Source organism: Marinobacterium iners (assembly GCF_017310015.1).
Taxonomy (GTDB): domain Bacteria; phylum Pseudomonadota; class Gammaproteobacteria; order Pseudomonadales; family Balneatricaceae; genus Marinobacterium; species Marinobacterium iners.
In genome coordinates this window covers 3270328-3385670 of sequence record NZ_CP022297.1, presented here as the reverse complement: position 1 = coordinate 3385670, position 115343 = coordinate 3270328, and the positions used below count along the sequence as shown (strand labels likewise).

The window sequence follows — 115343 nt, the reverse complement described above, 5'->3', positions numbered from 1 at the left end:
CGGGAAAAATCAGTGATCAAGCTCGGAGCTGACCAGCTCACCCAGCAGGGAGTTGGCGTAGGCCTGAGCGATACGTACATCGGCAAAGTGGCCGATCAGGTCAGGGTTGTCACAGCGGAAGTTGACCACTCGGTTGTTCTCGGTGCGGCCAGACAACTGCCCTGGGTCTTTTTTGGAATAGCCGTTGACCAGAATGCGTTGCGTAGTGCCCACCATGTGTCGGCTGATCTGAAACGCCTGCGCAGTGATGCGGTCCTGCAGGATCTTCAGACGCTGCTTCTTGGTTTCTTCGTCCACGTTGTCCGGCAGATCGGCGGCCGGAGTGCCCGGGCGTCGGCTGTAGATAAAGCTGAACGAGGCGTCAAAGCCGATCTCGGCGATCAAGTTCATGGTGGCTTCAAAATCGGCCTCGGTCTCGTTGGGGAAGCCGATGATGAAGTCGGAGGAGAAACTGATGTCCGGACGCAATTTCTTGATGCGGCGCAGTTTGGACTTGTACTCCAGTACCGTGTGACCGCGTTTCATAGCCATCAGAATACGGTCGGAGCCACTCTGTACCGGCAAGTGCAGATGACTCACGAGCTCGGGTACTTCCGCATAGACATCGATCAGGCTGTCGCTGAACTCTACCGGGTGCGAGGTGGTGAAGCGGATGCGGTCGATGCCGTCGATGGCCGCCACGCAGCGGATCAGCTCAGCCAGGTCGGCGCTGTCGCCGTCATGGGTAGCGCCGCGATAGGCGTTCACGTTCTGCCCCAGCAGGTTGACTTCGCGTACGCCCTGTTCCGCCAGTTCGACACATTCAGCCAGGACATCATCCAGCGGACGACTGACCTCTTCGCCGCGGGTGTAAGGCACCACACAGAAAGTGCAGTACTTGCTGCAGCCTTCCATTACGGACACAAACGCTTCGGCGCCTTCCACCTTGGGAGCCGGCAGGTGGTCAAATTTCTCGATCTCGGGGAAGCTGACATCCACGATACCAACACTGCCCTTGCGGCTTTCGGTAATCATTTCCGGCAGGCGGTGCAGGGTCTGCGGTCCGAAAATCATGTCGACATAGGGCGCGCGTTCCAGAATTGCGGACCCTTCCTGAGATGCAACACAGCCACCGACACCGATCATCAGGTCAGGCTTGTTCTGCTTCAGTTTGCGCCAGCGCCCCAGCTGGTGGAACACCTTGTCCTGCGCCTTCTCACGGATTGAGCAGGTGTTCAGCAGCAGGACATCCGCTTCGTCCGGATTGTCCGTCAACTCCAGCGCGTGGCTCTCGCCCAGCAAGTCTGCCATGCGGGAGGAGTCGTATTCGTTCATCTGACAGCCATGTGTCTTGATAAACAGCTTTTTGGCCATGAATCACCTGTGTTGCGTCGTGAAAATAAAAAGGGCCTCGAAAGAGGACCGCGAATTATACCCAAGGGGGGCGTTGTCGGCTACAAACTGATCAAAAAATGCTCAGCCTTGTTTTTCTTTGGGCTGCCCCCATAATCGCCGCAGCAACGAAGTTTATGTCGGAGTGAGTCGGGCCATGGCCAATGAAGAACGTCTTTATCGTGTCAGTTTCGTCAATCAGGACAAGGTGTACGAGGTTTACGTCCGACATGTCTATCAAAGCGACATGTGGGGGTTCATTCAGTTGGAAGAGTTTGTTTTCGGCAATCGTTCAGAGTTGCTGGTCGATCCCAGTGAAGAAAAACTGAAGCAGGAGTTTGCTGATGTAAATACCTGCTATGTGCCGATGCAGGCCATCATTCGTATTGATGAGGTTCGCAGCGAAGGCGTTGCGCGCATCAGTGAGGCCAAAGGGAATGTGGCGGCTTTCCCTTTGGCTCCTCCCAAACGTGACAAATAATCGTAGCGTCAGTGTGCCTAGCGTACAGTGCGTTCGGCCGTGAGGTTGTTGCCGCAGTTGCTGTTGCGCAGCTCGCTGCCGTTGAGCAGGGCAAAACGGTCAGTGGCATGGTATTCCACGCTCTGGTCTTCGGCATAGATCAGCTCGGCACCTTCAATCCGAAAACAGCCCAGGTCACGATGCTGCCAGACCTGTTTCCAGACTTTGTCACCACTGTGCTCGCCCGGCGCAAAGGGGCCGGCAACACGAAGCCATGTGTCGGGACGACCACTTTTTTTCGAGTTCACACGTTGACCGCTGTGGGTAAAGGCGGTGGTTTTGAACATCACGTACTGCAGTGTCTTGTCCGTACCGTTGATAAAGCTGATATGTGCATCACTGCTGCCACCGGCACGGTGGTCGCTGATCATCAATACCGGCTTGAGCACAGGGGCTTGTTTGGGCTGTGCAACCGGTTCAGGCTTCTTTTGGGCGCAGGCACTGAGCAGTGCTGCCGTCAGTGCCAGGCTGCCCAGTCGAATCACCTGACGGGCTGAAGGTATGGTCATGCAGGTCTCCATGGAGTTGATGATCCTCATTTTTAATTCTGTGGGCAAAAGTGCAGCTTTACATCTGAACATCGGCTGAGCAACGCGTTCAGTCAACCTGCCCTGGCTGTAATGGCAACAGCAGTGTCTTGGATGGACGCCCGGGAATCTCGCGCGCCAGCCGAGGCACGAGGTAACCAGGCAGCTCCGACTGCAATTCCCCTACCAGTCGCTGGGCCTGTCGGTCATCAACGTCAAAATGTGCAGCACCCGCGACCGCGTCCAGTACGAACAGATAATAGGGCAGGACCCCACAGGAGAACAATGTCTCGCTGAGTGTTTTTTGTACAGATTTGTTGTCATTGATATCACGCAGCAGTACCGCCTGATTAAGCAACGTGATGCCGGCCTGCTTCAGGCGCACGCATGCCTTGATCACATCTGCGTCAATCTCCTGAGGATGATTGACGTGTAGTACCAGTACCGGCTGCAGACGTGAGGAGGTCAATGCGCTGATCAAGGTGTCTGTCACTCGCTGCGGGATGACCACCGGAAGGCGAGAGTGGATGCGTACACGCTGAAGATGGGGCACTTCACCCAAATCGCTTAGCATCCGCTGCAGTCGATTGTCCGGTGTGGCAAGCGGGTCGCCACCGGAAAAAATCACTTCACTGACCTGGGTGTGTTGATGCAGGTAGTCCAGCACTGCCTGCCACTGGCGCGGCCCCAGCTGGTTGTCGGCGTAAGGGAAGTGGCGTCGGAAGCAGTAACGACAATTAATGGCACAGGCACCGGACAGGATCAGCAGTACCCGGTCGGTATATTTATGGATCAGACCGCTGGTGTGGTTGGCATCGGCCTCGGCCAGCGGGTCGGTGTTGAAGCCGGGCACCTGTAACAGCTCATCCGCCAGCGGCAAAATCTGACGCAATAACGGATCGTTCGGGTCGCCCTTGCGGATGCGGCTTAGCCACGGACGAGGCACGCGCAGTGCAAACTCGCGGTTGGCAGACAGGGCACCCTCAAGCAGGATTGCGGGCAGTTCCAGCAACTCCAGCAGTTCAGCCGGGTCTTCAATACACTGGCGCAGTTCGGTCTGCCAGTCAGAGGCAGTGGGGTAGAGCAGGTTCATCAAAAGTGCCGGTGCAGGGTGAGCAGGATAAATTGGCCTGCATTCTCCTTTGCAGTAGAATGGCTGTCAATTTATCGGGCTGCCTTTCAGAAGAATGTAGCCTGCTCTGGAATCCAAGACGCGGAACCTTCAATTTATGGCTAATTACTCCAGCAACCAGTTCAAAAACGGCATGAAAGTGATGATCGACGGCGACCCCTGCAGCATGGTCGATGTCGAATTCGTAAAGCCGGGCAAGGGGCAGGCGTTTACTCGCGTGCGTCTGCGTAACCTGCTGACCGGCCGTATCTGGGAGCGTACCTTCAAGTCCAACGAATCGGTTGAAAGTGCTGATGTGATGGATCTGGATATGGAGTACCTCTACAACGATGGCGAAATGTGGCATTTCATGGATCCAAGCTCTTTTGAGCAGTTCGCGGCTGATCAGAATGCGGTTGGCGATGCGGCCAAGTGGCTGAAGGAACAGGACAAGAGCATCATCACGCTGTGGAACAACAACCCGATCAGCGTAACACCACCGAACTTTGTTGAACTGGAAGTGGTTGAGACTGATCCGGGCCTGAAAGGCGACACCGCCCAGGGTGGCTCCAAGCCTGCTACTCTGAGCACCGGCGCCGTGGTACGTGTACCGCTGTTTATCGAACGTGGTGAAGTGCTGCGCATCGATACCCGTACCGGCGAGTACGTCAGCCGCGCCAACTGATTCTGCTGAAGTGGAGCCGGAGGAGGTTTACGGACTGTCTGCGGCCAAGGATGGCCGCAGTCAAGCCTACAGGGATGTATTCATGGCGTGTCCGTAAACCTTCACCGGCATCCGCTCGCTTATGAAATGGCAGCTTCGGCTGCCGTTCTTGTTTTTGAGCAAAATTCCGATGCAAGAGTCATTCTGGCGTCCCAGCGCCCCGATTCACAATCTGCGTGCCCGAGCCAAAGTGCTGGAACGGATTCGTCATTTCTTTGCCGAGCGCAACGTACTGGAAGTTGAAACTCCGGTACTGTCTCATTGTGCGGTCAGTGACCCTTTTATCGACAGTCTTGAGGTCAGTTTCGGCTTTCAGCCGGGAATCGAGGATGAACGGCTTTATTTGCAAACTTCGCCTGAATACGCCATGAAGCGGCTGCTCGCCGCGGGCAGTGGTGATATCTATTCGATGGCCAAAGTGTTTCGTAACGGAGAGTCTGGGCGGCGCCACAACCCCGAGTTCACCATGCTGGAATGGTATCGTCTGGGGTTTGATGATCGCCAGTTGATGGCGGAAGTGGACGCTCTGCTGCGCTCGGTGATACCCGATCTTGAAGTGAGCTATCTAAGCTATGCCCGGCTGTTCGAGTCCGAGCTGGGGCTGGATCCACATACGGCCAGTCTGGAACAGTTGCAGCGGATCTGCCGTGAGCACGTGGATGCGCCTTTCGAGGACGATGATCGCGACACCTGGCTGAACTTGCTGATGTCCCACGTGCTGGAGCCGCGATTGCAGGGTGCCGTGTTTATCCACAGCTATCCGGCCTCCATGGCGGCGCTGGCGCAGGTGCGCGAGGATGAGCAGGGGCGCCGGGTGGCCGCCCGCTTTGAGCTGTTCGTCAACGGCATCGAACTGGCCAACGGCTACCATGAGTTGACCGATGCGGCTGAACAGGCGCGACGCCTGCAGGCTGACCGGCAGCAGCGTGCGGCGCTGGGGCTACCACAGCGACCACTGGAGCTGCGACTGGTACAGGCGCTGGAAACCGGACTGCCGGACTGTGCCGGTGTCGCCCTCGGCGTCGACCGGCTGGTGATGTTGGCGCTGGGCGCCGAAGGGTTGGATCAGGTGGTATCCTTCATGCACGAGCGGGCATAAGCCTGCTCATGCCGGCAGTTCCTTCAACAACGCCCGTCTCATTCTGTCGACAGCCTCTTCCAACAGTGCCCTTGGGCAGCCGAAATTCAGTCGCATAAAACGCTCATCGCCAAAGTCCCGTCCCGGTGACAGGCCAACGCCGGCCTGCTCGAAAAAGTGGGGTGGGTTATCCAGGCTGGCGGCGGAGACATCGATCCAGGCCAGGTAGGTGGCTTCAATTGGATCAAGCCTGAGGCCGGGCAGGGCGTTGATCGCTTCAACCAGATAGTCCCTGTTGCCGCGCAGGTAATCCAGCTGGGCACGGTTCCACTCATCGCCGTCGCGGTAGGCCGCCAGTGCGGCGGTATAGCCAAGCAGGTTGACGTCAGGCACGATCCCTTTGCGTACACGCTGAAAGCGCTGGCGAAGTTCCGGGTTCTGGATGATGGCAAAGGAGCAGCCAAGGCCCGCGATGTTGTAGGTCTTGCTCGGTGCCATCAGGGTGATGGTGCGGGCCGCGATCTCGTCGTTCAGCGACGCGATCGGGGTATGTGTCAGGCCCGGTTGCAGAATCAGGTCGCAGTGGATTTCGTCAGAGCAGATGATCAGGTCGTGGCGGATGATGATTTCGGACAGGGCTTCCAGTTCTTCACGGCGATACAGGGTACCGCCGGGGTTGTGCGGGTTACAGAACAGCAGCAGTCTGGCATCCGGTGTAATGGCAGCTTCGAGTGCGTCCAGATCGATGACGCTGCGCCCATCCTCCTCACGGATCAGTGGTACCTTGATCAGGCTGCGATCGGACAGACGCGGGGCCGACATGAACGGTGGGTAGACCGGTGCCGGAGTGAGTACGGCAGAGCCTGATTCGCCCACCGAGCGGCAGGCAAGGTTAAGGCCGCACACCAATCCAGGCAACCAGACCAGATCGTTGACCTCAATCGACCAGTCATACAGACGCTGCATCCGCTCGATCACCAGTTGATTCAGCTCGGCCGGAGTGCTGGTGTAACCGAACACGCCGTGATCAATGCGTTGATGCAGCGCCTGAATCACGGCTTCCGGCGCCATGAAGTCGGTATCAGCCACCCACATCGGCAGAATTTCCGTGTCGGCATATTTTTCCCACTTCTCGCTGGAGGTGGCGCGGCGGTCAATCAGCTGGTCGAAACGGGTTGGGCTCATCGGTACTCCTTCATCGGGTCTGCGGTCAACGACAATCTGGTGATACAATAATAGCCATAACACAGCCCTGATCCTGTTTTTCACTCGGGTTAATGCCCGATCTTACAATCAGAGCTTCAGTATCTACATGCAGGCGACGGTTGTCAGCCTGTATAGAAGGGAGTAGCCAGCATGAGCAGCAACGATCGCGTCATTATTTTTGATACCACCTTGCGTGACGGTGAGCAGAGTCCCGGTGCCTCCATGACCCGTGATGAAAAGCTGCGCATCGCCAAGCAGATGGAAAAGCTGCGCGTGGATGTGATCGAAGCAGGTTTTGCCATCGCCAGCCCCGGTGACTTCGAGTCGGTGAAATCGATCGCCGATACCATCAAGGAGAGCACCGTCTGCTCTTTGTCCCGTGCGCTGGACGCGGATATCGATCGGGCCGGTGAAGCGCTGAAAAATGCCGCCTCCGGTCGCATTCATACCTTTATTGCGACCTCTCCGATCCATATGCAGTACAAGTTGCAGATGGAGCCGGATCAGGTGGTGGAAAACGCCGTGCGTGCAGTCAAGCGGGCGCGTAATCTGGTCGGTGACGTGGAGTTCTCGCTGGAAGACGCCAGTCGCTCCGAGCTGGACTTCATGTGCCGCATCATTGAGCAGGTGATCGAAGCCGGTGCCCGCACCATCAATATCCCCGATACCGTGGGCTACGCGGTGCCGCACGAATACGGCAACACCATTCGTCAGCTGATCGAGCGTATTCCCAACTCCGACAAGGCGATCTTCTCGGTTCATTGCCACAATGACCTGGGGCTGGCAGTGGCCAACTCGCTGGCAGCCGTCAATGCCGGTGCGCGTCAGGTGGAATGTACCATCAACGGCCTGGGCGAGCGTGCCGGTAATGCTGCGCTGGAAGAGATCGTCATGGCGCTGCGTACTCGCAAGGATACATTCGGTCTGGAAACCCGCATCGACACCACTCAGATTGTGCCGGCGTCGCGTCTGGTCTCCAGCATCACCGGTTTCCCGGTACAGCCCAACAAGGCGATTGTCGGTGCCAATGCCTTTGCCCATGAATCAGGCATTCATCAGGATGGCGTACTCAAGCACCGTGAAACCTATGAAATCATGACGGCAGAAGATGTGGGCTGGAATACCAACCGCATGGTTCTGGGCAAGCTGTCCGGTCGTGCCGCCTTCCGCGCCCGCATGGAAGAGCTGGGCACCGTGTTTGCCACCGACGCCGAGCTGAATACGGCTTTTGCCCGCTTCAAGGAACTGGCGGACAAGAAGAGCGAAATCTTTGATGATGATCTGGTTGCTTTGGTCAGCGATGCCCGTGCCTCTGCCGGTCATGAAAAGTACAAACTGAGCAGTCTGAATGTCACTTCCCAGACCGGTGAAGTGCCGGTGGCTAACTTGGTGGTGTCCGTGGATACGCAGGAACACAGCGCTGAAGCCTCCGGCAGCGGTCCCGTGGATGCGGCTTTCAAGGCGATCGAGCAGGTGGCGGCCTCTGGTGCCAATCTGCAGCTGTACTCGGTCAATGCTATCACCAGCGGCACCGACTCTCAGGGTGAAGTCACCGTGAGGCTGGAAAAGGCTGGTCGCATCGTCAACGGTCTGGGTGCCGATACCGATATCATTATTGCCTCGGCCAAGGCCTATCTGCACGCACTGAATCTGCTGGATGCCAATATCCAGAAAGCTCATCCGCAGGTGTGAGGCCGGTATGACGCTGGCGGCACAAGAACAGAATCGTCACCGCTGGCTGGAGGCACTGGGTGTCGACAGCTGGCTGCCGCGTGGAAATTTGCCCGGTGCAGCCGAGATAGCGCCCTGGGTGGAATCATTTTGCTATCCTGATGATGCTCAGGCCGATGCCTGGCTGGAAGATGTTGCCGAAAGCGTTGAGGAGCAGGCGATCCCTGTTTCTACCCCTGCTCCAAAACCTGTCACTGCACGTGCCAGAATTGACACCGATACCCTGCTGGATCAGCGGCCTGCCGCTGTGCCGAAAGCGACACCGGTTGAGCGACCGGTTCGCACGACGCCAACCTCAACAGTGGTTGAAGCGCCGCGTTTCAAGCTGGCCTTTGTGCTGCGGCAGGATCTGCTGATTGTCGATTCACTGCCGCCGCACCAGCCGCAGGGGTTCAGCCGACATCATCGTGCCCTGCTGACCGGAATCACCACCGCGCTGGGGGCTGAAGCTGATACTGAACTGAGCGATGCCATGATGCTGCCCTGGCCGATGCTGGCCAGCCGCACGCTGGATCAGGGCGCCGAGGAGGCGCGCCGCGCCGTGCAGCACAAGCTCCGGCGTACGCTGGAGTCACATCGCCGTATCACTCAGGTGCTGCTGATGGGAGAGGCCGCTGCCCATTGGATACTTGGTGAAACGGCACAGTTGGATACGCTGCAGGGGCGCAGCTTCAAACTGCCTTCAGGGCTGCCGGTGGTGGTAACCTTGAGTCTGAGTGAACTGCTGCGGCTGCCCGAGCGTAAAGCTGAAGCCTGGTGTGATATTCAGCCGCTGCGCCTGGTCCGTTCAAGTGACTGATCTGCAGCTGCAACAGCTTGAGAAGGCTCAGCTGGATGCGGTGCTCAAGCTTGATGAGATCTGTTTCGAGAGCGAGCCTTTTGCTGCTGTCTGGTGGCAGAAGGCATTGACCAGCGCCGGGGCCAGCAGCTGGATTTTGTCCTGGAAGGACCGACCGGTGGCCTATTGTTTGTTCAGCGAGATAATGGATGAAGCTGAGCTGCTACGTATAGCGGTTGATCCGCAACAACGTGGCAAGGGCTTGGCTACCGACCTGCTGCACAAGGTACAGGATGCACTGATTGAGCGAGGGATAACCCGCTTTTTCCTTGAGGTGCGTGCATCCAACCGTGCTGCACAGGCCCTTTATCATCGTTGTGGTTGGCAACCCTGCGGTCGCCGTAAAAACTACTATCCTCTGGGTGATGCGCTTGAAGACGCGCTGTTGTTCAGCCGGGAACCTTGAAGCGGGAGTGAGCCGAAATGAGTCTGACACAGGGACTGATCAGTGGGGGCTGGCTCTGGGCGGCAAGCCTGGCAGCGCTGCTGGTGCTGTTGCTGGCGCTGAAGACTGCTCCCTGGTCAGTGCTGATGCAGCAGCGCCGGCTGCAGCATCTTCTGTTTGGCGCAACCGTTGTACTGATGCTGATGTGGACCATGCGGGCCGGCATCTCGCCCGGGCTGGGCATTCACTTTCTCGGTATGACCACGCTGACGCTGATGTTTGGCTGGGACCTGGCCATCCTGTCTGGCACGTTGGCATTGTTGGGCATGACCCTGATCGGGCGGGAAAGCTGGGACACGTTGAGTGTCAATGTGCTCTGTTCAGTTGTGTTGCCGGCGCTTGCCAGTATGGCGGTACTGCGCCTGGTTGAAGCAAAACTGCCGCGCAACTTCTTTGTCTATCTGTTTCTGTGTGCCTTCTTTGGTGCCGGTGTGGCAACCGCTGTTGGCGGCATGGCGATGGCACTTCTGCTGTGGGCCGATGGTGTGTATCCCTGGGCCAAAATCTATCTGGAGTATGTGCGCTTTCTGCCGCTTATCATGTTCCCCGAAGGACTGCTGAACGGCATTATCATGACCGGCATGATGGTGTTTCATCCTGACTGGATCCGTACATTCGACGCCCGCCATTACATTGATGAGCAATAGCTCTACCGACGTCAGCGCCGCACCGGATGCTTGGCAAGCTTGCGCTGCAGAGTGCGGCGATGCATCCCCAGTGCCCGTGCCGTGGCTGAGATATTGCCTTCGTGCTCATGCAAAACTTTCTGGATATGTTCCCATTCCAGCCGGTTGACCGACATCGGTGTGTCTGGAATGTCGCTGTTCAGCTCTGAAGCCTCTGCTTCACCTTCAAGTGCCCGCAGGATCTGATCGGCATCAGCCGGCTTGGGCAGGTAGTTATGTGCCCCCGACTTGATTGCTTCGACAGCAGTGGCAATGCTGGCATAGCCGGTCAGCACAAGAATGCGTACCTCTGAATTCAGCTGTTTGAGCTGAGGAATCAGGCACAGGCCGGATGGGCCCTCCATTTTCAGATCCACAGTGGCCAGGTCTGGCGCCTGTTGATGGGCCAGCGCAACGGCTGTTGCTACGTCGCGTGCGACCTGAACCTCGAAGCCTCTCCGGGTCATGGCACGGGCCAGTACACGGGTAAAGGCCGGGTCATCGTCCACAATCAGAAAATGTCGGGTCATACGTCAGCTCCCTTGAATGGCTCGGGTATGATCGGCAGTTCAACTTCAGTCAGGGTGCCCCCGTTCGGGTGGCTGTAAAGGCGCACTTCACCCTGGTGTCGAGCCAGCGTGGAAGAGGTGAGAAACAGGCCAATACCCAGCCCTCGCCCCTTGGTCGTTACAAACGGTTTGCCCAGTTGATCGGCCTGTTCCAGCGGTAGCCCGGGACCCTGGTCATGCACTTGCAGGAGGATACGCTCACTGTCCCAGCTCAGCGCAATCTCGATATCCTCGGGGTGGGCATCGGCCGCATTGTTGAGCAGGTTAAGCAATGCCTGTTGCAGTGTTATAGAAGCGCTCACCCTTGGTGCCGGGCCAGAAGGAAACGGGGGTATGCGGTAGCTGACTTCGGGGCGCATCAGGGTCCATTCTTCAATCACGCGCTCAAGCAGTTCGGTAACGGCGATACGGCCATGGCTGCGTTGCTGTTCTTCCTGCACGCTGCGACTCATCTGCTGCAGCCGTGCCGAGCAGGTGGCCACCTGCTGGCGCAGCAGAGCGATATCATCCTGCAGTAACGCGTCACCAGGATGGTCCAGCTCCATTTCACGCAGGGTAACCTGCATGGTGGACAGCGGGGTACCCAGCTCGTGCGCAGTACCGGCGGCCAGTGTGGCCAGCGCAAGCAGCTGCTGATCACGAATATGTTGTTCACGTTCGGCCTGCAAGCGCTGTTCACCGCGCTGCAGGGTCTGATGCATGCGCACGATAAACCAGCTGATCAGCAGGACGGTAAACAGAAAATTGATCCACATGCCGGTGATGTGAAGGTCATACAAATCGAAAATCCGGTGTTGGTGACCCTGTTCCAACTTCAGTACCGGTATGTAGTGGCGCAGCAGTGAGGTATAGAGCACTACCAGCATGGTGGCCATCAACAGGGTGTATCGAGCGCCAAGGGTGGCGGCACTGACAAGCAACGGAATCAGCAGCATGAAGATGAACGGATTGGTGGCGCCACCGCTCTGGTACAGCAGGCAGCCATAAAGCACGACATCGGCACAGAGCTGGCTGAAGAACTCCAGTTCGGTCACCGGCCAGCGCGAGTGCAGGCGTGCAAACGTCATCACATTCAGCAGTGCCAGAGCTGCAAGAGTGGACCCAAGCAGCCATACATCCAGTGTCAGATGCAGTACAAACAGAGCGAACAGCAGAGCGCCACTCTGGGCAAAAAGCACCAGAGTACGGATATAGGTCAGTTGCAGCAGGTGGTGATGAAATCCGCTCAGCACAGCAGCCCCGGAGGAATTACGCTAAGGTTAATGGGGCAGTATACCTGCCAACGGCACGTATGTGGTCCAGCCTTTGTGCGACAAAGCGTCGCACAAACGGTGACGGCCGGCAGGCTACGACTTGCGAAAGTATAACCCGATCCAACATACTAAAAAGGTAAACGTTTCAAATCTGACCTGAGGGAGACAAACCAAATGGCGGCCAATAAAGACCCCATGATCCCCGATGGTGATGTGAATCCGATCGATACCGACTACCAGATCGGTCAGGATAACATCGTTGTCAACGTAGGCCCTTTCGGCCTGGATATCCACAACCGCGTCTTTGCGATCTCCGGCCTTGCCGTGATCGCGTTCGTACTGCTTACCCTGGTTTTTCAAAGCCAGGTGGAACCGCTGTTCAGCAGCCTTCGTGGCTGGCTGACTACCAATCTGGACTGGTTTTTCATCAGTGCAGCCAACATTTTCGTGATTATCTGTCTGGTGCTGATTTTCACCCCACTTGGCCGGGTACGCCTCGGCGGGACTGAAGCCACACCGGATTACAGCTACGCCGGCTGGTTTTCCATGCTGTTTGCTGCTGGTATGGGTATCGGCTTGATGTTCTTCGGCGTTTCGGAGCCACTGTCCCACTTCAGCTCGGCCTTTGGTGGCATTAGCATCGAGAACGGCGTTCGAACCGACTGGGCGCCACTGGGGGCTGCTGGGGGGGATGCCGAATTGGCTGCGCGCTTGGGCATGGCCGCCACCATCTACCACTGGGCGCTTCACCCTTGGGCAATCTATGCCGTCATGGCACTGGGGCTGGCGTTGTTCTCCTTCAACAAGGGTCTGCCGCTGACAATCCGTTCGGTGTTCTATCCGATTCTGGGTGAGCGAGTCTGGGGTTGGCCGGGACATGTCATTGATATTCTGGCCGTGCTGGCGACCCTGTTCGGCCTGGCTACTTCTCTGGGCTTCGGTGCCTCTCAAGCTGCATCAGGTTTGAACTATCTGTTCGGTATTCCGCTGGGCAACACGACACAGATTGTTCTGGTGATCGGGATCACCGCCATAGCGCTGGTTTCAGTACTGGCCGGTCTGGATGCCGGGGTGAAGCGACTGTCTGAAATAAACATGGTGCTGGCGGTCTTGTTACTGGCGTTCGTGATCATCGTTGGGCCGACGCTGGCCATTGCAACCGGCTTCTTCGATAACCTGATGGCGTATCTGACCTATCTGCCGGAGCTGGCTAACCCCGTTGGGCGTGAGGACAGCAACTTTGCATCTGGCTGGACCGCGTTTTACTGGGCCTGGTGGATCTCTTGGTGTCCGTTTGTAGGCATGTTTATCGCGCGCGTGTCCAGGGGGCGTACCGTACGCGAATTCATCATCTCGGTACTGTTGGTGCCCTCGCTGGCCTGCGTGTTGTGGATGACCGTGTTTGGTACCACCGCCATCGACCAGGTGGTGAATGCGGGCTACGACGCCGTGGCCGACGCGGAGCTGCCGCTGCAGTTGTTCACCATGCTGGACGTATTGCCGCTGGCGCAGATCACCTCGTTCATCGCGATCATTCTGGTGGTGGTGTTCTTTATCACCTCATCCGACTCTGGCTCGCTGGTCATCGACGTAATCGCAGCCGGTGGCAAGGTGGATGCGCCGACGCCACAGCGCGTGTTCTGGTGTACGTTTGAAGGGCTGGTGGCCATTGCGTTGATCCTTGGCGGGGGGCTGGTCGCGCTTCAGGCGATGGCAGTGTCGACCGGTTTGCCGTTTACCATCGTGTTGCTGGTCGCAGCCTTCTCGATGGTGAAAGGGCTAGCCTCCGAGCCGAGGGTTTGATCACCCATGGTTGAGACGCAGCAGGCTGAACATATCGAAATACTCGATTTCCTGCGCCGTACTGCTCCCTTTACGGAGCTGTCCGAGGAAACCCTGGGGCAGGTTGCGGGACAGGTTGAAGTCGCCTATTTCAAGGCGGGTAGCCAGATACTGAACTTTGGTGAAGATATCAGTGACTGGTACATCATCCGCAGCGGTGCCGTTGAGGTGTTCCGACGTAACGGTGATCTTTACAACCGTTTGAGTGAAGGAGGTTTCTTCGGTGAGTTCGGCCTGCTGCGCAACAAGCGGGTGCGATTTCCTGTAGTGGCGCTGGAAGACACGCTGGTGTATCTGATTGCCGAGCCCCTGTTCAACGACCTGTTCGACAATAACGAAGGCTTTGCTGATATTGTTGAGGTGGAAGACCGCACCCGTCTGCGCCAAGCGGTGGCGCGGCGTGAGGATGCCAATGAGTTGATGACATCCAGGGTTGAAACCCTGGTGAGTCGTGAGCCTGTGTGTCTGCCGGTTACGGCCACGGCGCGCGAGGCGGCCATTCGGATGACGGAAGAGGGTGTGTCGTCTCTGCTGATTCTGGATGCGAACGATGATCCCGAGCGTGACAGCCGCATGGCGGGTATTATCACCGACAGGGATATTCGCAATCGTTTGGTCTCTCCGGGACTCGGCTACGATACGCCGGTTACCGAGATCATGACTTCCGAGCTTCGGTACGTTGAGCACTCCCAGTTCGTGTTTGAAGCGATGCTGCTGATGCTGCGTTTCAATGTGCACCATCTTCCGGTTCTGAAACACCGGCAGCCGATCGGGGTGATCGCCCTCTCCGACATCATCCGCTACGAGTCGCAGAACAGCCTGTTTGTGGTCAGCAGCATCTTCCGGGCACAGAGTGTGGAGGAGCTGGTGGCACTGAAGCAGGATGTACGCGCCTGTTTCACCCGCATGGTGAACGAGGACGCCAACTCGCGCATGATCGGCGGTGCCATGGCGGTGATCGGTCGCAGCTTCAAACAGCGTCTGCTGGAGTTGGGCGAGGCCGAACTGGGGCCGCCTCCGGTGCCTTATTGTTTTCTGGCACTGGGTTCCATGGCGCGGGAGGAGCAGCTGATCGTGACTGATCAGGACAATGCCATGATCCTCGATAACCGCTATGATCCGCAACAGCATGAAGCCTACTTCAAGGCGCTGGCGGAGTTTGTCTGTGATGGGCTGGATGCCTGTGGCTACAGTTATTGCAGCGGCAAAATCATGGCCACCAACCCGAAATGGCGTCAGCCGCTGCGGGTATGGGAGCAGTACTTCACTGAGTGGATAGACAAACCGACACCGGAGTTTTTGCTCAACAGTGCCATATTCTTCGATCTGGAGGGTGTGTGGGGCAGGACCCGTTGGGCCGAGATGCTGAATGACCTGATCAGGCGCAAAGCGCAACGTAATCCTCGCTTCCTGGCCTGTATGGCACGCAATGCACTTTTGCGTACGCCACCGCTGGGGTTCTTCAAGGACTTCGTGATGGAGACCGATGGCCGGCACACTAACTCGATTAACATGAAGCGGCGCGGGACGGCACCGGTGGCAGACCTGATTCGCGTGCATGCACTGGCTGTCGGGTCTCGGGCGAGCAACTCTTTCGAGCGTCTGCGTGATGTGATCGATGCGTCGGTGATGCCCCCAGGACGTGGGCCGGACCTGCGCGATGCGCTGGAGTTGATCTCCATGGTACGGATACGGCATCAGGCGCTGGACCTTGAAGCGGGACAGGAACCGGACAATAACGTGGAGCCGGAAAACCTGTCCGACTTCGAGCGCAAGAATCTCAAGGACGCGTTCCAGATTTTGAGCCACGCGCAGAAGTTTCTGAAATATCGTTATCAGCCCGGACGCCCGAACTGATGTTCTATCTGGATCGGAATGCCCTGCAGGAAGAGCCGGCTAAGGATGCCCAAGACCTGCAGGTGAGCGACTGGTCGGCCCGGTTTGCCGAACTGGCTCGGCAGGCACGCTACCCGGCGCTGAAGGACTTTTATCAGGCGGGTGCCGTGATGCCGGATACGCCGCTGAAGGACGTGCCGCTGGTGGCGATCGACTTCGAAACCACTGGGCTGGACCCCCGGAAGGGCGGCATTGTCAGTATCGGGCTGATGCCGATGAGTCTGAGCCGTATTCACTGTGCCGGTGCGCGTCATTGGGTGGTCAAGCCCCGTGCTCGGCTCAGCACTGAGTCGGTGGTGGTTCATGGCATCACCCATTCAGAGATAGCGGCAGCACCTGATCTGTCCCAGATCCTGGATCAGTTGCTGGAACAGTTGCGTGGCAGAGTTGGGGTCGTGCACCATCGCGGCATCGAACGCAGCTTTCTCAATGCGGCCCTGCAGGCACGAATTGGCGAAGGAATCGAGTTTCCGGTGATTGATACCATGGAGCTTGAAGCCCGTCTGCACCGTCGCAGACCTCTGAGCCTCTGGGATCGTCTGCGCGGACGCAGGCCGGTTTCAATCCGCCTGGCTCAGAGCCGCGAGCGCTATCATCTGCCTCACTATCGCCCTCATCATGCTCTGACCGACGCGCTGGCCTGTGCCGAGCTGCTGCAGGCTCAGGTTGCGGACCGGTTTTCGGTCGATACCCCAGTGGGGGAACTGTGGTGTTGACTGACCACTGATCCAATATAAATCAACGTCGGTGACTGTAATCGGTGCTGTTGCACCGTTTGTGGCAGATCCGCCAGCGTGCAGGCCAGGGTGCGCTGGTCCTCTCGGGTACCCTTTTCGACCAGCAGCGCAGGCCAGTCCGGAGGCAGACCGGCAGTCTGCAGGCCGTGACTGATGGCAGCGGCCATCGACAGCCCCATGTAAAAAACCAATGTTTCATCCGCCCGCGCCAGATCCTGCCAATTGATTTCACTGTCATCACAGGAATGGGCCGTGATCAGCCTCAGTCGTGCAGATTGTCCTCGCTCGGTCAGCGGAAATCCGCAACTGGCGGCACAGCCGGCTGCAGCGCTGATGCCGGGTACAATACTGAACGGAATATCGGCGGCCCTCAGTGCATTCAACTCTTCTCCCAATCGACCAAATATCAGCGGGTCGCCTCCCTTGAGCCTTACCACTCGGTGCCCTTGCCGAGCCAGCTTGACCAGCAGCTCACAAATTTCGCGTTGAGAGTGTGAATGTCGCCCCTTCAGCTTGCCGACATATATGCGCTGCACATGCAGCGGTATCTGCGCCATCAGCTCAGGGCTGACCAGTGCGTCATACAGCAGCACCTCGGACTGCTCAATCAGACGCCAGCCCTTGCGAGTGATCAGCTCCGGATCTCCGGGGCCGGCACCCACCAGATCCACGCGCCCGGGGGAAGTGTTGTCGATGCGGGTTAAACGGCTGCCGAACAGTGTCTGTCGGCTCGGTAAGGCTAACCGTATTCCGGCAAATGAACGTGCCAAAAGCGTAAACATGCTCCGTCCCTCATAAAAAAACGCCTGCCCGTGACCGGTTTGGCGATCACGGAGCAGGCGTCGTTGCCTTGATTCAAATGTTAAGCAGAAATAGACAAGCAAAACCGGTGCCAGTCACAAGAGCTGGAACGTAAATTGCTTGTGCAGACGGTATCTCTGCAACTTCTACGCTGTGAGGCCGCCGATGCAAGCCCCAAGTTCACCGTTGACCCACCGCTTTCTGCTGGCTGCCCGTGAGGCCGAGATTGAGGCACTGAGGCAATTGGCCGTGGGATGCCAACAAGCGATTCTGACCGGACGGTTAATCCATGAGCTGCAGCGTGAACGCGGTATTTCAAATGTTTTTCTGGCCTCCGGCGGCGAGTGCTTTGCCCGTCAACACCCGGAGCAGGTCGCGCGTAGCCGTGTGGCCGAGCAGGCCTTTCGCCAGGGGGTTGCAGACCTGGTGCCCGGCACAGGCAGTGCACCGGCGGGAATGCGCCTGTGCAACTGCATCGCGGCGGTACTGCTGCAGCTGGAAGAGCTGGATCTGCTGCGTGCTCAGGTGCAGCAGCAACAACTGGAGGCTGCAACGCTCACCTGTTGGCTCAGTGAGCTGATTGCCCGTTTGCTGGCGGTCATTTTTGAACTGGCGGACAGCTGTGGCGATCCGGAATTGACGCGGGCTCTGGTCGCGACATTCAACTTCATACAGGGCAAGGAGTACGCGGGGCAGGAGCGTGCCTGGGGAGCAATCGGCTTCGCGGCAGGTCGGTTCGAGGCCGAGCAGCTGGAGCGGTTGATAAACCTGCAGGATGCCCAGCAACGCAGTTTTGATACCTTCACCTGTTATGCAGAGGCAGAGCCGCTGGCACTCTGGCACGAGCTGCAGGCGATGCCGGAGCAAGCCGAGCTGTTACGCCTGCGGGGCATGTTCAGCCGGCTGCAGCCTAAAGACGAAGTACCGATGCCATTGAGTGAGCTTTGGTATGAGCTGGCCACCTGCCGCATTGATCGCATGCAACAGCTTGAAGCCCATCTGGAGCAGCGCCTGCTGCAAAAGAGCCGTGACAAGACCGCAGCGGCTGAAGCGGAGCTGAGGCATCACCGGCAACAGCTTAACACCCTGATTGAAGCCGCTGCGCAGCGTACGGCTCCGGTCAACCTGACACCCATGGCTGAGCTGCTGCGCAGTCCCGGACATGAAGGCGGGGGGTTGAACGATACGGTATATGACCTGTTACTGACTCAGGCGCGTCATCTGGAACAGGTTCAGAAAGAGCTGGAGCTAGCGCGTTCGGCTCTGGATGAACGCAAGCAGATAGAGCGGGCGAAGGGATTGCTGATGCAGTTTCACGGCCTCAGTGAAGAGCAGGCCTATCGTCAGATGCGGCAACAGGCGATGCAGGCCAACATCCGGCTGGCCGATCTGGCGGCTCGTCTGATAGCCGCCTGTGACGGGCTGGGACAATCGTAATCATGTTTTTCCGTGCCCTGTTAAGGGTCATTTCGACCCGGCTTGCACCTTTTTGAACCGCCCTTGCGGGTGTTGTTCGGGTAAAAGTCCCGTTCCCGCCTGTTATTGACCGGTTGGCATAAACCCTGCAGCAACTGTTGTGGGTCAGACCTGAGGTCAGACGCTCATCAAGTGGTTTTTTGGACAACGGTGTCCACTCCTTGCTGCATATGCAGTGACAGAGTGACACCGTTTTTTTTTATCTGAAATTAAGAGAGTGCCGTATGAAACAGACAGACTGCACCGGTACCCGCCGCCCCCGGCGTGTGGCCGTGATTGGCAACGGCATGGTCGGACATCACTTTGTGGAACAGTGGTTGGCCAGTGAAGCTGCTGAGCAGAGTGAACTGATGGTTTTCGGGGCCGAACGGTATCCCGCCTATGATCGGGTACACCTGTCAGACTATTTTGATTCGGGCAGTGCCGACGCGTTGAGGCTGGGGTCACCGGGGTTGTATCAACACCCCGCCGTGAGCCTCAAACTGGGTGAGTCGGTTCTGTCCATTGATCCCCAATGCAAAACACTGCACACCCAGGGGGGGGAATACAGCTACGACAAACTGGTGCTTGCGACAGGCTCATGGCCCTTCGTTCCACCCATCCCCGGCGGGGCTCAGCCACACTGCCTGGTCTACCGAACACTGGATGACCTGGATGCGATTCGCGCCAGTGCCGAGGGTGCCAATGTCGGCGTGGTGATCGGCGGTGGACTGCTTGGCCTGGAAGCCGCCAACGCCCTCAAGCGGCTGGGGCTGGAGGTACATGTGGTCGAGTTTGCACCCCGGCTGATGCCGGTACAGCTGGATGACGAAGCGGGAGCCCTGCTGCGCCACAAAATTGAGACGCTGGGGGTTGCGGTACATACCGACAAGGCGACGCAGCAGATCATTCGGGGTGACAGTGCAAGGATGAAGATGAGCTTTGCCGACGCTACCGAGCTGGAGACCGACCTGATCGTGTATTCCGCCGGTATCCGGCCGCAGGACATGCTGGGCCGTGAGGCTGGCCTGCAGCTGGGTGAGCGTGGCGGTATTGAGGTGGACCAGTACTGCCGCAGCAGCGATCCTGACATCTATGCCATTGGCGAGTGTGCGGTGTGGAACGGGCGTCATTTCGGTCTGGTTGCACCGGGTTATGCCATGGCACGAGCGGCCCTGTCGCATCTTGTTGGTGATGGCCAGGCATATTTTCAGGGTGCCGACATGTCGACGAAACTGAAACTGCTGGGTGTGGATGTGGGCTCGATCGGTGATGCTCACGGCCATACACCGGGGTGTCAGAACTACCGCTACAGCGATGAGCGCAGCGGCGTCTATCGTCGGTTGGTGGTCTCGGAGGATGGCAAGCGCCTGCTGGGTGCCATCCTGATTGGAGACAACAGCGGCTACGATCAACTGCTGCAGCTGGCACTGAATGACATGCCGCTGCCGGAGCAGCCGGAAGCATTGATTCTGCCGGCCTCTGAGGGCGGACTGCCGAGTGCGGGCAGTGCCGAGCTGCCACTGACGGCCACCATCTGCTCCTGTCACAACGTCAGCAAGGGTGATATCTGCGAGGCGATGAATGATGGTGCCGTGTCGGTGGCCGATCTCAAAGCCAGCACCCGAGCCGCCACCGGCTGTGGTGGTTGTGCCGCCATGCTCAAGACCGTGCTGGATGCGGAGCTGGAAAAGCGCGGCGTACAGGTCGATCGTTCGCTCTGTGCGCATTTCAGCCATACTCGTCAGGAACTGTTCCACCTGATCCGTGTAGATGGGATCAAGACTTTTGACGAGCTGATTCAGCGTCACGGACATGGCGGCGGTTGTGAAATCTGTAAACCGGCCGTCGGCTCCATGCTGGCCAGCTGCTGGAATGAACCTATCCACAGCCCCGAACTGGTGCCTTTGCAGGACACCAACGACACCTTCATGGCCAATATGCAGAAAAACGGTACCTACTCGGTGGTGCCGCGCATTCCGGGCGGCGAGATTACACCGAAGATGTTGATCGTGCTGGGTGAAATAGGGCAGAAATACCAACTCTATACCAAGATCACCGGTGGCCAGCGGATTGACCTCTTCGGTGCGGCGCTGGATGAACTGCCACTGATTTGGGAAGAGCTGATTGCGGCCGGTTTTGAGACCGGTCACGCCTATGGCAAGTCGCTGCGAACGGTGAAATCCTGTGTTGGCAGTACCTGGTGTCGTTTTGGCGTGCAGGACAGCGTTGGCATGGCGATCGAGATCGAGAACCGCTACAAGGGCCTGCGCGCGCCGCACAAGATCAAGATGGCCGTATCAGGCTGCACCCGCGAATGTGCCGAGGCCCAGAGCAAGGATATTGGCGTGATTGCCACTGAAAACGGCTGGAATCTTTATGTCTGTGGTAATGGCGGCATGAAGCCACGTCATGCCGACCTGTTTGCGACCGACCTGGATGATGAAACCCTGGTACGTTATATCGACCGTATTTTGATGTTCTACATCTACACCGCGGACCGCCTGCAGCGTACTTCAGTGTGGATGGAAAACCTTGAAGGTGGTCTGGATTACCTGCGGCAGGTTGTGATCGACGACAGTCTGGGGTTGGCGGCAGAGCTGGAATCCCGCATGCAGCATGTCGTCGACAGTTATCGCTGTGAGTGGAAAGAGGCAGTAGATGACCCCAACCGGCGCAAGCGCTTCCGCAGCTTCGTCAATTCGGATGAACCGGGCCGAGCACGGATTGTACAAGTCGTTGAGCGAGAACAGTTGATTCCGGCCCGCGAACTGGCCGTGGAGGAGGTATAATGAACAGCTTGCAATGGCAGGATCTGTGTAGCCGTGATGACCTGGTACCCAGGTCGGGTGTGGCGGTCAAAATTGGTGATCAGGCCGCCGCATTGTACTGGCCAGATCCTGCTAAAGAGCAACTTTATGCGCTGTGCCATCGTGACCCCTTCTCTCAGGCGGAGGTGTTGGCCTGGGGGATATTGTGTGAATTGGAGGGTGAATGGTCAGTGGCTGCGCCGCTTTACAAGCAGCATTTCCGGTTGCATGACGGCGTTTGCCTGGAACAACCGGATGTCGTTCTGCCTCGCTGGCCGGCCAGATTCAACGGTGACAGGGTTGAAGTCGGCATTGAGTGAATGGCCGCCATCGACGGCATCACCGTTGTTGGCTTCATGGGGTATCGAGTGTTGATGCACCGATACCCTGTCAAGCAGCCGGCGTCCTTTCAGTTGGGGCGCAGCAGCAAATGGATCACCAACAGCACCAGCACCAGAGAAACACCTTGCCAGAACAATACCGGATTGCGCTCCAGCAGTGGCGCGCGTGTACGGTTGAGAAAGCGCTGGTTGGGATGGCGCAGATCGTAGACGAACTCTGAAAGACTCTCGTAACGCTTGGTCGGGTCAGGCTTTAGCGCCCGTTCCAGGGTGTCATCGATCCAGGTGGGAATCTCGCGTTCCCGCTCCAGCACCGAGTCATAACTCAGGCGTTGCTGAGCGGCGCGGGTACGGGTGCGTGCGACCCTGTTACCATAAGGAAACCGACCGGACAGCATCTGATACGTGATCACGCCCAGTGAGTAGAGGTCGGCACGCCAGTCACCGTATTCGCCCAAAAAATATTCAGGGGCCGAATAGAGTGCAGTACCCTGCAGATGGGGCTGCTCCAGTGCATGGGACGACTCAACGATGCCGGCCACGCGGGTAGCACCGAAGTCGATGATGCGGACTATTCCGCTGGTGTCGATCATGATGTTGTCGGGCTTGAGGTCCTGATGCACCATTTCGCGGCGATGAAATGCCTGTAAACCACGAGCGAGCTGATCGATGATGTTGCGCACGTTTTCCAGCTCAGGGCAGGGGTGGTCATTGATCCACTGAGCCAATGTCTGGCCGTCGATATATTCGGTGACGGTATAGAGAAACCGGCGAGGTCGCCCGGGCGTTATCGCCTTCAGTACATGTGGGCTGTCGATGCGTCTGGCGATCCACTCCTCCATCATGAAGCGCTCCAGGTAGGCCGGGTCTTCGCCCAGGTCGATAGAGGGGGTCTTGATGACAACCTGTTCGTCTGAGGTCAGGTCCTGGGCAAGAAACACATGGCTGCGACTGGTAGCGTGCAGCACACGCAGGATCCGGTAGCCATCAAACGCCATGCCGGGCTCCAGTGTTGGTGGCAGGGGAAGCTGTTCAACCTGTTGCTGCACCACCTGATGCTCTGCAGAAGGCAGGCGGTTAATACGCAGAATCTGCAGGGTCAAGTTGTCAGGGCTGCCCTGTGCGAACGCCGCCTCCACAATTGATCGGGCAGCCTGGTTCAGATCCTCGGCATGTTGTTCCAGAAGATCGAGCAGATACTGTGCATCCAGATGCTCGTAGACCCCGTCGGTGGCAAGCAGAAACAGATCGCCGCACTGCAGCGTCAGGCAGTCGTAGTCCAATTCAAGACAGTCTTCAATGCCCAGTGCACGGCTCAGATAGCTTTCTTCACGTGATATCCACAAGCGATGATCCTTGGTGAGCTGTTCCAGCGAGCGGTTGCGAACCCGGTAGATGCGGCTGTCGCCGGCATGCAGAAGGTGTGCGCTGTGGCCCTTGATAATCAACCCGCTGAAGGTGCAAACATACCCCCGGTTCCTGTCAAAACGGTGCTCGCTGTGACGGGTCTGGCTGCAAAGCCATGAGTTGGTGGCGAACAGCACCTTTTCCGCGGCAGTCTTAACGCTCCAAGTGTCGCTGGTACAGAAGTAGTCATCAAGAAAGCCTCTGACCGCCGCTGAACTGGCGATCTGGCTGACATCACTGGAACTGATGCCATCGGCGATGGCAAAAGCGGCGCCTTTGAGGCTGAGCTGAGGTTCGGTGGGGATAAGCGCACCGTAAAAGTCCTGATTGCAGTCCTTACGTCCTGCGTCTGAATACTGGCCCAGACTGAGCTGTAGTCCTGGCGGCATGGTTTCTCTCCCCTGAATACAACAGCGCAGCGCTCCCGGAAAAGCGCTGCGCGGATGGATGGCTGTAATCAGGCCGACGCGGATGCCGGTTTGACAGCAGAAGTGTTGGCCGCCAGTTTGCGTTTGGCCGCAGTACGCACATGGGTGGTGTACAGGGTGAGTCCGGTGAAGGCCAGACCACCGACCAGGTTGCCCAGTGCTGTGGGGATCTCATTCCAGATCATGTAGTCCATCACCGAAAAGTCGCCGCCCATGATCAGGCCAAACGGGAACAGGAACATGTTCACTACCGAATGCTCGAAGCCCATAAAGAAGAACAGCATGATCGGCATCCACATTGCCAGAACCTTGCCGCTGACATGGGTGGAGATCATGGCGCCGACAACGCCCATTGATACCATCCAGTTGCACAGCATGCCGCGGATGAAGATTGTCATCCAGCCATCGAAACCGTAGGCGGCATAGCCCAGGGTGCGTGACTCACCAATATGGGCTACCTTCTCGGCAATGGCGCCGCCATCGGTGTTGTAACCCATGGTGAAGATGTAGGACATCATGAATGCGACGGTCAGTGCACCAGCAAAGTTGCCCACAAAAACCAGTCCCCAGTTGCGCAGAATCTGCGGCCAGGTTACGCCAGGGCGTCGGTCGAGCCAGGCCAATGGGGTCAGCATGAATACGCCGGTCAGCAGGTCAAACCCCATCAGGTAGAGCATGATGAAGCCGACCGGAAACAGCAGTGCCCCGATCAGGAAAACACCGGTCTGTACCGCCACGGTCACGGCAAATACAGCGGCCAGCGCCAGTATTGCGCCGGCCATATAGGCGCGGATCAGGGTATCGCGGGTGGACATGTGAATTTTGGATTCGCCTGCGTCGACCATTTTGGTCACGAATTCGGATGGGATCAGATAAGCCATGGTGTCACCTCAGAGATAGGTCAGTTGTATGCCGGTCTGTGTTATCTGGCGGTCGAGAAAAACTGGCGACGGGACATAAAAAAAGCGCCCGCACCGGCTCTGCCGGTGGGGCAGAGAGGTGACGGACGCCATTATCCGAATACAGTCAGTTTGTCAGGGCCGCCGGGGCCCGAAGGTTGATATGGTTACAGCAAAAGAGGGGCCAGTTTTATCAACTTTATGTTTTTAAAGGAGTTGTTATGTTAAGTGGGGTGATGCGGCGGTAATGGGTACCGCCGCTGTGCTGTACACTGGTGCAGGCCTGCTCAGTTGCGGTGCGGCATTACACCTTGAAACGACCGGTCTGCTGCTGCAATTGCTGGGCATACCCATCCAGTGAGCGGCTGATGCTGCCGATGTCTCGTGAGCGGTCGGCCCCCTGTGTGGCCAAATCATTGATTTCGGTGATGCTGCGGTTGATCTCATCCACGACCTGAGTCTGCTGTTCGGTAGCGGAGGCTACGCTGGTATTGACGTCGGTAATATGAGAGATCGCCTGCAAGATGGTCTGTAACTCGGCTTCGGCGCTGCTGGAGAGAGATTCGGTGGCACTGGCTTCTTTGCTGCCGGTTTCCATTACGGTGACGACTTCAGAAACGCCACCCTGCAGTCGACTGATCATGTTCTGTATGTTTTCAGTGGACTCCTGAGTACGTCTGGCGAGGGTACGCACTTCGTCGGCCACCACTGCAAAACCGCGTCCCTGTTCGCCTGCGCGGGCGGCTTCGATGGCCGCGTTGAGCGCCAGCAGGTTGGTCTGCTCAGCCACATCACGGATCACATCCAGCACACTGCTGATCTCGTTGGAATTGTCGGCGAGCGTTCGGATTGAGGTCACCGCCTTCTCGGTCTGTTCGGCCAGTCGTCGCACCTGCGCCGAAGACTGGTGAATGATCTCGGCGCTGCGCTGGCCGGTCTGATCCGCTTCACGGGTTATGTCCGCGGCTCGTGAAGCGTTGCCTGCCACCTCTTCGATGGCGCTTTGCATCTCATTGATGGCCGTTGCCACCATGGAGATGGCATCAGTCTGGCGGCTGACACCTGCATCGTTATCCTGAGCTGCCGAGGCCAGGCGACCTGACTCCTGTCCCAAGTCACGGCTCAGGCTCTGAATACTGCCAATCATCTGCTGCAGATTACTCAATACCAGGTTGAAGCTGCTGGCCAGTCGACCCAGGTCGTCGTTGCTTTCAACCGGAATACGCTGGGTGAGGTCGCCTTCGCCCTTGGCAATGTTGTCAAGCTGCTCACGCAGAGCGGTGATGGAGCGCAGAATCAGACGCATGAAAATAAAGAACAGGGCCAGGCTGAGCAAAAGCGCCAGCAAGGTAATGATCAACGTGGTGACCGAACTGCTGACGCCTTCCGAGGATGCCTCGGCGGCTTTCTCCTGAGCCAGCTGCTCGGTATGGGAGCCTACCCGGTCGAAATAGTCGCGCAGCTGGCTGAACAGCGGCTGTGTGACCTGATGTGACAAGGCACGTGCACGTTCAGGGTTACCGCTTCGCGCCAGTTCCATCACTTGACGAGCCGAGCTTTCCCACTGCCGGAAAGCCTGCTCAAATCCCTCGGACGAACTCGAGATACCGGTACCGCGAAGGCGCGCAACAGCCTGATTGAAACGGTCATGCGCCTGCTGAGTATTTTCGTCAAAGCTTGCGACTTGTGCGTCGGCTTCCTGCAGGTTGGTGCCCGCATCGACGGCCGCCATTTGTGCTACCAGTGCCTGATAGAGGTCACGATCCCCGTTAAGAATTTCGCTGATTGCCGGGAGGTAGTTGCTGGCCAGGTCATCGGTGTCTGAGACCAAATTGCGACTGGTGTTGACGCTGAACAGCCCGACAAAGACCAGTGCTGCGGCTGTAATAACAAAGGGGAGCGCGATGCGGGTACGAAATCCGGTTTTTGCGGTCATGGGAGGTGGTTTCCTTCCTGAAGTTTGCTCAAAGAGTAGCAGTAGAAACGGCAGGGTTAAAGCTGAAACCGGATGACCCTGCACCATGGCAATGGTAGTCTTAAGCCAGCTTTTATCCCCCGATTCAGGCCCGAAACGGAGTCTTGTCAGGCCATGAAATTCAACCCCGGTTTTGGTCATCTAGCCTTGCTGCTCACGCTGGCGTTGCTGGTGTGGCTGTTCAGCGGAGAACTGCTCAGCAGTCGTGACAATGCACCTGAAGCGGCTGCTCCCGTAGCACAGCCGATTACGGTCGCTGCCAGGCTGAGTGCGGCTCAGCCCTATCGTCGACAAATTGTGCTGCAGGGGCAGGTAGAGCCCTGGCAAAGTGTGGATTTGCGTGCACAGATCAGTGCTACAGTCGATGTTCTGCCGGTAGGGCGGGGTGCTCAGGTTGTTAAGGGCGATCTTCTGTTGCAACTGTCGGAAGACGACCGCCGCAGCCGACTGTCGCAGGCGCGTGCCCAGCTAGCCTATAGCCGCAGTCAGCTGGAAGCCGGACAGAGTTTGCGTCGGCAGGGACTGAATGCACAAACCGACCTGTTGCGATTACAAAGTGAGCTGGCCGCTGCTGAGCAGGCAGTACGCAGTGCAGAACTTGAACTTGAACACACACGTCCGGTCGCACCTTTCGCAGGCGTACTTGACAGTCTCGATGTGGACCTGGGGGACTATCTGGTTGCCGGTCAAGTGTGGGGGCGGTTGCTCGATACGGCAGTGCTGCGAGTGCGAGCGCAGGTGCCGCAGCAACAGGTGGCCGGGCTCGAGCTGGGGCAACGAGCAGAAGTGGTTTTGCTGGATCAACGTACTTTCAGCGGTGTTGTCAGTCACATCTCAAGGGAGGCGGATAGCGCCACCCGAAGTTTTACAGTGGAGATTCGGCTGGAAAACCCCGAAGGTCTCAGAATCGCCGGCGCCAGCGCCACGGTTCGGATCGATATCGGTAGCGTGGATGCTCACCGGATCTCCACAGCCCTGCTGACGCTGGGTGAAGGCGGTCAGTTGGGTGTGTTGTATCTGGAGCCGGACGACCGGGTACAGTTTGCCCCGGTGCAGTTGATCAGTACCGGAACCGAAGGCAGTTGGGTGAGTGGGTTGCCGGAAGAAATTCGGTTGATCACGCTGGGCGGGGGCTTTGTCTCGCCGGGTCAGCAGGTCAAGGTTGATCAAGCGTCGGAGTCGCGTTGATGGATGCGCTGATTCGGGCCGCAATGAACCGCAGCAGAGCCACTCTGCTGTTGTTGCTGATCCTGCTTGCGGCTGGGTTTGCTTCATGGGTGACAATTCCCAAGGAGGCCAACCCGGATGTCACCATTCCCTATATCTATGTTTCCATGCGCCTTGAAGGGATCAGCCCCGAGGATGCAGAGCGGCTGTTGGTGCGGCCGATGGAGCAGGAGTTGCGATCGCTCGAAGGAGTGAAGGAGATGACTTCCATCGCCGCGGAAGGACACGCGTCGGTGATGCTGGAGTTCGATGCCGGTTTTGACCCCAAAACCGCGTTGGCGGATGTGCGTGAGAAGGTTGATACCGCCCGCACCGAACTGCCGGCTGAGGCCGACGAACCCAGCGTGAACGAGATCAATATCGCCCTCTTTCCGGTGCTGTCCATAGCCCTTTCCGGCCCGGTGAGTGAAGCTGAACTGGTTGGAACCGCGCGTCGGCTCAAGCAGGAAATAGAAGGTATTGCCGATGTGCTTGAAGTGGATATCGGCGGTGATCGTGAAGACCTGCTTGAGATCATTGTCGACCCTCAGGTACTGGACAGCTACAACGTGGACTATGCCGCCCTCTACCAGCTGGTCAGCAACAATAACCGGCTGGTCGCCGCCGGCAGCCTTGATACCGGTTCGGGGCGGTTGCCGCTGAAAGTGCCCGGCGTGATCGAAAATATCGAAGATCTGCTCAACATGCCGGTCAAGGTGGAAGATGATCGGGTCGTCACTTTCTCCGATGTGGCAGTGTTGCGCCGAACCTTCAAGGACCCCACCGGCTTTGCGCGTATCAATGGTCAACCGGGTGTGGTGCTGGAAGTGTCCAAGCGTGCCGGCTCCAACATCATCGACACCATTGATCAGATCAAGGAGTTGATCGAGCAGGCGCGCCCACTGCTGCCCGAGGGGGTGCAGGTGCACTACGTGATGGATCAGTCGGAAGAGGTGCAGGAACTGCTTACCGATCTGCTCAATAACGTGTTGACGGCGGTAGTGCTGGTGTTGATCGTAATGCTGGCGGCGCTTGGGCTGCGCTCATCGTTACTGGTGGGGCTGACCATCCCCGGCGCCTTTTTGACCGGTATTCTGCTGATCTACATGCTGGGATTCACGCTGAACATCATTGTGCTGTTCTCGCTGATACTGGTGGCCGGAATGCTGGTGGACGGTGCAATCGTGGTATCTGAACTGGCTGATCGTAACCGCCAGCAGGGGATGACCCCGGCTGAGGCCTGGGCTGGTGCTGCCAGTCGCATGGCCTGGCCGGTGATCGCCTCCGTTGCCACAACTGTTATGGTGTTCCTGCCCTTGCTGTTCTGGCCGGGTATCGTGGGTGAGTTCATGAAATACCTGCCAGCTACCGTGATCCTTTGCCTGCTGGCGTCACTGGCGATGGCACTGGTGTTTCTGCCGGTTATGGGACAGGTCAGCGGAGGTGGGCGCCTGTCGCCACAGAAAAGCCGCAACAGCAGGCTGGGCCATGGCTATCGCCGCACGCTGGCATTTTTGCTGGCAAGGCCCGGACAAACGTTGACGGCGATGCTGTTGGCCATGCTTCTGGTTTACGCTTTTTATGGTCGTTTTAACCATGGCGTTGAGTTTTTTCCGGATGTGGAGCCGGAGTCCGCCCAGGTTTTGATTCACGCCCGTGGTGATCTGTCCGTGTATGAGCGGGACACGCTGGTCAAGGGGGTAGAGCAGCGTTTGCTTGGCATGCCTGAGGTCGAGGTGCTGTACGCGCGCAGTTTTGCCATGGCCGACGGGCAAATGGCTGAAGACGTGATTGGAATACTGCAGTTTCAGCTGATCGACTGGTATCAGCGCCGTCCGGCGGCCACCATCCTGGATGACATGCGTGATAGAACCGCTGATCTTCCCGGGTTGAAGCTTGAATTTCGCAAACAGGAGGAGGGCCCCAGCGCCGGTAAGCCGGTGGTGTTGAAACTCAGTTCACAGGACAGCACAGCACTGGATCAGGCGGTAAGCCGGGTGCGCAGTGCCATGGTTGAGCTGGGCGGCCTGGTGGATATCGAGGATGACCGTGCCCTGCCGGGCATCGAGTGGCAGCTGCAGGTGGACAGGGAGGAGGCCGCTCGCTTCGGTGCGGATGTGCTATCCGTCGGTAATGCCGTGCAAATGGTCAGTAATGGTTTGTTGCTGGCTACCTGGCGGCCTGAAGACGCGCTGGATGAAGTTGATATTCGTGTGCGCCTGCCCGAGTCGTGGCGCAGCCTGGATCAGCTGCAGCGCATGACATTGACTGGCAATGGTGGACAAATGCCACTGAGTCATTTCGTGACGCTGCAGCCGTCTCATAAGACTGGCACCCTGCGCCGCGTGGACGGTCAGCGGACCATTACACTGCAGGCCGATGTGGCGCCAGGCTATCAAGTGGCAGAGCGGCTGCAAGCGCTGCTGGAGGCCAGTGACAGTAATTTGCCTGAGGGTGTAAGCCTCAGTGTTGGGGGCGAAGGTGAGGATCAGCAGCAGTCGGCCAGCTTCCTGATCAGTGCCTTCATCACTGCAATCCTGTTGATGATGTTGATTCTTGTGATCCAGTTCAACAGCTTTTACCAGACTCTGCTGGTGCTGTCGGCCATCGTATTTTCGACGGCAGGTGTTCTGATCGGGCTGCTGGTCAATGGCCAGTCGTTTGGCATTGTCATGGTGGGTATGGGCATCATTGCGCTGGCCGGTATTGTGGTGAACAACAATATCGTCCTGATCGACACTTACAACCAGTTACGCAGTGAGGGCATGTCGCCGGTAGATGCAGCATTGGAAACCGGTTGTCTGCGCATGCGTCCGGTACTGCTCACCGCCATCACCACGGTGCTGGGATTGATGCCGTTGGTGGTCGGCGTTAACGTCAACCTGCTGGAACCCAGCCTGGGCTTTGGTGCGCCCTCGACCCAGTGGTGGACGCAACTCTCCAGCGCCATTGCCGGTGGGTTGACCTTTGCCACCCTGCTGACTCTTTTGCTAACCCCTTGCATGTTGGTGCTGGGAGAGCGGATGTTTGCCCGCTTCAAGCGCGAGTCCAATCAGGGTTGATACACGGGGGGCGTAACGGTATTCAAAGTCTTATTATATGTTATATCATAACATTAATTCGATGGTCGCCCGTGGGCAGAACACCCGTGGGCTGGCTGAATACTCGCAGTTTTTTGAGAGCGACATGCCTATGAACGCAGTACTGCCCGATGTGTCCTTGACCGACGACGCCCCATTTATGACCCCTTTGCAGTGGGTTGGGATGCAGGGCATTGATCTGCCCGTTACGCTGACAGAGCCGGGTTACCGGCGGAGTCTGCATGCGTGTGCCGATGCTCAGGTGGATCTGCCGGCTGCGCATATCAAGGGTATTCACATGTCGCGTCTTTACCGTTTGCTGGATGGCCTGGGTGAGGATGCGCTGACACCTGAGCGCATACAGCAGGTACTGCAGGCGATGATCGACAGTCACCGGGACTGCAACAGCAGCAGTGCGCGTATCGGTCTTTCGTTTAATCTGTTGGTGCGCCGGGCGGCGCTGGTATCTGAGGCTCTGGCGGGCTGGAAATCATACCCTGTCAGGCTGAATGCCCAACTGGTACAGGGCCGCTTCAGCCTGCGTGCCGAAGTGGTTGTGGAGTACTCCTCAACCTGTCCCTGTTCGGCGGCGCTGGCACGACAGCTTGTGGAACGTCGCTTTCTTGACGATTTTCCCGGAGATCAGCCCCTTAATCGTGAAGAAATGGCCAGTTGGCTTCGCCGCAACGCTACACTGGCAACGCCACACAGCCAGCGCAGTGAAGCGCGTGTCAGCGTGGGCCTGAAGGCAACCGACCCTTCGCTGGCGCTGCTTGCATTGATTGATACTATTGAGGCTGCCGTTGCGACACCGGTGCAAACCGCAGTGAAACGGGCGGATGAGCAGGCGTTTGCGGCGCTTAATGGCGCCAATTTGATGTTTGTGGAGGATGCGGCCCGGCGTATACAGGATGCCCTGCAAGCCCACTTCAGGGCGCCACGTACTCAGGTCAAGCATCTTGAAAGCCTTCACCCACACGATGCTGTTGCCTGGGCTGAGTGAAAACGGACATTGTTTAACCCGGTGTGATCAGCGAAAATACCCGCCATTGACGATCAACCGCACACACGGGGCGCAACGCCCTGTCCCTGTCCAGAACAGAAGACCCGAATTCATGTCCATCGCTCAGGAAGTTTCCAAACGCCGCACCTTTGCCATTATCTCGCATCCGGATGCCGGTAAGACCACCATCACCGAAAAACTGCTGCTGCTTGGGCAGCTGATTCAGGTGGCGGGTACCGTCAAGGGGCGTGGCAGCGACCGGCATGCCACATCTGACTGGATGAGCATGGAGCAGGAGCGCGGTATTTCCATCACCTCCTCCGTGATGCAGTTTCCGTACAACGGCCGTACCGTCAACCTGCTGGATACACCGGGGCACGAAGACTTTTCCGAGGATACCTACCGTACTCTTACCGCTGTGGACTCGGCACTGATGGTGGTGGACGGTGCCAAGGGCGTTGAGGAGCGCACCATCAAGCTGATGGATGTGTGTCGCTTGCGCGATACGCCGATCTTCTCCTTCGTTAACAAGATGGACCGTGATATTCGTGACCCGATCGAGTTGCTTGACGAGATTGAGGAGGTGCTGAAGATTCAGGCGGCCCCGATCAACTGGCCAATTGGCTCCGGCAAGTGGTTCAAGGGTGTGTATAACCTCTACACCGATACCATCCACCTGTTCACTCCGGGTCAGGGCCACAAGCTGCCGGAAGACAAACGCATTCAGGGGCTCGATTCGGAAGAGGCCCGCGCGCTGCTGGAAGATGACTATGACGAGCTGGTTGACGAGCTCGAACTGGTCAAGGGCGCCTGTCATGAGTGGGATCAACAGGCCTATCTGGAAGGTAAAATGACGCCGGTGTTTTTCGGTACGGCACTGGGCAATTTCGGCGTGAAAGAGATGCTGGATGATTTTGTCGAGTGGTCACCCGCACCGCCGGCGCGTCCGACCGAAAGCCGTGAAGTAGCGGCCAGTGAGGAAGCATTCAGCGGTTTTGTTTTCAAGATCCAGGCTAATATGGATCCGAAGCACCGTGACCGTATCGCTTTCATGCGCATCTGCTCTGGCTCCTATACTCGGGGCATGAAGATGAAACATGTGCGTATCGGCAAGGATATCCGCATTGCTGATGCCGTAACCTTTATCGCCGGCGATCGTGAGAACGTGGAAGAAGCCTGGTCTGGTGACATCATCGGTCTGCACAACCACGGCACCATCCAGATCGGTGATACCTTTACCGCTGGCGAGAGCCTCAAGTTCACCGGTATTCCGCACTTCGCACCGGAAATGTTTCGCCGTGTACGCCCGATCGATCCGCTGAAAATGAAACAGCTGCAGAAGGGTTTGCAGCAACTGTCGGAAGAAGGCGCGGTTCAGCTATTCCAGCCTTTGAAGAACAACGACCTGATCCTTGGTGCTGTCGGACAGCTGCAGTTTGAAGTGGTGGTGTTCCGTCTCAAGGACGAGTACAAGGTCGAGTGCGTGTACGAACCGATCAGCGTACAGACTGCACGCTGGGTGGAGTGCAGTGATAACAAGATGCTGGAAGATTTCCGCCGCAAGGGCTACGACAATCTGGCGGTGGATGGCTCCGGCCTGCTGACCTACCTGGCGCCAACCCGGGTGAATCTGTCACTGACCGAAGAGCGCTGGCCGGATATCCAGTTCCGCGCAACGCGGGAGCACTGATTGCTGATCGACACCATCTGCCACCTTGATTTTGCTGATTTTGATCCTGACCGAGCAGCGGTAATTGAGTGCGCGCACGTTGCGGGTGTTGAGCAGATTGTGGTGCCGTCGATCACGGTGGATAACTTTGAGCGGGTTCTGGATCTGTGTGCTTCAGATCCAAGCCTGTATCCTGCTTTGGGTCTGCATCCCTGTTTCAGTCATGATATTGAGTACGATCTGGCACGGCTGGATGAGATGCTTTCGCTGGCGGCAGGAACCGTAGTGGCGGTGGGCGAGATCGGCCTGGACTTTCGCCCTGCACAGTTGCGTTCCGGACAAGAGGGGGCAGCACAGCAGGAGCAGCTGCTGGAAGCGCAGCTGAAACTGGCAAAGGCTCACGACCTGCCGGTATTGCTGCATGCGGTCAAAGCACACGACCGGGTTTTGAAGTTGCTGCGTCGTCAGCACCTGCCCCGGGCGGGTATCGTGCATGCGTTCTCCGGCAGCGAGCAGCAGGCGCGGGAGTATGCAAAACTGGGTTTCAAGCTGGGTTTTGGTGGGGCTGTTACCTACGAACGGGCGCGTAAACTGAGAAGACTGGCTGCTGAGCTGCCGCTGGAGTGGTTGGTGCTGGAAACCGATGCGCCGGATATGCCGCTGCAGGGGCACAGGGCTAAGCGAAATGAGCCCTGCCGTGTGGCGGAAGTGGCCGCGTTCATTGCCCAACTGCGAGAGATGGATGCTGCAGAAGTTTCAGCCGTAACCACTGCTACGGCTTCCGGTCTGTTGCGGCTGCCTTATTGATAAATGCTGCCGTAGGCGGCTTCCAGCGTGTTCCAGACAGTGTCGGTCTTGCTGTTCACGGGAACACGATAGTAACGCCTCTCTGCATCAACCGCTTCACTGCTGTAGCTGCCATCCGGCGGGGTGAGGATCAGCTTTGCCAGGCTGGCGGGGTAGTTCGGGCCCTTGATCCGTTCACCATAGGTTTCTTCAATCGGCCCCAGTTTGTAACGTACCGATACGATGGACGTCAGCTCCTGGCAGCGCCGTGTTTCGCCCTTGCAAAACTGGAAGTAACGGGTGTCCAGGACATAGAACTGATCAGCGGTCGGGTCTTCCTTCAGAGCCCCTGACAGGTTGACGCAGCCACCGAGCAGCAGGGCTGCAGCGGCCGGTAACAGCAGTTGTTTCATCCCGATTCCTCCTTGTTATGGTCGTTTCAGCACAGATCTTTGTACGGGTTTTCGACCTGCAGTGAGATCGGGTTGGCATAACCGGGCAGGCGAATTTCATCGGCACTGATCTGCAGGTCATCCCCCGTCAGCACGTTGTGGTCGTACAGATAGATGGGTTTTGCCTGACCCATGATAGCAGACTGGTTATAGCTTTCGGCCTGTTCGCGTACCTGCTCGCGTCGCTTGCGCCAGGCATTCATGGCGGTTTCGCCGTGGCGCCTTGTCAGCAGCTGCTCGACCACATGGGGTGCCATTACTGCGGCGCTGGCGTTGTTGCCGCCAAACCCCTTGGCGTTGATCAATACCGAGTCCATCCCTGTAGCGCCGGTTTCCTTATGGGTCAGCGGGAAATGCAGGTTGGAGCTGTGCACATCTTCTGCAATTTCGGTTGTGGTGGTCAGACCCGGCACGATGCCGTGTTTCCAGACGCCCAGTGACGCAAATAGCTGATCCCCTCCTGCAGTGCCCTGTGAGTGTCCAAGATAGGCTTTTATGGCACTGACGGTCCAGTCAGGGATATCAAACGCCTTGGCGGTCTCGTTGATGACATGAGATTCGGTTACGCGGTTTTGCGGGGTGCTGGTGCCGTGTGCCTGTACAAAGCTGCGCTGCTTGAGTGAATCTTCACCCAACAGTGTGCCGATCAGCGATGCCGCCTTGCCAAGGGTCATGTAGTTGCCGATGCCCGGTGCCGAAATCGACTTTTTGTGCCCGTCGGCATGGACAAAAACATCGGCCACCGCACCGTGGATGTCAGCGCCAAGCTCCAGTGCGAGATCGTCACTCATCAGCACCAGGAACTGGCTGGACTCACCCATGGTAAAGCCACAGTTGTTGCCGAATGGACGACAGGCTTTGCGGTAGTGCTCCTCAGCCATCTCGGCAAGACCGTCCAGCGCCATCAGCTGTTTGTCTTCGGCCAGGGCGCCCATGGCACGGAAGCCTTCAATGATCTCCTGCGTTACCGGGGCATCGCTGCCACCGACCAGTACCAGCTTGCTGCGGCCGGTACGTATCGCCTCGACACCGCTTTTCAGGTTGTACAGAAAGGTGGCGCAGGCGCCTAGCGCGCCGCCGGTCGTGCCGACGTTGCCGAGCAGGTAGGCGTTGATGAAGTCAGCCGGCATCTGGGCATAACCCAGTGGCATCTGTTTGGAGGTGGTGCGTTTGCCCAGCGCCGGGAACTTGGTCAGGCCGCCGAAGCCAAGATCATCCAGCTGGCCAATTGAGTTGCTGGCGAACACTGCGATCTGATCCGGAGAGAGCAGATCCAGAATGGTCTGATATTCGATCCCCATCGAGCGCAGTGCATCGGAGGCAGCATAAACCGCCATCTGCAGGCCGCGGGGATGGTTGCGTGACTGGTACAGTTTGCCGGGCTCGAACCCGGTCGGCAGCATGCCGGCACTTTGTACCAGGGCTGGTTTGGAATCCGGGAAAATCAGTTCGCAACTGCCGTCGATCCGTACCTCAACCTGACCGCCACCTATCTCTTCTACCTGCCAGTTTGTCGGGATTTGCTGCGGCAGCTGGCGGCTGCGCAGGCGGAAACTCAGGCCTTGATCGCTGCCTTTGATGCTGGCCGGGCGGTTGAACATGACGGCATTAACATCGAACCAATCGGGGTGGATGCGGCGAATCAGGGTGTTGTCTCGTACCTGCTGTTCAATGCGGCTGGCCAGCTCTGCAGCCGTGAAGTGCTGGCTGGTGTCACCCTGCAGCTGGTAGCTGCCGGCATCATACTGCGCAAGCCCGGTCAGTGTTGCCAGATCAACCAGCGTATCCTGTCGACTGGATGCATCCAGCTGATCCAGTATCAGGCGACGATAGCCCTGGTGAAAGGAAGAGCGACCAGCGGGGCTGATACCACCAAAACCGACAATGACAGGCAGCTGAGACAAAAGATACTCCTCGGAGTGGTGACGCGGATGACAAAGAAGGATAACAGCGCATTTTATCGTCTGATCCTGGCGCTGGCCAGCACCCATATGCACTCCCGTGTAAAAGCGATACTGGTTTTCATTTCTTATTAAGCTATTCTGAGCTAAAAGGTATCAGGCCTGCTCTTTCATATGGAGGAGCGGGAGACCGTATTCAGGAGGAAACCATGAAAAAGCTGATGATCACCTCACTTGCGTCAGTATTGTTGCTGGGTGGGTGTACAACGCTGGACCCCTACACTCAGGAGTCTAAAACGTCGCAGGCAACCAAGGGCGCAGGTCTGGGTGCTCTGGGTGGCGCCGTACTGGGTGCAGCCGTGGCTGGCAAGGGCGATCGAAATGAGGGCGCACTGGCAGGGGCTGTTATTGGCGGTGCTGTTGGTGGTGGTATCGGTTATTACATGGATCAGCAGGAAATGCAGCTGCGCCAGCAGCTTGAAGGTACCGGTGTTCGAGTGGAGCGTGTCGGGGATGACATCCGGCTGATTATGCCGGGCAATATTACCTTTGCCACCGACAGTGATCGGGTTGATCCGTCTTTTTACTCGGTGCTCGACTCGGTTGCTCGTGTGTTGATCAAGTTCGAGAAGAGTCAGGTTGCAGTGGAAGGCTATACCGATTCAACCGGTTCATTTGAATACAATCAGCAGTTGTCGGAGCGTCGCGCCACCAGTGTTGCACGCTACCTGAATTCGGTTGGGGTCAGCCACTTGAGACTGGATGCGCGCGGTCTGGGTGAGCGTTACCCGATTGCCAATAATGACACTGAAGCGGGGCGGGCTATGAACCGTCGCGTCGAGATCAAGATTCGCGGCACTCAGCGCTGAGTCTGCTGGCCGTGCGGGCGCTGGTTCCGCACGGCTGCAAATATCTGTCAAAGGTTTTCGCTTTCCCGAAGTCGGTCAAACTTGCCCAGCAGTCGCTGCAGACTCTGCTCAGTACTTTCGCGTTCGGCTTCCAGTGTTGTCTTGCTCTCACGCAGCTCGCTGACTTCCAGTCGCAGCAGTTCGACCTCTTCGATTAATCCCTCAATCTTTTTTTCCAGTTCGGTAAAGAGTCCGCTCTGCATTTTGGTGGTGCTCCTGTATGGGTGTGGATGATTCAAGGTCGCAAGACTAAGCTGCTCAATGGGCGATTACAATATCATCCTGCTGGATGTTGAGGGTGTTGCTGTCAGCGGGCAGTCGGCCCCGTGACATGGTGGGTTGTACGTCTTCCAGAGTCAGCGTCTGGCGAGTGTTGCGCAGCTCGCTCATCGGCATCTGATTGGCACCATAATGGGTGTAGAGTCTATACACGCTCAGCCGATCACCCGGTTTCAGGCCTGCCAGCGAGCCAGCGCCGATCCATGCCTCATTGCCTTCCGTATGTGTGATGCTGCTGCGGAACGGTTCACACATCAGTGTTTCATCAATATAGCGACTGATATCCTGCAGGGTGGCCTCCACCTTCTGGCCAAAGTCCTGCTGCCAGAACAGGGGGCTCCCGAAGCCTGTTTTTTCATGTACCGGGCGGTTCCAGCGACCTGCTGTGGCGAAGGATTGTTGCCACATCATCTGGCCTGTGAAAGTGTCAAAAATATAGAGGTCCAATACAAAGTTGCGCAGATGTTTTGAGCTGGCGAAGTCCAGCCTGCGGTAGGTGTCGAGCAGGATGTTGGGTGGACGAGGGCCCGCCGGGTTGTGCAGGCTCAGGTCCCGGATAATGCCGGTTACCAGGAACTGGGTTTGTTGCTGTTGTGCGTGATTCAAGTGGCGGGAAAGAGCGCCCTCGGACAGTTGCTGGGGGGGCTGATCCTGGTTGTCCATCAACTGCAGATTGCCACGGTCAATGACATTAAGTGTGCTCTGTTGCAAAGACTGACTGATTATCGTGGCCAGTCCCTGTTGAATGCCCTGCAGATTGCCATGGCTGGCGTCAGCGGGACGGGCGAGGCTGAATCCGCCGATGGCAATCGTTTTGCGATAGGCCAGGGGAGGCTGGCCGTTGGCGCAGCCGGCCTCAGCTTCTACCTCGGCTAGGATACGCACAGTCAGCAGGCTGCCACGGATGTATTCATCGATGATGCGGATGTTGTTGAGCTGGGTCAGGCTGTTAATGCGCATATTGTCAATTTCAAGTATGCCGTCACGTACTTCCTGTGTGGTGGAAATCCAGGCGCTGCCCTGAAGGGAAGCCTGTTCTCGGGCACGACTGACGGCCAGCTCTCGGGCCTGATCAAGGTCATTATTTATAATCGGTGCCGAGCCCTCGGCCTCGATGGTGATGGCTGCAACATGGGGGATGGCCAGTGTCAGGCAGAGCAGTAGCAGACGGCAAAGTCGGGTCAGCATGATGATCAGTGTCCTCAGGTATTGGCCAAAAGGTATGCAATTTGCGAGTGCGATGCAAACGCTGACGGCGGTACTCTCCTGTCATCGCTCCATTTTGTGGTACATTCAGAAAAATCACACCTGACAGAGAGCAAAACTGATGAGAGTGGCAGTGCTTACAGCCTGCAGTCTGCTGATGCTGTTGGCCGGCTGCGCCCAGCAGGGGCCCGGCCCGGTCCAGGCTCATGTAGTCAGCATGCATCCTCAAGTGCTTGCGCAAATAGAAGATGCCCGGTCAGAGCGGTCGTACGGCAGAACCGAGCTGAAACAGACAGGGGGTGATCGCAATGGACTGGACCCTGTCAGTGAGGCGGTTGTGCAGATGGCACATCAGCTGGAAACAGGCATGGACAAAAGCAATATCAGTCGGCTGCCGCTGGCTGTGCTGGCTTTTCGCAACCTGCTGCAACCGGGCCAGGTGGGCGAACTGGGCGAACGGCTGGGTGACAGTTTTGTTTTTCAGCTGGAGCAGCGGGGTTACAATCTGGTTGATTACCGCGCACAGAGCCTGGTGACCAGTGTAAAGCCGGATATCGAGCCCTATAACATGTCGGCCCTGCGTACCCGTCATCGAATCTACTTTGTGCTTACCGGTACCTATGCGCTGCACCCTGATGGTGTTGTGATTAACGCTCGATTGCTCGATACCACAACACGTCAGGTGCTCGCCTCCGGCCAGAGCCACATTCCTCTGTCCCGCCTGGAGCAACGCTGGCCCGGCTACGATCTGCTGGAAGCGCGAGAGCGTGGCATGATCATCGAAAACCGGCAAGGTCCGGCTGGAGGTTCTCAGTGATGAGATCAGTGGTTCTGATGATTCTGGCGTTGGTGCTGACCGGTTGTGAAACTGTGGTGCATTCCGCCAAGACGGTAGCGGAAGCGTTGCCGGACGTGCACGCGAGCCCTCGAATTGAGGCGCCTGTAGAGCCGAACTGGGTCAGTGCGACCGGCTATGCGCCGATCAGTTTGCAGCCGGGGCAGACCGAACAGCAGAGGATGTTGATGGCGATGCGTGCGTCCAAGCTGCGAGCCTATCAGGAGCTGGCCGGTATCATACATGGACAGTATCTGTATGGCACTACACGGGTCGAGGACATGGTGGTGCAGAACGATAGCTTCAAAACGGCCGTTGCCGGTATCGTGCGTGGCGCACGGGTGGTCAAAAGCTACCCGGTACAGGACGATACCTATGCAACAGTGCTGGAGGTGGACCTGAATCATGTTCAGCGCGCCTGGGTGCATGAGGCGGCACGCTGAGTCGAGATCTGCTACTGTTTCTGCACATGCTCATCCAGCTGCTGGCAGATCGCCTGCTGCAGCTGGCGGCACAGCTCGGGATCACTGATCGGCTGATTGTTGCTGTCGGTGATGAAGAAAAAGTCTTCAACCCGCTCGCCAATGCTCGAAATCTTTGCCTTGCGCACTGAAATGCCGAACTCCACAAAAATGCGGCCGATGCGTGCCAACAGGCCGGGGCGATCCGGAGTGATCACCTCCAGGATGGTTTGCTGAGATGAGGGGTCGTTGCTCAGAGTCAGGCGCGTGGGTGTAGCAAACAGCTTGAGCTGGCGCGGCACTCGGCGCTGAATGATCTCGGGGTAGTCTTCCGGGTCGTCCAGCTCTTCGGTCAGGTGGCGCTGGATGTTGGCCAGATATTCAGGGTTTTCCGACAGTGGCTGGTTGTCATCCGTCAGTACCGTGTAGGTGTTGAGAGTGCGGCCATGGTCGGTGAGGATGATACGGGCATCCTGAATGTTAAGGTGTAGCTGGTCCATGGCGGCAACCGTCGCCGGGAACAGGGTAGGCAGATCTTCACTGTAGATGAAGATCTCGGTAGCACCTTCAAAGACGCGGTAAGAAGTCTTGCGAATCAGGACCAGCGGTAGCGGGCTGTCACCGTGTTCCAGAATCGCCTGTGTATGCCAGGCGATGTTGTGCGCATCTTCTCGCAGGAAGTAGTCATCCCCCAGCAATGCCCAGTGATCGTATATGTCCTGTTCTCGAATACCCTGGCGGGCCAGCAGCAGCATCGCTTCATGCTGTACCTGCTCGATGCGGTCTTCCTTGTTGATCGGGTTTTCCAGGCCGCGGCGCAGCGAGCGCTTCGTATCCATGTAGAGCTGGCGCAGCAGGGTTGCTCGCCAACTGTTCCAGAGCGAGTGGTTGGTTGCATTGATATCCGCGACGGTCAGGACGTAAAGATAATCCAGGTGCACCAGATCGCGTACCTCCATGGCGAAGGCATGGATGACTTCCGGATCGGAAATGTCACGTCGCTGAGCAGTCATGGACATCTTCAGATGATTGCGCACCAGCCAAGCCACCAGGTGGGTGTCCCATTTGCCAAGATGATGGCGTCGACAGAAGGCTATTACATCGTCAGAACCCAGCTCCGAGTGGTCACCGCCACGGCCCTTGGCAATGTCGTGATAAAGGCCCGCAATGTACAGCAGCTCAATTTTGGGCAGCTGGTTGACGATACGGTGGGCAATGGAAAACTGTTCGCGGTATTCGCGATGACGGAACTGACGCATCTTCTGAATCACTTTCAGGGTATGCGCATCCACGGTGTAGATATGGAACAGGTCATGCTGCATCTGGCCCACGATTTTGCCGAACTCGGGAAGGTAAAGCCCCAGAATGCCGTAGCGGTTCATGCGCTTAAGTTCAGTCGACACGCGTTCCGGTGAGCGCAGCAGCTCCATAAACAGGGAGGTGTTGCGAATATCCTTGCGAAAGTCGTTGTCGATCAGATGGCGATGGTTGCGCACCAGTCGAATGGTTGAGGCGCGAACCCCCTGAATGTCAGGGTGCTGGGCCATCAGTACGAACAGCTCCATGATGGCAAAGGGGTGATGCTCGAATACCTTGTCATAGACTGCTTCCAGGTAGTTGTTGCGAATCTGAAAGCGATTGTTCAGTGGCTGGATGCTCTGCTCATCGTCAATGCGTAGGATCGCCTCGTCGAAGTGTTGCAGCAGCATGTCGTTGAATTCCGACATGGCCATGGCGACGCGGTAATACTTGCTCATGAACTGCTCAACCGCCAGAGCGCCTTCCTGGTCTTCGTAGCCGAAGTATGTGGCGAGTGCACGCTGATGATCGAACAGCAGTCGATCCTCGCGGCGCTTGCATAGCATATGCAGGGCGTAGCGGACGGTCCAAAGATAGAGTTCGCCCTTGTTCAGGGTGTCCAGCTCGGGTTCGGTCAGGAAGCCGTGGTCCACCAGATCGCGGATGTAGGTGGCGCCAAAGTGGCGCTTGGCTACCCAGCCTACGGTCTGAAGGTCTCGCAGGCCTCCGGGCGAGTTTTTCAGGTTGGGCTCAAGATTGTATTCGGTGTTGTTGGTTTTTTCGTGGCGCTCTTTCTGTTCGGCCAGCTTGGCCTTGAAAAACTCCTTGTCGGTCCAGGCGCCCTCAGAGGTCACTCGATCATACATCTCGTTCTGCAGGGCAGGATCGCCGCAGAGCGTGCGCGACTCGATCAGGTTGGTGGCGATGGTGATGTCGTTGCGCGCTTCGTCATAACACTGGTCAATGGTGCGCACACTGGACCCCAGGTCCAGGCCTATATCCCACAGTAGAGTCAGGAAGCCACTGATGCTGTCCTGGCACTCGTTGGGATCGATCTGGTCGAACAGCAGCAGGATGTCGATATCAGAGAAGGGGTGTAGTTCTCCGCGGCCATAACCGCCCACGGCTATGAGGGCGGCCTGATGTGCCGGTGGCCAGGCAAACTGGGACCAGGCAGCATCAAGGATCTGGTCCAGTACCCAGGCGCGGCCATAGATCAGGCGGCGAATGTCTTCACCCTGCCGGAACGCATCATCCATGCGTTGTTGTGCTTCACGCAACGATTCCTTGAGCACTTTCATGACCGGTCTGTCACGATTGGACAGGCTGGTGTGGAGCTGGCTGGGGTCCAGCAGCTCCGGTGCGGCTTCTAGTGGCTGAGCGGTACGGGTCATGGAAAGGGCTCGTTCAGAGTGAAATCAGGCGACCATCTCTTCCTTGCGCAGGGTCAGAATCTCGTAACCGTCAGCGGTTACCAGAACTGTATGTTCCCATTGTGCGGATAGGCGTCGGTCAGTGGTTTCAACGGTCCAGCCGTCGCGCTTGTTAAGTTTTACGTGGCGCTTGCCGGCGTTGATCATCGGTTCGATGGTGAAAATCATGCCTTCCTTGAGTTCGTCGCCGGTGCCCGCTTTGCCGTAGTGAAGTACCTGTGGGTCTTCATGGAACTCAGCGCCGATGCCGTGGCCGCAGTACTCACGGACCACTGAGTAATGATTGCTCTCGGCGTGCTTCTGGATCACTTCGCCAATATCACCCAGGTGTGCGCCAGGACGAACCAGTTCGATGCCTTTCTGCATGCATTCGCGCGTGATTTCACAGAGACGTTGGGCATGTGGGGCAACATCGCCCACGTAGAACATCTTGCTGGTGTCGCCATGGTATCCATCCTTGATCACGGTGATATCAATATTGATGATGTCGCCGTTCTTGAGTTTTTTATCATTGGGGATGCCGTGACAAACCACCTGATTTACAGAGGTGCAGATCGACTTGGGGAAGCCGTGGTAGTTGAGCGGGGCAGGAATGGCCTGCTGCTTGTTAACGATGTGTTCGTGGCAGATTTGGTTCAGTTCATCGGTTGTCACGCCCGGCTTGACATATGGCTCAATCATTTCGAGAACCTCCGCTGCCAGTCGGCAGGCGGTACGCATCTTTTCAATCTCTTCCGGGGTCTTGATTTTGATAGTCATAAATACTCGGTCTTGGCGCTTGAAGGGATGCCCGTGGCTGTAGGGCGAGAAGCCGGGCGTGAACTGGCGTCTATTGTAGCGAACAAGACGCGTTCAGCCAAAGGGCGCTTCAAAAAGTGTATCGGCTATGGTATAAATCGCGCTCCCGAAAGGGATGCTCAGGCATCGGTCGGGGCTTTTAAATACATCAACTGAAAACACACACATATCGTCACATGCGTTCAGGGTGCCGCCAAGCGGTTGGGCGATGGGATATGTGGAGGTTATAACCCGTTAGAGGAAATACCACAATGGCTAAAGTTTCAATGCGCGATCTGCTGAAGGCAGGTGTTCACTTCGGTCACCAGACCCGTTACTGGAACCCGAAGATGTCCAAGTTCATCTTTGGTGCGCGTAACAAGATCCATATCATTAACCTGGAGCACACCCTGCCGGCGCTGAACAACGCCCTGGATGTGGTTCAGAATATGGCCAGCAACAAGAACAAGATCATGTTTGTCGGCACCAAGCGTGCAGCGGCTAAGGTGATCAAAGAGGAAGCCGCGCGTGCCGGTATGCCTTACGTTAACCACCGCTGGCTCGGTGGAATGCTGACTAACTACAAGACCATCCGTCAGTCAATCCGTCGCCTGCGTGAGCTGGAAGCCCAGTCTCAGGACGGTACCTTTGACAAGCTGACCAAGAAAGAAGCGCTGATGCGTAGCCGTGAAATGGATAAGCTTGAGCTTTCCATCGGTGGTATCAAGGAAATGGGCGGTCTGCCTGATGCGCTGTTCGTGATCGACGTTGACCACGAGCGTATTGCCATCAACGAAGCCAACAAGCTGGGTATCCCGGTTATTGGTGTGGTTGATACCAACAGCAACCCGGATGGCATCGATCATGTTATCCCGGGTAACGACGATGCTCTGCGTGCCATCCAGATTTACGTCAAGTCAGTTGCCGATGCCTGCATCGAAGGCGCTGCTGCCAATGCCGGTAAAGGCGAGTTCGTTGAAGTCGACGCTGAAGAAGCTGCTCAGTAATAGAGTTGACAACTGACGCGTGTAAACGTGTCTGGATGTGCAAAGGGGGGCCTGGCTCCCCTTTTTTGAATTTGAATTGAAGTGATTAATAAAGAGGAACGCGACATGGCGAATATCTCTGCAGCGATGGTCAAGGAACTGCGCGAACGTACCGGCCTGGGCATGATGGAATGCAAAAAGGCACTGGTTGAATCGGAAGGCGACATCGAAAAAGCGATCGACGATCTGCGCAAGTCCTCCGGTATGAAAGCGGCTAAAAAGGCCGGTCGTACTGCAGCTGATGGTGTAGTAGCGGTCAAGGTTGCTGATGACAACAGCTATGCGATTGCGGTTGAAGTCAACTCTGAAACCGACTTTGTTGCGCGTGACGACAATTTCCTGGGCTTTGTTAACACCGTGCTGGAAAAGGCCTTTACTGCCAAGGAAACAGACGTGGCTGCGCTGATGTCAGGTGAGCTGGAGTCTGCACGTGAAGCGCTGGTACAGAAAATCGGTGAAAACATCAGCGTGCGCCGTCTGATGCTGGTTGAAGGCGACAAGGTTGATGCCTACGTGCACAGCACTAACCGTCTGGCTGCCATCGTGGCACTGAATGGCGGTAACGCTGATGTGGCACGCGATATTGCGATGCACGTAACCGCAGTCAACCCGCGTGTTGCACGTCCGGAAGATATGCCGGAAGAAGAGCTGGTTCGTGAGAAAGAGATCATCATGGCACAGCCGGATATGGAAGGTAAGCCGCAGGAAATCAAGGAAAAGATGGCTGGTGGTCGTATCAAGAAATTCCTGGCTGAAAACAGCTTGGTTGAGCAGCCGTTCGTCAAGAATCCTGAGCAGACCGTAGGTCAGGTAGCCAAGGCTGCCGGTGCTGAAGTTGTATCCTTCGTTCGCGTTGCCGTTGGCGAAGGTATCGAGGTCGAGCACAAGGACTTCGCTGCTGAGGTTGCAGAACAGCTGAAAAAGTAAACAGCTGCTGCGCTTTCCGGCTGGGTGTAGCTCTTATGCCCAGCCGCATGCTTTCCTGCTACACTTTACGCCATTTCGTCCGCGCGGAGACAGATCATGCCTGCCAAAGATAAACAATCCAGATACAAACGATTGCTGCTGAAGCTCAGCGGCGAAGCGCTGATGGGAGAGGAGAACTTCGGGATCGATCCCAAGGTGCTCAACCGCATGGCGCTGGAAATCGGTCAGCTGGTAGGTATAGGTGTTCAGGTTGGAATGGTAATTGGTGGTGGCAACCTGTTCCGTGGCGCTGCGCTGAGTGCGGCAGGCCTGGATCGGGTTACCGGTGATCACATGGGTATGTTGGCAACAGTGATGAATGCGCTGGCTATGCGTGATGCGCTTGAGCGCTGCAATATTGCGACCCGTGTTATGTCCGCCATTCCAATGAGCGGTGTGGTTGATCAGTATGATCGCCGTAACGCAATGCGCTACCTGAATCAGGGCGATGTGGTAATCTTTGCAGCCGGTACCGGCAATCCCTTCTTTACAACCGATTCTGCTGCCTGCCTGCGCGGCATCGAAATTGAAGCGGACGTGGTCCTGAAAGCGACCAAGGTTGATGGTGTATACACGGCAGATCCGATGAAAGATCCGGATGCGCGCAGGTACACCCGTTTGAGTTTCGATGAAGTGCTGGAAAAACAGCTTGGGGTGATGGATATGACCGCCATCTGCCTGACGCGGGACCATGATATGCCGGTGCGGGTGTTTAATATGAACAAGCCCGGTGCGCTGGTGAATCTGGTGTTCGGTGGCGATGAAGGTACCCTGATTGATAGCGGCTCTGTTGCTGGAGAAAACGATGATTAATGAAATTGTTCAAGATGCTGAAGCGCGCATGAAAAAAAGCGCTGAGGCGCTGGTTGAAAACTTCAAGAAAATCCGTACCGGGCGTGCCCATCCGAGCATTCTCGACAGCATTACGGTGTCCTACTACGGCTCGGATGTGCCGATTCAGCAGGTTGCCAACGTTTCGGTAGAAGATGCCCGTACCCTGACCATTATTCCCTGGGAAAAAAAGGTCGTCAGCGATATCGAAAGAGCGATTCACAAGTCTGATCTGGGCTTGAATCCGAGCACCAACGGAGATGTGATTCGCGTGCCCATGCCCGCACTGACCGAAGAGACCCGTAAGGGCTATATTCGCCAAGCACGCACCGAAGCGGAAAACGCCCGCGTTGCCATCCGTAATATCCGTCGCGATGCCAACGGTGATCTGAAAGATCTGCTGAAAGAAAAAGAGATCACTGAAGATGACAGCCGTCGTGGCGAAGATCAGGTGCAGAAGCTGACCGACAAGTATGTGGCCGAGGTGGATAGCCTGCTGGCACAAAAAGAATCGGACCTGATGGAAATCTGAACCAACGGAGCGGGGTACGCCCCGCCGCGGATCTGCATGGCTGTTGAGCACCAATTGACGATACCTCCGGGGCGCTCACTGCCCCGTCACATCGCCATCATTATGGATGGCAATAACCGTTGGGCCAAAGAGCGGCGACTGCCGGGATTGGCAGGGCACAAGGCTGGTGTGGACAGTGTGCGTGCTGTCATTGAGTGCTGTGCCGAACAGGGTGTGGAAGCGCTGACGCTGTTTGCGTTCAGTAGCGAGAACTGGAAGCGGCCTGCCGTTGAGGTCAGTGGGTTGATGCAGCTCTTCATGCTTGCGCTCAAAAATGAGGTGCGCAAGCTGGCCCGTCACAATATCCGACTGCGGGTTATCGGTGATCTTTCGCGCTTCAGTCCGGAACTGCAGGCCCTGATTCGCAAGGCTGAAGCCGAAACCGCTTCCAATACTGGGCTTGCGCTCAATATTGCCGCCAATTACGGTGGTCGTTGGGATATTGTATCGGCCGCCCGTTCTCTGGCACAGCGCTGTCTTGAGGGGGCGTTGTCACCTGAGCAGATCGATGAGGAATTGTTTACTCGTCAGCTTTCATTGGCAGAGTTGCCGCCGCCGGACCTGTGCATACGCACCGGTGGAGAGCAGCGCATCAGTAATTTCCTGATCTGGCAGCTGTCCTACACTGAACTCTATTTTACCGACTGCTTCTGGCCTGACTTTGATAAGCGGGAGATGCTGGCGGCGCTGCAGTCCTATCTCACTCGTGAGCGTCGTTTTGGTAGAACCAGTGAGCAGGTGGGGGCTGATAATCAGTGTTGAAACAGCGTGTTTTGACGGCGCTGGTGCTGGCTCCTCTGGCATTGGCGGCTGTTTTTCTGTTACCGCAGGCGGCCTTTGAAATCGTGCTGGCTGTGGTTTTCCTGTATGGCAGCTGGGAATGGGGCAACCTGTGTCGGCTGTCTCTGTTTTCTCGGTTTGTTTATCTTGCCTTGCATGCCGTGGTACTGACTGTTGTGGCATTCGTTCCGGGCAGTCAGTCGGTGGCTGTCGTGCTTGCCCTGCTGTTTTGGTCGGTAGCGCTGCTGTTGGTGAAAGGATATCCGGCAACGGCAGGCTACAGCCGAGTACCGTTCAGGTTGATGATGGGATTGCTGGTGCTGGTGCCGGCCTGGTACGCCATTTCTGCTCTGCGTGCGGGTGAAAACGGCCTGACGCTGCTGCTGATGCTTCTTGTTCTGGTGTGGGGGGCTGATATTGGAGCCTACGTGGCTGGCAAGACCTGGGGGCGTCGCAAATTGCTGCCCGCAGTCAGTCCAGGCAAAACCCTTGAGGGAGCTGCTGGAGGTCTTGTGGCTTGTGTCCTGACGGGTTTTGGCTTTGCCGTTTGGCTGGAACTAAGCCTGATTGCATCGGTCACTCTGATGTTGCTGTCATTGTTGACGGGTATGGTGTCAGTGCTGGGTGATCTACTGGAAAGCATGCTCAAGCGTGAGCGCGGCATCAAGGACAGCGGTCAGCTTCTGCCGGGGCATGGCGGTGTGCTTGATCGTATCGACAGCCTGACGGCCGCGGCACCCGTATTTTTTGCGGGTCTTTATTTTGTGACAGGGGTCTGAAAACGACATCATGAGCTTGCTGCAGACGATTCTGGCTACTCTTGTGACACTTGGGTTGTTGGTCACCATACATGAATGGGGGCATTTCTGGGTGGCGCGCCGCTGTGGTGTCAAGGTGCTGAGATTCTCGGTCGGCTTCGGCAAGCCCCTCTGGATGCGTGTGGGGCGTGACGGCACTGAGTACACCATTGCAGCCATTCCTCTGGGCGGATATGTCCGCATGCTGGATGAGCGCGAAGGGGATGTTCCAGAGTCATTGCGTGCTCAGGCCTTCAATAACAAACCTGTACTACAGCGCATCGCCATTGTCGCAGCCGGGCCGCTGGTTAATTTGTTGTTTGCGGTCCTTGCCTACTGGTTTTTGTTTATTTACGGAGTTTCATCGGTCGTACCGGTGGTAGGTGATGTACGTCCAGACTCACCAGCCGCTTCCGCAAATGTGGAGTCCGGTTATGAGGTGCTGGAGGTTGATGGCAATAGCGTTCGCTCATGGAGTGAGGTGAACCTCAGGCTGGCGGCGCGGGTGGGTGAAACCGGTCGTGTTGAGTTGATGCTGGGCGAGCCTGCACGTGGCTATGCTCGAAGCTATTCGGTGCCAATAGAGCGCTGGGATGTTGATCTTGAGCGCGAGTCGCCGGTCACCGCTCTTGGGCTTATGCCGTGGCAACCGGAAATACCGGCCGTGATCGGCTTGCTGACTGAAGACGGTCGTGCCGGGGCTGCCGGCATTCAGGTCGGGGACCGTGTGCTGAAAGTTGACGGTGAGCCGGTGGCGGACTGGATCGAGCTTGTGCACAAGGTTCAGGCAGCGCCTGAGCAGCCGCTTGAACTCATGCTTGAGCGCGAAGGGCGTATCGTCACGTTGACTGTGGTACCTGCCACCAGGGCACTGCCTGATGGACGATCGCAAGGCTATATCGGTGCTGGAGTGTCTCCTGTTGAATATCCCGAGTCAATGCAGCGCACCCTGAGTTATGGTCCAATTGAGGCACTTGTGGCGGGTGTCGAAAAAACGGGCCAAATGATCGGTCTGACTCTGGATGCCATCGGCAAGATGATTGCTGGGGTGATCTCGGTAAAAAACTTGAGTGGTCCGATAACCATTGCTAAAGTGGCGGGGACTTCGGCTGCGTCAGGTCTGGAGTCGTTTGTCAGTTTTCTGGCCTATCTGAGTATCAGTCTCGGCGTGCTCAATTTGTTGCCGATACCTATGCTTGATGGTGGACACCTGCTCTATTACGCGGTCGAGCTGATTCGAGGGCGACCAGTCAGTGAGCGGGTTCAGATGCTGGGTCTGAGGATCGGCATGGTGTTGCTGTTCAGCTTGATGGCACTGGCGATACTCAATGATCTGGCACGGCTGTTCTGATCTGCGCCAGTTTTTCCTATCAGTCGATAACCTAACGTAAGAAGTAGTGCATGAAACGCAAACTGGGTCTGTTTTTCGTATCGATGCTATGGATGGTGCAGGCGCAGGCGGCTGCATTCCCCTTCGAAGTGAACGATATTCGTCTGGAAGGGTTGCAAAGGGTTGAGCCCGGCATCGTATTCCGTAATTTTCCTGTTACAGCCGGTGATGAGCTGACACGCTCCCAGTTGTCGGATGCGGTCAAGGCATTGTTTCGGTCGGGCTATTTTGCAGATGTGCAGGTCGAGCGTGATGGTGGTGTGCTGGTTGTACGCCTGCAGGAGCGGCCATCTGTTGCGCTGATTAATATTGATGGCAATAAGGTCATTAAAAAAGAGGATCTCCTGAACGGCCTTAAGCAATCAGGGCTGCAGGAGGGCGACGTGTTCCGTCGCGCTGCGCTGGATCAGATCAGCCAGGATCTGTTGCGTGTGTATACTTCTCAGGGGCGCTACGGTGCCGATATTCAAACCGAGGTTGAGCCTCTTTCAGGCAACCGGGTACAGTTGAATATCAATATTCGCGAAGGCCAGGTTGCCTCGATTCAGCATATCAACATAGTGGGTAATACAGTTTTCAGTGATGAAGAACTGACTGACCTGTTCTCATTAAAGTTGCCCAACTTCTGGTCCTTCTACAAAAAAGATGATCGCTATGCCCGGGAAAAACTGACCGGCGACCTTGAGCGTTTGCGTTCCTGGTATCTGGATCGCGGCTATATCAACTTTGAGATCGATTCGACACAGGTTTCCATTACACCGGACAAGAAGCACGTCTATATCAGTGTTGCCATCACCGAAGGTGAGCAGTACTCAGTGCGTAATGTGAGTGTGGCCGGCGAAATGGTGGTACCTCAGGATGTGATGCTGGGTGAGCTGAGTGTTAAGTCGGGAGAGGTTTTTTCTCGCAAGGATATGACTCAAAGCCAGGAGCGTCTGGTTCGCCTGCTTGGTGATGAGGGCTACATGTTTGCCAATGTAAGCCCCGTGCCGGAGCTGCATGAAGACAACACCGTATCCATTCGTTACTTTATTGAGCCCGGCAAGCGTACCTATGTTCGTCGTATCGCGATCAAGGGCAATACCCGCACTGCGGATGAGGTTATCCGGCGGGAGCTGGAGCAGATGGAAGCCGGTATCGCATCTACTCGGGATATCGAGCGCTCTCGTACCCGTTTGGACAAGACCGGTTACTTCAAGACCGTCAATGTTGAAACGCGTCCGGTGCCCGGTACGGATGACCAGGTTGATATTGAGTACAGTGTCGAAGAGCAGCAGTCGGGTCAGTTCTCGGCCAGTATCGGCTTCTCTCAGAATGACGGCATCATTATTGATCTCGGCGTGCAGCAGGACAATTTCCTGGGCAGTGGCAAGAAAATCGGCTTCAACGTTTCCAACAGTTCGACTCGTACCGAGTACAGCTTCAACTACCTGGATCCCTATTATACGTTGGATGGGGTGAGCCGCGGCTTTAACGTTTACTACCGTGAGCGCGACTACGAAGAAGACGATATCAGCTCCTATACGGCGGATGAAGCGGGAGGTGGTATTACCTTTGGCTATCCCATCGATGATTTCCAGCGTTTGAGCTTCAGCGGTGATCTCGAATTCATCCAGCTCAACACTTACCCCCAGACCGCAACTGAGGTTAAGGACTTCATTGACGATGAGGGTGACTCCTTCTTTAACTGGAAGCTGACCGCTGGCTGGAGTGATAACCGTCTTAACCGTGGCTTTTTCCCAAGCCGCGGCTATTCTCAGGGTGCCAGCTTCGAGGTGGCCGTGCCGGGCAGCGATTTGACCTATTTTCGTGCCAACTACAACAACCGTTTTTACAAACCGCTGGATGAGGATGAGACCTGGATCTTCGCTCTGCGCGGGCGTGCTGGCTATGGCGACAGTTGGGGAGATAACCAGTATCCGTTCTTCAAAAATTTCTATGCCGGCGGTCTTAAAAGCGTGCGAGGCTATTCCAACAACTCGCTGGGTCCACAGGATTCCAATGAAGATCCCTTTGGCGGCAACCTGATGCTAGCCGGCAGTGCCGAGTTTATTTTCCCGATGCCATTCCTGGACGATAAGAGTGCCTGGCGCAGTCTGGTATTCATGGATGCCGGTAACGTCTACTCTACCGGCAGTGGTGCGGATGTGGACTTGGGTGATCTGCGTTATTCGGTCGGTGTGGGCGTCAGCTGGCTGACGCCTATTGGTCCTCTGTCCGTGTCACTGGGCATGCCACTGAATGACAAGGAAAATGACGATACCGAAGTGTTCCAGTTTGCACTCGGTCAGACTTTCTAAGGAGATATCATGAAGTTTGCTGCACAACTGTTTACTGCTGTCTTATTGGCGTTCAGTAGCCATGCCATGGCCGAGAAAGTGGCTGTACTGGGTGTGGAAGAAGCCTTGCTTAACTCCAATGCCGCAAAAAACTTCCGCGAAGAGCTGAAAAAGGAATTCGCGGATGACGAAAAGCAGCTTGTCGCACTCGAGAAACAGGCCCGCGAACTAAGAGAAAAACTGCAGAAAAACGCAGGTCTTGCCTCTGAAGACGATATCAAACAGATGCGGATGCAGTTCCAAAAGGCATTTGCCGAGTACCAGCGTCGTGGCCAGGAATTGCAGCAGAAGCGTGGAGAGCGCGAGCAGGCATTTATTGCCGAGATGCGCCCGCGCTTGGATAAAGCGATTCGAGAACTGATAGAAGGTGAGAATTTTGAAGTGGTGATCTCCAAGCAGGCGACTGTTTACAGTGCCAATAGTGTAGATCTCACGCCAAGAGTTATCGAATTGCTGAACAAGTAATACGCACCTATGGTATCGACTGCCCGCTATACTCTGGGAGATCTTGCGCAGCGATTGGGCGCAACGCTGCAGGGTGGGGACCCCAAAGCGGGCATTGTGACTCTGGCAACCCTGAATTCGGCTGGCCCAGGTGAGCTGTCGTTCTTTGCCAATCCCCGCTACCTGAGGCAATTACAGCACACTTCCGCCGAGGCTGTGCTGGTGCGGCCCGAGCAGGTCGGCCACTGCCCGGTAGCCGCGCTGATCGTTGATGATCCCTATTTTACCTTTGCCAAGGCCAGTCAGTTGTTTGACTGGCGCTCTCCAGTATCCCCGGGTGTTGACAGTACTGCCGTTATTGCCGACTCGGCCCGACTGGCTTCCGGTGTGGAAATTGGTCCCTACGTGGTGATTGGCGAGAATGTGGAGATTGCATCCGGCGTCAGTGTGGGTGCCGGTACAGTGATCGGACGCGACTGTCAGATTGGGACGGGTTGTCGGCTTGAGGCGCATGTCACGCTTTATCCCAACGTGACCCTGGGTGAGCAGGTTCTGATTCACAGTGGAGCCGTTCTGGGCAGTGATGGTTTCGGTTTTGCGCGCAACCAGCAGGGCTGGGAGAAAATTTGCCAGCTTGGCGGAGTGGTGATTGGTGACAGGGTCGAAATCGGTGCAGGTGTCACGATTGATCGTGGTGCGTTGGATGACACTCGGATCGAAGCGGGTGTGAAGCTCGATAATCAGATCCAGATAGCCCACAACGTGATCGTTGGTCGGGATAGCGCCATTGCAGGCTGTACCGCCGTAGCCGGAAGCACTAAAATTGGCGAGCGCTGTACCATCGCCGGAATGACCGGTATCACCGGTCATCTTGAAATTGCTGATGACACCCATGTGACTGCCATGTCACTGGTCAGCAAGTCCATTACCCGGCCGGGGGCCTACTCCTCTGGTACAGGGCTTGAACCGCATCAGCAATGGAAGCGCAATGTGGTCCGTTTCCGTCAGCTGGATGATCTGGCACGACGTGTGCGCAGAATCGAACAGGCTGTCGAACAAATTTCTACTGAAGGTCAAAATAATGATGGACGTTAAAGAGATCCGGAAATACCTGCCCCACCGTTACCCCTTTCTGCTGGTGGACCGGGTCTTGGCTCTTGAGCCAGGTGAGTCAATCACCGCTATCAAGAATGTAACAGTAAACGAGCCCTTCTTTAACGGCCACTTTCCCGATCATCCGGTGATGCCAGGTGTACTGATTGTGGAAGCGATGGCGCAGGCCGCCGGTATCCTGGGTTTCAAGACCATGAACAAGGGACCGGAAGACGGGTCGATCTATTACTTCGTCGGTGCCGATAACCTGCGCTTTAAGCGCCCGGTGGTGCCAGGGGACCAGCTGCAGCTGGAAGCGAAGGTGGTTTCCGAGCGTCGCGGTATCTGGAAGTTCGATGTGCGCGCCAGCGTCGATGGCGAAACCGTCAGCAGCGCCACCATTCTTTGTGCAGACAGAAAGGTGTGACATTGATTCACCCGCAAGCCATTGTCGACCCATCGGCCCGTCTGGCCAGTGATGTTGAAGTCGGCCCCTGGACGTTGATTGGTCCGGATGTGGAGATTGGTGCCGGCACGCGCATCGCCTCACATGTGGTGATCAAGGGGCCAACCCGTATTGGTGAAGGCAACCGGATTTTCCAGTTCTCGACTGTGGGTGAGGACTGCCAGGACAAAAAGTACCGGGGTGAGCCAACTCGGCTGGAGATTGGTGATCACAACGTGATACGTGAAGGTGTCACGATCCACCGAGGTACAATTCAGGATGCGGGTATTACCCGCATCGGCAGCCACAACCTGTTGATGGCCTATGCCCATGTAGCCCATGACTGCATCGTGGGTGATCACGTGATTCTGGCCAATAATGCGGCATTGGCCGGGCATGTGCACGTGGGTGACCATGCCATTTTGGGCGGCTTCACGGCTGTGCATCAGTTTTGTCATATAGGTCCGCATGTAATGTGCGGTGCCGGGACGGTAGTGCTTAAGGATATACCGGCCTATGTAATGGCCAGTGGCAACAGTGCGCGTCCCCACGGAATCAACCTTGAAGGACTGCGCAGGCGTGGTTTCTCAACCGAGGCGCTGGCCATTTTGCGGCGCGCCTACAAGGCAATCTATCGTCAGGGGCTGACTGTTGATCAGGCGCTTGAGACGCTTGAAGCCATGGCATCTGAAGAACCTTCAGTACGTGCTCTGATCGATTCGCTGCAGACGTCCAGTCGCGGCATTATCCGCTGAGGTTATCGATGCACCCCTTGCGGATCGGCATCGTTGCAGGTGAAGCATCCGGGGATATTCTGGGTGCTGCCTTGATCTCGGCCCTGCATCAGCGTAATCCCGACATCCAGTTTGAAGGTATCCCCGGCGAATTGATGCAGCAGCAGGGCTGCGCCGAGCTGTTTCCGCTTGAACGCCTTTCGGTGATGGGTCTGGTTGAGGTATTAGGTCGGCTGCCGGAGCTTTTGCGTGCGCGCAAGCGTCTGATTCGTCATTTTATCGATAACCCGCCCGATCTGTTCATTGGTATCGATGCACCCGATTTCACCTTTGGTATGGAAAAGGCATTGAAGCAGGCGGGGATTCCAACGGTGCATTATGTCAGCCCGTCAGTCTGGGCCTGGAAGCGCAAGCGGATCTTCAAGATCAAGCAGAGCACGGACCTGTTGCTGACCCTGTTCCCGTTTGAGGCAGAGGTGTACGCACCCACCGGACAGAATCTGCGCTTTGTCGGCCATCCGTTGGCTGATCAAATACCGGCTGACCTGGATCTTGAACGTGCCCGTCAGCGCTATGGCCGTGACCGTGCCGATCAGGGGCCATTGATCGCTCTGCTGCCCGGCAGTCGCGGCTCGGAATTGAAATATCTGGCCGAACCCTTCCTTGAAACGGCGCGTTGGCTGGTACAGCAGCGTCCGGAGGTGGAGTTTATTCTGCCGGCGGCCAATCAGCGCCGCTATGAACAATTGGCGCAGCAGGTACAGCAATATCCCGAGCTGAATCTGAAACTGGTACTGCAAGGCTCTCGTGAAGTGATGGCGCTGGCCGATGCGATTCTGATCGCTTCAGGTACGGCCACGCTTGAAGCCTGTCTGCTACAGAAGCCAATGGTGGTGGCGTACAAAATGGCTGGCCTGACCTACTCAATCTATTCGCGCATGATCAAGAGCCGCTGGATCTCGCTGCCCAATGTGCTGGCACAGGAGGAGATGGTACCGGAGGTGTTGCAGGGCAGGGTGACGCCTGAGGTGCTTGGACCGCTGCTGCTGCGTGCGCTGGAAGATCAGGCCTATCGAAACCGCGTTGAGCAAACTTTTGCCGCTATTGGCACTGAGCTGCGCTGCAATGCCAGTGAGCGTGCCGCTGATGCCGTGCTGGAACTGTTGGAGACCCGCCATGCACAACACTGAGATTATATTTCGCCCCAGCGGTTTGATCGCGGGTGTGGATGAGGTCGGTCGCGGCCCGCTGGTGGGGGATGTGGTGGCGGCGGCCGTAATTCTGGATCCGGAACGTCCCATTGAAGGGCTGGCCGACTCCAAGAAACTCAGCGAAAAACGTCGGGAGCATCTGTACGAATTGATCCGCGAGCGTGCCCTGGCCTGGTGTGTTGCCAAAGCCAGCCCAGCTGAAATCGATGAATTGAATATTCTGCATGCCACCCTGTTGGCGATGCAACGCGCCGTGGCCGGACTCAAGGTCGCACCCGATTATGCACTGATTGACGGTAACCGCTGCCCGGTGCTGTCTTGCCCGGCGGAGCCTGTTGTAAAAGGTGATGCCCGTGTGGCCGAAATCAGCGCAGCCTCGATTCTGGCGAAGGTTGAACGGGATCGTCAGATGCAACAGCTGCATCTGCAATTCCCTGAATACGGCTTTGCACGACACAAGGGGTACCCGACGCCCGAACACCTTGAAGCGCTGTCCCGGCTGGGTGCGCTGCCTGAGCATCGACGCAGTTTTCGCCCGGTGCGAGAACAATTGAACCGAGAGCCCCATGTCTGATCCACGCTTTGTCCATCTTCGGGTACATACCGAATATTCACTGTTCGACGGTCTGGTCAGAATCAAACCGTTAGTGGCCGCCGCAGCGGCGCAGAAAATGCCGGCCGTTGCTGTCACTGATCAGACCAACCTGTTTGCCTTAATCAAATTCTACAAGGCGGCATTGGGCGCTGGCGTCAAACCGATCTGCGGTGTTGATCTATGGGTACAAAACCCGATTGAGCCCGAGGGTGAGCCCTTTCGGCTGACCCTGCTGGTACGTACAGGCAAGGGTTATCGCAACTTGATGGAGCTGGTATCCCGCGCCTATGCCGAAGGGCAGAATATTGACCCTGAGCGTGCGCTGGTCAAGGTGGAGTGGATACGGGAAAAGGCTGAAGGCCTGATTGCCCTGTCCGGTGCGCGTCAGGGCGAGATAGGCCGGGCGCTGCTATCCGAAAGCGGCAATGCCGAAGCAATCCTCGACAGCTGGCGTAAGGTCTTTCCGGACAGTTTTTACCTTGAAGTTCAGCGTACCGGACGCTCAGGTGATGAGGCGCTGGTGCATGCCAGTGTTGAACTGGCGGCAAGAACGGGCTGCCCGCTGGTGGCCACCAATGAAGTGATGTTCCTTAAGCAGGATGACTTTGAGGCCCATGAGGCTCGGGTGTGTATCAACCTGGGTCGCACTTTGGATGATCCGCAACGACCGCACAATTACTCCGATCAACAATACTTCCGTTCCGCTGATGAGATGGCCGAGTTGTTCAGTGACATTCCCAGTGCACTGGAAAACACGGTCGAGATCGCTCGGCGCTGCAACATCGAGCTGGAACTGGGAACGTACTACCTGCCGCGCTACCCCGTGCCGGAAGGGATGTTGATGGATGACTACTTCCGTCAGGTGTCTTGGGAAGGTTTGGAGGAACGACTGGCATTTCTGCTCGACAAGGATGCGCCGGACTATCAGGAGCGGCGCAGGCCCTACGAAGAGCGGTTGGAGTTTGAGCTGGATATCATCATTCAGATGGGTTTTCCCGGCTACTTCCTCATAGTGATGGACTTCATCAAGTGGGCCAAGGAAAACGGCATTCCGGTAGGGCCGGGGCGCGGCTCCGGTGCCGGTTCTCTGGTGGCCTATGTGCAGAAGATTACCGATCTGGACCCGCTGGAATATGACCTGCTGTTCGAACGCTTCCTGAACCCGGAACGTGTGTCCATGCCTGACTTCGATATCGATTTCTGCATGGATAACCGTGACAAAGTGATTGACTACGTGGCGCGCACCTATGGTCGCGACGCGGTATCGCAGATCATCACCTATGGCACCATGGCCGCCAAGGCGGTGGTACGTGACGTCGCACGTGTACAGGGCAAACCCTTCGGTCTGGCTGACCGCCTCTCCAAGCTGATCCCGTTTGAAGTGGGGATGACTCTGAACAAGGCCTGGGAGCAGGAGGAAACTCTGCGCGACTTCGTGAATGGCAGCGAAGAAGCGCAGGAAATCATGGAGATGGCCTACAAGCTGGAAGGCGTCACCCGCAACGTCGGCAAACATGCCGGCGGTGTCGTGATTGCGCCCACCAAACTGACCGACTTCTCCGCCACCTACTGTGACGAATACGGTCAGGGTTTGGTGACCCAGTTTGACAAGAACGATGTGGAAGAAGCGGGTCTGGTGAAGTTCGACTTTCTGGGCCTGCGTACACTGACCATCATCGACTGGGCGTTAGACACCATCAATCGTAAGCGCAGGAAAACCGGCGAAGCCGCGCTTGAGATCGAAACCATCGATCTGGAAGATCCTGATACGTTTAAGCTGCTGCAGAGTGCCCAGACCACTGCGGTGTTCCAGCTGGAATCCAGCGGCATGAAGGATCTGATTCGCCGTCTTTTGCCAAACCGGTTTGAGGATATCATCGCGTTGGTGGCCCTGTTCCGTCCGGGGCCGCTGCAATCGGGGATGGTGGACGACTTCATCAACCGAAAGCATGGCCGTGCTCCACTGGCCTGGCCGCACCCTGATTACCAGCTCGACAGCTTGCAGCCTGTACTGGAGCCTACCTACGGCATCATCCTGTATCAGGAGCAGGTGATGCAGATCGCCCAGGTGATGGCGGGTTACACCCTTGGCGGCGCCGACATGCTGCGACGTGCAATGGGCAAGAAAAAGCCCGAAGAGATGGCCAAACAGCGCAGCATCTTCCTGGAAGGGTGTGCCAATCAGGGAATCGACAAGGACCTGGCGGGCAATATCTTCGATCTGGTGGAAAAATTCGCCGGTTACGGCTTCAACAAGTCCCACTCGGCGGCCTATGCGCTGGTGTCCTATCAGACTGCCTGGCTGAAGCAGCACTACCCTGCTGCCTTCATGGCCGCCGTGCTCTCGTCCGATATGCAGAACACCGACAAGGTGGTGATCTTCATCGAAGAGTGTCGTCAGATGAAACTGACGGTACGTCTGCCGGACGTGAATGACAGTGAATACATGTTCACCGTCAACGACGCCGATGAAGTGGTGTATGGCCTCGGAGCCGTTAAGGGGGTGGGTGAAGGCCCGGTGGAAGCTATCGTGCGTGCCCGTCAGGAAGGGGGTGCCTTCCGTGACCTGTTTGACTTCTGTGAGCGGGTGGGGGCAGGCAAACTCAACAAGCGAGTGCTGGAGGCGCTGGTGAGGTGCGGCGCACTGGACAGTGTGGGCCCTTCGCGTGCAGTTCTCTGGGATGCGATTCCGGCCGCATTGAAGGCGGCCGATCAGAGTGCGCGCAACGAAGATGCCGGCATGATGGACCTGTTCGGCGCGGTGGAGGCTGAAGCGCCCTCGGACCCCTATGCCGAGTTTCACAAGGCGCGTGACTGGACCGACAAGGAGCGCCTGCAGGGCGAAAAGGATACGCTGGGGCTCTACGTTACTGGTCATCCGATCGATGAGTATGAAGCGGAGCTGAAACATCTGGTCAGTCGTAAGCTGGTGGAGATTCAGCCAGATCGTGGTCGCAGCCAGAAGATGGCCGGTCTTGTTGTCGACATGCGGCTGAAGAAGACCAAAAAGGGCGATAACCTCTGTTTCCTGACCCTGGACGATCGCAGTGCGCGGCTTGAAGTCACTCTGTTTGGTGATACCTATGAAGAAGCCCGCACCGTCATCAACAAGGACGCGGTTCTGGTAGTAGAAGGCGAAGTGGTACAGGATGACTACAATGGTGGGCTCAAGGTACGCTGTAATCGAGTGCAAAGCATGGCTCAGATACGTGCGGCACAGGCGCGCTGTGTTGAAGTGCAGTGCGATACCCGCCAGCTTGGGCCGCGCCAGTTACGACAGCTGGCTGATACTCTGGCGAAGGGGCGTAGCCCGCTGATCAGCCTGTCCGTGGCGCTGAGGTACCGTCGTGAAGACGCCGAGGCACGGGTCTGGCTGGGCAGTGAGTGGTCCGTCTCGCCGACTGATGAGCTGCTGTTGCAGTTGAAGGAACAGTTCGGTAACAAGGCTGTGCGCCTGTGTTATGACTGATGGGGTGGTGATCCACCCGCGCAACCGTTAAAATCGTGCAATTATTCAGTGCCCCCGGGCCCCATGTTACAGAACAGAAGCAGACCCGCATGAACCCCAATTATCTGGATTTCGAACAGCCGATCGCAGAACTTGAAGCCAAGATCAGTGAATTGCGTCACGTCAACGAAGGTACTGACGGTCTGAATCTGGGTGATGAGCTGGAAAAACTGCAGGACAAGAGCCGCAGTCTGACCGAATCGATCTTCAAGGATCTCTCGGCCTGGCAGATCTCCCAGCTGGCGCGCCACCCGCAGCGCCCCTATACGCTGGACTATGTCCAACATGTCTTCGACGACTTTGACGAAATCCATGGCGATCGTCACTTTGCCGATGATCAGGCGATTGTCGGTGGTTTGGCCCGTCTTGATGGTCGCCCGGTGATGGTGATTGGTCATCAGAAAGGCCGCGAAGTGAAGGAAAAGGTACGCCGCAACTTCGGCATGCCGCGCCCCGAAGGTTACCGCAAGGCGCTGCGCATGATGGAGATGGCAGAGCGCTTCAAACTGCCGGTACTGACCTTCATCGACACCCCGGGCGCCTATCCGGGGATCGACGCCGAAGAACGTGGTCAGTCGGAAGCGATCGCATTCAACCTGGCGAAGATGTCACAGTTGAACACCCCGATCATCTCCACCGTAATCGGTGAGGGGGGGTCTGGCGGTGCACTGGCAATCGGTGTCTGTGACGAACTGCTGATGCTGCAATATGGTACCTACTCCGTGATTTCACCGGAGGGCTGCGCGTCCATCCTTTGGAAAAGTGCAGAGCGTGCCTCTGATGCCGCCAAGGCGATGGGCATCACCTCCGGGCGCCTGCACGAGCTGGGTCTGGTGGATCAAGTCATCAGCGAGCCACTGGGAGGTGCGCATCGCAACCCCGAGTTGATGGCGGCAAATTTGAAAAAACACCTGCTGGAAACTCTGGATCGTCTGGCGGACCTGCCCGCTGAAGAACTGCTGGAGCGCCGCTATCAGCGTCTGATGTCCTACGGTGTGTTCGAAGATTGATAGCACCGGGTCGGGCGTTGTGTCTGACCTGCTTGTTGGGCTCAGGCAGCAGCTTGATACCTGCCCAAAAGTCCGCCGCTGGGTGGTTGCACTCAGCGGTGGGCTGGACTCCTCCCTGTTACTTTTCCTGCTGCAACGGCTTGCACCGTCGCAATCGGTTATAGCTCTGCATATCGATCATCAGCTGCAGGCCGGTTCGGCGCTTTGGGCCGAACACTGTCGTGAGCAGTGTGGCCGGCTGAATATCCCTTTCAATCTGATCCGGGTGACACCTGACTCCGATTCGGAAGCATCCGCCCGCGCAGCGCGTTACCATGCCTTTGAGTCCTTTCTGCAGCCCGGTGACTGCCTGCTGTTGGCGCAGCATGCGGATGATCAGGCCGAAACCCTGCTGTTGCGGCTGTTGCGAGGTTCTGGGGTGATGGGTCTTGCGGCCATGCCACGCTCACGCCCTTTAGGGCAGGGGATGCTGCTGCGTCCCCTGCTGCAGCAGTCACGTGAGTGTCTGGAGCGGGCCGCGTTTGAGCTCGGGCTTGAGCCGGTTGAAGACCCCAGCAATGCCAACCCGCGCTATGATCGCAACCTCCTGCGGCTCAATGTGTTGCCAGTTCTCAAGCAACGCTGGCCGGGCTTTTTGTCCCGTTGCAGTGAAACTGCTGCAGTGATGCGTGAGGCCAGTGAGTTGCTGACCGAGCGCGCGCAGGAAGATATTTCCCGGTGTGCAGAGCGGGGCGGCCTCAGCCTTGCACGGTTGAATCTCCTGAGTCAGGCGCGGCAGCGCAATCTGCTGCATGTCTGGGTCAGTGAGCAGAGCGGGCATCGGCTGGGGCGGGCTCAGTTGCTGCAGCTGGAGAAGGATCTTTTGCATGCCCGAGCGGATGCCCAGCCGGTTTTTCGCCTGCCCGATCATCAGTTGAGGCGCCATCAGGGTGTACTTTATCTGTTGCCCGATCCCCTGCCGCTTGTCGAAGAGGGCGAACGGAATCTGGTCGTGGGTGAGTCGATCCAATTGCCACTGGGGTGTTTGCAGTGGCAACCGGCCAGACGAGGCCTGCCGGTCGGTCAGCGCCTGACACTGCAGCTCCGTCGGGGCGGGGAGCGTCTGCGCCCGCTCGGGCGTGGCGGTTCGGTCAGTCTGAAACAGTTGCTGCAGGAGGCGGGACTACCGCCCTGGCTGCGCGCCTGTCAGCCATTACTGTTGAAAGATGGCGAGATTGTTGCGGTTCCGGGCATCACTCTGTGTGAGGCGGCGGGCAGCGAGGAGGGACTCTTGCCGATCTGGAGTGGTTTTGGTTTGTCCTGAGGCGTACCTTTTGCTATCCTGCAGTCCCATCTTGAGTACGTTTTCTCCCCTCAATATCTTGATCTGACAGGTTCCGCATGACGCGTTATATTTTCGTCACAGGCGGTGTTGTGTCCTCATTGGGCAAAGGCATCGCATCAGCTTCTCTGGCGGCTATTCTCGAGGCTCGTGGCCTCAAAGTTACAATGCTCAAGCTGGACCCATATATCAACGTGGACCCGGGCACAATGAGCCCCTTCCAGCATGGTGAAGTATTTGTAACCGAGGATGGCGCCGAGACCGACCTTGACCTCGGTCACTACGAGCGCTTTATTCGCACCACCATGAGCAAGCGCAACAACTTTACCACCGGCCGTGTGTATCAACATGTGCTGCGCAAGGAGCGTCGTGGCGATTACCTGGGCGGAACCGTACAGGTGATTCCGCACATCACCGACGAGATCAAGCGCCGGGTGATCGAGGGGGCCGGCGATGCGGATGTGGCATTGGTCGAGATCGGTGGCACTGTGGGCGATATTGAGTCGCTGCCGTTCCTGGAGGCAGTACGTCAGCTCAAGGCTGAAGTGGGCGCCTCCCGCGCACTGTTCATGCACCTGACACTGGTGCCGTACATCGCAACGGCTGGCGAGACCAAGACCAAGCCGACCCAGCACTCTGTTAAAGAGCTGCGCTCAATCGGTATACAGCCGGATATTCTGGTCTGTCGTTCCGAGAAGCCGCTGGACGAGTCTTCCCGTCGCAAGGTGGCCATGTTCACCAATGTGGAAGAGCGTGCCGTTATTTCTCTGCCCGACGCCAACACCATCTACAACATCCCGGCCATGCTGTGGGAACAGCATTTGGACGAGATCGTCACCGAACGTTTCCGCATCAACTGCAAGGCTGCGGATCTGGCTGAATGGAACCGGGTAGCGGATGCATTCCTGCGCCCGGATGGCGAAGTGACCATCGCCATGGTTGGCAAGTACATGGAGCTGCTGGATGCCTACAAGTCACTGATCGAAGCGATCTCGCATGCCGGCATCGCCTTGCGTCAAAAAGTACGTATTGAGTATATCGACTCCGAACGGGTCGAGCGCGAGGGCTGCGGCATTCTGGAAGGTTTCAGCGCCATCCTGGTACCGGGCGGCTTTGGTGAGCGTGGTGTAGAAGGCAAAATTGAAGCGGTGCGCTTCGCACGCGAGAACAAAGTGCCCTACCTGGGAATCTGTCTTGGCATGCAGGTGGCTGTGATCGAATACGCCCGCCATGTGGCAGGGCTGGACGGTGCCAACTCTACCGAGTTTGATCGTCAGTCACCGCATCCGGTGATTGCCCTGATCACCGAGTGGACCGACCATACCGGTGAAATCGAAGTGCGTGGCGAGAACTCCGACCTGGGCGGCACCATGCGTCTGGGGGCTCAAACCTGTCATTTGGCCGCAGGCTCCAACGTAGCCGAGGCCTACGGCAGCACCGAGATCCGCGAGCGTCACCGCCACCGTTATGAAGTGAACAACAATTACGTACCTCTGCTGGAAGAGGCCGGTCTTAAAATTACCGGTCGCTCAGTGGATGGCGAGCTGGTTGAAGTGGTTGAAGCACCTGATCATCCCTGGTTTGTGGCCTGTCAGTTCCACCCGGAGTTTACCTCGACGCCGCGTGATGGACATGGCCTGTTCACCGGATTTATCAAGGCCGCGCTGACACGTCAGGCGCAGCAGTAATCTTTCAAGCGTTAACTGGAGACACAAGCACAATGGCTCAGATTGCGAATATCAAGGCACGTGAAGTACTGGATTCCCGTGGTAACCCGACCGTAGAAGCCGATGTCATCCTGACCTCCGGCGTGATGGGAACAGCCTGTGCACCTTCAGGTGCTTCCACCGGTTCGCGTGAAGCACTGGAACTGCGTGACGGCGATAAATCCCGCTATCTGGGCAAGGGTGTAAAAAAGGCGGTAGCCGCCGTTAACGGTACTATCCGTGAAGCACTGATCGGTATGGATGTGACCGACCAGCGTGCGCTGGATGACAAAATGCTGGCGCTGGATGGTACCGAAAACAAGGCTAATCTGGGCGCCAACGCCATTCTGGCCGTGTCTCTGGCGGCGGCCAAGGCTGCTGCAACCGAGAAGGGCATCCCGCTGTACGCGCACATTGCCGAAATTAACGGCACCGCCGGTCAGTTCTCCATGCCGGTGCCGATGATGAACATTCTCAACGGTGGCGAGCATGCCGACAACAACGTCGACATTCAGGAGTTCATGGTTCAGCCGGTGAACTTCGACAACTTTGGTGATGCCCTGCGCTGTGGTGCCGAAATTTTCCATGCCCTGAAAGCGGTGTTGAAAACTCGTGGCCTGAATACAGCCGTTGGTGACGAAGGCGGCTTTGCGCCGAACCTGGGTTCCAACGAAGAAGCGCTCGTGGTGATCAAGGAAGCGATCGACAAGGCCGGTTACAAGCTGGGCACCGACGTGACCCTGGCTCTGGACTGCGCCTCTTCCGAATTCTACAAGGACGGCAAGTACGATCTGGCTGGTGAAGGCAAGGTGTTCGATGCTGAAGGCTTCGGCGACTACCTGGCGCAGCTGTGCGAAAACTATCCGATCGTCTCCATCGAAGACGGAATGGATGAATCCGACTGGGACGGCTGGGCCAGCCTGACCCGCAAGATCGGTGACAAGGTACAGCTGGTGGGCGACGACCTGTTCGTGACCAACACCAAAATCCTCAAGCGTGGCATCGACAACGCCATCGCCAACTCCATCCTGATCAAGTTCAACCAGATCGGCTCCCTGTCCGAAACCTTGGATGCGATCAAGATGGCCAAGGATGCCGGCTACACGGCGGTAATCTCTCACCGTTCCGGTGAGACTGAAGATACCACCATCGCTGATCTGGCCGTGGGTACCGCTGCGGGTCAGATCAAGACCGGTTCCCTGTGTCGTTCCGACCGTGTGGCCAAGTACAACCGCCTGCTGCGCATTGCCGAAGAGCTGGGCGACAAGGCAGTTTACAACGGACTGAAAGAGATCAAGGGTCAGGCCTGATAGACTGACGTGTGATCCGAGGGGGCTCCGGCCCCCTTTTTTGACCCCGGGGAAGAACAGTGTATCGCTGGCTACTGTTGATATTACTGCTGTTACTGGCAGGGCTTCAGTACCGACTCTGGTTCGGCGAGGCCAACCTGCGTCAGGTGTGGCAACTGGAAGAGCAGATACTGCAACAGCAGGTCGAAAACCAGCAACTGGCCGAACGCAACCAGCGCCTTGAGGCTGAAGTACAGGACCTCAAGCGTGGCTTGGGCGCCTTGGAAGAACGTGCTCGCAGTGAAATGGGCATGGTGCGCAAGGGCGAAACCTTTTTCCAACTGATAGAACCCGAGCCGGAGCAACCAAGGCCGTGATGTTTGATTCCGCCTGCGAATGGCTGTTGGGCGAGCCACCTTCCACTGCAATCATCCGCAGTTGTCCTGAAGACTTTCAAGTATTTGAGCAGTTGCCTTTTGAGCCTGATGGCGAAGGAGAACACCTGTTTCTCCATATTCGCAAACGGGGCGAGAATACCGACTGGGTAGCACGTCAGCTGGCCAACTTCTGTCAGATCAGTCCGCGTGACGTGGGGTATGCCGGTAAAAAGGATCGCCATGCCGTTACCGAGCAATGGTTCAGTGTACGCCTGCCCATCGGCCGTACCCTGAACTGGTCCCTGTTTGGCGGCGACAGTATCGACGTGCTGCACAGCTGTCGCCACAGTCGCAAGCTGCGACTGGGGGCTCTGTCGGGCAACCGGTTCGTAATCCGTCTGCGTGACCTGACTGAGCCGGAAGCCTTTGTCGAGCGGGTGGAGAAGATCCGCCAGGGTGTCCCCAACTTCTTTGGTGAGCAGCGTTTCGGTAATGCCGGTGGCAACCTCGACAAGGGGTTGGCTCTGCTCGAAGGCAGGTTGCGTGAACGCCAGCGCCACAAGAAGGGGCTGTATATCTCTGCCCTGCGTTCCTGGCTGTTCAATCAGGTGATCAATACCCGCCTGCGACAGGAGATCTGGGATCGTATTCTGCCTGGTGACGTACTGATGCTTGATGGCAGTCAAAGTTGCTTTATGGCCGATGATGCGCCTGACCTGATGGCGCGGTTGCAGCGCGGCGACGTGCATCTGACCGGCCCCATGTGGGGGCGTGGGCAGTTGATGACACGGGATGAGGCAGCTGTTTTTGAGCAGGCTGCACTTGCTCCGGCACAGGCGATCTGCCAAGGGCTGGAGTCACTCGGCCTCAACCAGGAGCGGCGTGCACTGCGCTTGATACCAAAGGCGCTTGCGGCACGGGAGGCGTCTGAAGGACAATGGATACTTGAATTTGAACTGCCGTCCGGCGCCTTTGCCACCAGTGTGCTGCGCGAACTCTGCCAGTGGCAGAATGCAGCGGCCTCAGCGGAAGTGAACTGAGATACATACCGATAATGTTGATTCTGATTTCAAATGATGACGGGGTCTACGCCCCGGGACTGGCGACGCTGGCCGAGCGACTGAAGCAGGATGCTGAAACCTGTGTCGTTGCTCCTGATCGCAACCGCAGCGGTGCCAGTAACTCTCTTACCCTTGACCGTCCGCTGGAGGCCCATCAACACCATAGTGGCTATATCGGTATCAATGGCACGCCGACTGACTGCGTTCATCTGGGGGGCTCTGGGCTGTTCACTGAGCAGCGTCGTCCGGACATTGTAGTGTCGGGTATTAATGCCGGTGCCAACCTGGGCGATGATGTGCTGTACTCAGGTACTGTGGCTGCGGCAACAGAGGGGCGTCACTGCCGTTTGCCGCCGATTGCTGTTTCCATGCACAGCTTTCACCCCAAACACTATGAAACTGCGGCAGAAATCGTTGCTTCTCTGGTGCAGCGGCTGGATAGTCTGGTGGTTGCGCCACGTACGGTTCTGAATGTGAATGTACCAGACCTGCCGCTGGACCAGATACGCGGTATTCATGTAACCAGGCTGGGGCATCGCCACGGTGCCGAGCCACCGGTGCAGGTAGAAGACCCGCGTGGTCGCATCCGCTATTGGATTGCCGGTGCCGGTGCGGCAGCGGATGCTGAGCCCGGAACCGATTTTTTTGCCGTTGAAAACGGCTTTGTCTCCGTCACACCGCTGCAGATCGACATGACCCACTATACGGGCATGGACAATCTGGGGGACTGGCTGGAGGGGCTGCTGTGATCGACATGGATCTGCAGGGTATAGGCATGACCTCGCGCCGTACCCGAGACCGACTTGCTCAGCGCTTGCGTGATCAGGGTGTGATCAGTGAGGAAGTGCTGAATGTGGTTCGAGATACGCCACGCCATATCTTCATAGATGAGGCGCTTTCACATCGGGCCTATGAAGATACGGCCCTTCCCATCGGTTATAACCAGACGATTTCGCAGCCTTATATCGTAGCCCGCATGACAGAGCTTTTGCTGGAGGGTGAGTCGCTCAATAAGGTACTTGAGGTGGGTACCGGGTCTGGCTACCAGACAGCCGTACTGGCACAGTTGGTGGATCAGGTGTTCAGCGTTGAGCGCATTCGTCCGTTGCAGGAAAAGGCGCGCAAACGTTTGCAGCGGCTGAAGTTGCACAATGTGATGCTGCGCCATACCGACGGTGGCATGGGCTGGCCTGAAAAGGCACCCTTTGACGGAATTCTGGTGACTGCCGCGCCACGCGAAATACCTCACGAGTTGCTGGAGCAGCTCGCAGTTGGAGGGCGGTTGGTGATCCCCGTCGGTCATGACGAACAGATACTGAAGCGGATTACACGTGTGACCGAAGACAAGTACGAAACCGAAACGCTGGAAGCCGTGCGCTTTGTGCCACTGCTCAGCGGTACTGTGCGCTGACGGGTTGCAAGGAGGCTCGATGCGAAGCAAGAAGGATTATCTGGTCCTCTCCGGCAAGGGGATGATGATGGGAGCTGCTGATGTCGTCCCCGGTGTTTCCGGCGGCACCATTGCATTCATCACCGGTATATACGAAGAGCTGATCGACAGTATTAAACAGTTTAACCCTGAAGCGGTGCGTATTCTGTTCAACGAAGGACTGATGTCCTGCTGGCGCTACATCAACGGCAGTTTTCTGTTAGCGCTGGTGTCAGGTATTTTACTGAGCCTGTTAACCATCTCGCGGGTTGTGCTCTATCTGTTGGACGAGTACCCGATCCTGCTCTGGTCATTCTTTTTCGGCTTAATATTGGCGTCTACCTGGAGTGTCGCCCGGCATATTCGAGGCTGGAATATGAACCTCATGGCTACATTCGCCACAGGGGTGTTGCTGGCCTACATCATTACCGAACAGGCACCGGGCAGTGTAGAACCCTCAAGCCTGATTATATTCCTTGCGGGTATGATTGCTATCTGTGCCATGATTTTGCCGGGCATCTCAGGCAGTTTCATTCTGTTGCTGATGGGGATGTATGCGCCCATTCTGGGTGCAATCAAGGCTCTGGAGTGGGCTATTCTGCTGGTGTTTATGGCAGGTTGTGTGGTCGGGCTGCTGAGCTTCTCCCGTGTATTGAGCTGGGCGTTCCACCACCATCGAATGATGACACTGGCCCTGCTGGGTGGTTTTATGCTTGGCTCCCTCAACAAGGTATGGCCCTGGAAATACACGCTGTCCTACACCATCAACAGCAAGGGAGAAGAGGTGCCGGTGCTGCAGCAGAATCTGCTGCCGGGCAGTTTCGAAGCTCTGACCGGGCTCAATGACTGGTTCTGGCCCGCGCTGCTGCTGATGCTGGTTGGTGCTGCACTGGGTATACTGTTGGATCGACAGAAAACCTGAAGATGGGAGACCCTGTTGCCGAATCCTCTGCTGCTCTGGCTGATATCGCTATTGCTCCTGCTGCAGGGATGTTCGAGCGGCTATGCTCCCGTGTCCGAGCGCTCTCTGGGTGCGCGCAGCGAGGCCAGAGGCCCTGCGCCTGCCAGCTATCGGGTCCAGCGCGGTGATACCCTGTATTCCATTTCGTTTCGTTATGGGCTTGATTACCGCGAAGTTGCCCGCTGGAACGGCATCGACATTCGCTACTTTATATACCCGGGGCAGTCGCTCACGCTGAGGTTGCCCGGCGGCTCAAAGGCCGCATCCGGCTCGACAGCTGCACCCAAGCCCTCAAGTCCAGCTCCGGCTGCCTCAACAACAACGGCGCGAACCGTAACCAACACCAACCGCTCAGAAGCGACTGCCCGCACCCCTTCTTCCAGTCCAGCACCATCCAAGCCTTCTTCCGCCAGCTCCGGAGGTAACGGTGCCGTCAGTTGGCAATGGCCGCACAAGGGCAGAATCATCAGTCGTTTCGGTGGTGGAGAACCTGCAAACAAGGGCCTGGATATTGCCGGTAACGCCGGTGAACCCGTCAAGGCCGCGGCCGGTGGCGAAGTGGTCTATGCCGGAAATGGCTTGTTGGGTTACGGCAATCTTGTGATTCTTAACCATAACCAACGCTATCTGAGTGCATATGCGCATAACAGTCGCATTTTTGTGCGTGAGGGTGATAAGGTTAAAGCGGGTGAGAAAATTGCCGAGATAGGCAATACGGGGGCAACGCGTACGATGCTTCACTTCGAGATTCGCCGTGACGGGAATCCGGTGGATCCATTACGATATTTGCCCAAACAATGATAAAAACAATAATGATGGCCATGCAGAGATGATCTGATCATCTTGACTACCTGGGGGTGAAAAATGGAAACCGTAGGTAAAGGTACAGAATACCGCGTGTCAGCCCAGAGCAACGATGCTGAGTTTGATGACACTGAAGACCGCTACGATGAAGAAGAAACGCTCAATGTTGCCGATGAAGACAGTGATGACGCTGACAGCAGCGAGTCTGAACCGCCAGAGTTTCTGAACAGCGGGCGCGGCAGAGGTTCCATGGCGCATCAGGACCTGGTTAACGCCAAGTCGCTGGATGCAACTCAGCTTTATCTCAACGAGATCGGCTTTTCGCCATTGCTGACAGCGGAAGAAGAGGTTTACTTTTCCCGGCGTGCACTCAAGGGAGACGAGGCCTCCCGGAAACGGATGATCGAGAGCAACCTGCGTCTGGTGGTCAAGATCGCACGGCGTTATATCAACCGTGGGCTGACACTGCTTGATCTGATCGAAGAGGGTAACCTCGGCCTGATTCGCGCGGTGGAAAAATTCGATCCCGAGCGGGGCTTCCGTTTTTCGACCTATGCGACCTGGTGGATTCGACAGACTATCGAACGCGCCATCATGAACCAGACACGCACGATTCGCCTGCCGATACATGTAGTGAAAGAGCTGAACGTGTACTTGCGGGCTTCCCGTGAGCTGGCACAAAAGCTGGATCATGAGCCTACAGCTGAAGAGATCGCAGCACTCGTTGACAAGCCTGTCGCGAATGTAGAACGGATGTTGGGATTGAACGAGCGTGTCAGCTCGGTAGATATCCCGGCTGGGCAGGGAGCTGACAAGCCTCTGCTGGATACGATCCCCGATCTGGATGCGCTTGATCCCGAAACGCTGTTGCAGAACAATAACATCAGCGGCAATCTCAATCGCTGGATGGAGATGCTGCCTGAAAAGCATGCCGATGTACTGTCGCGTCGCTTCGGTCTGCGCGGCTATGAAATGAGCACGTTGGAGCAGGTCGGGCAGGAAATTGGCCTGACGCGTGAACGAGTACGTCAGATTCAAGTTGAAGCTCTGCGCAAGCTGCGTGAAATTGTGGAGAAGAACGGTCTGAGCGGAGAAGATCTGCTGCAGTAAAAACGTGCCGGTATGCGACCGGCACATTTTTCAAATATGAACGCTTCAAGCCTCGCTAGCGCTCCAGATACTGGAGCTTGTCCGGCTCACCATTCCATTTGTCCGCATCAGTCAGTGGCGCCTTGCGCTGATTGATATTGGGCCATATTTCGGACAGCTCCGTGTTCAGCTGAAAGTAAATCTCCTGCGCATCGCTCAGGTCATCCTCGTGCAGAATGGCGTCTGCTGGGCACTCCGGCTCACACAGTCCGCAGTCGATGCACTCGTCCGGGTGAATCACCAGAAAGTTGGGACCCTCATAGAAGCAGTCCACAGGGCAGACCTCGACACAGTCCGTGTACTTGCAGCGAATACAGTTGTCAGTGACGATATAGGTCATGGTTCGGCTCCGGTAGAAGGGTTTGTCTGCAGTATAGTGCGCGGCCGGATTTTGTCTTAATCCAACAGCTGTTTGAGGCTGTACAGTGCGTCCAGTGCCTGTCGCGGTGTCAGCTCATCCGGCTGCAGTTCGCGCAGATGCAGCTCGGCGGCAGAGGGGCCGCTGGTCACAAACAGGTCGCTCTGAATCGGGCCGTTATGGCGTGCCGAGTCGGGGATCGGGTTGCGTACGGGTTGGCCGGCACTGCTGCGGCTGTCCTGCTCCAGCAATACCAGTTTGTCACGTGCCTGAGTGATCACCCGGGCCGGAATCCCTGCCAGCTGTGCAACCTGCAGACCGTAGCTTTGACTGGCCGGGCCCTGTTGCACCTCATGCATGAACACGATGTGATCGTTGTGCTCAACGGCGGTCAAGTGCACGTTATCGACTCCCGTCGCCTGCTCGGGCAGGGCGGTCAATTCAAAGTAGTGGGTGGCAAACAGGGTGAAGGCCCGAATTTCCCGTGCCAGATAATCGGCACAGGACCAGGCCAGCGACAGGCCATCGAATGTACTGGTACCGCGCCCGACCTCATCCATCAGCACCAGGCTGCGTTCGGTGGCGTTGTGCAGAATGTTGGCGGTTTCGGTCATCTCGACCATAAAGGTTGAGCGTCCACCGGCCAGGTCGTCCGACGAGCCCATGCGGGTGAAAATGCGATCGACAATGCCGATGCGAGCCGCCTGAGCCGGTACATAGCTGCCGATGTGGGCCAGCAGCGTAATCAGCGCAGCCTGACGCATATAGGTGGACTTGCCGCCCATGTTGGGACCGGTGATGATCAGCATCCGCCGTGCGGGATGCAGTTCAAGGTCGTTGGCTACAAACGGGGTTTCGAGCACGGACTCGACCACCGGGTGCCGACCCGCTTCGATTTGGATACAGGGCTCATCCACCAGCCGGGGACATTGATATTCCAGTGCCAGGGCCCGGTCTGCCAGCGTATTCAGTACATCCAGCTGCGCCAGAGCGGCCGCGGACTCCTGCAGCGGCCCCAGTTCGGCTGCCAGGGTTTCGATCAGCGCCTCATAGAGTGCCTTCTCCCGTGCCAGTGCCTTGCTTTTGGCACTCAGTGCCTTGTCTTCAAACTCTTTCAGTTCGGGCGTGATGAAGCGCTCGGCATTTTTCAGCGTCTGGCGGCGGATATAGTCCGCCGGCATGTCGACCGCCTGCGCCTTGGTGACTTCGATATAGTAGCCGTGAACCCGGTTGTAACCGACTTTAAGGTTGGCAATATCGGTGCGCGCACGCTCGCGCTGCTCCAGCTGCAGCAGATAATCGCCGGCGTTTTCACTCAAGCCCCTCAGCTCATCCAGTTCGGCATCGTAGCCAGCTGCAATCACGCCACCGTCACGAATCACCACCGGAGGGCCATCGATGATGGCGCTTTGCAGCAGCTCGGACAGCTCGGGAAAGGTGGCAATGGACTGTGCCAGTGTGCCCACCAGCGGTGCATCGGCAGCTTGAATCAACCGTTGCAGGTCCGGCAGCGAGGTCAATGCATTGCGCAGGCGTTCAAGGTCACGTGGGCGCGCGGATCGCAGTGCGATGCGTGACAGAATACGCTCCATGTCCCCGATCAGGCGCAGCTGCTCGGCAATATCCTCGCTCTGGCCTGGCTGCATCAGCCAGCGGATCGCATCCTGACGGCTTTCCAGCGTTGCGCGGTCGCGCAGAGGGCGATGCAGCCAGCGGCGTAGCAAACGACTGCCCATCGGCGTGCGGCACTTGTCCAGTACAGACGCCAGGGTGTTGCTGCGTCCACCCGACAGGTTCAGATCCAGTTCAAGATTACGCCGTGTTGCCGCATCCAGAATCACCGCTTCGTCATGCTGCTCAACCTGCAGGCGGCGTATGTGCGGCAGAGTGCTGCGTTGGGTATCCCGCGCATACTGCAGCAGGCAACCCGCCGCACTGATCGCCAGTGGCAGGTGGTCACAACCGAATCCGCTCAGGTCACGGGTATTGAACTGATCACATAACAGCCGCTGCGCCGTATCGGCTTCGAACTCCCAGGGCGGACGGCCATGACTGCCCGGGCGTTTGCCCAACAGCCGGGACAGACCGGAGTCATCGGGGTAAAGCAGCTCAGCCGGGCGCAGGCGCTCCAGCTCGGCCAGCAGGGCATCCGTACCCTCCACCTCGAACAGACTGAACCGGCCCGAGCTGATATCCACCAGCGCAAGGCCATAACGTTCACCCTGCACACAGATTGCCATCAGAATATTGTCCTGATGTTCATCCAGCAGGGCTTCATCACTCAGTGTGCCGGGTGTGACGATACGCACGACCTCGCGCGCAACCGGCCCCTTGCTGGTCGCCGGGTCACCCACCTGCTCACAGATCACCACCGACTCGCCGGCCTTGACGATCCGGGCGATATAGCCCTCGGCCGAGTGGTAGGGAATGCCCGCCATCGGAATCGGCTCACCGGCCGACTTGCCCCGTGCCGTCAGCGAGATATCCAGCAGTCGCGCCGCCTTCTTGGCGTCGTCATAGAACAGCTCGTAAAAATCCCCCATACGGTAAAACAGCAATTGATCCGGGTGCTGCGCCTTAATGCGTAAGTACTGCTGCATCATGGGAGTATGGGGGCTTTCAGCTGTTTGATTCTGTGTGGTTTTTTTCATTTTTGCGCGAGGGTTTATCCAAAGGTTGGCAGGGCCTGTCACGGTAACCACGAAGGGTAGCAAACCGCCAACATCAAAAACAGCTGTAGAATAGCAAGCGCATCCACCAACTGAACACTCACCAACGTGCCTCGGCCACGGCAATCAGGTAACATTGCCGCCGGTGCGAAAGCGGCGTTGCATCTGCAAGCGGTCGGGGTAATATACCCATCGGTGCGAAGCAATGTTGCTTAATGGACACATAAAGTACACGTGATTGCATTAACATTGTGATTCGCTACGCACTGAAACCGCCAGGAAGGAACCGGGCCTTGAGGATTGCCCTACATACAACCTCCGGGCGGTAGCGTGCCTGAAGCACATTTACCCGTACAGCTGTTACCAAGGACGACATGACACTCACCCCATCCCGTTACAACCCCCGCAACCGTAACCGCAGCCTCACCTTCTGGATTCAATGGCTGGTCGGCATTGCCGCTGCGCTGTTGCTGCTGATTGGCCTCACCCTGGCCAAAACAACCGACTTTGCACCGCACTACCGTGTATTGGCAGTGCTGGCGCTGTTGGGGTCCTTGCCGGTATATCAACTCCTGCGCGTATATGATCGCCAAACGGGCTATCTCACCGGCAGTGTGAGGCTGCTGGGTGGCTGGCTGGTACTGCTGGCGATACTCGCAATCGCCGCCTTTGTGACCAAAACCAGTGAACTCTACTCCCGTGAAGTGCTGCTGCAATGGTCGTTGCTGGGCTATGGCCTGCAATTTGCCGCCTTTGTCCCCCTGCATCACCTGTCACGCCGCTACCATGAACGGCTGCGTCAGGAACGTCGCGCCGCCATTGTGGGCACCGGTGAGCTGGCGCTGGAGCTGGCGGAAAAACTGAGTCGTAATCGACAGGAGCCACTGCAAGGGCTGATCCAGCCCAATGATGAGCCGGTCAAGGATCGACCGCTCTATCCCGTCATCGGCGCTGTCAGCCAACTGCGTGACTTGATCGCGCAACATGAGATTCGTCGCCTGTATATCGCCCTTCCGGCCGCCGAGATGGCCCAGGTAGAAGGCCTCTATATCGACCTGCTCGATGCCAGCGTGGATGTGGTCTGGATACCCGACCTTGCCAGCCTGGTAATGCTCAACCACTCGGTCACCGAGATCGAAGGCCTGCCGGCCATTCACCTCAATGAAAGCCCCCTGACCCGTTACCCCACCAGCGCGCTGCTTAAAGCCACACTGGATAGGGTCGCCGCCGCGCTGGGCATCATCGCCATCAGCCCCTTGCTGATCGGCACCGCCATCGCTGTCAAACTGTCATCACCGGGGCCGGTGCTGTTTCGGCAGCCGCGCCACGGCATGAACGGTGAAATTTTCCAGGTACTGAAATTCCGCTCCATGAAGGTGCATGACGACAAAGAAGTGAAGCAGGCCCAACGCAACGACGACCGCATCACAGCGGTGGGTCGCTTTATTCGCCGCACCTCCATCGACGAACTACCGCAACTGTTCAATGTACTGAAAGGCGATATGTCACTGGTCGGCCCGCGTCCGCACGCCGTTGCCCACAACGACTACTACTCGCACAAAATCACCGCCTACATGGCCCGCCACCGCATCAAACCCGGCATCACCGGCCTTGCACAGATCAGCGGCTACCGGGGCGAAACCGAAACCTTGGATAAAATGCAAAAGCGCGTAGAACTCGACCTGCAGTACATCAACAACTGGTCAGTCTGGCTGGATATTAAAATCCTGCTGAAAACACCGTTTACACTGATCTCCAAGGATATCTACTAGGGCAAGGACCAACCCCATGAACATCACCATCGCAGGCACCGGCTACGTGGGCCTATGCAACGCCGCACTGCGGGCTCCTTATAACAGGCCGGAACTATGTTGATAGTATTGGCATCAAACGGCGAAAGGGGGGCTATTTGAAGCTTATCCAGCGCCTGCGACAGGAAGGCTGGCATGTAGAGCTGGTGTATTTGGCATTGCCCAGTGTTGAATTATCTCGTCAGCGTGTTGCTGAAAGAGTCAAACATGGTGGTCACGATATACCATTGGAAGACCTGATGCGTCGATTCCCCAAGAGCCTGAAACACCTGCTTCAGGAATATAGCCAGAAAGCCGATCATTGTGTCTGCATGATGAACCACCGGGATACACCAGAATTGGTATTCGAAAACTTTGGTCAAACCAGAGTAGTACACAATCCTGATATGCTGGATCAACTAACCGAGAGGTCCACCCAATGAGTACAACACAGCAGTCACAGCCCTACTCGTCATCCACACTGTTAGCTAGTTTGGCGCATGCCGTACAAGAAGAGTTGGAAAAAAAACGCAAGCTTGGTCACTACTATGTGACCGATGAAAACGGCCGTATCGTTTTCAAAGGTGATGATGCCCCTGCAGCAGAAATACACGCCGGCAAGTGAAAAAAATCACTGGTGCCAGATGTCGCCAACCCTGCTGTAAAACGGACCAACACATGAACATCACCATCGCCGGCACCGGCTACGTGGGCCTATCCAGCGCTGTATAATGGCCATCACCCAACATCGCCGCAAAAGAAAGGACGCGCCCCCAGCGCATGAAGTGACTCAATGACTAAAAAAATCCTAACCGTATTCGGCACCCGGCCGGAAGCGATTAAAATGGCGCCGCTGGTACATGCACTTGCAGCCGATCATCGTTTTGAAGCCAAGGTCTGCGTCACCGCCCAGCACCGCGAAATGCTCGACCAGGTACTCAACCTGTTCGAAATTACCCCGGATTACGACCTCAACATCATGCAACCGGGGCAAAGCCTGAACGATGTCACCACCGCCATCCTGACCGGCATCAAGCCGGTGTTGGAGGCGTTCAAGCCAGATGTGGTGCTGGTACATGGGGATACCGCTACCACCTTTGCCACCGCTTTGGCGGCCTACTACCAGCAAATACCTGTAGGGCACGTTGAGGCCGGCCTGCGTACCGGGGATATCTACTCCCCCTGGCCGGAAGAGGCTAACCGTAAACTGACCGGCGCCATTACCCGCTTTCACTTTGCGCCCACCGATACCTCAAGTGCCAACCTGCAGGCCGAAAATATCCCGGCAGAGCAGATCAGCGTTACCGGCAACACCGTCATTGATGCCTTGCTGTGGGTGCGGGACAAAATCGACCAAAACCCGGCCCTGAAAGCAGAGCTGGCGGCAGCCTATCCCATGTTGGGCCCGGATAAAAAATTGGTACTGGTCACCGGCCACCGCCGCGAAAGCTTTGGTGGCGGCTTTGAGCGTATCTGTGATGCCCTGCGCCAGATTGCCGAACAACATCCCGGTTGCCAAATTCTGTACCCGGTCCACCTTAACCCCAACGTGCAAGAGCCGGTCAACCGCCTGTTGCAGGGCGTGGATAATATCCACCTGATCGCGCCGCAGGATTACCTGCCGTTTGTGTACCTGATGACCCAAGCGACACTGATCCTGACCGACTCCGGTGGCATTCAGGAAGAAGCCCCTTCATTGGGCAAACCGGTACTGGTCATGCGTGACACCACCGAACGGCCCGAAGCGATTGCTGCAGGTACAGTCAAACTGGTTGGTACAGACACTGATACCATTGTTATGGAAGTTACGCGCCTGCTGACCGATAACGCCGCATACCAGCGCATGAGCCAGGCTCACAACCCTTACGGCGATGGTCAAGCCTGTCAGCGCATATTAGACTTCATGGCAAAAGCCTGACCTGTCTGGGCAAATTTTGGAGCACCCCGTGGCGATCAAAGAATTTGAACTTGAAAATTTTGGCCCCCTGAAAAAGGTACACGGCCAGTCACTGGGCAGCCTGAACCTCATCATAGGTGCAAACAGCACTGGGAAGACCTTTCTGCTTAAAGCGCTCTACATGATGCTCAGATCTCAGGAAGAAACGGGCAGGGGGGATGATCCGCGTGACTTTGATGAAGTCTTGAGTGAAAAGTGTTACTGGACTTTTCAAGTCGACAAGCTGGGGGATCTTGTCCGCAGAGGGGCTGGAAATCGTCTCAAAGCACGCATGGTACAGGACGATAACTGCGCTTTGGTTATCGATTTTGGACAAGACACCACCAAACGTATCACCCCGGTTCATAACAACCTTGGCCCTCGGGAAGCAAACTCGGTTTTTCTGCCCCCCAAAGAAGTGCTGAGCCTGGCAAAAGTCATCATCAAGAGTGGCTTGCATGATAAAGCCTTTGGCTTTGATGCAACATACACTGACCTGGTGCTCGCGTTGCAAAAGCCGACGCAGATGGGCCGCAACTATGATGCATTCAAGCAGTCCAGAATCAGTCTTGAAAAGATGTTTCAGGGCCGCATCGAGTTTGATGCCGGCAATGACAGCTGGGTCTATCGTAAAGGGAACAGCCGCTTCTCAATACACAGTACTGCTGAAGGCATTAAAAAAATTGCCATACTGGATACTCTACTGGGGAACCGATACTTGTCCCCGGACTCGATCATCTTCATTGATGAGCCTGAGTCCGCATTACATCCGAAAGCGATCAGCCAGTTTTTAGATATCCTGGCAGTGTTGGCAGAGAAAGGAATCCAGGTGTTCATGGCCTCTCACTCCTACTTTGTCGTCAAAAAATTACACCTGCTAGCATTACAGAACAATATCAGTATCCCCGTGTTGATGGGCGATTCAGATGACGGCTGGCAACAAGCTGACTTGAAAGACGGCATACCCGAAAACGGCATCATTGATGAGTCGATCAGGCTGTTTGAGCTGGAGCTGGAGGCATCTGCCTGATGCCTGTTTCCATTGCTGAGTCTGGTGTGACCTTTGGGCCTTACAATGAAGACGACCTGTTTCACATTGAGCGTTGGGTGAAACACAGCAAGCTCGATGAGAAAGGCATCAGCAGTGTGGAATTCATTCTTCACCGTCACGGGAAGACGCCAAAAGTCTTGCTGGTCGAAGCCAAGAGTACGGTCCCAAGAGAGCATAAAAAATTTTATGCCGAAATCGAAAAGAAGTTTGTTGACTCCCTAACCCTCTGGGTAAGCCTGATTCATAACAGGCTGGAATCTGATGGTGAGTTACTTGGCAGCAACCTCTCACAGCAGAGTGCATTTGCACTGCCCCTTAGTCTGCTGCTTGTCATACCAGAGCTGCCAGATGAATTTCTGCAACAGGCCAATGATGCATTCCGTAAGAAAATGACCCATGCAAGGCACCTTTGGGGCCTTGAATATAACTCTATTTTTGTTCTGAACAAGCGCCTTGCACGGCAGCAAGGCTTGATCTAGAAGACACCAAGGACACCCCATGCAATTCAACACCATCTCCGTTATCGGGCTGGGCTACATTGGCCTGCCCACAGCTGCTGTATTCGCATCATGCAAAATCCAGGTCATCGGCGTTGATGTAAACCAGCAGGCGGTCGATACCATCAACCGGGGTGAAATCCACATTGTCGAGCCCGATCTGGACATGGTGGTCCACGCCGCGGTTACCGAAGGCTACCTGCGCGCCACCACCACGCCCGAAGCCGCCGATGCCTTTCTGATCGCCGTCCCGACACCGTTCAAAAACAAACCTGCCGCCCCTGCCCAACCTGTAGGAGCGCAGTTCACTGCGCGACCATTGCCGGAATCCACTACCCCAGAACCCGACCTCTCCTACATCGAATCCGCCGCCAAAGCGATCGCACCGGTCCTTAAACCTGGCAACCTGGTCATTCTGGAATCCACCAGCCCGGTCGGCGCCACCGAACAGATGGCCGAATGGCTGGCCGAAGCGCGTCCGGACCTGACCTTCCCGCAAACCCACGGCGAAGATTCCGATATCCGCATTGCCCACTGCCCGGAACGGGTACTGCCGGGCCAGGTACTGCACGAACTGGTCAAAAACGATCGTGTAGTGGGCGGCATGACCCCCAAATGCTCGGCGCTGGCCTGTGCGCTATACAAGACCTTCGTACAGGGCGAGTGCGTAGTCACCCATGCCCGCACTGCCGAAATGGCCAAGCTGACTGAAAACAGCTTCCGCGATGTGAACATCGCCTTCGCCAACGAGCTGTCGATCATCTGTGACACGCTGGATATCAACGTATGGGAACTGATCGCCCTGGCCAATCGCCACCCACGCGTCAACATCCTTCAGCCCGGTCCCGGTGTGGGTGGCCACTGCATCGCCGTAGACCCCTGGTTTATCGTCAGCAAAACGCCGGAACAAGCACGTCTGATCCGCACGGCCCGTGAAGTCAACGACAGCAAACCGGAATGGGTAATCAACAAGGTCAAACTGGCAGTGGCCGACTACCTGCAGGCCAACCCGGACAAAACCGCTAAAGATGTCACCATCGCTTGCTACGGGCTGGCCTTTAAAGCCGATATCGATGACCTGCGCGAAAGCCCTGCGCTGGCGATTACGCAGCAGATCGCAGAGCTGCACCCCGGCAAAGTGCTTGCAGTAGAACCCAACATCAAAGCTTTGCCTGAAAAACTGCAAAATAGTCTGCAGCTGGTCGATATCGAAAAAGCTGAATCCGAAGCGGATATCAAGGTGTTGTTGGTTGATCATAAAAAGTTCAAGACAAAGGACAATGTAACTGGGCTAGGTAGCGGTTGCATTGATACTAGAGGTGTTTGGTGACATGAAAATCCTCGTCACCGGCGGTGCCGGCTTTATCGGCTCGGCGGTTATCCGCCACATCATCCAGAACACTCAGGACAGCGTCGTCAACGTTGACAAGCTCACCTATGCAGGCAACCTGGAAAACCTGCGTGAAGTCGACAGCTCCGATCGCTATACCTTTGAACAGGTCGATATCTGCAACCGCACTGAACTGGAACGAGTATTTGCCGAGCATCAGCCCGATGCCATCATGCACCTAGCCGCTGAAAGCCATGTAGACCGCTCCATCGATGGCCCGGCTGCGTTTATCGAAACCAACATCGTGGGCACTTACACACTGCTGGAAGTTGCTCGCAGTTACTGGCAAGGGCTGGATGAAGCACACAAGCAGGCGTTCCGCTTCCACCATATCAGCACCGACGAAGTCTATGGCGACCTGCCCCACCCGGCAGAAGCAGACGATGCGACCCAGTACTTGTTCACCGAAACCACCGGCTATGCCCCAAGCTCCCCTTACAGCGCCAGCAAAGCCAGCTCAGACCACCTGGTACGCGCCTGGATGCGAACCTACGGCTTCCCGGTACTGGTGACCAACTGCTCCAACAACTACGGGCCGTATCACTTCCCGGAAAAGCTGGTGCCGTTGATGATCCTCAACGCGCTGGAAGGCAAACCGCTGCCGGTCTACGGCAAGGGCGACCAGATCCGTGATTGGCTCTATGTAGAAGACCACGCCCGCGCACTCTATAAGGCCGTCACCGAAGGCAAAGTAGGCGAAACCTACAATATCGGCGGCCATAACGAAAAGCAGAACATCGAAGTGGTCCACACCATTTGCGATCTCCTACAGGAGTTGGCCCCGGCTGAAACAAGTTACCGCGACTTGATTACGAACGTACAGGATCGTCCCGGCCACGACCGCCGCTATGCCATTGATGCAAACAAGATTCAGCGTGAACTGGGTTGGCAACCGCAAGAAACCTTCGAGTCCGGCATCCGTAAAACCGTGCAGTGGTATCTCGACAACCTGGAGTGGTGCCGCCGTGTGCAGGATGGCACCTACAAGCGTGAGCGCCTTGGGCAGCTCTGATAGCAACTCGTTCAGTCACAAGGACAGACCATGAAAGGCATTATCCTCGCCGGTGGTTCCGGCACCCGTTTGTATCCGATCACCAAAGGCGTGTCCAAGCAACTGCTGCCCATCTACGACAAGCCGATGATCTATTACCCGCTCTCGGTACTGATGCTGGCGGGTATCCGTGATATCCTGATCATTTCTACCCCCGAAGACCTGCCCAACTTTGAAAAACTGCTGGGCAATGGCAGCAACTTCGGCATTCAACTCAGCTACGCCGAACAGCCAAGCCCAGACGGTCTGGCGCAGGCCTTTATCATTGGTGAAGACTTTATCGGTGATGACAGTGTATGCCTGGTACTGGGTGACAATATTTTCTATGGTCAGGGTTTCACTCCCAAGCTGAAACTGGTCGCTGCCCGCACCTCTGGTGCTACTGTATTTGGCTATCAGGTTAAAGATCCAGAACGTTTTGGTGTGGTTGCTTTTGATGAAAATAACAAAGCAATTTCCATTGAAGAAAAGCCCGAACAGCCCAAGTCCAACTACGCCGTAACCGGTCTCTATTTCTACGACAACGACGTGGTGGACATCGCCAAGCAGGTAAAACCCTCGCACCGTGGCGAGCTGGAAATTACCAGCGTGAACCAGGCTTATCTTGAGCGCGGTGATCTGAATGTGGAACTGCTGGGCCGTGGCTTTGCCTGGCTGGATACTGGCACCCATGAAAGCCTGTTGGAAGCATCGCAGTTTGTGCAAATTATAGAGGACAGGCAGGGGTTGAAGGTTGCATGTCTGGAAGAGATTGCATTCAATAACGGTTGGTTAGCTAAAGAACATCTCAAGACTCAAGCGGCTGCACTAAGTAAAAATGGTTATGGACAATATTTGCTGAGACTGGTGGGCGAGCAGTGAGCAGTAAGATATTGCATGTCTGTAATCTGGAAAAGTTCATACCACCATTTACTGATTTCATAGAAGATAATTTCAGTTTGGATGATCATTTTTTTTGGCTAAATGGTGATCATGATAAATACCCGGTCAAACAATATAAATCAAATTATAAGGTTAAAAGAACTAAGACCGGCCAGGTTAAAGGACTTTTGAAGCTGGTTCAGCTTATGCAGGTTTCAGAGAAAGTTATCCTACATGGGCTATCTAACTCCAAAATTATATTGATTCTTTTCTTTATGCCTTGGCTGCTCAAAAAATGCTACTGGGTGATGTGGGGTGGTGATCTTTATGTTCACAAGCTAGGTGAAAAAAACTTAAAATGGAAACTCAGGGAGTTCTTTCGTCGGCCAGTGATCAAAAATATGGGGCACTTGGTAACCTACATACCTGGTGATGTAGAACTTGCTAGACAGTGGTATGGTGCCAAGGGAAAACATCATGAATGCCTGATGTATCTGAGTAATGTGGTTGACCCAAACATTGTTCAAGCAGCACAAGAAAAAACAGAAGGGCACACAAGTATAAATATACTGGTTGGCAACTCCGCTGATCCAAGCAACAACCACATAGAATCATTAGAAAAACTATTGCCCTATAAAGAAGATGAGATAAAAATCTTTGTACCGCTTTCCTACGGTGATCAGGAACACGCTAAAAAAGTTATTGAAACAGGCAATGCGTGGTTTGGTGATAAGTTTGTACCCCTTACGTCATTTATGGCGTTTGATGAGTATCTGAAGTTTTTGAAAAGCCTCGATATCGCAATTTTTAATCATCAGCGACAACAGGCCATGGGCAACACTATTATGCTTTTGGGTATGGGGAAAACGGTGTTTATGCGGAGTGGTGTGAGCCATTGGCGTTTTTTGAAAGGCTTGGGAATTAAGCTGAACGACGTTGAAAAGCTAGAGCTCTGCCGGATCACGACTAAGGATGCAGAAGAAAATGCGAGTCTAATTCGTTCATATTTTTCACGCGAGAATTTGATTCGTCAGCTTAACGGAGTATTAGAGGAATGAAGGAGATTGTAATCTACGGCGCCGGAAGCTTCGCCAGGATGATGCGCCTGTATCTAGATCGAGTTAAAGGTCAAAAGGTAGTAGCATTTTGTGTGGATGAAGCGTTTAAGCGCGATATGAGCTCCTTTGACGATCTTCCTTTGGTAGCATTTGAGAATATCGACCGCCTTTATCCAAAAGACCGATTTTTGATGTTTGTTGCTGTTGGTTATTCCAGCATGCGAAATAGAAGATCGATGTATGAAAAAGCCTGTTTTAAGGGCTATCAGTTTGTTAATTATATCGATAGCAGCGCCATACTGGACGAAACGGTTATTCTTGGGAATAACAATGTAGTCCTTATTGGAAGCGTTTTAGAGCCGTTTTCAAGATTGGGTGATAACAACATTATCTGGTCTTCGGTAACGATTTCGCACGATGTTGATATCGGTAGTCATTGTTTTTTTGCTAGTCAAACGTTGTTGGGTGGTAATTGCAAAGTTGAAGATAATTGTTTTTTTGGTTTTAATTCGACCTGTGTTCAGAATACTGTTATCAAAACGGAATCTATGATTGGATCAAAGTCATTGGTTTTATCAAATACAGATGCGTTTTCTAAGAATCTTGGCATTCCTGCCAAGCTTGTTTCATCGCACAGAGATAAAGGAATAGTCGTAGCATGAAGAAGTTGGCGATTCTCCAATCAAGCTATATTCCTTGGAAGGGATACTTTGATCTGATTAATATGGTCGATGAGTTTGTTTTTTTTGATACAGCACAATATACAAAGAATGATTGGCGAAATCGAAACGTAATTAAGACTAAGCAAGGTAGTAAGTGGCTCACAATACCTTGCGCCCAAAAAAGTCTAGAGCAAAGTATTCTTGAGACAAAAATAACTGACCCAAGATGGGCTCGAAAACACTGGCAGACTCTATCTCAAAATTATTCAAAGTCTAAGTTTTTTGGCGAATATAAAGCGATTTTTGAAGTTTTTTATCTTGGCTGTGATTTTTTGGATTTGAGTACCATTAACTTTAGTCTAATAAAGATTGCAAACGAAATTCTTGGTATAGATACAAAGCTAACCTGGTCGCATGAGTATGAGATTCTTGATGGGAAAACTGAGAAGCTGATTAGTATATGTGAACAGGCGGGCGCCGATGTTTATTTGAGCGGACCATCTGCAAAACATTATTTCGACATGGGACTTGCAGAAGAAAAGGGTATTCAGGTCGAATGGATGGATTACAGCGGATACCCTGAGTATCGCCAGTTACACGAACCCTTCGAGCATGGTGTGACTATTCTAGATCTCATATTTAATGAAGGTCCAAACGCGACACAATACATGAAGAGCTTTGGCTACAATGATTGATTTTAATCGCCCCCCATTCCTCGGAACCGAGCTCGTCTTCGTTGAGGAAGCCATAAAAAATGGAAAACTCTCCGGCGACGGCCCGTTCGGCAAAAAATGTCAGACATGGTTTGAAGAAAATCTGCCCTGCAAAAAAGCACTGCTCAACCCGTCTTGCACGGCGGCATTAGAGCTTGCAGCTTTGCTGATTGATATTCAGCGCGGCGATGAAGTGATCATGCCGAGCTATACCTTTGTCAGCACGGCGAATGCGTTTGTATTGCGTGGCGCGAAAATAGTATTTGTTGATATTCGCCCCGACACCATGAACATTGACGAGCGGTTGATCGAAGCGGCCATTACCGAGAAAACACGTGCCATTGTTCCCGTCCACTACGCAGGTGTTGCCTGTGAAATGGATACCATCATGGAGATTGCCAACCGACATCAGTTATTTGTGATCGAGGATGCGGCACAGGGCATGATGAGCACTTACAAAGGCCAGGCGCTTGGTACCATCGGCCATATGGGCGCATTCAGCTTTCACGAAACTAAAAACTACACCAGCGGTGGTGAAGGCGGGCTGCTTATCATCAACGACGATCAGTTCAAGGAAAGAGCTGAAATCATCCGCGAAAAAGGCACCAACCGTAGCCAGTTCTTCCGTGGAATGGTCGATAAATACCAATGGGTTGATGTCGGCAGCAGCTATCTGCCGAGTGAGCTTCAGGCCGCGTTTCTGTGGGGTCAACTGGAAAGTGCTGAAGAAATCAACACAAACCGACTTGCAAGCTGGCAGGCGTATTATGATGCACTGCTACCCCTGCAAGTAGCAGGTAAAATCGAACTGCCGACACTTCCCGAAGCGTGCACCCACAATGCGCACATGTTCTACCTCAAGGTGGCAGATCTGGAAGGGCGTACTGCATTGCTTGAGCACCTCAAGGCGAACAATATATTAGCGGTTTTTCATTATGTTCCACTGCACACGGCTGCCGCTGGTATGCAGTTCGCACGTTTCCACGGGGAAGATCGTTACACCACCACGGAAAGTGAACGCTTGATCCGTTTGCCTATGTATTATGGGCTGTCTATGAATGATCAAGCGCATGTGATTACAGCGGTTAAAGAGTTTTACATGTGACGCCACGTAAAATAGCAGCCTTTGCAATAGGCCCGATCGGTGGTGCACTGCTGGGTCTTATCACGCTCCCGATTATAACCTGGTTCTTTTCACAGGAAGATATCGGCAGAATGGCGATGCTAAATGTTGCTATTGGCTTGAGCACTCTCCTTTTTAGCCTAGGACTGGACCAGGCGTATGTACGTGAATTTCATGAGGTTATCGATAAACCTGCGCTGCTTAAACGCTCTCTATTGCCAGGCCTGTCAATCCTTCTGGCAACACTACTGATTTTGCTGTCATTCGGCGGTGCTCTTGCAAACTGGCTTTTTGATCGCCCCGAATGGCAATTGAGCTTGCTGATTGCGACTGTATTGCTGACTGCATTTGTATCCCGCTTCCTGTCATTAGTGCTGCGGATGAACGAGCAGGGACTAGCCTATTCAATGAGTCAGTTAATGCCAAAAATGCTATTCCTCGCTATCGTTGGTGGCTATGTTTTGCTAGGTGCTGATAAAAATTTGACCAACCTAGTGATAGCAAACACAGCAGCTATTTTATTTGTCTGTACAGTATTGTTGTTCAATACACGCAGAGAGTGGATCGCAGGTATAACAGGTTCACTTGACCTTAAGCATTTGAAAGAAATGCTGCGTTTTGGACTTCCATTGATACTAGGAGGCATTGCCTACTGGGGTCTGACAGCAATTGATAAAGTATTTTTACGTACATTGGCAAGCTTCGAAGAACTTGGCATATATTCAGTTGCCGTGAGTTTTGCAGCAGCGGCTGTCATTCTGCAAAGTGTCTTCTCCACTGTTTGGGCTCCCACTGTATATAAATGGGCTAGTAAAGGTGAAGGACTTGAAAATGTACACAAAGTAAATCGCTACATACTGGGTCTTGTTGTACTGATATTCTGCCTAGCAGGTCTACTTTCATGGGTCGTAACATTGTTTTTACCTGCTAGTTATTCTGAAGTTCAATGGATTCTGGTGGCATGTCTTGGCGCACCATTATTATATACGCTCTCAGAAACAACTGTAGTGGGCATAGGCATATCACGCCGTAGCATTTTTGCCATGCTGGCCGCCTTGATTGCCTTTGTAGTCAATCTTGTAGGAAACTGGCTGATGATTCCAAGCTTCGGTGCTGCGGGTGCGGCAGTCAGTACTTGCATATCATTTTGGGTGTTTTTCATACTACGCACAGAGTTTTCAATCTATCTTTGGAAACCGATGCCAAGGTTGCTGCTATACGGATACTCAGCTTTGGTGGTAGCAGGAGCTAGCATCTTTACATTATATGGCGCCCGCATCTATTCATTGATGCTGGCGTTTTGGGGCCTGTTGTTTGTTGGAGCTTTGATTAGCTTTAAAGCGGAAGTGCGTGAAGCCGTAGGATTTGTAACTGCAAGATTCACTAAATCATCCAAAAGTTAAAAGCGAACTTAAAGCCGTACTCGAAACTGTAGAGCACGATCAATCTTGACGTCAATAAACTCAAATTTAATAAATACTAAATATTCAATAATATGAAAATACTAATAGTATCTTTTTTTGATCTTGAAGAAACAACGCCAAGAGCTTTTCGGGCAAAATCACTGTACAAGACACTAAGAAACCTCGGTCATGAGGTGGAATTTATCTCAGCTCGAAAAAATAGTAAATTAGAAAAAAACGTTAAACTCAAGCAGCCAGTATCAAAAATACGACGATTAATGCGGTCCGCTATAGGTGGCGTATTATCAAAATCACTACCAGATGGGAAAAATTTTTTTGAGGCCATAAAATTAATATTTGAGATTAAATCAAAATATGTGGATTTAACAATATCTATCGGCCTCCCATTTACCGTGCATCTTGCTACTTGGCTGGCTATTAAATCAAACCGTTTAGAAACAACCTATGCTGTGGCTGATTATGGCGATCCTTACAGCACAAACCCAGTCAGTAAAAAACCGTTTTATGCTAGAGGTTTGGAGCGGATCATACTAAAGGAATTTAATTACGTGACTGTGCCTATAGAATCATCAGCAGTCGCCTATGAAAATATACTGGTGCCAGCTGGCAAGATAAAAGTAATCCCGCAAGGCTTTGATTTAGAAGCCGATTATTCGAAAAACTATAAAAAAAACCCCATTCCATCTTTTGCTTTTGCTGGCGCATTATATAAGAAGATACGCGATCCTTCAGCCTTTCTTGATTTTTTATCAAAAATTGAACGTGATTATGTTTTTCATATCTACACTGATCTTTCTAACTCACACACAATAAGTATTTTGGAACCTTACATATCAGAGCTAGCGGGGCGCATGAAATTACATGCAAAGATTCCACGCGATGAATGTCTTGAAATTCTCTCCCGTATGGATTTCTTGATAAACTTCTCCAATGCAACAAGTATTCAGGCGCCAAGTAAAATTGTTGATTATGTGCTCTCGTCTAGGCCTTTCATAACAATATGTCAGGAAAATTTTGATATGAATGAGTTTATTGCCTTTCTCAATAATGACTTTACCTCGTTTGTGGAGCCGAATATATCTCAGTACAACGAGATTAATGTAGCAAGAAAATTCGCTCAATTAGCAAGCCCCGATGCTCCCAAAAAAGGGGATAGCGTAAAAAATGTGTTCAGCTAGTATAATCATCGGATGATGCCATTAAACTGGTGGCAGTTTAGGTCTGTAAATCTTAGTTAGAAGCCCGTCATAGCTGTGCCTCTTCCTGCAGGTGCTGCCGCTGGGTTAATAGAACTCGAATAGTAATTGAGCAGTATTTATTCCAGATTTCCTGAATTCAGATAATAACCGCAACACTCATGTGATGAACCTGGTCGGAAAGAGGCCAGCTACCGAAATGTGGTAGCCTTGTTTTTCGACCAAAAAAAACGAGTTTTCCACATGAGTTATCGGCAGCTGACCGAGGGCCAACGATACCAGATTTCTACGTTGCTCTCACTGGAATTTTCACTAAGAGAAATCGCTAAAAAACTTAACATTGCTCCATCGACTGTCAGTCGGGAGTTACATAGAAATACAAGTACAGCAGGTCAATATGACCCTAATACAGCTCAAAAACGTGCATTAATGCGCCGCTTGCAGTCAAAACCTAGGCGAATATGTGAGAACACAAAGAGTGCCGTTGAGTTCATGCTGAAGTTAGATTGGAGTCCTGAACAAATATCTGCTATCTGTGGCCGCATCGGTTATCCAGTGAGTCACGAGTGGATCTATCAGCACATACTAAACGATCACGATCATGGTGGTTCGTTGTTTACACATCTAAGGCATAAGCTAAAGCGCTATAAAAAACGGTTGCATAAACAACGTGGTCGCATTCTAGGTCGTCGCTCAATACATGATAGACCTGAAATCATTAATCAACGAGGCCGCTATGGTGACTGGGAGATCGACACTGTCATTGGTAAACGAGGAACAGGTGTTATCGTGACTCTATTAGAGCGTAAGAGTCGGTTTTATTTGGTCAGAAAAGTAGATACCAAACATGCGGGTGCAGTGGCTGATGTAGCAATCGAAATGCTCCAGCCTTTTAAAGAACTCGTTCACAGTATAACCGCCGATAACGGTTTAGAATTTGCTGATCATGAGCGTATTGCCCGTGAGCTTGAAACTGATGTTTACTTCGCAGATCCATATGCGTCATACGAACGCGGTGCAAACGAAAATGCCAATGGGCTCTTGCGTCAGTATATACCCAAGGGTACAGATTTACGGGGCCTCAGCCAGTCGCTGATAGAGCAGTTTCAATCAAGGTTAAACCTGCGGCCAAGAAAAATATTAGGGTTTATTCAACCTGATGTAATTTTTAAAGAGCAATTGCAACACACCATGAGCGGGTGTTGCAGTTATTAGTTGAATTCACGTTTTTAAAAAAGGTAGGCGAGTTGAAAGTTTCTAAAATCAGTTTCATAGTCGCAATCACTTTATTTTTTTTGATGTCTAGAGTCGCCATCGACGTTATTTGGTCTGATAGTAAACCAGCTACAGTTGTAGGGTACTATACAGTTTTTGGGCTTCTGTTATCAGTGTTCTTTTTAAAGCAAGGTAAGACGAATGCCAAGCTTATCCCATTAGTGATTTTTTTGTTTCCATGCACATTGTTTGCAAGCCAGATTAACAGCGAAGTTCCTCTATTCGTACACATTAAATTCGCGCTGACAGTCTTTATTCCTTGCCTTTTTTTGGTTTCTGTTACAAATGTACCTGGGTTGATGTATCAAGCAAGTCTAGTGTACAAGAAATATCTTTCGTTCGGAGTCATTTTTTTACTAATGATTGCTTCCTACATAAGCTATATTCAAGAGGCGATGCCAGGAGAGAGCTACTATCAGCACTATTTAAATACACCCAATCATGTAATTGCACAGTCACACTTAAAAGCCAGCCTCCCATTAATTACCTCGGGCCTTCTTTGGGTAGCAATCCCTTTTACTTTGATCTTTGCTTTGAACGTACGGTCGGTGATGCTTGCTTACATTATGAGCTTGATCGTTACGCACAGAAATCTTCTCCTTATGAAGAATACGTTTCGAAAGTTGATAATATGGGGACTACCTTTATTGATCCTGATATTGGTTAATGTGGATTGGGTTGAAGTTTACGACAGGGTCGTTTTTAAGGGGCGAGATGCTGCTCATGCAGGTAGCGTTATAGATGCCGCTTCAAGCGGTCGCCTAAGTATTTATAAATTTTATTTGACATACATTGAAGAAAATTTTGGAATAAAAGAATGGATCGCTGGGGTTGGTCCTATTTGGTTGCAGCCAGGTGGTCCTTCTCTCTCTGCACATAATGATGTCCTCAATATTTTCATTTCATTTGGATTGCTTGGACTAATAAGCATAATTTCGTGTTACTGGTATTTTTATAGAATGCTATCAATTTCTGGGAAGTTAATATTTGCTATATCATTTTCAGTGTTGTTTATCACTAACGGCGTAGTCTTTCATCAGTCTAATGTGCTTTTCTCTCTTCTTTACATCTTTGGGTACCTCGAAAGAATTCCTTCACAGCACCGGTAGCTATGTTATACCTATGCTGCATGTACGTCCTAAGTTACCGCCGGTTAATAACCAGTATCTCGAAGTTAACCGCTTTGAACAGCCAATTTAACTCCATATTTAGGAAGCATACCCCGAAAGTTTTTTACCATATATGTAGCGATAACTTAAATGGTGGATGAAAATTCTTCATGAAATTTAAGTATGAAGCTATGGCATTCAGTTTTATATAACTGCTCATTTTTATTTCTTAGTAGAGGTTAAATGAAAAGAATTCTTATTTGTGGGCCTTTGCCGCCACCTATCGGTGGTGTTTCTGTTCATGTAAGTCGCCTGTTTGATTTATTATCTAATAATAGCTTTCATGTTGCTATTTGTGATGAATCTTCTATACGAAAATATGATTTTCTTAATATAAGAAGCTTATCCTTTATAAAATACATAAGGCTTGTCAAGAATTGTGATATTGTTCATATACATTCTTCTGTTTCACTATTTCGCTTAGTACACCTTTTATTTTCATTCATATTTAGAAAAAAAATTATTGTTACAATCCACTCATGGCGCTCAGGATGCGTCAATAGTTTTTTGTGGCGCAAAATTTTAAATTTAGTAGCTGATAAGGTTGTTGTGGTAAGTAAGGATATAAAACAAAAACTTTCAATTGACGAGTCAAAAATTGAAGTTCAACCTGCATTTATCCCACCCCAATCCCACTCTTCTGAGATGCCTTTAGATATACTTGATTTTATTAGCAAGGCACGTGACGCACACAAAAAAATTATTGTTTCCAATGCGTTTAGATTAGCGCAACACAACGGTCAAGATCTTTATGGTCTTGATCTATGTGTTGAAGCTTTTTCGAATATTGAAATAAACTCACAGGCTGTATTGGTATTTATTATATCTGATCCTGAATATAATCATGCTCAAATAGAGAAAATCATGGTGTCTGTCAAATCACAAAGGCTTGAATCTTGTGTGCTAATTTACCGCGGCGCTATCGACTTTTTTAATTTGCTTCAGCATGCAGATGTATCTGTTAGAGCGACTAATACTGATGGTGATGCACTTTCTGTCAGAGAGTCTATTTACTTAGGGGTTCCATGCATCTCTTCAAATTGTGTAAAGCGCCCTAAAGAAGCAATTCTTTTTAATAATAGATCTGTAAAATCTCTTACGGATAAAATAGTGAAAACGATTACTATAAAAGAAAACTCTAATACATTTGATGCTACTAATTATTTTGATATCTACAGAAAGATTTACTTAGGAAAATGAATGAAACAAGTCACCCAAACCCTCCGCACCGGTGTTGTCGAAGTCAACGATGTTCCTGTTCCCGCGCTGTCCGATAAATATGTTTTGGTTCAAAACACTACCTCGGTGATCAGTGCCGGCACAGAGAAAACCAAGATCGATATGGGCAAGAAAAGCCTGCTGCAAAAAGCCAAGGCCCGCCCCGATCTGGTCAAGCAGGTGATCGGCAAGATCAAAACCGAAGGGCTGAAAAAGACCCTGCAAACAGTTAACTCTCGTCTCGACTCGCCTTCACCACTGGGCTACAGCTGTGCCGGCACGGTGGTGGCGGCCGGTGGTCTGGTCGAAGGTATCCAGCCGGGTGATCGTGTGGCCTGTGGCGGTGCCGACTATGCCAACCATGCAGACTTTGTGGCAGTGCCGAAAAACCTTGTGGTTAAGGTGCCCGATAACGTCAGTGATGAAGAAGCCGCCTTTACCACGGTGGGATCTATTGCCCTGCAGGGTGTACGCCTGGCCGAGCCGCTGCTGGGTGAAACGTTTATGGTTGTGGGTCTTGGGCTGTTGGGGCAGATTGCGGTTCAGTTACTGAAGGCTAATGGCTGCAACGTGATCGGCACCGATCTGGATTCTGTTCTTGTCGCGCGTGCTGAGGGCTTTGGCGCAGTGGGTGTGCCGCCGGGTGCGGATGTGGTGTCTATCTGCAATGCCATGACGGCAGGGCAGGGGGTTGATGGTGTGCTGGTCTGTGCCGGTAGCTCCAGCAATAGCATTATCGAGCTCTGTGGTGAGGTCACCCGTGAAAAGGGCCGAGTGGTTGTGGTCGGCGCGGTGCGTATGGATATCCCGCGTGAGGATTACTTCAAGAAGGAGATCAGCGTGGTGATCTCCCGTTCCTATGGGCCGGGCCGGTATGATCCAGTGTATGAGGAGAACGGTAACGATTATCCACTGGCTTATGTGCGCTTTACCGAACAGCGCAATATGCAAACCTTCCTCAGCTTGGTGTCGCAGGGCAAGCTGGATGTGAAAAGCCTGATTACGCACCGCTTTGATGTGGACCAGGCCGCCACGGCGTATGCCTTGATCGAAGGGGCCAAAACCGAACCGTATTTGGGCATCGTGTTGCAATACCAGCCGCAGCCTTATCAGCCGAGTCAATCCAGCCGTATTGCCGTGTCGTCAGCCCCTGTTACCGGCGACAAGGTTAAGCTCTCTTTCTACGGTGCCGGTAACTACGCAACGGCCAGCCTGCTGCCCCCGATGCAGGCCAGCGGTCAGGTGGCTTTCAGCGGCTTGGTCACCGCCAGCGGCCGTTCGGCGCAGGGTGTGGCCAAGCAATTCGGCTTCGGCTTTTGTGCCGGCAGTTATGATGAGTTGTTGCAGGGTGATACCGATGCCATTGTGGTCACCACGCGCCACGACACCCATGGCAGCGCTGTGCGTGATGCACTCAAAGCCGGCAAGCATGTGTATGTGGAAAAGCCCCTGGCAATGAGTGTGGCTGAACTGGCTGATATTCATGCGGCCCACCGCGAAGCCGCCAAAGCACAGGTAATGGTGGGCTTTAACCGCCGCTTTGCCCCTGCGACCGAGAAGGTGCGTGAGCATTTCGATGGCGTTAAAAGCCCGCTGGTGGTGAACATCCGCATCAATGCAGGACACATACCGGCAGACCACTGGATACAGGACCCACACACCGGCGGTGGCCGCATGATTGGTGAAGGTTGTCACTTTATCGACCTGGCTTCAGCTCTGGTGCGTAGTAACGTGAAAACCGTGTACGCCGTGGGCAGCGCCAAGGCAGAGAAGTCAGCTCTGCTGAATGACAACCTGTGCGTGACGCTGACCTTTGCCAACGGCAGTGTGGCCAACATCACCTACACCGCCGATGGTTCCAAAGCGATGCCGAAGGAGTACATCGAGGTGTTTGGCGGTGGCCGCTCGGCGCAGATTCATGACTTCAAGGAGGTATCCCTGTTCAGTGGCGATACCGACAACAAAACCCTCAAGCTCGGTGTACAGGACAAGGGCCAGAAAGCCATGATCGCAGCTTGGCTGGATGCCCTGAAATCAGGCTCCCCCTGTGTTGATTACGATTGCCTGATGACAACCAGCTTGGCAACCGTCATGGCGGTCGAATCCATGGCCGTGGGTATGCCGCTGCAGGTGGAGTTGGGGGTGTTGGAGTTGAATGGTTGATCTGTACGCAATTTGGCGTACAATGAGGTTGTTATGGGCTACAAGGATGTTAAGGCTCTTGTACTGACCTGCTTGCAGTCAGGCAATATCCTTCACGCAAGCAGAGGTGATATTGATACCAAGAACCTGCTTTGCACCGGACAGGTTACGTCGGAAGAGGTCGCGGAAATTATTCGGCGGTCGCGTGGGAGTGATTATGTATGCAGTCCCCACCACAGTGTCAGTGGGGTGGATGTGCATATCATTCAGAGGTCGCATAAGGGTGTTGCTTGGTACATCAAATGGTACTTCGTTGAGCCAAACAGTATTTTTATCAGCGTGCATCATTGAGGTGGCAGCATGAAAGTGTATAAAGTGGGCGATTCACAGACCGTGATTTGTGAACATTGCGGCACGCTTGAGCGGGCAACTTTCAAGCTGAGGGATGTGCCTTTCAGCAATGCTAGCGGCATTGTCAAAAACGTATTGGTGGGTGTGTGTGATTGCTGCGACCAGGTTTGTGTAATACCGCATCAATCGACCCCTGCGATCCGTAAGCAGCTGGATTGTCAGCGTAAAGCTGTCGAAAGCCGCTTGCCGGCCCATATGCTTGATATTCTTGGCCTTGCCGCCTCTGAATTGGGCGCTGATACTGACTTTGTGCCAACACTGGTCAAATACTACATCCACCTGTTGGCAACCCACCCCGAGGGTGCCAATCAGATAGGTGAATTGCTAAAAAGTGAACTGGCCAGTGGTAAGGCAGACAAGCGGCTCTCTTTGAAGGGTAGACGGGTTGCAGAGGAGCTGGAAGCAGTCAAAGCAACGACCCGAATCAAGACCACCACTGAGCTGATCAAGGCTATCGTTCTCAAGATCAACGACGATATTCTGCTCAATAAGCGGGCCAAGCCGTTGGCTGAGTTGAAAAATGTTATCGCTGCCATTGCTTGACATAGCCTCCTTGAATCCAGCTTTGAGCATCTGAATCAACACGTTTTCCCTGACGGCACCCCTATTCAGGGGCTGCCGCTCAATACTTTGGTTGATCTGTTTATGATCCATACACTTGCGCTGAATGACCGCCTGCTGTCCGCTGTACGGGCAGACAGCTTTGCCGGTTATGACCCGTTTGATTCCCTCAATAGCCGAATGCTGCAGGCAACTCCGTTCAAGCGCAGTGAGTTTGTCCGTCTTGCCTGGCTGCAGTTGGGTAAACGCTCGCCCATCAACCTGCGACCGCTGTTGGGCGTGCCCAAAAAGCGTAACCCCAAAGGTGTGGGCCTGTTTATTGCGGGCCTGCTGCAGGATTACCACCGCACAGGTGATACACGCTACCTTGGCGAAGCGCGGGAATTGGCTGATTGGTTGTTGACGCAGCGAAGTGACCCTGATGAATGGCAGCACAGCTGTTGGGGCTATCACTTTGACTGGCAAGCCAGGGCGTTTTATGTGCCTGCGGGTAAGCCGAACATTATCACCACGGTCTATGTGGCGCGCGCACTGTTCGAGCTGGGCGAGCTGATAGGTGATAGCAGGCTGGTTGATGTCGCTTTGGATGCGGCGCGTTTTATCTCATGCCACTTGTTCACCCAAGTGGATGGACGCAGTTTTTATGCCTACATCCCCGGTGAAACCGCCTTTGTGCATAACGCCAGTCTTTGGGGAGCGGCCTGGTGTGGGTTTGCCGGCGTGCGTTTGGGAGATCAGGCATTGGTCGAACAGGCATTGAGCGTTGCGCAGCAGTCGGTCAATGAACAGCGCGAGGATGGTGCCTGGGTGTACGGTGCACGGCACCATCATCAGTTTATCGACGGCTTTCATACCGGCTACAACCTGGAAGCCTTGTGTATGCTGCGTGACGCTACCCAGACCGATCGGTTTGATAACGCCATTCAGCGCGGTTATCGCTACTACGTTGACAACTTTTTTGAGTCCGATGGAACGGCAAAGTACTACAACACCAACCGTTACCCCATTGATATGCACAGCTTCGCCCAAGCGGTATTTACTCTGCTTAAAGTGGGCGGTGGTGTTGCAGATCGTCAGCTTTGTGACAAGGTTGTGCAGCGTGCGATTGAGCTGATGTACCAGCCGAAAAAAGGGCAGTTCATCTATCAGAAGACGCGTTGGGTAACTAACCGAATCAACTACACACGTTGGACCCAAGCCTGGGCGTATTATGCGTTGGCGTTTTATAACCGGCATACAGCCGATGGTAATAAGTCTGCATCGACAACGGCCAATAAGGTGTGTGCTGAATGAACAGGATTGAGTTGCTTAACTGCCCCATGGACGTAGCGAGCATGGAGGAAACGGTCGGTCTGATCGATGCAGCTGTGGCGGCGGATCGTTTCACCCAGCATGTGGTCGTCAATGTCGCCAAGATCGTCAATATGCAGCAGGACCTACAGTTGGATGCCTCGGTGCGCGAGTGCGACATTATCAATATTGATGGTATGGGTGTAGTACTCGGCGCGCGGCTGCTGGGTCATAACGTACCCGAGCGGGTGGCCGGAGTGGATCTGTTCCACGAACTGCTGGCGATGAGTGCAAGCAAGGGCTACCCGGTTTACCTGCTGGGTGCAAAAGATGAGGTGGTTGGTGAAACCGCCCGCCGTGTGCAGCAGCTGTACCCCGGCCTCAAGCTGGCCGGTTACCACCACGGCTACTTCTGGGATGATGAGGAGGCGATGGTTAACAAGGTGCGGGAATCCGGTGCACAGCTGTTGTTTGTCGCCATCACATCGCCCAAGAAAGAGAACTTCATCAACCGCTGGCGTGATCAATTGGGCGTTACCTTTGTCATGGGTGTGGGTGGCACCTTCGATGTAGTGGCCGGTAAGGTAAAACGTGCTCCTGTGTGGATGCAGAAGTGGGGCCTGGAATGGCTGTATCGTGTTATTCAGGAACCACGCCGTATGTGGAAGCGCTACCTGGTGACCAACAGCAAGTTTGCCTGGATGTTGTTGAGGGCGAAGTTGGCAAAGTGGTTGGGTAAGGCATGACAGATACAATCCTCGTCACCGGTGGCGCCGGTTATATCGGTTCACATACAACACTGTGCCTGCTGGAAGCCGGTTATGAGGTGGTAGTACTGGATAACCTCTGCAACAGCTCGGCGGAATCATTACGCCGCGTGGAGCAGATCTGTGGCCGTGCGCCGTTGTTTGTGCAGGGTGATATTCGCGACCGCGCCTTGATGGACAGGCTGTTTGCCGAGCATAACATCAGTGCGGTGCTGCACTTTGCCGGGCTGAAGGCGGTCGGCGAGAGTGTCGAACAGCCGCTGCGTTACTATGAGAACAATGTGGCCGGCAGTATAACCCTGTGCCAGGCGATGGCGGCGGCGGGGGTGTTTACCCTGGTGTTCAGCTCATCGGCCACGGTGTACGGCGAGCCGGATACCATGCCGATCCGTGAAGATTTCCCCACCGGCGAGCCGACCAACCCTTACGGTCGCTCCAAATTGATGGTGGAGCAGGTGCTGGCCGATCTATCCCGTTCGGACAACCGCTGGCGCTGTGCCCTGTTGCGCTATTTCAATCCGGTGGGGGCGCATGAAAGCGGCCTGATCGGTGAGGATCCCAAGGGGATTCCCAACAACCTGTTGCCCTACATCAGCCAGGTGGCGATCGGCAAGCGCGAGGCACTGGCGGTGTTTGGCGATGATTACCCCACAGTAGACGGCACCGGTGTGCGCGACTACATCCATGTAGTGGACCTGGCCCGCGGCCACCTGCTGGCGCTGCAGTCACTGACCGAGCGCAGCGGGGTGAACATCTGGAACCTGGGCACCGGCAACGGTTATTCGGTACTGCAGATGGTACAGGCGTTCGAGCAGGCCTCCGGCCGCCCGGTTCCATACCGCATCGAACCTCGCCGTGCAGGGGATATCGCCGAATGCTGGGCAGACCCAGTCAAGGCGCGCGAAGAGCTGGGTTGGCAGGCCGAACGGGGCCTGGATGTGATGATGCAGGACACCTGGCGCTGGCAATCACAGAACCCGGAGGGGTATGGTTCGATGTAGGAGCGACATTTATGTCGCGACCCTGCTTAGGTCGCGAGGTAAACCTCGCTCCTACAGGGTGGGTGCATTGTTGTTGTGTAGGAGCGACATTCATGTCGCGACCCGTTTGAGTCGCGACCATTTTTCATTCCAAGGAGGGAATAATGAAAAGGCCAGGATATGCCGCGCTTCGCAAAGGGCGCTGCTCGCTCGTGAATCATGTCTATCATCTGACGGCTGTAACTGCGCATCGCACGCCTTTTTTCAACGATTTTTATCTGAGCCGCCGGTTGATCACCGCGCTGCATGAGACTGCCGCTGACGCTGAAACCCTGGCATATGTGGTAATGCCGGATCACTTTCACTGGTTGATCAGGCTGCAACATGAACAGGCCGATATCTCCCGGTTGGTTCAAGGCGTCAAAGCGAAAACCACGTACTACTACCGGCGCCAGTTTGGCCCCCGACCGATATGGCAAACCGGATTTCACGACCGCACACTACGCCGCGATGAGCAGATTCTAAAGGTTGCGCGCTATATCCTTGCCAACCCGCTGCGCGCGGGTATCGCAACCCGTTTGGGCCAATACCCGCATTGGGATGCGATTTGGGTGTGATGTGTGGGGCCGGGTCGCGAGATAAACCTCGCTCCCACATGCCCCACTCCCACAGGATGTTGGTGCATTGTTGTGATGTAGGAGCGATCTTCAGATCGCGACCTTGCTTTAAGCATTGACATAGGGTTTTTATGTGGCATTAGGCATATATCGGTGATATTTTATTCCTTTAAAGGGCTTTTTTTTATAAAAAATGACGATTAGGAAGATTTTCTGCGTGTTGGGGCGGGCTGGGGACTGATTTGGCGAATGAGTTGATAGGTTATGCGTACTTGGCCAATCTCCCGGCTGTTCAGGCACAGGAGGTTGAGGTCGAGTGCCGGGTAACATCGGTTAAGAAAAAAGAGATTATCGGTGGTGTTATAGCCATACCCAGGGCGCTCATGCCATCGCCCGTCGACTCTGTACTGGGTCATATTCTTTTTGCGCTCAAGCATGAAGGGGTGAACCTCCAAATCCTTGCCCAAGCACTCCCGCTGATTCCCGCAGAGGAAATGTTGTCAGCCTTTTCTGCATCACCAAATGGAAAATATATTCGTGTGGCGTGCTACCTGTGGGAGCACTTTACACACACTGTTTTGGCCCGTGACGCCGAGGATATTCCAGGTAAGTATCAGCCACTGTTTGACCCGGAGCGTTACATTACCTGTGAGGGCGAACGCAATCGCCGATGGAAGGTGTTATTTAACGGCTTGGGAAGCATCGATTATTGTGTCACTGTCCGGAAAACAGAGCTGATACAGGCGGGTATCTCAAAGCAGGTGTTGGATGGGGTAAGGGACTTCACCGAGCAGCTCGATCCTCAGATGCTGCATCGAGCGCTGGCGTGGGCGTACTTGAGTGAAACCAAGAGCTCGTTTGAAATAGAGAAGGAGGTCCCGGACGACTCCAAAGCCCATCGTTTTGTGAACCTTCTGAAAAAAGCGCATGAGAAGCGTTTAATTGATGAAGATTTTCTGGTCGACCTGCAAAACCAGATCATCTCCAATAAATTTGACTGGGCAAGTTCCTTCCGATTGGAACAGAACTACATGAGCAATGGCTATGGGGCCGCGGGGGTAACCTATATTCCGCCACCGCCGGATTTGTGCCGCACCCTCATGGAGCAGTGGATGGGCTTTGCGAATCAACTCCCCGCTGGATCGGTTGATCCGATCATCACCAGTGCTGTGATCTCCTTTGGGTTTGTATTCATCCATCCTTTTATGGATGGAAATGGCCGTATATCGCGTTTCATGTATCACCATGCTTTGTGCCAACAGGGGAGGCTGGATAACGGATTGATACTTCCAGTCTCGGCGGTGCTGCGTGATCGTGAGCTGGATTATTTGAATGCGTTGACTTCTTTTTCGGAAAAGACCCGGCGTTTCTGGAACGTCGAGTGGATAAGCGCTGATGAGGTGTACTGTACTTTCACTGGCCACGACGCAATTTATCGGTACTGGGACGGTACCGCCTGTGCTGAGCTGATGTTCAGTGCCAGCGAAGAGGCTGTTGAGCAGTACATGAAAAAAGAGGTCTCGTACCTACAGCGCTATGATCAACTTAAACGTCGCATTGATCGTGAGTTCGACGTTGCAGATAAGGTCCTATCGGCTTTGGTCATGCTATGCCTTGATCAGAAAGGACGGGTTTCTCAAAAGCGGCGTGATCAATACCAGTATCAAGTACCGGAAGACCTCTTTGATGCAATTGAAGAGGCTTACCGAGAGTTGTTTCGAGAGAAGGATAGCGGTGAAGCGACCGCTGATCAGCCCGAGTAGCCTCCTCTTTGCTTTGGACAGCTAGTGCCACCCAAAGCGCAGCGTAACCTAAGATACCGCGATTCAATTCTGCAAAGCAGAATGTGTCGTTGGAGTGTTCATGTGCAATTCGGTTTTTTCACAATGCCATTGATTTTCAACCGGCCGGTGCGTCTGGCTCTGTTTATGGGCTGTTTGACCCTGCTGCTGTACGGTCTGTTCCGGCCGCAATCGCCGCCGGATCTGTTTAGCCATTCCGATAAGTGGATGCACTTGCTGGCGTTTTGTGCGCTGGGCCTGTGCGCCCGGTTGGCATTTTGGGAGTGGCGCGGGCATTTGGTTTGGCCGCTGTTGCTGTTGAGTGGCCCTTTTCTGGAGTATGCGCAGCAGGTGGTTCAACCAGCGCGGGTATTCAGCGCCATGGATGCTCTGGCCAATACAGCGGGAGTACTGATGGCCATGTTGATATTGTTTGCTGCCGAGAAATGGGTCGCGAGGTAAACCTCGCTCCCACAAACCTCGCTCCTACGCCTCGCGGCGCCGCGTTTTGCGGTGTTGTCCGGCCAGAACCGCCATGGCACACAGGGTCACAAAGGTAGCGGCGTTGGCGGGTATCTGCAGGTTGAAGTCGGTAGAGGAGTGGATCAGGATGCCCAATATCCCCATGGCTGCACCAAAGCCCATACCGCTGCGGTACCAGGATTCGCGTCGCCAGAGGGCCTTCAGTGCATGGTAAAGCGCCAACAATACAAACCCGCCCAGCAGGAGAAAACCGATCAGGCCGTACTCAATGGCAAACTGCAGGTAGTCGTTGTGTGCATGGTCATAATGCAATGGCACATCTGGCCCCGGGTAACGCTGGAAGCTGCTCTCGAAGCTGCCTGCACCAAAGCCGAAGATGGGGCGTTCCATCAACTGTACCCAGCCATAGTCGAACACATCCAGACGTAGCTCGTTTTTACGGGCGATGACTTGCTCGCCGTCCATCACGTTTTCAACTCGGGTGTTGACCAGGCGGTCCTTGAGTTTGTCGAGGCCAAAGAACTGGCTGATCACCAGTACGTCGATGATGATCAGGCTGGCGAGGATCAGGCTGTTGCGCAGGCGATTTTCCTTGTTGAGCAGGATAAACAAGGCGCCCAGAATCATCAGCGAGGCAAAGAAGGCGGTGTTGCCCATGCGCGAGCGGGTCATGACCAGCGCGATCACCATGATCACCAGTCCAAGTCGCAGCCGTGCCTTGGGGCCCATCAGCATTTCCAGCAGGTTGGTCCAGCGGAAAGGAGCGCCGTCACGCAGTGCCAGTAACAGGCCGATACCCACGCCCAGGGTCATCACGAGATAGCCGGCCAGGTGGTTGCGGTTAACGAAGGTGCCGGTGGCGACGCCGAAGTAGCTGTCTTTGGGTACGAAGAACAGCCATTCAATACCGGAGAGTGTCATCAGGCTGCCATAGAACCCTTGCAGAGTGCCGCTGACAACCAGTGTTGCTGCCAACAGTGTCAGGCGGTTACGGGTGTGGAACAGGCCGATAATCAGGATAAACAGCAGGCTGTAGCCTATGCCCAGCATAAGATAGTGCAAGGTGCGCCCCGGATCGGTACTGATCCCGCTGAGCCATTGAATCACGGTCCAGCCCTGCACCAGCAGTAGCAGCCCGAACAGTGGCAGGGCGGGTTTGAGTGCCGGGTTGGAACTGACGCCTTTCTGCAGTTGTAATATTGACCAGCCGCCGCACAGCAGTGCCGTCAGCAACCAGAACAGGGCTGCCGACCATTCGCGATTGCTGCCCAATGGCAGAGGCAGCCAGAACAGCAGTGCCAGGGTGGCAATGATGAGGCTGGTTTCCAGGCGGGAACGGGGCTGGTTCATGCAGGGGACTGTCCTTGTTTTTTAAGGTGCAATATTCGACAAGGCGAACAATACTAATGACTTGGGCATGGGCTGACCAGTGTTGAGTTTGGCTATAATGCACGCTTTGTGTGCGGTGCGCACACTTTTCGGGCAAGCAAGGGAGTGAGCGTGAAGCGCCATCATTTCGTGGGGGTGTTGCTGCTGTTATCAGTGCTGGTATCCGATTTTCAGGCATTGGCTGATTCACCTTCACATAGCCGGCTGAGTCAGGAGCTGATGACGGATATCGAGACCTGGCAGGCACTCGCACGCCAGGGTGATGCCGATGCGATGTTTAACCTGGGGCAGTTGTTTCGGCGTGGCATCGGTATCGAGGCTGACATTCATCAAGCCAAACTGTTTTACGAGCAGGCCGCCGCGCTGGGGCACTCGGGCGCACAACTGAATCTGGGTACGCTGTATTATTTCGGGCCGGATAACCCCAATATCGAGCAGGCTGCGTATTGGTGGCAACAAGCGGCTGAGCAGGGCGAGGGCCGGGCGCAGTATCAACTCGCGTTGCTTTACCTTAACCTGCCTGAGCCTGACCTGTTGGAATCCCTGGCCTGGATGACGCTGGCGCAGCAGAGCGGTGATGTCAGTGCTGTTCAGGCATTACCCCAGCTTCGCAGCAGGCTGCCCGAGTCGGTGTTGGCTGCATTGCCGCAGCGTCTTGCCGAGATGGAGCCGCGTAAAGTGGCCGATTCGGGCGCAGATGATGCGGCTGTATACCGGGTGCAATTGGCGTCTTTGTCTGATCAGGCCGCCGCCGTGGGCATGCTGCAGCAGTTGAGGCGCGATTATCCCGGGCTGTTGGCGCCTTTGTTGCTGAAGGTGCGCTCGGTTGAACTGGAAGGTAAAGAGATTTACCGCGTACATGCGGGCGCCTTTACAAAACGGGCCGATGCCGATGCGCTGTGCGGTCAGTTGAAGGCGCGGGGGCAAGGCTGTTTTGTGGTTGAAATTCAAACACTTGTTGTATGATTATGTAACAACAAGGTAACAGATTATGCGGCATTTGCGCTGGCAAACGCAGGTGCAACACAATAGAATTGGATCTGAATAGAATTGCTGTTCTGGTTGCAAGCTGGTGGCATCAAAGGAGTAGCAGTGCGACTTGGATAAACATGCAATGGAATACATCGGGCCGGCCCCTTCCCCTGGCAGGTTCGACATACATACTAGTGAGGACGTTATCATGCGCAAAACTCTGACAGCACTTTCTTTGGCTGTAGCTCTGGCCTCTGGCCACGCCATGGCTGATGAAGCTACTTTGCAGGCCGTTCAGGCAACCGGTGTTCAGCCGTCTGCTGAACAGGTTAAAGCACTGGCAACGGCTGAAGGTGAAGCTCTGGCTCAGGCCGTTGCCGCCGTTGTGGCATCTCTGGGTGATAATGCTGTTGCCATCCAGCAGGTCGTGGCAGCTGCAGTTGCCGCATCACCGGCTCTGGCTGTAAGCATCACGGCTGCAGCTGCAACTGCTGCACCTGCTCAGGCCGCTGCCATCGCGGCTGCGGCTGCAACAGCAGCACCGGCGGAAGCAGCCAACATTGCTGCGGCTGCAGCGACTGCGGCACCGGCTGAAGCTCAGGCCATTACAGCTGCAGTTGTTCAGGCTGCGCCCCAGCAAGCGGCTGCTGTTGAATCCGCTGTTGCCAGTGCAGCTGAAAGCTCAACCGGTACTGATACCGGTACAGGCCAGACTACAACGGTTGCAACTACCGCTCAGCCTTCTGCACCGTCCGGCAGCAACACGGTTGCCAGTGACAACTGATCGATTTGATATCAAGCAAATTTGAATCTGATAACAAGGGTAGATCAGTATGCGTAAATTTTTTCCTGTAAAGACACTGGCAGCCGCCATGCTGATGGCCGGTAGTGGCAGTGCGTTGGCTATCGAAGCCGCGTCCATGGACCTGGGTGGTGTGCATTTCACTCCGGTATTGAAGCTGTCCGAGTCGTATGATGACAACTTCCGCGCTACCGGTGGTGCCGGCGAGCAGTCCAGCTGGATTACAACCATCAATCCTTCATTTGAGCTGGCAGCCCGTGATCGCCTGAATGTGTATAAGCTGACCTACAGCTTTAACAGCGACACCTTCCACTCCAGCCATAACGACAACAATATCGACCACCATCTCGACCTGGATGCGCATATGGAGTTCAACTCGCGCAACCGCCTGACCCTGAACGCGGGTTATGACAAGGTTGAAGATGTGGCCGGTACTGAAGTGAACGGTATCAACGACAAGTACCACACCTACAACATTGGGGGTGTGTACGGTTTTGGCGCCGAAGCTGCAATGATGCAGTTTGAACTGGGCGCCAACCAGCAGTGGCTGCGCTACGACAATAACCAGATGCTCAACGGTAGCCTGGTGAATGCGGACAAAGAGCGTGACACAACCACGCTGACCGGTACCGCTTATTACCGTGTGGCGCCGAAAACCCGTGCATTGTTCGAGATGCGCTACAACGATTACGAGTACCAGCAGGCAGGTTCTACGCTTGACAGTGATGCCATGGCGTACCTGTTGGGTCTGACCTGGGATGCCACCGCCAAGACCAGCGGTACAGCCAAGCTGGGTTATTCGAAGAAGAAATTCGATGCCGCCGGACGTGAAGATGTCAGTGGCAGCATCTGGGAAGTGGGTGTCAATTGGCAGCCGCGTACCTATTCAACCTTCAGCCTGAATACCCGTCGCAGCATGGAAGAAGGCTCCCAGAATGCAGAAGATGCGATTGATACCACTCGCACCAGTCTGAACTGGAACCACGCCTGGACCAGCCGTATCTCCAGCGATGTGGGTTATACCTACATGGAAGAAGATTACGAGTACACCGGCGCGAACAGTCGTAAGGATGAAACCCACGAATTTGCTCTGGGCATGAATTACGAGCTGCGCCGCTGGGTCGATGTCGGCATGGGTTACAAGTATCAGGATGTTGAGTCCAACAACGGTGTGGCTGCCGATACCTACGACCGCAACATCTTCATGCTGAAGCTGACCATGGGTCTGTAATCGTTTGGATTTCCGATCTGATCCAAGGGGGAGTTTGACTCCCCCTTTTGCTGTAAAGCTGTTATGAGGCTACAGATACGATGTGTAAAACCTTTTTCTCACGCACGCTTCTGCTGCTGACCTTTTTGCTGCCTGCTGCCTTCGCTGTTGCATCAGGTGATAGCCAATACAAGCTGGCATCGGGTGATGTCATTCGTATCAATGTATTCGGTGAGGCCGATCTGACCTTTGAGCAAATCCGCCTGAATGATGCCGGTACCTTCTCCTATCCCTTTATCGGCGAGGTACGCGCCAATGGCCGCACGGCAGCCGAGTTGGAGCGTATGTTGATTCAGGGCCTTAAGGGTGATTACCTGATTGACCCTAAAGTGTCCGTTACCATCCTCGAATACCGCGACTTTTTTGTGAACGGCGAGGTACGCTCTCCGGGGGGATATCCGTTCAAACCCGGTATGACCTTGCGTACGGCGGTTGCACTTGCCGGCGGCTTGAGTGAGCGCGCATCGGAGAGCAAAATTTCCATTGTTCGCGAAGAAAATGGTGAGCGTAAAACACTTAAAGCCACTATGGATACACCGGTACGCCCGGGTGACATTATTACAATTGACCAGAGCTTTTTCTGATTATGGACAGTAGTCAAACCAGGCCGGAACGCCAGTCTATGGCCCAAACACTGAATGATGAGATCGATCTGCTGCAACTGTGGCAGACCATCTGGCGCCGCAAATGGAGCATTTCCACCCTTACGGTGGTAGTGGCCATGCTGACCGCATTGGTTGTGTTTAGCATGACGCCGATTTTCAAGGCGTCCTCGACTCTTTTGATCGAGCAGAAGACGGCCCGGGCAGTCTCCATTGAAGATATCTATGGCCTGGAGGGTGGCAGCAGCGAGTATCTTCAGACTCAGTTTGAGTTGCTGAAGTCGAGAGGGCTCGCCGAGCGTGTGGTACGTGAGCTGAACCTGACGATGCACCCCGAGTTTGACCCGCGCCAGCAGCCCGAGCCGTTGATTGACCTGTCGGGTTTGTTTGCTTCATTGAATGTCACCAGTTGGTTGCCGATGACAACACCGGATGATCTGGTGGAGTCCGAAGCGCTGGCGGAAGCCCAGATCTTTGATCAGGTGGTCAGAAACTTCATGGAGCGCACCACCATTTCACCGGTAATGAAAACACAGCTGGTTAAGGTCGAGATCGAGATGGCGGACGCCCGCCTGGCGGCTCAGGCTGCCAATGCGCTGGCCAATGGTTATATCGAAAGTCAGTTGGAAGCCAAGCTTGATATGACGCAAACGGCAACCAACTGGATGAATGAGCGCTTGAGCACGCTCAAGGCTAATCTGGATGAGTCCGAGCGTCGGCTGCAGGAGTTCCGCGAAGCGGAAAACCTGGTAGATCTGGCCGGTATCACCACGGTGGCTGGGGGTGAACTATCCCAAACCGGTGACCGTTTGATTGATGCGCGCCGTAACCGTGCGCAAGCTGAAAGCCAGTACTTCCAGGTGCAGGGTATGCGTAATGCGGGTTGGCAGCGACTGTCGACCGTACCGGCTGTGCAAAGCAATACATTGGTGCAGCAGTTCAAGGCGGATGAGGGGCGTGCCCGCTCCCGTGTGGAAGAGCTGTCACGCCGTTATGGCGCCAAACACCCGGAAATGATTGCGGCACAGTCCGAGCTGCGCTCTGCGACTGCCAATCTGCGTTCGCAGGTGGAGCAGGTGGTGGCGTCCATTGAACGCGAATATCAGTTGGCCACTGCCAATGAGCGTTCTTTGCAGGGCTCGTTTGATCAGAACAAAGAGCAGATTCAGGAGATTCAGCGCAAAGAGTTCAGGCTGCGCGAGCTGCAGCGTGAGGTGGATGGTAACCGTTCACTCTACGATACCTTCATGACCCGACTGAGAGAGACTTCGGCGACTTCGGATTTTGAAGCGGTGAACGCGCGTATTGTTGACCCCGCAGTCGAGCCTGAAGATCCGGTCAAGCCCAAGAAAAAGCTGATTGTGGCGATTGCGGCTCTGCTGGCGGCCATGGCGGGCGTGGGCATCGTGTTGCTTCTGGAGTTCCTGAACAATACGTTCAAAAGCACCGAGGATGTGGAAAATCGGCTTAACCTGCCGGTGCTGGGGATACTGCCTTTGCTCAAGGGTAAGCAGCGGGGCGATATTGCCAATATGTTCAAGCGGGACGATGACAAGTCGTTTAACGAGTCGATCCGAACCATCCGCACCGGTGTTGTGCTGTCGGGCCTGGATAATCCACACAAGGTTTTGGTGGTAACGTCCTCCATTCCGGGTGAGGGTAAAAGCTCGGTGGCGGCCAACCTGGCGGCGGCGATGGCGCAGATGGAGCGCGTGCTGTTGATCGATGCCGATATGCGTCGTCCGACTGTTGCCAAGAACTTCGAGTTCCCGGTTGGTACGCCCGGTTTGGCAAACCTGGTAGCGGGTACTGCACGCATGGAAGACTGTATTCAGGAGATGGATGATAACCTGTGCATTATTCCGGCAGGTACGGTGCCGCCCAACCCGTTGGAGCTGTTGTCGTCCAAGCGCTTTGCCAAGGCGCTGGAGATACTGGAAGCGCGCTTTGACCGTATCGTGATTGACTCGCCACCTACTCAGGCCGTGAGTGATGCATTGGTGCTCTCGACCCATGCCAACGCGGTGATCTATGTTATCAAGTCCGAGTCAACGGCTATCCCGCTGGCGAAGCGCAGCATTGGTCAGTTGTTGCAGAATAATGCGCCGGTAACCGGTGTTGTTCTCAACCAAGTGGATATCGCCAAGGCCAAGAAGCAGGGTTACAGCTACGGTGGTTATTATGACTACTACGGCTATAGCGCCAAGGAAAAAGAGGCCTGATAGGGATGGGAATGATCGACCTGCACAACCATTTACTGCCGGGCATCGATGATGGTGCCGAGGATGTCGGTAAATCCGTTGAGTTGGCTCGTGTCGCGGTGGCAAACGGGATCTCGCATCTCGTCTGTACGCCGCATATCCATCCCGGCCGCTATGACAATACACCCGAGACCATTGCTGCTGCGCTGGCTGAGTTCAAGTCGGCGTTACTGGCTGAGTCGGTTGCATTGAAGGTCGCTGCAGCAGCCGAAGTACGTTTCGGGCTTGAGTTGATGCAAGGGATCGCTCAGCAAACTATTCCTTTTTTGGGGGAGTGGCAGGGCCAAAAAGTATTGTTGTTGGAGTTTCCTCACAGCGAAGTCCCTTTTGGTGCCGAAAAGCTGACGCAGTGGATGCTTCAGCGCGGTATATTGCCGATGATTGCCCACCCTGAACGCAATAAGGGCATCATGAAAAACCGCGTGAAACTGAAGCCTTTCTTGCAGCAGGGCTGCCTGTTACAAGTGACGGCCGCTTCGGTTGCAGGACAGTTCGGTGAAACAGCCCGTGGTATTGCTGCGGACTTGTTGACTGAAGGACATGTGACGATTTTGGCTACCGATGCGCATAACCTGACGCATCGGCCGCCCGAATTGAAGCCGGGGGTGCGCGCTGCAGCAGAGTTGATTGGCGATCAACGTGCCGCCGAGTTGGTTACCCAAAATCCCTGGCGCCTGGCTGAGGTGCATTTCGCGTGAGTCAAAGCCGTACCTCTGCGTTGTCACCTAGGGCGCTGAAGCTGCTTGTCGGTAGTGTACTCGTGTTGGTCATCCCGCTGGTTTATCTAGGGTTTACTACGCTAATGGCCGGTATTGCGGGCCATCAGGCACAGTTGTTCCTGGAAGACTGGGAACGCAAAGGTGAAGATCCGTCTGATAAGGCTTGGCAGTTTGCAGTTAATGCTGCCCAGCGCTCGCTTGAGTGGTCTCCGGGTGCCGGTGCCCTGCACGCTGATCGGCTCGGACGTATCTACGAATGGTATCGGGTCAGTACTCCGTTGGGCGATCGAGAGGCTGAACCTGCCCGGCACTTGGCTGTAGCGGCGTATCGTCGTTCAATCGAGGCGCGCCCCCTCTGGCCATTCACCCGGGTTCAGCTCGCGTATGCCAAGCTTAGGTTATTGGCGTTCGATGATGAGTTTCATCATCAGTTGGCTGAAGCTCGCCGGCTTGCGCCGGGGCGTGTGCGTATCCATGGGCCGCTGGCTGAAATTGGCATAATCGCCTGGCCACAGCTCAGTGCTGAGCAGAAACTGGAAACCTGGCAGTCTTTGGAGCTGGTGCTCCGCTATGATCCCCGCCGGGCACAACCGCTTTACAGTCTGGCCGAGCAAGCCGGCTTGACTGACTCTCTGTGTACATCACTTGACCCAGAGCTGCTCAAGCAGCGCAAGTGGTGTACCCCGCAATAAGTATCCCGTCTCTCGCACAAATGATGAACTCCTGTTGGAGAAAATAACCAGCAGGCTGTGTAAAAAAACGCTCTGATACGCAGTCTCGGTGTATGCGCACCTCCGATTAGGATTTTCGGTTGTAGAGTCTGGCTTCAATTGGTTTTTATGGGTAGCACTGGAGAGGCGCAGTTGTACTGTCCTGTCATCCGGGGATTGAATCGATCACCGTGCGGGGTTTTAATGTCAGGATTGTACGTGAATCATGGCGGCCTGCGTAGTCGCCCGCTTGGAGTTGGATCGATGAAAAACCTGGCACAAAAGGTAGGTGAAACACTGTTGCAGAAAGGGATCAAGCTGGCGACAGCCGAGTCCTGTACCGGGGGCTGGGTGGCGCAGGCAGTGACAGCCGTGCCCGGCAGCTCAGGCTGGTTTGACTGCGGTTTCGTGTCCTATTCCAACACGGCGAAGCAGAAAATGCTGGGTGTGGATCTTGACGTGCTTGAACGCAGCGGTGCCGTGAGTGAGCCGGTGGTAGCGCAGATGGCCGAAGGTGCTTTGCACAACAGCGAAGCCGATATTGCCGTCGCCATCAGTGGCATCGCCGGCCCTGAAGGTGGCACCGAAGATCGTCCGGTTGGCACTGTCTGGCTGGCGTGGGCCATTACGGGTCACCCCACAGTAACCTGTCTGAGTTTTTTCAATGGCGATCGCGATGCAATTCGTCAGCAGGCAGTGGAGCAGGCCCTTGAAGGGATTCTGGCCTACCTGCCACAGTGAGGCATTGAGTGGTTGCATTCTGCTCAGGTTGTGAAATAATACTGTTCAGGCATACAGTATTTTAACCACCCGGCTAAAAAGGTTTACCGATGGACGCTAACAGAAAAAAAGCGCTGGATGCGGCACTGTCGCAGATTGAACGTCAATTCGGCAAGGGCGCAGTCATGCGCATGGGCGATCAGCCGCGTGAAGCGATTCCTGCGGTCTCAACCGGTTCACTGGGGTTGGATATCGCTCTCGGTATAGGCGGTCTGCCCTTTGGCCGCGTGGTTGAGATTTATGGTCCGGAATCTTCAGGTAAAACCACACTGACGCTGCAGGTCATAGCCGAAGCCCAGAAGCAGGGTAAGGTGTGTGCATTTGTGGATGCCGAACATGCATTGGATCCGAACTACGCCGAAAAACTGGGTGTCGACGTGGATGCCCTGCTGGTCTCCCAGCCGGATACCGGTGAGCAGGCGCTGGAAATTACCGACATGTTGACACGTTCTGGGGCGGTCGATGTGATCATTGTGGACTCGGTTGCGGCACTGGTACCCAAGGCCGAAATTGAAGGTGAAATGGGCGATTCCCATGTCGGTCTACAGGCGCGCCTGATGTCTCAGGCACTGCGTAAGCTGACCGGCAGTGTAAAACAGTCCAACTGCCTGCTGGTATTTATCAACCAGATTCGTATGAAAATCGGTGTAATGTTTGGCAACCCCGAGACCACAACCGGGGGGAACGCACTCAAGTTCTATGCCTCCGTACGCCTGGATATTCGTCGCATCGGTGCGGTGAAGCAGGGCGATGAAATTACCGGTAACGAAACCCGCGTCAAGGTTGTAAAAAACAAGGTGTCACCACCGTTCCGCCAGGCCGAATTCCAGATCCTCTACGGTCAGGGCATCTACCATATGGGTGAAGTGATTGACTTGGGTGTACAGCAGGGACTGGTGGACAAGTCTGGTGCCTGGTATGCCTACAAGGGTGATAAAATCGGTCAGGGTAAAGCCAATGCCGCCAAATACCTGGAAGAACATCCGGACATCGCGCAGGAAATCGAAGCGGAAATCCGTGCTCAGCTGCTGAGTGTGCCTCAGCCAAAGGCTGCACAGGAACAGTCGGAAGAAGCCGGTCAGCTGGATCTCTGATTCAGGCATACGGCAGATGATTTAACAACAGGGGCCTTTGTGGCCCCTGTTGTGGTTATGGAGTCTTATCATGGCCAGGTTACTGGAAACTGAAGCTGAGCTGCGCAATGCAGCGTTTGCACTGCTGGGGCGGCGAGAGTACAGCCGTGCCGAAATGGAACAAAAACTGGGGCGTCGCTGTGAAGATGCTGAACTGTTACGGCAGGTACTGGATCAGTTTGTGGCAGATGGATATCAGAGTGATGAGCGCTTTGCGCATGTTTTTACCCGCAGCCGTTTTGGCTCGGGCTACGGTGCCATGCGGATCAGGCAGGAGCTGCGTCAAAAAGGTCTGGGGCCCGAACTTATCGAGCAGGCACTGGAAGATGAGTCTCCAGACAGTTATCAGCAGGCGCTGGAGTGCTGTCAGAGACGTTTTGGTGATCAGCCACCCGCTGATCCAAAAGAGTATGCACGGCGCATGCGTTTTCTGGTCAATCGTGGATTCTCGTTCGATGATGCCAAGCGCGCGATAAAGTGTGAAGGAAGTGAGTAAATTCAGGCGTTGCAGGGCAGAAAAGCTATCGTACATTTTTTGTTCGCGTTATATACTTGTCCGCTATTTTTGCGTACATATGACCGCCGTTCCTGCAACTGGGCGGGCGGTCCTGTCGTGCCAACCAGTACAGACGCAACGGACCTTATATGAACTACATGACAAGTGCGGAAATCCGCCAGGCATTTCTTGACTACTTTAACCAGCAGGGGCATGAAATCATTGCCTCGAGTCCGCTGATTCCGGGTAATGACCCTACACTGCTGTTCACCAATGCGGGTATGGTTCAGTTCAAGGATGTGTTCCTCGGCTCTGACAAGCGTCCCTACTCCCGTGCCACGACTTCACAGCGCTGTGTGCGTGCAGGTGGCAAGCATAACGACCTTGAAAATGTTGGTTATACAGCGCGTCACCACACCTTTTTTGAAATGTTGGGCAACTTCAGCTTCGGTGACTATTTCAAGCGCGAAGCGATTCGTTTTGCCTGGGAATTTCTGACCAAGCGCCTGGGGCTGCCGGAAGAGCGCCTGTGGGTAACGGTTCATTATACCGACGATGAAGCCGAGAAAATCTGGAAAGAGGAGATGGGGGTTAACCCCGAGCGCTTCTCAAAACTGGATGAAGACAACTTCTGGGCCATGGGTGATACCGGCCCCTGTGGTCCCTGCACGGAAATCTTCTTCGACCATGGCCCTGATGTGGCTGGTGGTCCTCCGGGCAGCCCGGATGAAGACGGTGACCGTTATATAGAGATCTGGAATCTGGTGTTCATGCAGTACAACCGCTCTGCGGATGGCAGCATGGAGCCGCTGGCGCGTCCGAGCATCGATACTGGCATGGGGCTTGAGCGTGTTGCTGCGGTAATGCAGAACGTGCACAGCAACTACGAGATTGATCTGTTCCGCAACCTGCTCGCTGCTACCGCCAAAGTGCTTCGTCTGGATGATACCGACAGCAAATCCCTGCGCGTGATCGCAGACCATATCCGTTCATGCGCTTTTTTGATTACCGATGGTGTGTTGCCGTCCAACGAAGGTCGCGGCTATGTGCTGCGCCGCATTATGCGTCGTGCCATCCGCCACGGTAATAAACTGGGTGCAAAAGAGCCGTTTTTCCATAAGCTTGTAGCGCCTCTGGTCAAGGAGATGGGCGAGGCCTATCCCGAGCTGGCCAAGCTGCAGGACCAGGTTGAACGTATCCTTCTGAAGGAAGAGCAGCAGTTTGCCAAGACCCTTGAGCATGGCATGCAACTGCTTGAGCAGGCGATCAGCGGCCTCGAAGGCAATGTGATCCCGGGTGAAACCGTTTTCCGTCTGTACGATACCTACGGCTTCCCGGTTGACCTGACAGCTGATGTTGCGCGTGAGCATGATCTGAGTATCGATATGGAAAGTTTCGAGCGTGAAATGGATGCTCAGCGCGAGCGTGCTCGTGCCTCAGGCCAGTTTTCGGTCGACTACAACGAACAGATTAAGCTGGAGGGCAGTACGGCCTTCAACGGCTATGACAGCCTTGAAGACCGCTCCGAGGTAATCGCGCTGTTCCGCGAGGGCGAGGAAGTGAATCAGCTTTCCGCGGGCGAGAGCGGCGTAGTGGTTCTGAAAAATACCAGCTTTTATGCCGAATCCGGTGGTCAGGCGGGTGATCAGGGTGTGTTGCGCTGGGATCGTGGCCAGTTCACTGTCCGCGACTGTACCAAAGAAAGCGGTCACCACCTGCACCATGGTCAGCTTGGCGAAGGTGTGCTGCAGGTTGGGGATCAGGTTGTAACAGAAGTTGACATGGCCAAGCGTCAGGCAACGGCGCTGAACCATTCAGCGACACACCTGTTGCACGCAGCCCTGCGCAAGGTGTTGGGTGATCATGTGCAGCAGAAGGGCTCTTTGGTGAATGCAGAGCGCCTGCGCTTCGACTTTGCCCATTTTGAGGCGATGACAGCCGAGCAGATCCAGACGG

103 protein-coding genes (1 of these 103 running past the window's edge) are annotated in these 115343 nt (G+C 55.0%); 84 read left to right on the top strand and 19 right to left on the bottom strand.

The window, feature by feature from the left end; translation table 11 throughout:
- Positions 1-9 precede the first annotated feature (9 nt).
- Complete coding sequence (gene miaB, locus CFI10_RS16265; RefSeq protein WP_091826846.1) at positions 10-1353, bottom strand: tRNA (N6-isopentenyl adenosine(37)-C2)-methylthiotransferase MiaB; 1344 nt, start codon at positions 1351-1353, stop codon at positions 10-12.
- A gap of 175 nt (positions 1354-1528) precedes the next feature.
- Here miaB and CFI10_RS16260 point away from each other — a divergent pair, with 175 nt between their 5' ends.
- Entirely contained in the window at positions 1529-1852 is a 324-nt protein-coding gene (locus CFI10_RS16260) for a DUF1820 family protein (protein WP_206836438.1), read from the top strand.
- A 17-nt stretch (positions 1853-1869) separates the two neighbouring features.
- Here CFI10_RS16260 and CFI10_RS16255 read toward each other — a convergent pair whose 3' ends face one another.
- Positions 1870-2400 (bottom strand): hypothetical protein, encoded by a 531-nt coding sequence (locus CFI10_RS16255; RefSeq protein ID WP_206836436.1) that lies wholly within the window; start codon positions 2398-2400, stop codon positions 1870-1872.
- Positions 2401-2488: 88 nt separating this feature from the next.
- Positions 2489-3511 carry an EF-P beta-lysylation protein EpmB gene (gene epmB / locus CFI10_RS16250; RefSeq protein ID WP_206836433.1) on the bottom strand — a complete coding sequence of 341 codons (1023 nt, stop codon included), beginning with the start codon at positions 3509-3511 and terminating at the stop codon, positions 2489-2491.
- 136 nt (positions 3512-3647) lie between these two features.
- Here epmB and efp point away from each other — a divergent pair, with 136 nt between their 5' ends.
- Positions 3648-4214 carry an elongation factor P gene (gene efp, locus CFI10_RS16245; protein ID WP_091826850.1) on the top strand — a complete coding sequence of 189 codons (567 nt, stop codon included), beginning with the start codon at positions 3648-3650 and terminating at the stop codon, positions 4212-4214.
- Between the two features lie 169 nt (positions 4215-4383).
- The gene (gene epmA, locus CFI10_RS16240) at positions 4384-5352 is read left to right on the top strand and encodes an EF-P lysine aminoacylase EpmA (RefSeq protein ID WP_206836431.1); all 969 of its coding nucleotides are present in this window, start codon (positions 4384-4386) and stop codon (positions 5350-5352) included.
- A 6-nt stretch (positions 5353-5358) separates the two neighbouring features.
- On the opposite strand, the gene CFI10_RS16235 is transcribed toward epmA, so the two are convergent.
- Positions 5359-6516 (bottom strand): MalY/PatB family protein, encoded by a 1158-nt coding sequence (locus CFI10_RS16235; protein ID WP_206836427.1) that lies wholly within the window; start codon positions 6514-6516, stop codon positions 5359-5361.
- Between the two features lie 171 nt (positions 6517-6687).
- Here CFI10_RS16235 and CFI10_RS16230 point away from each other — a divergent pair, with 171 nt between their 5' ends.
- Genes CFI10_RS16230 through CFI10_RS16215 form a run of 4 tightly spaced genes read left to right on the top strand, consistent with a single transcriptional unit; the run spans position 6688 to position 10198 of the window.
- Positions 6688-8229 carry a 2-isopropylmalate synthase gene (locus CFI10_RS16230; RefSeq protein WP_206836423.1) on the top strand — a complete coding sequence of 514 codons (1542 nt, stop codon included), beginning with the start codon at positions 6688-6690 and terminating at the stop codon, positions 8227-8229.
- 7 nt (positions 8230-8236) lie between these two features.
- On the top strand, positions 8237-9067 hold the full coding sequence (locus tag CFI10_RS16225) for a uracil-DNA glycosylase family protein (RefSeq protein ID WP_206836420.1): 831 nt from the start codon (positions 8237-8239) through the stop codon (positions 9065-9067).
- On the top strand, positions 9060-9512 hold the full coding sequence (gene rimI, locus CFI10_RS16220) for a ribosomal protein S18-alanine N-acetyltransferase (protein WP_206836417.1): 453 nt from the start codon (positions 9060-9062) through the stop codon (positions 9510-9512). Before CFI10_RS16225 ends, rimI begins: the two co-directional genes overlap by 8 nt.
- Before the next feature lie 17 nt (positions 9513-9529).
- A complete protein-coding gene (locus tag CFI10_RS16215; protein ID WP_091826855.1) occupies positions 9530-10198 on the top strand; it encodes an energy-coupling factor ABC transporter permease in 669 nt (222 codons plus the stop codon).
- 11 nt (positions 10199-10209) lie between these two features.
- On the opposite strand, the gene CFI10_RS16210 is transcribed toward CFI10_RS16215, so the two are convergent.
- Together CFI10_RS16210 and CFI10_RS16205 are read right to left on the bottom strand one after the other, a co-directional pair.
- Positions 10210-10746: a response regulator transcription factor gene (locus CFI10_RS16210; protein WP_091826856.1), complete on the bottom strand. Its 537-nt coding sequence runs from the start codon at positions 10744-10746 to the stop codon at positions 10210-10212.
- A complete protein-coding gene (locus tag CFI10_RS16205) occupies positions 10743-12017 on the bottom strand; it encodes an ATP-binding protein (protein ID WP_242530026.1) in 1275 nt (424 codons plus the stop codon). Before CFI10_RS16205 ends, CFI10_RS16210 begins: the two co-directional genes overlap by 4 nt.
- A gap of 195 nt (positions 12018-12212) precedes the next feature.
- On the opposite strand from CFI10_RS16205, the gene CFI10_RS16200 reads away from it, so the two are divergent.
- The 3 genes from CFI10_RS16200 to CFI10_RS16190 are packed head-to-tail and all read left to right on the top strand — an operon-like array spanning position 12213 to position 16492.
- Positions 12213-13841, top strand: a complete 1629-nt coding sequence (locus CFI10_RS16200; RefSeq protein WP_206836414.1) for a BCCT family transporter — start codon at positions 12213-12215, stop codon at positions 13839-13841.
- A 6-nt stretch (positions 13842-13847) separates the two neighbouring features.
- Positions 13848-15737 carry a DUF294 nucleotidyltransferase-like domain-containing protein gene (locus CFI10_RS16195; protein ID WP_206836410.1) on the top strand — a complete coding sequence of 630 codons (1890 nt, stop codon included), beginning with the start codon at positions 13848-13850 and terminating at the stop codon, positions 15735-15737.
- A complete protein-coding gene (locus CFI10_RS16190) occupies positions 15737-16492 on the top strand; it encodes a 3'-5' exonuclease (protein WP_206836408.1) in 756 nt (251 codons plus the stop codon). Before CFI10_RS16195 ends, CFI10_RS16190 begins: the two co-directional genes overlap by 1 nt.
- Here the strand turns inward: CFI10_RS16190 and cobA are convergent.
- Positions 16438-17295, bottom strand: a complete 858-nt coding sequence (gene cobA / locus CFI10_RS16185) for a uroporphyrinogen-III C-methyltransferase (RefSeq protein WP_206836404.1) — start codon at positions 17293-17295, stop codon at positions 16438-16440. The genes CFI10_RS16190 and cobA overlap by 55 nt on opposite strands.
- 184 nt (positions 17296-17479) lie before the next feature.
- On the opposite strand from cobA, the gene CFI10_RS16180 reads away from it, so the two are divergent.
- The 3 genes from CFI10_RS16180 (at position 17480) to nirD (ending at position 21899) form a co-directional block, all read left to right on the top strand.
- Entirely contained in the window at positions 17480-18751 is a 1272-nt protein-coding gene (locus tag CFI10_RS16180; protein WP_206836402.1) for a nitrate regulatory protein, read from the top strand.
- Positions 18752-19014: 263 nt separating this feature from the next.
- On the top strand, positions 19015-21561 hold the full coding sequence (gene nirB, locus CFI10_RS16175; RefSeq protein ID WP_206836399.1) for a nitrite reductase large subunit NirB: 2547 nt from the start codon (positions 19015-19017) through the stop codon (positions 21559-21561).
- Positions 21561-21899 (top strand): nitrite reductase small subunit NirD, encoded by a 339-nt coding sequence (gene nirD, locus CFI10_RS16170; RefSeq protein ID WP_206836396.1) that lies wholly within the window; start codon positions 21561-21563, stop codon positions 21897-21899. The genes nirB and nirD overlap by 1 nt, the downstream gene beginning before the upstream one ends.
- 89 nt (positions 21900-21988) lie before the next feature.
- Here the strand turns inward: nirD and CFI10_RS16165 are convergent, their stop codons facing one another.
- The 3 genes from CFI10_RS16165 to CFI10_RS16155 all read right to left on the bottom strand — a co-directional run bounded on the left by CFI10_RS16165 (position 21989) and on the right by CFI10_RS16155 (position 26590).
- Positions 21989-23716: a bifunctional protein-serine/threonine kinase/phosphatase gene (locus tag CFI10_RS16165; protein ID WP_206836393.1), complete on the bottom strand. Its 1728-nt coding sequence runs from the start codon at positions 23714-23716 to the stop codon at positions 21989-21991.
- A 68-nt stretch (positions 23717-23784) separates the two neighbouring features.
- Entirely contained in the window at positions 23785-24636 is an 852-nt protein-coding gene (locus CFI10_RS16160) for a formate/nitrite transporter family protein (protein ID WP_206836391.1), read from the bottom strand.
- A 322-nt stretch (positions 24637-24958) separates the two neighbouring features.
- Positions 24959-26590, bottom strand: a complete 1632-nt coding sequence (locus CFI10_RS16155; RefSeq protein ID WP_206836388.1) for a methyl-accepting chemotaxis protein — start codon at positions 26588-26590, stop codon at positions 24959-24961.
- 153 nt (positions 26591-26743) lie between these two features.
- Between CFI10_RS16155 and CFI10_RS16150 the strand changes: the two genes are divergently transcribed.
- The 5 genes from CFI10_RS16150 (at position 26744) to CFI10_RS16130 (ending at position 34394) form a co-directional block, all read left to right on the top strand.
- The gene (locus CFI10_RS16150; protein ID WP_206836385.1) at positions 26744-27817 is read left to right on the top strand and encodes an efflux RND transporter periplasmic adaptor subunit; all 1074 of its coding nucleotides are present in this window, start codon (positions 26744-26746) and stop codon (positions 27815-27817) included.
- Positions 27817-30897 carry an efflux RND transporter permease subunit gene (locus CFI10_RS16145; RefSeq protein ID WP_206836382.1) on the top strand — a complete coding sequence of 1027 codons (3081 nt, stop codon included), beginning with the start codon at positions 27817-27819 and terminating at the stop codon, positions 30895-30897. Before CFI10_RS16150 ends, CFI10_RS16145 begins: the two co-directional genes overlap by 1 nt.
- 130 nt (positions 30898-31027) lie before the next feature.
- A complete protein-coding gene (gene folE2, locus CFI10_RS16140) occupies positions 31028-31918 on the top strand; it encodes a GTP cyclohydrolase FolE2 (protein ID WP_206836379.1) in 891 nt (296 codons plus the stop codon).
- Between the two features lie 112 nt (positions 31919-32030).
- Positions 32031-33608: a peptide chain release factor 3 gene (locus CFI10_RS16135; protein WP_206836376.1), complete on the top strand. Its 1578-nt coding sequence runs from the start codon at positions 32031-32033 to the stop codon at positions 33606-33608.
- Complete coding sequence (locus tag CFI10_RS16130; protein WP_206836373.1) at positions 33609-34394, top strand: TatD family hydrolase; 786 nt, start codon at positions 33609-33611, stop codon at positions 34392-34394. It abuts the gene before it with no gap.
- Here the strand turns inward: CFI10_RS16130 and CFI10_RS16125 are convergent.
- Both CFI10_RS16125 and CFI10_RS16120 read right to left on the bottom strand, forming a co-directional pair.
- Positions 34388-34786: a hypothetical protein gene (locus CFI10_RS16125; RefSeq protein WP_206836370.1), complete on the bottom strand. Its 399-nt coding sequence runs from the start codon at positions 34784-34786 to the stop codon at positions 34388-34390. The genes CFI10_RS16130 and CFI10_RS16125 overlap by 7 nt on opposite strands.
- A 26-nt stretch (positions 34787-34812) precedes the next feature.
- Positions 34813-36729, bottom strand: coding sequence for a beta-ketoacyl synthase (locus tag CFI10_RS16120; protein WP_206836367.1), 1917 nt, complete (start codon positions 36727-36729; stop codon positions 34813-34815).
- Between the two features lie 206 nt (positions 36730-36935).
- Here CFI10_RS16120 and CFI10_RS16115 point away from each other — a divergent pair, with 206 nt between their 5' ends.
- A complete protein-coding gene (locus CFI10_RS16115; protein ID WP_091826868.1) occupies positions 36936-37595 on the top strand; it encodes a YiaD family glycine zipper/OmpA-like lipoprotein in 660 nt (219 codons plus the stop codon).
- A gap of 47 nt (positions 37596-37642) precedes the next feature.
- Here CFI10_RS16115 and zapB read toward each other — a convergent pair whose 3' ends face one another.
- A complete protein-coding gene (gene zapB, locus CFI10_RS16110) occupies positions 37643-37837 on the bottom strand; it encodes a cell division protein ZapB (protein WP_091826869.1) in 195 nt (64 codons plus the stop codon).
- 55 nt (positions 37838-37892) lie between these two features.
- Complete coding sequence (locus CFI10_RS16105; RefSeq protein ID WP_206836365.1) at positions 37893-39101, bottom strand: flagellar assembly protein T N-terminal domain-containing protein; 1209 nt, start codon at positions 39099-39101, stop codon at positions 37893-37895.
- Positions 39102-39240: 139 nt separating this feature from the next.
- Between CFI10_RS16105 and CFI10_RS16100 the strand changes: the two genes are divergently transcribed.
- Entirely contained in the window at positions 39241-39936 is a 696-nt protein-coding gene (locus CFI10_RS16100) for a FlgO family outer membrane protein (RefSeq protein ID WP_206836362.1), read from the top strand.
- Positions 39936-40397, top strand: coding sequence for an LPP20 family lipoprotein (locus CFI10_RS16095; RefSeq protein WP_206842230.1), 462 nt, complete (start codon positions 39936-39938; stop codon positions 40395-40397). Before CFI10_RS16100 ends, CFI10_RS16095 begins: the two co-directional genes overlap by 1 nt.
- 11 nt (positions 40398-40408) lie before the next feature.
- Here CFI10_RS16095 and CFI10_RS16090 read toward each other — a convergent pair whose 3' ends face one another.
- Complete coding sequence (locus tag CFI10_RS16090; RefSeq protein WP_206836359.1) at positions 40409-43108, bottom strand: [protein-PII] uridylyltransferase; 2700 nt, start codon at positions 43106-43108, stop codon at positions 40409-40411.
- Positions 43109-43132: 24 nt separating this feature from the next.
- On the bottom strand, positions 43133-43906 hold the full coding sequence (gene map / locus CFI10_RS16085; RefSeq protein ID WP_206836356.1) for a type I methionyl aminopeptidase: 774 nt from the start codon (positions 43904-43906) through the stop codon (positions 43133-43135).
- A 290-nt stretch (positions 43907-44196) separates the two neighbouring features.
- Here map and rpsB point away from each other — a divergent pair, with 290 nt between their 5' ends.
- The 26 genes from rpsB to rpoS all read left to right on the top strand — a co-directional run bounded on the left by rpsB (position 44197) and on the right by rpoS (position 71741).
- Complete coding sequence (gene rpsB / locus CFI10_RS16080) at positions 44197-44931, top strand: 30S ribosomal protein S2 (RefSeq protein WP_091826875.1); 735 nt, start codon at positions 44197-44199, stop codon at positions 44929-44931.
- A gap of 105 nt (positions 44932-45036) precedes the next feature.
- Positions 45037-45897 (top strand): translation elongation factor Ts, encoded by an 861-nt coding sequence (gene tsf, locus CFI10_RS16075; protein ID WP_206836354.1) that lies wholly within the window; start codon positions 45037-45039, stop codon positions 45895-45897.
- A gap of 96 nt (positions 45898-45993) precedes the next feature.
- Positions 45994-46749 carry a UMP kinase gene (pyrH, locus tag CFI10_RS16070; RefSeq protein WP_091826877.1) on the top strand — a complete coding sequence of 252 codons (756 nt, stop codon included), beginning with the start codon at positions 45994-45996 and terminating at the stop codon, positions 46747-46749.
- The gene (gene frr, locus CFI10_RS16065; RefSeq protein WP_091826878.1) at positions 46742-47299 is read left to right on the top strand and encodes a ribosome recycling factor; all 558 of its coding nucleotides are present in this window, start codon (positions 46742-46744) and stop codon (positions 47297-47299) included. The genes pyrH and frr overlap by 8 nt, the downstream gene beginning before the upstream one ends.
- A gap of 36 nt (positions 47300-47335) precedes the next feature.
- Entirely contained in the window at positions 47336-48100 is a 765-nt protein-coding gene (gene uppS, locus CFI10_RS16060) for a polyprenyl diphosphate synthase (RefSeq protein WP_206836351.1), read from the top strand.
- Positions 48094-48897, top strand: coding sequence for a phosphatidate cytidylyltransferase (locus CFI10_RS16055; protein ID WP_206836347.1), 804 nt, complete (start codon positions 48094-48096; stop codon positions 48895-48897). Before uppS ends, CFI10_RS16055 begins: the two co-directional genes overlap by 7 nt.
- 10 nt (positions 48898-48907) lie before the next feature.
- Positions 48908-50266 (top strand): sigma E protease regulator RseP, encoded by a 1359-nt coding sequence (gene rseP / locus CFI10_RS16050; RefSeq protein WP_206836344.1) that lies wholly within the window; start codon positions 48908-48910, stop codon positions 50264-50266.
- Positions 50267-50316: 50 nt separating this feature from the next.
- On the top strand, positions 50317-52605 hold the full coding sequence (gene bamA / locus CFI10_RS16045) for an outer membrane protein assembly factor BamA (protein ID WP_206836340.1): 2289 nt from the start codon (positions 50317-50319) through the stop codon (positions 52603-52605).
- Between the two features lie 9 nt (positions 52606-52614).
- Positions 52615-53109, top strand: a complete 495-nt coding sequence (locus tag CFI10_RS16040) for an OmpH/Skp family outer membrane protein (RefSeq protein ID WP_091826883.1) — start codon at positions 52615-52617, stop codon at positions 53107-53109.
- 9 nt (positions 53110-53118) lie between these two features.
- Complete coding sequence (lpxD, locus tag CFI10_RS16035) at positions 53119-54183, top strand: UDP-3-O-(3-hydroxymyristoyl)glucosamine N-acyltransferase (RefSeq protein ID WP_091826884.1); 1065 nt, start codon at positions 53119-53121, stop codon at positions 54181-54183.
- The gene (fabZ, locus tag CFI10_RS16030; protein ID WP_091826885.1) at positions 54170-54607 is read left to right on the top strand and encodes a 3-hydroxyacyl-ACP dehydratase FabZ; all 438 of its coding nucleotides are present in this window, start codon (positions 54170-54172) and stop codon (positions 54605-54607) included. Before lpxD ends, fabZ begins: the two co-directional genes overlap by 14 nt.
- A gap of 2 nt (positions 54608-54609) precedes the next feature.
- Positions 54610-55380, top strand: a complete 771-nt coding sequence (gene lpxA, locus CFI10_RS16025) for an acyl-ACP--UDP-N-acetylglucosamine O-acyltransferase (protein WP_175527647.1) — start codon at positions 54610-54612, stop codon at positions 55378-55380.
- An 8-nt stretch (positions 55381-55388) separates the two neighbouring features.
- Entirely contained in the window at positions 55389-56549 is a 1161-nt protein-coding gene (lpxB, locus tag CFI10_RS16020; RefSeq protein WP_206836337.1) for a lipid-A-disaccharide synthase, read from the top strand.
- Positions 56536-57144, top strand: coding sequence for a ribonuclease HII (gene rnhB, locus CFI10_RS16015; protein ID WP_206836332.1), 609 nt, complete (start codon positions 56536-56538; stop codon positions 57142-57144). Before lpxB ends, rnhB begins: the two co-directional genes overlap by 14 nt.
- Positions 57137-60634: a DNA polymerase III subunit alpha gene (dnaE, locus tag CFI10_RS16010; protein WP_091826889.1), complete on the top strand. Its 3498-nt coding sequence runs from the start codon at positions 57137-57139 to the stop codon at positions 60632-60634. The genes rnhB and dnaE overlap by 8 nt, the downstream gene beginning before the upstream one ends.
- Positions 60635-60723: 89 nt before the next feature.
- Positions 60724-61683 (top strand): acetyl-CoA carboxylase carboxyl transferase subunit alpha, encoded by a 960-nt coding sequence (gene accA, locus CFI10_RS16005; protein ID WP_091826890.1) that lies wholly within the window; start codon positions 60724-60726, stop codon positions 61681-61683.
- Positions 61684-61702: 19 nt separating this feature from the next.
- On the top strand, positions 61703-62986 hold the full coding sequence (tilS, locus tag CFI10_RS16000; protein WP_206836329.1) for a tRNA lysidine(34) synthetase TilS: 1284 nt from the start codon (positions 61703-61705) through the stop codon (positions 62984-62986).
- A gap of 77 nt (positions 62987-63063) precedes the next feature.
- On the top strand, positions 63064-64692 hold the full coding sequence (locus CFI10_RS15995) for a CTP synthase (protein ID WP_091826892.1): 1629 nt from the start codon (positions 63064-63066) through the stop codon (positions 64690-64692).
- A 32-nt stretch (positions 64693-64724) separates the two neighbouring features.
- A complete protein-coding gene (eno, locus tag CFI10_RS15990) occupies positions 64725-66020 on the top strand; it encodes a phosphopyruvate hydratase (protein WP_206836324.1) in 1296 nt (431 codons plus the stop codon).
- Between the two features lie 59 nt (positions 66021-66079).
- Complete coding sequence (gene ftsB / locus CFI10_RS15985) at positions 66080-66376, top strand: cell division protein FtsB (RefSeq protein ID WP_091826894.1); 297 nt, start codon at positions 66080-66082, stop codon at positions 66374-66376.
- Positions 66376-67416 carry a tRNA pseudouridine(13) synthase TruD gene (truD, locus tag CFI10_RS15980; RefSeq protein WP_206842228.1) on the top strand — a complete coding sequence of 347 codons (1041 nt, stop codon included), beginning with the start codon at positions 66376-66378 and terminating at the stop codon, positions 67414-67416. Before ftsB ends, truD begins: the two co-directional genes overlap by 1 nt.
- Positions 67417-67430: 14 nt before the next feature.
- Complete coding sequence (gene surE, locus CFI10_RS15975) at positions 67431-68186, top strand: 5'/3'-nucleotidase SurE (RefSeq protein ID WP_091826896.1); 756 nt, start codon at positions 67431-67433, stop codon at positions 68184-68186.
- Positions 68183-68848, top strand: coding sequence for a protein-L-isoaspartate(D-aspartate) O-methyltransferase (locus CFI10_RS15970; protein WP_242530025.1), 666 nt, complete (start codon positions 68183-68185; stop codon positions 68846-68848). Before surE ends, CFI10_RS15970 begins: the two co-directional genes overlap by 4 nt.
- A gap of 19 nt (positions 68849-68867) precedes the next feature.
- Positions 68868-69788 carry a polyprenyl-phosphate transporter gene (locus CFI10_RS15965; protein ID WP_206836321.1) on the top strand — a complete coding sequence of 307 codons (921 nt, stop codon included), beginning with the start codon at positions 68868-68870 and terminating at the stop codon, positions 69786-69788.
- A 15-nt stretch (positions 69789-69803) separates the two neighbouring features.
- Entirely contained in the window at positions 69804-70628 is an 825-nt protein-coding gene (locus CFI10_RS15960; RefSeq protein WP_242530024.1) for a peptidoglycan DD-metalloendopeptidase family protein, read from the top strand.
- Between the two features lie 63 nt (positions 70629-70691).
- Complete coding sequence (gene rpoS / locus CFI10_RS15955) at positions 70692-71741, top strand: RNA polymerase sigma factor RpoS (RefSeq protein WP_091826898.1); 1050 nt, start codon at positions 70692-70694, stop codon at positions 71739-71741.
- Between the two features lie 55 nt (positions 71742-71796).
- On the opposite strand, the gene fdxA is transcribed toward rpoS, so the two are convergent.
- Together fdxA and mutS are read right to left on the bottom strand one after the other, a co-directional pair.
- Positions 71797-72120 carry a ferredoxin FdxA gene (gene fdxA / locus CFI10_RS15950; protein WP_206836316.1) on the bottom strand — a complete coding sequence of 108 codons (324 nt, stop codon included), beginning with the start codon at positions 72118-72120 and terminating at the stop codon, positions 71797-71799.
- A gap of 56 nt (positions 72121-72176) precedes the next feature.
- A complete protein-coding gene (mutS, locus tag CFI10_RS15945; RefSeq protein WP_242530023.1) occupies positions 72177-74741 on the bottom strand; it encodes a DNA mismatch repair protein MutS in 2565 nt (854 codons plus the stop codon).
- Positions 74742-75181: 440 nt separating this feature from the next.
- Here mutS and CFI10_RS15940 point away from each other — a divergent pair, with 440 nt between their 5' ends.
- The 26 genes from CFI10_RS15940 to CFI10_RS15815 all read left to right on the top strand — a co-directional run bounded on the left by CFI10_RS15940 (position 75182) and on the right by CFI10_RS15815 (position 102232).
- On the top strand, positions 75182-76579 hold the full coding sequence (locus tag CFI10_RS15940) for an undecaprenyl-phosphate glucose phosphotransferase (protein ID WP_206836308.1): 1398 nt from the start codon (positions 75182-75184) through the stop codon (positions 76577-76579).
- 137 nt (positions 76580-76716) lie between these two features.
- Complete coding sequence (locus tag CFI10_RS15935; protein WP_206836306.1) at positions 76717-77040, top strand: hypothetical protein; 324 nt, start codon at positions 76717-76719, stop codon at positions 77038-77040.
- On the top strand, positions 77037-77222 hold the full coding sequence (locus CFI10_RS15930) for a hypothetical protein (protein ID WP_206836304.1): 186 nt from the start codon (positions 77037-77039) through the stop codon (positions 77220-77222). Before CFI10_RS15935 ends, CFI10_RS15930 begins: the two co-directional genes overlap by 4 nt.
- Positions 77223-77390: 168 nt before the next feature.
- On the top strand, positions 77391-78515 hold the full coding sequence (wecB, locus tag CFI10_RS15925; protein ID WP_206836300.1) for a non-hydrolyzing UDP-N-acetylglucosamine 2-epimerase: 1125 nt from the start codon (positions 77391-77393) through the stop codon (positions 78513-78515).
- Between the two features lie 28 nt (positions 78516-78543).
- On the top strand, positions 78544-79563 hold the full coding sequence (locus tag CFI10_RS15920) for an AAA family ATPase (protein ID WP_206836297.1): 1020 nt from the start codon (positions 78544-78546) through the stop codon (positions 79561-79563).
- Entirely contained in the window at positions 79563-80063 is a 501-nt protein-coding gene (locus CFI10_RS15915; protein ID WP_206836292.1) for a hypothetical protein, read from the top strand. The genes CFI10_RS15920 and CFI10_RS15915 overlap by 1 nt, the downstream gene beginning before the upstream one ends.
- A gap of 19 nt (positions 80064-80082) precedes the next feature.
- Positions 80083-81411, top strand: coding sequence for a UDP-N-acetyl-D-mannosamine dehydrogenase (gene wecC, locus CFI10_RS15910; protein ID WP_206836288.1), 1329 nt, complete (start codon positions 80083-80085; stop codon positions 81409-81411).
- Between the two features lies 1 nt (position 81412).
- A complete protein-coding gene (gene rfbB / locus CFI10_RS15905; protein WP_206836286.1) occupies positions 81413-82483 on the top strand; it encodes a dTDP-glucose 4,6-dehydratase in 1071 nt (356 codons plus the stop codon).
- Positions 82484-82513: 30 nt separating this feature from the next.
- A complete protein-coding gene (gene rfbA / locus CFI10_RS15900; protein WP_206836282.1) occupies positions 82514-83383 on the top strand; it encodes a glucose-1-phosphate thymidylyltransferase RfbA in 870 nt (289 codons plus the stop codon).
- Positions 83380-84441, top strand: coding sequence for a TDP-N-acetylfucosamine:lipid II N-acetylfucosaminyltransferase family protein (locus CFI10_RS15895; RefSeq protein ID WP_206836278.1), 1062 nt, complete (start codon positions 83380-83382; stop codon positions 84439-84441). Before rfbA ends, CFI10_RS15895 begins: the two co-directional genes overlap by 4 nt.
- On the top strand, positions 84438-85103 hold the full coding sequence (locus CFI10_RS15890) for an acetyltransferase (protein ID WP_206836275.1): 666 nt from the start codon (positions 84438-84440) through the stop codon (positions 85101-85103). The genes CFI10_RS15895 and CFI10_RS15890 overlap by 4 nt, the downstream gene beginning before the upstream one ends.
- The gene (locus CFI10_RS15885) at positions 85100-85798 is read left to right on the top strand and encodes a WbqC family protein (protein ID WP_206836272.1); all 699 of its coding nucleotides are present in this window, start codon (positions 85100-85102) and stop codon (positions 85796-85798) included. The genes CFI10_RS15890 and CFI10_RS15885 overlap by 4 nt, the downstream gene beginning before the upstream one ends.
- The gene (gene rffA / locus CFI10_RS15880; protein WP_206836269.1) at positions 85791-86921 is read left to right on the top strand and encodes a dTDP-4-amino-4,6-dideoxygalactose transaminase; all 1131 of its coding nucleotides are present in this window, start codon (positions 85791-85793) and stop codon (positions 86919-86921) included. The genes CFI10_RS15885 and rffA overlap by 8 nt, the downstream gene beginning before the upstream one ends.
- Positions 86918-88342 carry a lipopolysaccharide biosynthesis protein gene (locus CFI10_RS15875; protein ID WP_242530022.1) on the top strand — a complete coding sequence of 475 codons (1425 nt, stop codon included), beginning with the start codon at positions 86918-86920 and terminating at the stop codon, positions 88340-88342. The genes rffA and CFI10_RS15875 overlap by 4 nt, the downstream gene beginning before the upstream one ends.
- A 92-nt stretch (positions 88343-88434) precedes the next feature.
- The gene (locus CFI10_RS15870) at positions 88435-89541 is read left to right on the top strand and encodes a glycosyltransferase family protein (RefSeq protein ID WP_206836266.1); all 1107 of its coding nucleotides are present in this window, start codon (positions 88435-88437) and stop codon (positions 89539-89541) included.
- 261 nt (positions 89542-89802) lie between these two features.
- Complete coding sequence (locus tag CFI10_RS15865) at positions 89803-90774, top strand: IS30 family transposase (RefSeq protein WP_206836262.1); 972 nt, start codon at positions 89803-89805, stop codon at positions 90772-90774.
- Positions 90762-91943, top strand: coding sequence for an O-antigen ligase family protein (locus CFI10_RS15860; RefSeq protein ID WP_206836260.1), 1182 nt, complete (start codon positions 90762-90764; stop codon positions 91941-91943). The genes CFI10_RS15865 and CFI10_RS15860 overlap by 13 nt, the downstream gene beginning before the upstream one ends.
- Before the next feature lie 243 nt (positions 91944-92186).
- Positions 92187-93203, top strand: coding sequence for a glycosyltransferase family 4 protein (locus tag CFI10_RS15855; RefSeq protein ID WP_206836256.1), 1017 nt, complete (start codon positions 92187-92189; stop codon positions 93201-93203).
- Positions 93204-95384, top strand: coding sequence for a bi-domain-containing oxidoreductase (locus CFI10_RS15850; protein WP_206836253.1), 2181 nt, complete (start codon positions 93204-93206; stop codon positions 95382-95384). It begins immediately after the preceding gene.
- A 339-nt stretch (positions 95385-95723) separates the two neighbouring features.
- A complete protein-coding gene (locus tag CFI10_RS15845) occupies positions 95724-96317 on the top strand; it encodes a hypothetical protein (RefSeq protein WP_206836251.1) in 594 nt (197 codons plus the stop codon).
- 102 nt (positions 96318-96419) lie between these two features.
- Positions 96420-97628 carry an aspartate-semialdehyde dehydrogenase gene (locus tag CFI10_RS15840; RefSeq protein WP_206836248.1) on the top strand — a complete coding sequence of 403 codons (1209 nt, stop codon included), beginning with the start codon at positions 96420-96422 and terminating at the stop codon, positions 97626-97628.
- Positions 97625-98371, top strand: a complete 747-nt coding sequence (locus CFI10_RS15835; protein ID WP_206836245.1) for a WecB/TagA/CpsF family glycosyltransferase — start codon at positions 97625-97627, stop codon at positions 98369-98371. The genes CFI10_RS15840 and CFI10_RS15835 overlap by 4 nt, the downstream gene beginning before the upstream one ends.
- Entirely contained in the window at positions 98368-99393 is a 1026-nt protein-coding gene (galE, locus tag CFI10_RS15830; protein ID WP_206836242.1) for a UDP-glucose 4-epimerase GalE, read from the top strand. The genes CFI10_RS15835 and galE overlap by 4 nt, the downstream gene beginning before the upstream one ends.
- A 143-nt stretch (positions 99394-99536) precedes the next feature.
- Positions 99537-99989, top strand: a complete 453-nt coding sequence (locus tag CFI10_RS15825; protein ID WP_206836239.1) for an REP-associated tyrosine transposase — start codon at positions 99537-99539, stop codon at positions 99987-99989.
- Positions 99990-100261: 272 nt separating this feature from the next.
- On the top strand, positions 100262-101752 hold the full coding sequence (locus CFI10_RS15820; RefSeq protein WP_242530021.1) for a Fic family protein: 1491 nt from the start codon (positions 100262-100264) through the stop codon (positions 101750-101752).
- A gap of 123 nt (positions 101753-101875) precedes the next feature.
- The gene (locus CFI10_RS15815) at positions 101876-102232 is read left to right on the top strand and encodes a VanZ family protein (protein WP_206836234.1); all 357 of its coding nucleotides are present in this window, start codon (positions 101876-101878) and stop codon (positions 102230-102232) included.
- A gap of 24 nt (positions 102233-102256) precedes the next feature.
- Here the strand turns inward: CFI10_RS15815 and CFI10_RS15810 are convergent, their stop codons facing one another.
- Positions 102257-103603, bottom strand: a complete 1347-nt coding sequence (locus CFI10_RS15810; RefSeq protein ID WP_206836231.1) for an O-antigen ligase family protein — start codon at positions 103601-103603, stop codon at positions 102257-102259.
- 150 nt (positions 103604-103753) lie between these two features.
- Here CFI10_RS15810 and CFI10_RS15805 point away from each other — a divergent pair, with 150 nt between their 5' ends.
- The 11 genes from CFI10_RS15805 to alaS all read left to right on the top strand — a co-directional run.
- Positions 103754-104608, top strand: a complete 855-nt coding sequence (locus tag CFI10_RS15805; protein ID WP_206836228.1) for an SPOR domain-containing protein — start codon at positions 103754-103756, stop codon at positions 104606-104608.
- 214 nt (positions 104609-104822) lie between these two features.
- Complete coding sequence (locus tag CFI10_RS15800) at positions 104823-105398, top strand: hypothetical protein (protein WP_206836225.1); 576 nt, start codon at positions 104823-104825, stop codon at positions 105396-105398.
- A 49-nt stretch (positions 105399-105447) separates the two neighbouring features.
- The gene (locus CFI10_RS15795) at positions 105448-106647 is read left to right on the top strand and encodes an outer membrane beta-barrel protein (RefSeq protein ID WP_206836220.1); all 1200 of its coding nucleotides are present in this window, start codon (positions 105448-105450) and stop codon (positions 106645-106647) included.
- An 80-nt stretch (positions 106648-106727) separates the two neighbouring features.
- Positions 106728-107270, top strand: a complete 543-nt coding sequence (locus CFI10_RS15790) for a polysaccharide biosynthesis/export family protein (RefSeq protein WP_206836217.1) — start codon at positions 106728-106730, stop codon at positions 107268-107270.
- A gap of 38 nt (positions 107271-107308) precedes the next feature.
- Complete coding sequence (locus tag CFI10_RS15785) at positions 107309-109510, top strand: GumC family protein (RefSeq protein WP_242530020.1); 2202 nt, start codon at positions 107309-107311, stop codon at positions 109508-109510.
- Positions 109511-109515: 5 nt separating this feature from the next.
- A complete protein-coding gene (locus CFI10_RS15780) occupies positions 109516-110247 on the top strand; it encodes a tyrosine-protein phosphatase (protein WP_242530019.1) in 732 nt (243 codons plus the stop codon).
- Positions 110244-110960, top strand: a complete 717-nt coding sequence (locus CFI10_RS15775; RefSeq protein WP_206836211.1) for a hypothetical protein — start codon at positions 110244-110246, stop codon at positions 110958-110960. The genes CFI10_RS15780 and CFI10_RS15775 overlap by 4 nt, the downstream gene beginning before the upstream one ends.
- A gap of 222 nt (positions 110961-111182) precedes the next feature.
- Positions 111183-111719: a CinA family protein gene (locus CFI10_RS15770; protein ID WP_341868538.1), complete on the top strand. Its 537-nt coding sequence runs from the start codon at positions 111183-111185 to the stop codon at positions 111717-111719.
- Positions 111720-111808: 89 nt separating this feature from the next.
- Positions 111809-112852: a recombinase RecA gene (gene recA / locus CFI10_RS15765; protein ID WP_091828129.1), complete on the top strand. Its 1044-nt coding sequence runs from the start codon at positions 111809-111811 to the stop codon at positions 112850-112852.
- A gap of 70 nt (positions 112853-112922) precedes the next feature.
- Positions 112923-113387: a regulatory protein RecX gene (locus CFI10_RS15760; protein ID WP_206836207.1), complete on the top strand. Its 465-nt coding sequence runs from the start codon at positions 112923-112925 to the stop codon at positions 113385-113387.
- 158 nt (positions 113388-113545) lie between these two features.
- Positions 113546-115343, top strand: the 5' portion of a protein-coding gene (gene alaS, locus CFI10_RS15755) for an alanine--tRNA ligase (protein WP_206842218.1). It continues 797 nt past the right edge of the window; only the first 1798 of its 2595 coding nucleotides appear in the window; the start codon lies at positions 113546-113548; its stop codon lies off the right edge, out of view.

Bases quoted from the DNA above. Each gene is read 5' to 3' on its own strand.
- CFI10_RS15855 (WP_206836256.1), top strand. From the start codon at position 92,187: ATGAAAAGAATTCTTATTTGTGGGCCTTTGCCGCCACCTATCGGTGGT.
- rffA (WP_206836269.1), top strand. From the start codon at position 85,791: ATGATTGATTTTAATCGCCCCCCATTCCTCGGAACCGAGCTCGTCTTC.
- fdxA (WP_206836316.1), bottom strand. From the start codon at position 72,120: ATGACCTATATCGTCACTGACAACTGTATTCGCTGCAAGTACACGGAC.
- CFI10_RS15780 (WP_242530019.1), top strand. From the start codon at position 109,516: ATGGGAATGATCGACCTGCACAACCATTTACTGCCGGGCATCGATGAT.
- CFI10_RS16165 (WP_206836393.1), bottom strand. From the start codon at position 23,716: ATGCCGCCAGGACTACAGCTCAGTCTGGGCCAGTATTCAGACGCAGGA.
- CFI10_RS16100 (WP_206836362.1), top strand. From the start codon at position 39,241: ATGAGAGTGGCAGTGCTTACAGCCTGCAGTCTGCTGATGCTGTTGGCC.
- CFI10_RS16135 (WP_206836376.1), top strand. From the start codon at position 32,031: ATGTCCATCGCTCAGGAAGTTTCCAAACGCCGCACCTTTGCCATTATC.
- CFI10_RS15870 (WP_206836266.1), top strand. From the start codon at position 88,435: ATGAAAATACTAATAGTATCTTTTTTTGATCTTGAAGAAACAACGCCA.
- CFI10_RS15760 (WP_206836207.1), top strand. From the start codon at position 112,923: ATGGCCAGGTTACTGGAAACTGAAGCTGAGCTGCGCAATGCAGCGTTT.
- CFI10_RS15800 (WP_206836225.1), top strand. From the start codon at position 104,823: ATGCGCAAAACTCTGACAGCACTTTCTTTGGCTGTAGCTCTGGCCTCT.
- miaB (WP_091826846.1), bottom strand. From the start codon at position 1,353: ATGGCCAAAAAGCTGTTTATCAAGACACATGGCTGTCAGATGAACGAA.
- rpsB (WP_091826875.1), top strand. From the start codon at position 44,197: ATGGCTAAAGTTTCAATGCGCGATCTGCTGAAGGCAGGTGTTCACTTC.
- map (WP_206836356.1), bottom strand. From the start codon at position 43,906: ATGACTATCAAAATCAAGACCCCGGAAGAGATTGAAAAGATGCGTACC.
- CFI10_RS16230 (WP_206836423.1), top strand. From the start codon at position 6,688: ATGAGCAGCAACGATCGCGTCATTATTTTTGATACCACCTTGCGTGAC.
- CFI10_RS15890 (WP_206836275.1), top strand. From the start codon at position 84,438: ATGAAGGAGATTGTAATCTACGGCGCCGGAAGCTTCGCCAGGATGATG.
- CFI10_RS15825 (WP_206836239.1), top strand. From the start codon at position 99,537: ATGAAAAGGCCAGGATATGCCGCGCTTCGCAAAGGGCGCTGCTCGCTC.
- CFI10_RS16235 (WP_206836427.1), bottom strand. From the start codon at position 6,516: ATGAGCCCAACCCGTTTCGACCAGCTGATTGACCGCCGCGCCACCTCC.
- truD (WP_206842228.1), top strand. From the start codon at position 66,376: ATGTTTGATTCCGCCTGCGAATGGCTGTTGGGCGAGCCACCTTCCACT.
- accA (WP_091826890.1), top strand. From the start codon at position 60,724: ATGAACCCCAATTATCTGGATTTCGAACAGCCGATCGCAGAACTTGAA.
- CFI10_RS15940 (WP_206836308.1), top strand. From the start codon at position 75,182: ATGACACTCACCCCATCCCGTTACAACCCCCGCAACCGTAACCGCAGC.
- lpxB (WP_206836337.1), top strand. From the start codon at position 55,389: ATGCACCCCTTGCGGATCGGCATCGTTGCAGGTGAAGCATCCGGGGAT.
- CFI10_RS15850 (WP_206836253.1), top strand. From the start codon at position 93,204: ATGAAACAAGTCACCCAAACCCTCCGCACCGGTGTTGTCGAAGTCAAC.
- rnhB (WP_206836332.1), top strand. From the start codon at position 56,536: ATGCACAACACTGAGATTATATTTCGCCCCAGCGGTTTGATCGCGGGT.
- fabZ (WP_091826885.1), top strand. From the start codon at position 54,170: ATGATGGACGTTAAAGAGATCCGGAAATACCTGCCCCACCGTTACCCC.
- CFI10_RS15915 (WP_206836292.1), top strand. From the start codon at position 79,563: ATGCCTGTTTCCATTGCTGAGTCTGGTGTGACCTTTGGGCCTTACAAT.
- zapB (WP_091826869.1), bottom strand. From the start codon at position 37,837: ATGCAGAGCGGACTCTTTACCGAACTGGAAAAAAAGATTGAGGGATTA.
- mutS (WP_242530023.1), bottom strand. From the start codon at position 74,741: ATGATGCAGCAGTACTTACGCATTAAGGCGCAGCACCCGGATCAATTG.
- recA (WP_091828129.1), top strand. From the start codon at position 111,809: ATGGACGCTAACAGAAAAAAAGCGCTGGATGCGGCACTGTCGCAGATT.
- rpoS (WP_091826898.1), top strand. From the start codon at position 70,692: ATGGAAACCGTAGGTAAAGGTACAGAATACCGCGTGTCAGCCCAGAGC.
- surE (WP_091826896.1), top strand. From the start codon at position 67,431: ATGTTGATTCTGATTTCAAATGATGACGGGGTCTACGCCCCGGGACTG.
- CFI10_RS16225 (WP_206836420.1), top strand. From the start codon at position 8,237: ATGACGCTGGCGGCACAAGAACAGAATCGTCACCGCTGGCTGGAGGCA.
- CFI10_RS15995 (WP_091826892.1), top strand. From the start codon at position 63,064: ATGACGCGTTATATTTTCGTCACAGGCGGTGTTGTGTCCTCATTGGGC.
- tsf (WP_206836354.1), top strand. From the start codon at position 45,037: ATGGCGAATATCTCTGCAGCGATGGTCAAGGAACTGCGCGAACGTACC.
- CFI10_RS15795 (WP_206836220.1), top strand. From the start codon at position 105,448: ATGCGTAAATTTTTTCCTGTAAAGACACTGGCAGCCGCCATGCTGATG.
- CFI10_RS16260 (WP_206836438.1), top strand. From the start codon at position 1,529: ATGGCCAATGAAGAACGTCTTTATCGTGTCAGTTTCGTCAATCAGGAC.
- CFI10_RS16115 (WP_091826868.1), top strand. From the start codon at position 36,936: ATGAAAAAGCTGATGATCACCTCACTTGCGTCAGTATTGTTGCTGGGT.
- epmA (WP_206836431.1), top strand. From the start codon at position 4,384: ATGCAAGAGTCATTCTGGCGTCCCAGCGCCCCGATTCACAATCTGCGT.
- rfbB (WP_206836286.1), top strand. From the start codon at position 81,413: ATGAAAATCCTCGTCACCGGCGGTGCCGGCTTTATCGGCTCGGCGGTT.
- CFI10_RS15845 (WP_206836251.1), top strand. From the start codon at position 95,724: ATGAAAGTGTATAAAGTGGGCGATTCACAGACCGTGATTTGTGAACAT.
- cobA (WP_206836404.1), bottom strand. From the start codon at position 17,295: ATGTTTACGCTTTTGGCACGTTCATTTGCCGGAATACGGTTAGCCTTA.
- CFI10_RS15770 (WP_341868538.1), top strand. From the start codon at position 111,183: ATGTCAGGATTGTACGTGAATCATGGCGGCCTGCGTAGTCGCCCGCTT.
- rfbA (WP_206836282.1), top strand. From the start codon at position 82,514: ATGAAAGGCATTATCCTCGCCGGTGGTTCCGGCACCCGTTTGTATCCG.
- bamA (WP_206836340.1), top strand. From the start codon at position 50,317: ATGAAACGCAAACTGGGTCTGTTTTTCGTATCGATGCTATGGATGGTG.
- galE (WP_206836242.1), top strand. From the start codon at position 98,368: ATGACAGATACAATCCTCGTCACCGGTGGCGCCGGTTATATCGGTTCA.
- CFI10_RS15930 (WP_206836304.1), top strand. From the start codon at position 77,037: ATGAGTACAACACAGCAGTCACAGCCCTACTCGTCATCCACACTGTTA.
- CFI10_RS16095 (WP_206842230.1), top strand. From the start codon at position 39,936: ATGAGATCAGTGGTTCTGATGATTCTGGCGTTGGTGCTGACCGGTTGT.
- efp (WP_091826850.1), top strand. From the start codon at position 3,648: ATGGCTAATTACTCCAGCAACCAGTTCAAAAACGGCATGAAAGTGATG.
- CFI10_RS16160 (WP_206836391.1), bottom strand. From the start codon at position 24,636: ATGGCTTATCTGATCCCATCCGAATTCGTGACCAAAATGGTCGACGCA.
- CFI10_RS15790 (WP_206836217.1), top strand. From the start codon at position 106,728: ATGTGTAAAACCTTTTTCTCACGCACGCTTCTGCTGCTGACCTTTTTG.
- CFI10_RS15865 (WP_206836262.1), top strand. From the start codon at position 89,803: ATGAGTTATCGGCAGCTGACCGAGGGCCAACGATACCAGATTTCTACG.
- eno (WP_206836324.1), top strand. From the start codon at position 64,725: ATGGCTCAGATTGCGAATATCAAGGCACGTGAAGTACTGGATTCCCGT.
- pyrH (WP_091826877.1), top strand. From the start codon at position 45,994: ATGCCTGCCAAAGATAAACAATCCAGATACAAACGATTGCTGCTGAAG.
- CFI10_RS16210 (WP_091826856.1), bottom strand. From the start codon at position 10,746: ATGACCCGACATTTTCTGATTGTGGACGATGACCCGGCCTTTACCCGT.
- CFI10_RS15815 (WP_206836234.1), top strand. From the start codon at position 101,876: ATGCCATTGATTTTCAACCGGCCGGTGCGTCTGGCTCTGTTTATGGGC.
- CFI10_RS16155 (WP_206836388.1), bottom strand. From the start codon at position 26,590: ATGACCGCAAAAACCGGATTTCGTACCCGCATCGCGCTCCCCTTTGTT.
- CFI10_RS16145 (WP_206836382.1), top strand. From the start codon at position 27,817: ATGGATGCGCTGATTCGGGCCGCAATGAACCGCAGCAGAGCCACTCTG.
- dnaE (WP_091826889.1), top strand. From the start codon at position 57,137: ATGTCTGATCCACGCTTTGTCCATCTTCGGGTACATACCGAATATTCA.
- CFI10_RS15835 (WP_206836245.1), top strand. From the start codon at position 97,625: ATGAACAGGATTGAGTTGCTTAACTGCCCCATGGACGTAGCGAGCATG.
- uppS (WP_206836351.1), top strand. From the start codon at position 47,336: ATGGCTGTTGAGCACCAATTGACGATACCTCCGGGGCGCTCACTGCCC.
- CFI10_RS16255 (WP_206836436.1), bottom strand. From the start codon at position 2,400: ATGACCATACCTTCAGCCCGTCAGGTGATTCGACTGGGCAGCCTGGCA.
- CFI10_RS16040 (WP_091826883.1), top strand. From the start codon at position 52,615: ATGAAGTTTGCTGCACAACTGTTTACTGCTGTCTTATTGGCGTTCAGT.
- nirD (WP_206836396.1), top strand. From the start codon at position 21,561: ATGAACAGCTTGCAATGGCAGGATCTGTGTAGCCGTGATGACCTGGTA.
- CFI10_RS16125 (WP_206836370.1), bottom strand. From the start codon at position 34,786: ATGAAACAACTGCTGTTACCGGCCGCTGCAGCCCTGCTGCTCGGTGGC.
- lpxD (WP_091826884.1), top strand. From the start codon at position 53,119: ATGGTATCGACTGCCCGCTATACTCTGGGAGATCTTGCGCAGCGATTG.
- CFI10_RS15885 (WP_206836272.1), top strand. From the start codon at position 85,100: ATGAAGAAGTTGGCGATTCTCCAATCAAGCTATATTCCTTGGAAGGGA.
- frr (WP_091826878.1), top strand. From the start codon at position 46,742: ATGATTAATGAAATTGTTCAAGATGCTGAAGCGCGCATGAAAAAAAGC.
- nirB (WP_206836399.1), top strand. From the start codon at position 19,015: ATGAAACAGACAGACTGCACCGGTACCCGCCGCCCCCGGCGTGTGGCC.
- wecC (WP_206836288.1), top strand. From the start codon at position 80,083: ATGCAATTCAACACCATCTCCGTTATCGGGCTGGGCTACATTGGCCTG.
- CFI10_RS16195 (WP_206836410.1), top strand. From the start codon at position 13,848: ATGGTTGAGACGCAGCAGGCTGAACATATCGAAATACTCGATTTCCTG.
- CFI10_RS15840 (WP_206836248.1), top strand. From the start codon at position 96,420: ATGATCCATACACTTGCGCTGAATGACCGCCTGCTGTCCGCTGTACGG.
- CFI10_RS16190 (WP_206836408.1), top strand. From the start codon at position 15,737: ATGTTCTATCTGGATCGGAATGCCCTGCAGGAAGAGCCGGCTAAGGAT.
- CFI10_RS15810 (WP_206836231.1), bottom strand. From the start codon at position 103,603: ATGAACCAGCCCCGTTCCCGCCTGGAAACCAGCCTCATCATTGCCACC.
- CFI10_RS16200 (WP_206836414.1), top strand. From the start codon at position 12,213: ATGGCGGCCAATAAAGACCCCATGATCCCCGATGGTGATGTGAATCCG.
- CFI10_RS15965 (WP_206836321.1), top strand. From the start codon at position 68,868: ATGCGAAGCAAGAAGGATTATCTGGTCCTCTCCGGCAAGGGGATGATG.
- CFI10_RS16150 (WP_206836385.1), top strand. From the start codon at position 26,744: ATGAAATTCAACCCCGGTTTTGGTCATCTAGCCTTGCTGCTCACGCTG.
- epmB (WP_206836433.1), bottom strand. From the start codon at position 3,511: ATGAACCTGCTCTACCCCACTGCCTCTGACTGGCAGACCGAACTGCGC.
- CFI10_RS16215 (WP_091826855.1), top strand. From the start codon at position 9,530: ATGAGTCTGACACAGGGACTGATCAGTGGGGGCTGGCTCTGGGCGGCA.
- CFI10_RS16090 (WP_206836359.1), bottom strand. From the start codon at position 43,108: ATGACCCGTACCGCTCAGCCACTAGAAGCCGCACCGGAGCTGCTGGAC.
- wecB (WP_206836300.1), top strand. From the start codon at position 77,391: ATGACTAAAAAAATCCTAACCGTATTCGGCACCCGGCCGGAAGCGATT.
- rseP (WP_206836344.1), top strand. From the start codon at position 48,908: ATGAGCTTGCTGCAGACGATTCTGGCTACTCTTGTGACACTTGGGTTG.
- CFI10_RS16105 (WP_206836365.1), bottom strand. From the start codon at position 39,101: ATGCTGACCCGACTTTGCCGTCTGCTACTGCTCTGCCTGACACTGGCC.
- folE2 (WP_206836379.1), top strand. From the start codon at position 31,028: ATGAACGCAGTACTGCCCGATGTGTCCTTGACCGACGACGCCCCATTT.
- CFI10_RS15785 (WP_242530020.1), top strand. From the start codon at position 107,309: ATGGCCCAAACACTGAATGATGAGATCGATCTGCTGCAACTGTGGCAG.
- CFI10_RS16180 (WP_206836402.1), top strand. From the start codon at position 17,480: ATGCAAGCCCCAAGTTCACCGTTGACCCACCGCTTTCTGCTGGCTGCC.